Annotated in this window: 114 protein-coding genes, 3 pseudogenes and 2 riboswitches (2 of these 119 running past the window's edge); of the genes and pseudogenes, 56 read left to right on the top strand and 61 right to left on the bottom strand. The window is 68.3% G+C overall.

Going from position 1 to position 112,599, the window contains the following annotated elements:
* The 4 genes from D5S18_RS06050 to rph form a co-directional block, all read right to left on the bottom strand.
* Positions 1–615: the 5' portion of an L-serine ammonia-lyase gene (locus tag D5S18_RS06050; protein ID WP_120038807.1), read on the bottom strand. Its footprint begins 726 nt before the window's first position; only the first 615 of its 1,341 coding nucleotides appear in the window; it begins with the start codon at positions 613–615; its stop codon lies beyond the left edge, outside the window.
* Positions 612–989, bottom strand: a complete 378-nt coding sequence (gene gcvH, locus D5S18_RS06045) for a glycine cleavage system protein GcvH (protein WP_120038857.1) — start codon at positions 987–989, stop codon at positions 612–614. Before gcvH ends, D5S18_RS06050 begins: the two co-directional genes overlap by 4 nt.
* A 91-nt stretch (positions 990–1,080) precedes the next feature.
* The gene (gcvT, locus tag D5S18_RS06040) at positions 1,081–2,187 is read right to left on the bottom strand and encodes a glycine cleavage system aminomethyltransferase GcvT (RefSeq protein WP_120038806.1); all 1,107 of its coding nucleotides are present in this window, start codon (positions 2,185–2,187) and stop codon (positions 1,081–1,083) included.
* Between the two features lie 44 nt (positions 2,188–2,231).
* A riboswitch (glycine riboswitch) is annotated at positions 2,232–2,324 on the bottom strand.
* Positions 2,325–2,428, bottom strand: a riboswitch (glycine riboswitch). It lies immediately after the preceding riboswitch.
* 97 nt (positions 2,429–2,525) lie between these two features.
* On the bottom strand, positions 2,526–5,117 hold the full coding sequence (gene rph, locus D5S18_RS06035; protein WP_239003565.1) for a rifamycin-inactivating phosphotransferase: 2,592 nt from the start codon (positions 5,115–5,117) through the stop codon (positions 2,526–2,528).
* 546 nt (positions 5,118–5,663) lie between these two features.
* Between rph and D5S18_RS06030 the strand changes: the two genes are divergently transcribed.
* Positions 5,664–6,560 carry an SGNH/GDSL hydrolase family protein gene (locus D5S18_RS06030; RefSeq protein WP_158607808.1) on the top strand — a complete coding sequence of 299 codons (897 nt, stop codon included), beginning with the start codon at positions 5,664–5,666 and terminating at the stop codon, positions 6,558–6,560.
* Between the two features lie 23 nt (positions 6,561–6,583).
* Here D5S18_RS06030 and D5S18_RS06025 read toward each other — a convergent pair whose 3' ends face one another.
* Positions 6,584–7,291 (bottom strand): hypothetical protein, encoded by a 708-nt coding sequence (locus D5S18_RS06025; RefSeq protein ID WP_120038803.1) that lies wholly within the window; start codon positions 7,289–7,291, stop codon positions 6,584–6,586.
* Here D5S18_RS06025 and D5S18_RS34360 point away from each other — a divergent pair.
* Positions 7,274–7,501 carry a hypothetical protein gene (locus tag D5S18_RS34360; protein WP_147403860.1) on the top strand — a complete coding sequence of 76 codons (228 nt, stop codon included), beginning with the start codon at positions 7,274–7,276 and terminating at the stop codon, positions 7,499–7,501. The two genes, D5S18_RS06025 and D5S18_RS34360, sit on opposite strands and share 18 nt — an antisense overlap.
* Here D5S18_RS34360 and D5S18_RS06020 read toward each other — a convergent pair.
* Positions 7,473–8,072 (bottom strand): TetR/AcrR family transcriptional regulator, encoded by a 600-nt coding sequence (locus D5S18_RS06020; RefSeq protein ID WP_203236616.1) that lies wholly within the window; start codon positions 8,070–8,072, stop codon positions 7,473–7,475. The two genes, D5S18_RS34360 and D5S18_RS06020, sit on opposite strands and share 29 nt — an antisense overlap.
* 91 nt (positions 8,073–8,163) lie before the next feature.
* Between D5S18_RS06020 and D5S18_RS06015 the strand changes: the two genes are divergently transcribed.
* From D5S18_RS06015 to D5S18_RS06005, 3 genes are all read left to right on the top strand, one after another.
* Positions 8,164–9,285, top strand: a complete 1,122-nt coding sequence (locus tag D5S18_RS06015; RefSeq protein WP_162500969.1) for a Gfo/Idh/MocA family protein — start codon at positions 8,164–8,166, stop codon at positions 9,283–9,285.
* A gap of 181 nt (positions 9,286–9,466) precedes the next feature.
* Positions 9,467–9,883, top strand: coding sequence for a hypothetical protein (locus tag D5S18_RS06010; protein ID WP_120038801.1), 417 nt, complete (start codon positions 9,467–9,469; stop codon positions 9,881–9,883).
* Positions 9,880–10,086: a helix-turn-helix transcriptional regulator gene (locus D5S18_RS06005; RefSeq protein WP_120038800.1), complete on the top strand. Its 207-nt coding sequence runs from the start codon at positions 9,880–9,882 to the stop codon at positions 10,084–10,086. Before D5S18_RS06010 ends, D5S18_RS06005 begins: the two co-directional genes overlap by 4 nt.
* Positions 10,087–10,111: 25 nt before the next feature.
* On the opposite strand, the gene D5S18_RS06000 is transcribed toward D5S18_RS06005, so the two are convergent.
* The 3 genes from D5S18_RS06000 to D5S18_RS05985 form a co-directional block, all read right to left on the bottom strand.
* Positions 10,112–10,693: a nitroreductase family protein gene (locus D5S18_RS06000; protein ID WP_203236615.1), complete on the bottom strand. Its 582-nt coding sequence runs from the start codon at positions 10,691–10,693 to the stop codon at positions 10,112–10,114.
* A 212-nt stretch (positions 10,694–10,905) separates the two neighbouring features.
* Entirely contained in the window at positions 10,906–11,640 is a 735-nt protein-coding gene (locus D5S18_RS05990) for a hypothetical protein (RefSeq protein ID WP_120038798.1), read from the bottom strand.
* Positions 11,641–11,677: 37 nt separating this feature from the next.
* Complete coding sequence (locus D5S18_RS05985; protein ID WP_120038797.1) at positions 11,678–12,532, bottom strand: alpha/beta fold hydrolase; 855 nt, start codon at positions 12,530–12,532, stop codon at positions 11,678–11,680.
* Between the two features lie 59 nt (positions 12,533–12,591).
* Between D5S18_RS05985 and D5S18_RS05980 the strand changes: the two genes are divergently transcribed.
* Positions 12,592–14,442 carry a Na+/H+ antiporter gene (locus D5S18_RS05980; protein WP_120038855.1) on the top strand — a complete coding sequence of 617 codons (1,851 nt, stop codon included), beginning with the start codon at positions 12,592–12,594 and terminating at the stop codon, positions 14,440–14,442.
* Here the strand turns inward: D5S18_RS05980 and D5S18_RS05975 are convergent.
* A complete protein-coding gene (locus D5S18_RS05975) occupies positions 14,418–14,645 on the bottom strand; it encodes a TetR/AcrR family transcriptional regulator (RefSeq protein WP_239003564.1) in 228 nt (75 codons plus the stop codon). The genes D5S18_RS05980 and D5S18_RS05975 overlap by 25 nt on opposite strands.
* Before the next feature lie 139 nt (positions 14,646–14,784).
* Between D5S18_RS05975 and D5S18_RS05970 the strand changes: the two genes are divergently transcribed.
* The 4 genes from D5S18_RS05970 to D5S18_RS05955 all read left to right on the top strand — a co-directional run bounded on the left by D5S18_RS05970 (position 14,785) and on the right by D5S18_RS05955 (position 20,194).
* Positions 14,785–15,942 carry a lipase family protein gene (locus D5S18_RS05970; RefSeq protein ID WP_120038796.1) on the top strand — a complete coding sequence of 386 codons (1,158 nt, stop codon included), beginning with the start codon at positions 14,785–14,787 and terminating at the stop codon, positions 15,940–15,942.
* 320 nt (positions 15,943–16,262) lie between these two features.
* The gene (gene fadD11 / locus D5S18_RS05965; RefSeq protein WP_120038795.1) at positions 16,263–18,074 is read left to right on the top strand and encodes a fatty acid--CoA ligase FadD11; all 1,812 of its coding nucleotides are present in this window, start codon (positions 16,263–16,265) and stop codon (positions 18,072–18,074) included.
* Between the two features lie 72 nt (positions 18,075–18,146).
* A complete protein-coding gene (locus D5S18_RS05960; protein ID WP_120038794.1) occupies positions 18,147–19,091 on the top strand; it encodes an eCIS core domain-containing protein in 945 nt (314 codons plus the stop codon).
* On the top strand, positions 19,013–20,194 hold the full coding sequence (locus tag D5S18_RS05955; protein WP_120038793.1) for a hypothetical protein: 1,182 nt from the start codon (positions 19,013–19,015) through the stop codon (positions 20,192–20,194). Before D5S18_RS05960 ends, D5S18_RS05955 begins: the two co-directional genes overlap by 79 nt.
* Positions 20,195–20,512: 318 nt before the next feature.
* Here D5S18_RS05955 and D5S18_RS05950 read toward each other — a convergent pair whose 3' ends face one another.
* Complete coding sequence (locus D5S18_RS05950; RefSeq protein WP_120038792.1) at positions 20,513–20,923, bottom strand: hypothetical protein; 411 nt, start codon at positions 20,921–20,923, stop codon at positions 20,513–20,515.
* Positions 20,924–21,155: 232 nt separating this feature from the next.
* On the opposite strand from D5S18_RS05950, the gene D5S18_RS05945 reads away from it, so the two are divergent.
* The gene (locus D5S18_RS05945) at positions 21,156–21,734 is read left to right on the top strand and encodes a hypothetical protein (RefSeq protein ID WP_120038791.1); all 579 of its coding nucleotides are present in this window, start codon (positions 21,156–21,158) and stop codon (positions 21,732–21,734) included.
* 762 nt (positions 21,735–22,496) lie between these two features.
* Here the strand turns inward: D5S18_RS05945 and D5S18_RS05935 are convergent.
* Positions 22,497–22,775, bottom strand: a complete 279-nt coding sequence (locus D5S18_RS05935; protein WP_120038789.1) for a hypothetical protein — start codon at positions 22,773–22,775, stop codon at positions 22,497–22,499.
* A gap of 144 nt (positions 22,776–22,919) precedes the next feature.
* Between D5S18_RS05935 and D5S18_RS05930 the strand changes: the two genes are divergently transcribed.
* The 3 genes and pseudogenes from D5S18_RS05930 (at position 22,920) to D5S18_RS05920 (ending at position 26,072) form a co-directional block, all read left to right on the top strand.
* Positions 22,920–24,413, top strand: coding sequence for an FAD-dependent monooxygenase (locus tag D5S18_RS05930; RefSeq protein ID WP_147403859.1), 1,494 nt, complete (start codon positions 22,920–22,922; stop codon positions 24,411–24,413).
* A pseudogene (locus D5S18_RS36350) lies at positions 24,410–24,583 on the top strand (nucleotidyltransferase domain-containing protein); the annotation flags it as partial. The gene D5S18_RS05930 and the pseudogene D5S18_RS36350, both read left to right, overlap by 4 nt.
* 589 nt (positions 24,584–25,172) lie before the next feature.
* Positions 25,173–26,072, top strand: coding sequence for a radical SAM/SPASM domain-containing protein (locus D5S18_RS05920; protein ID WP_120038787.1), 900 nt, complete (start codon positions 25,173–25,175; stop codon positions 26,070–26,072).
* A gap of 14 nt (positions 26,073–26,086) precedes the next feature.
* Here D5S18_RS05920 and gltX read toward each other — a convergent pair whose 3' ends face one another.
* Positions 26,087–27,607, bottom strand: coding sequence for a glutamate--tRNA ligase (gltX, locus tag D5S18_RS05915; protein WP_120038786.1), 1,521 nt, complete (start codon positions 27,605–27,607; stop codon positions 26,087–26,089).
* Positions 27,608–27,764: 157 nt separating this feature from the next.
* On the opposite strand from gltX, the gene D5S18_RS05910 reads away from it, so the two are divergent.
* Together D5S18_RS05910 and D5S18_RS05905 are read left to right on the top strand one after the other, a co-directional pair.
* A complete protein-coding gene (locus D5S18_RS05910; protein WP_120038854.1) occupies positions 27,765–28,679 on the top strand; it encodes a helix-turn-helix transcriptional regulator in 915 nt (304 codons plus the stop codon).
* The gene (locus D5S18_RS05905; RefSeq protein ID WP_120038785.1) at positions 28,676–29,290 is read left to right on the top strand and encodes a short chain dehydrogenase; all 615 of its coding nucleotides are present in this window, start codon (positions 28,676–28,678) and stop codon (positions 29,288–29,290) included. Before D5S18_RS05910 ends, D5S18_RS05905 begins: the two co-directional genes overlap by 4 nt.
* Positions 29,291–29,457: 167 nt before the next feature.
* Here D5S18_RS05905 and D5S18_RS05900 read toward each other — a convergent pair whose 3' ends face one another.
* The 3 genes from D5S18_RS05900 to D5S18_RS05890 all read right to left on the bottom strand — a co-directional run bounded on the left by D5S18_RS05900 (position 29,458) and on the right by D5S18_RS05890 (position 30,836).
* Positions 29,458–29,976, bottom strand: a complete 519-nt coding sequence (locus tag D5S18_RS05900; protein ID WP_120038783.1) for an SRPBCC family protein — start codon at positions 29,974–29,976, stop codon at positions 29,458–29,460.
* A 78-nt stretch (positions 29,977–30,054) separates the two neighbouring features.
* Complete coding sequence (locus tag D5S18_RS05895) at positions 30,055–30,390, bottom strand: ArsR/SmtB family transcription factor (protein ID WP_120038781.1); 336 nt, start codon at positions 30,388–30,390, stop codon at positions 30,055–30,057.
* Positions 30,387–30,836: an SRPBCC domain-containing protein gene (locus D5S18_RS05890; RefSeq protein ID WP_120038779.1), complete on the bottom strand. Its 450-nt coding sequence runs from the start codon at positions 30,834–30,836 to the stop codon at positions 30,387–30,389. The genes D5S18_RS05895 and D5S18_RS05890 overlap by 4 nt, the downstream gene beginning before the upstream one ends.
* A gap of 143 nt (positions 30,837–30,979) precedes the next feature.
* On the opposite strand from D5S18_RS05890, the pseudogene D5S18_RS05885 reads away from it, so the two are divergent.
* A pseudogene (locus D5S18_RS05885) lies at positions 30,980–31,363 on the top strand (Tn3 family transposase); the annotation flags it as partial.
* A gap of 293 nt (positions 31,364–31,656) precedes the next feature.
* On the opposite strand, the gene D5S18_RS05880 reads toward D5S18_RS05885, so the two are convergent.
* Entirely contained in the window at positions 31,657–32,364 is a 708-nt protein-coding gene (locus D5S18_RS05880) for a lytic polysaccharide monooxygenase auxiliary activity family 9 protein (protein WP_239003562.1), read from the bottom strand.
* A gap of 127 nt (positions 32,365–32,491) precedes the next feature.
* Complete coding sequence (locus D5S18_RS05875) at positions 32,492–33,013, bottom strand: AAA family ATPase (protein WP_239003561.1); 522 nt, start codon at positions 33,011–33,013, stop codon at positions 32,492–32,494.
* Positions 33,014–33,348: 335 nt separating this feature from the next.
* On the opposite strand from D5S18_RS05875, the gene D5S18_RS05870 reads away from it, so the two are divergent.
* Both D5S18_RS05870 and D5S18_RS05865 read left to right on the top strand, forming a co-directional pair.
* Positions 33,349–34,173, top strand: a complete 825-nt coding sequence (locus D5S18_RS05870; RefSeq protein WP_120038778.1) for an SDR family oxidoreductase — start codon at positions 33,349–33,351, stop codon at positions 34,171–34,173.
* A complete protein-coding gene (locus tag D5S18_RS05865) occupies positions 34,170–35,057 on the top strand; it encodes an alpha/beta fold hydrolase (RefSeq protein WP_120038776.1) in 888 nt (295 codons plus the stop codon). The genes D5S18_RS05870 and D5S18_RS05865 overlap by 4 nt, the downstream gene beginning before the upstream one ends.
* Here the strand turns inward: D5S18_RS05865 and D5S18_RS05860 are convergent.
* Positions 35,027–35,209, bottom strand: a complete 183-nt coding sequence (locus D5S18_RS05860) for an alpha-hydroxy-acid oxidizing protein (protein WP_147403857.1) — start codon at positions 35,207–35,209, stop codon at positions 35,027–35,029. The two genes, D5S18_RS05865 and D5S18_RS05860, sit on opposite strands and share 31 nt — an antisense overlap.
* A 397-nt stretch (positions 35,210–35,606) precedes the next feature.
* On the opposite strand from D5S18_RS05860, the gene D5S18_RS35250 reads away from it, so the two are divergent.
* From D5S18_RS35250 to D5S18_RS36345, 3 genes are all read left to right on the top strand, one after another.
* Positions 35,607–36,989: a DUF4158 domain-containing protein gene (locus D5S18_RS35250; protein WP_203236612.1), complete on the top strand. Its 1,383-nt coding sequence runs from the start codon at positions 35,607–35,609 to the stop codon at positions 36,987–36,989.
* Positions 36,990–37,060: 71 nt separating this feature from the next.
* A complete protein-coding gene (locus tag D5S18_RS35245) occupies positions 37,061–37,870 on the top strand; it encodes a Tn3 family transposase (RefSeq protein WP_203236611.1) in 810 nt (269 codons plus the stop codon).
* The gene (locus D5S18_RS36345; RefSeq protein WP_369410368.1) at positions 37,789–38,037 is read left to right on the top strand and encodes a Tn3 family transposase; all 249 of its coding nucleotides are present in this window, start codon (positions 37,789–37,791) and stop codon (positions 38,035–38,037) included. Before D5S18_RS35245 ends, D5S18_RS36345 begins: the two co-directional genes overlap by 82 nt.
* Before the next feature lie 452 nt (positions 38,038–38,489).
* On the opposite strand, the gene D5S18_RS34760 is transcribed toward D5S18_RS36345, so the two are convergent.
* The 15 genes from D5S18_RS34760 to D5S18_RS05785 form a co-directional block, all read right to left on the bottom strand.
* Positions 38,490–38,651: a hypothetical protein gene (locus D5S18_RS34760; protein WP_158607807.1), complete on the bottom strand. Its 162-nt coding sequence runs from the start codon at positions 38,649–38,651 to the stop codon at positions 38,490–38,492.
* Positions 38,652–38,665: 14 nt separating this feature from the next.
* Positions 38,666–39,529, bottom strand: a complete 864-nt coding sequence (locus tag D5S18_RS05850; protein WP_120038772.1) for an anthrax toxin lethal factor-related metalloendopeptidase — start codon at positions 39,527–39,529, stop codon at positions 38,666–38,668.
* 5 nt (positions 39,530–39,534) lie between these two features.
* Positions 39,535–40,143, bottom strand: coding sequence for a recombinase family protein (locus D5S18_RS05845; protein WP_120038770.1), 609 nt, complete (start codon positions 40,141–40,143; stop codon positions 39,535–39,537).
* Between the two features lie 658 nt (positions 40,144–40,801).
* Positions 40,802–41,656 carry an SDR family oxidoreductase gene (locus D5S18_RS05840; RefSeq protein WP_120038851.1) on the bottom strand — a complete coding sequence of 285 codons (855 nt, stop codon included), beginning with the start codon at positions 41,654–41,656 and terminating at the stop codon, positions 40,802–40,804.
* A 28-nt stretch (positions 41,657–41,684) separates the two neighbouring features.
* The gene (locus tag D5S18_RS05835) at positions 41,685–42,479 is read right to left on the bottom strand and encodes a double zinc ribbon and FHA domain-containing protein (protein WP_120038768.1); all 795 of its coding nucleotides are present in this window, start codon (positions 42,477–42,479) and stop codon (positions 41,685–41,687) included.
* Positions 42,479–43,765 (bottom strand): vWA domain-containing protein, encoded by a 1,287-nt coding sequence (locus tag D5S18_RS05830; protein ID WP_120038766.1) that lies wholly within the window; start codon positions 43,763–43,765, stop codon positions 42,479–42,481. The genes D5S18_RS05835 and D5S18_RS05830 overlap by 1 nt, the downstream gene beginning before the upstream one ends.
* Entirely contained in the window at positions 43,762–44,979 is a 1,218-nt protein-coding gene (locus D5S18_RS35575) for a zinc-ribbon domain-containing protein (RefSeq protein WP_239003560.1), read from the bottom strand. Before D5S18_RS35575 ends, D5S18_RS05830 begins: the two co-directional genes overlap by 4 nt.
* A gap of 160 nt (positions 44,980–45,139) precedes the next feature.
* Positions 45,140–47,392, bottom strand: a complete 2,253-nt coding sequence (locus D5S18_RS05820; RefSeq protein WP_203236609.1) for a serine/threonine-protein kinase — start codon at positions 47,390–47,392, stop codon at positions 45,140–45,142.
* A gap of 281 nt (positions 47,393–47,673) precedes the next feature.
* Entirely contained in the window at positions 47,674–48,822 is a 1,149-nt protein-coding gene (locus D5S18_RS05815) for a hypothetical protein (RefSeq protein ID WP_120038762.1), read from the bottom strand.
* 6 nt (positions 48,823–48,828) lie between these two features.
* Entirely contained in the window at positions 48,829–49,794 is a 966-nt protein-coding gene (locus tag D5S18_RS05810) for a glutamate ABC transporter substrate-binding protein (RefSeq protein ID WP_120038760.1), read from the bottom strand.
* Positions 49,791–51,053, bottom strand: a complete 1,263-nt coding sequence (locus D5S18_RS05805) for a GlnX family signal transduction membrane protein (RefSeq protein WP_120038850.1) — start codon at positions 51,051–51,053, stop codon at positions 49,791–49,793. The genes D5S18_RS05810 and D5S18_RS05805 overlap by 4 nt, the downstream gene beginning before the upstream one ends.
* Before the next feature lie 184 nt (positions 51,054–51,237).
* A complete protein-coding gene (locus D5S18_RS05800) occupies positions 51,238–51,567 on the bottom strand; it encodes a hypothetical protein (RefSeq protein ID WP_120038759.1) in 330 nt (109 codons plus the stop codon).
* A 51-nt stretch (positions 51,568–51,618) separates the two neighbouring features.
* On the bottom strand, positions 51,619–52,479 hold the full coding sequence (locus D5S18_RS05795) for a helix-turn-helix domain-containing protein (RefSeq protein WP_120038757.1): 861 nt from the start codon (positions 52,477–52,479) through the stop codon (positions 51,619–51,621).
* Entirely contained in the window at positions 52,467–53,003 is a 537-nt protein-coding gene (locus tag D5S18_RS05790) for a DUF6879 family protein (RefSeq protein WP_120038755.1), read from the bottom strand. The genes D5S18_RS05795 and D5S18_RS05790 overlap by 13 nt, the downstream gene beginning before the upstream one ends.
* Entirely contained in the window at positions 52,981–53,307 is a 327-nt protein-coding gene (locus D5S18_RS05785; protein WP_120038753.1) for a hypothetical protein, read from the bottom strand. Before D5S18_RS05785 ends, D5S18_RS05790 begins: the two co-directional genes overlap by 23 nt.
* Positions 53,308–53,520: 213 nt before the next feature.
* Here D5S18_RS05785 and D5S18_RS05780 point away from each other — a divergent pair, with 213 nt between their 5' ends.
* Positions 53,521–53,784, top strand: a complete 264-nt coding sequence (locus D5S18_RS05780; protein WP_120038751.1) for a helix-turn-helix domain-containing protein — start codon at positions 53,521–53,523, stop codon at positions 53,782–53,784.
* Positions 53,785–53,836: 52 nt separating this feature from the next.
* On the opposite strand, the gene D5S18_RS05775 is transcribed toward D5S18_RS05780, so the two are convergent.
* Both D5S18_RS05775 and D5S18_RS05770 read right to left on the bottom strand, forming a co-directional pair.
* Positions 53,837–54,985 (bottom strand): mandelate racemase/muconate lactonizing enzyme family protein, encoded by a 1,149-nt coding sequence (locus D5S18_RS05775; RefSeq protein ID WP_120038749.1) that lies wholly within the window; start codon positions 54,983–54,985, stop codon positions 53,837–53,839.
* Positions 54,982–56,055 carry a LacI family DNA-binding transcriptional regulator gene (locus D5S18_RS05770; protein ID WP_120038747.1) on the bottom strand — a complete coding sequence of 358 codons (1,074 nt, stop codon included), beginning with the start codon at positions 56,053–56,055 and terminating at the stop codon, positions 54,982–54,984. Before D5S18_RS05770 ends, D5S18_RS05775 begins: the two co-directional genes overlap by 4 nt.
* Positions 56,056–56,209: 154 nt before the next feature.
* Between D5S18_RS05770 and D5S18_RS05765 the strand changes: the two genes are divergently transcribed.
* Genes D5S18_RS05765 through D5S18_RS05740 form a run of 6 tightly spaced genes read left to right on the top strand, consistent with a single transcriptional unit; the run spans position 56,210 to position 61,999 of the window.
* Positions 56,210–57,028 carry an ABC transporter permease gene (locus D5S18_RS05765; protein WP_120038745.1) on the top strand — a complete coding sequence of 273 codons (819 nt, stop codon included), beginning with the start codon at positions 56,210–56,212 and terminating at the stop codon, positions 57,026–57,028.
* Between the two features lie 22 nt (positions 57,029–57,050).
* Positions 57,051–58,055, top strand: a complete 1,005-nt coding sequence (locus tag D5S18_RS05760) for an ABC transporter substrate-binding protein (RefSeq protein ID WP_203236608.1) — start codon at positions 57,051–57,053, stop codon at positions 58,053–58,055.
* Complete coding sequence (locus tag D5S18_RS05755) at positions 58,052–58,840, top strand: ABC transporter ATP-binding protein (RefSeq protein ID WP_120038741.1); 789 nt, start codon at positions 58,052–58,054, stop codon at positions 58,838–58,840. The genes D5S18_RS05760 and D5S18_RS05755 overlap by 4 nt, the downstream gene beginning before the upstream one ends.
* Positions 58,840–59,991 carry a Gfo/Idh/MocA family protein gene (locus D5S18_RS05750; protein WP_203236607.1) on the top strand — a complete coding sequence of 384 codons (1,152 nt, stop codon included), beginning with the start codon at positions 58,840–58,842 and terminating at the stop codon, positions 59,989–59,991. Before D5S18_RS05755 ends, D5S18_RS05750 begins: the two co-directional genes overlap by 1 nt.
* Positions 59,988–61,136, top strand: a complete 1,149-nt coding sequence (locus D5S18_RS05745) for a dihydrodipicolinate synthase family protein (protein WP_203236606.1) — start codon at positions 59,988–59,990, stop codon at positions 61,134–61,136. Before D5S18_RS05750 ends, D5S18_RS05745 begins: the two co-directional genes overlap by 4 nt.
* Complete coding sequence (locus D5S18_RS05740; RefSeq protein WP_120038739.1) at positions 61,133–61,999, top strand: sugar phosphate isomerase/epimerase family protein; 867 nt, start codon at positions 61,133–61,135, stop codon at positions 61,997–61,999. Before D5S18_RS05745 ends, D5S18_RS05740 begins: the two co-directional genes overlap by 4 nt.
* On the opposite strand, the gene D5S18_RS05735 is transcribed toward D5S18_RS05740, so the two are convergent.
* The 3 genes from D5S18_RS05735 to D5S18_RS05725 all read right to left on the bottom strand — a co-directional run bounded on the left by D5S18_RS05735 (position 61,891) and on the right by D5S18_RS05725 (position 64,806).
* Positions 61,891–63,000, bottom strand: a complete 1,110-nt coding sequence (locus D5S18_RS05735) for an AraC family transcriptional regulator (protein ID WP_120038737.1) — start codon at positions 62,998–63,000, stop codon at positions 61,891–61,893. The two genes, D5S18_RS05740 and D5S18_RS05735, sit on opposite strands and share 109 nt — an antisense overlap.
* A gap of 229 nt (positions 63,001–63,229) precedes the next feature.
* Positions 63,230–63,619 (bottom strand): nuclear transport factor 2 family protein, encoded by a 390-nt coding sequence (locus D5S18_RS05730; protein ID WP_158607806.1) that lies wholly within the window; start codon positions 63,617–63,619, stop codon positions 63,230–63,232.
* A 38-nt stretch (positions 63,620–63,657) separates the two neighbouring features.
* A complete protein-coding gene (locus D5S18_RS05725) occupies positions 63,658–64,806 on the bottom strand; it encodes an MFS transporter (protein WP_158607805.1) in 1,149 nt (382 codons plus the stop codon).
* A 193-nt stretch (positions 64,807–64,999) separates the two neighbouring features.
* On the opposite strand from D5S18_RS05725, the gene D5S18_RS05720 reads away from it, so the two are divergent.
* Positions 65,000–65,485 carry a MarR family winged helix-turn-helix transcriptional regulator gene (locus tag D5S18_RS05720; protein ID WP_120038731.1) on the top strand — a complete coding sequence of 162 codons (486 nt, stop codon included), beginning with the start codon at positions 65,000–65,002 and terminating at the stop codon, positions 65,483–65,485.
* Positions 65,486–65,505: 20 nt separating this feature from the next.
* Complete coding sequence (locus tag D5S18_RS05715; RefSeq protein WP_203236605.1) at positions 65,506–66,756, top strand: FAD-dependent oxidoreductase; 1,251 nt, start codon at positions 65,506–65,508, stop codon at positions 66,754–66,756.
* Between the two features lie 400 nt (positions 66,757–67,156).
* Here D5S18_RS05715 and D5S18_RS34755 read toward each other — a convergent pair whose 3' ends face one another.
* Positions 67,157–67,306 carry a hypothetical protein gene (locus tag D5S18_RS34755; protein ID WP_158607804.1) on the bottom strand — a complete coding sequence of 50 codons (150 nt, stop codon included), beginning with the start codon at positions 67,304–67,306 and terminating at the stop codon, positions 67,157–67,159.
* 338 nt (positions 67,307–67,644) lie between these two features.
* On the opposite strand from D5S18_RS34755, the gene D5S18_RS05710 reads away from it, so the two are divergent.
* On the top strand, positions 67,645–68,211 hold the full coding sequence (locus tag D5S18_RS05710; protein ID WP_120038729.1) for a TetR/AcrR family transcriptional regulator: 567 nt from the start codon (positions 67,645–67,647) through the stop codon (positions 68,209–68,211).
* A 151-nt stretch (positions 68,212–68,362) separates the two neighbouring features.
* Entirely contained in the window at positions 68,363–69,226 is an 864-nt protein-coding gene (locus D5S18_RS05705) for a glycosyltransferase family 2 protein (protein WP_120038727.1), read from the top strand.
* A gap of 53 nt (positions 69,227–69,279) precedes the next feature.
* Here D5S18_RS05705 and D5S18_RS05700 read toward each other — a convergent pair whose 3' ends face one another.
* Positions 69,280–69,633, bottom strand: a complete 354-nt coding sequence (locus tag D5S18_RS05700) for a MerR family transcriptional regulator (RefSeq protein ID WP_120038846.1) — start codon at positions 69,631–69,633, stop codon at positions 69,280–69,282.
* A 96-nt stretch (positions 69,634–69,729) separates the two neighbouring features.
* Here D5S18_RS05700 and D5S18_RS05695 point away from each other — a divergent pair, with 96 nt between their 5' ends.
* Positions 69,730–70,518, top strand: coding sequence for an amidohydrolase family protein (locus tag D5S18_RS05695; RefSeq protein ID WP_120038725.1), 789 nt, complete (start codon positions 69,730–69,732; stop codon positions 70,516–70,518).
* 67 nt (positions 70,519–70,585) lie between these two features.
* On the opposite strand, the gene D5S18_RS35235 is transcribed toward D5S18_RS05695, so the two are convergent.
* The gene (locus D5S18_RS35235) at positions 70,586–70,777 is read right to left on the bottom strand and encodes a hypothetical protein (RefSeq protein WP_203236604.1); all 192 of its coding nucleotides are present in this window, start codon (positions 70,775–70,777) and stop codon (positions 70,586–70,588) included.
* A 51-nt stretch (positions 70,778–70,828) separates the two neighbouring features.
* Entirely contained in the window at positions 70,829–71,470 is a 642-nt protein-coding gene (locus tag D5S18_RS05685; protein ID WP_120038723.1) for a pentapeptide repeat-containing protein, read from the bottom strand.
* 214 nt (positions 71,471–71,684) lie between these two features.
* Here D5S18_RS05685 and D5S18_RS05680 point away from each other — a divergent pair, with 214 nt between their 5' ends.
* Positions 71,685–73,292: a peptide ABC transporter substrate-binding protein gene (locus D5S18_RS05680; RefSeq protein ID WP_439651084.1), complete on the top strand. Its 1,608-nt coding sequence runs from the start codon at positions 71,685–71,687 to the stop codon at positions 73,290–73,292.
* 28 nt (positions 73,293–73,320) lie between these two features.
* On the opposite strand, the gene D5S18_RS05675 is transcribed toward D5S18_RS05680, so the two are convergent.
* On the bottom strand, positions 73,321–73,896 hold the full coding sequence (locus D5S18_RS05675; RefSeq protein ID WP_239003559.1) for a TetR/AcrR family transcriptional regulator: 576 nt from the start codon (positions 73,894–73,896) through the stop codon (positions 73,321–73,323).
* Between the two features lie 188 nt (positions 73,897–74,084).
* Here D5S18_RS05675 and helR point away from each other — a divergent pair, with 188 nt between their 5' ends.
* A complete protein-coding gene (gene helR, locus D5S18_RS05670; RefSeq protein ID WP_120038843.1) occupies positions 74,085–76,241 on the top strand; it encodes an RNA polymerase recycling motor ATPase HelR in 2,157 nt (718 codons plus the stop codon).
* Between the two features lie 92 nt (positions 76,242–76,333).
* Entirely contained in the window at positions 76,334–76,594 is a 261-nt protein-coding gene (locus D5S18_RS05665) for a hypothetical protein (protein WP_120038721.1), read from the top strand.
* Between the two features lie 4 nt (positions 76,595–76,598).
* Here D5S18_RS05665 and D5S18_RS05660 read toward each other — a convergent pair whose 3' ends face one another.
* Together D5S18_RS05660 and D5S18_RS05655 are read right to left on the bottom strand one after the other, a co-directional pair.
* Positions 76,599–77,042, bottom strand: coding sequence for a TIGR03618 family F420-dependent PPOX class oxidoreductase (locus D5S18_RS05660; protein WP_120038719.1), 444 nt, complete (start codon positions 77,040–77,042; stop codon positions 76,599–76,601).
* Positions 77,043–77,090: 48 nt separating this feature from the next.
* Positions 77,091–77,534 (bottom strand): SRPBCC family protein, encoded by a 444-nt coding sequence (locus D5S18_RS05655; RefSeq protein ID WP_120038717.1) that lies wholly within the window; start codon positions 77,532–77,534, stop codon positions 77,091–77,093.
* A gap of 280 nt (positions 77,535–77,814) precedes the next feature.
* On the opposite strand from D5S18_RS05655, the gene D5S18_RS05650 reads away from it, so the two are divergent.
* A complete protein-coding gene (locus D5S18_RS05650; RefSeq protein ID WP_120038715.1) occupies positions 77,815–78,714 on the top strand; it encodes an NADP-dependent oxidoreductase in 900 nt (299 codons plus the stop codon).
* Between the two features lie 99 nt (positions 78,715–78,813).
* Here the strand turns inward: D5S18_RS05650 and D5S18_RS05645 are convergent, their stop codons facing one another.
* Positions 78,814–80,025: an RNA polymerase sigma factor gene (locus D5S18_RS05645; protein WP_120038713.1), complete on the bottom strand. Its 1,212-nt coding sequence runs from the start codon at positions 80,023–80,025 to the stop codon at positions 78,814–78,816.
* A 5-nt stretch (positions 80,026–80,030) separates the two neighbouring features.
* Positions 80,031–80,435 (bottom strand): YciI family protein, encoded by a 405-nt coding sequence (locus tag D5S18_RS05640; RefSeq protein ID WP_120038711.1) that lies wholly within the window; start codon positions 80,433–80,435, stop codon positions 80,031–80,033.
* 109 nt (positions 80,436–80,544) lie between these two features.
* Between D5S18_RS05640 and D5S18_RS05635 the strand changes: the two genes are divergently transcribed.
* The 11 genes and pseudogenes from D5S18_RS05635 to D5S18_RS34355 all read left to right on the top strand — a co-directional run bounded on the left by D5S18_RS05635 (position 80,545) and on the right by D5S18_RS34355 (position 91,668).
* On the top strand, positions 80,545–81,711 hold the full coding sequence (locus D5S18_RS05635; protein ID WP_120038842.1) for a serine hydrolase domain-containing protein: 1,167 nt from the start codon (positions 80,545–80,547) through the stop codon (positions 81,709–81,711).
* A 182-nt stretch (positions 81,712–81,893) separates the two neighbouring features.
* On the top strand, positions 81,894–82,688 hold the full coding sequence (locus D5S18_RS05630) for an ABC transporter permease (RefSeq protein WP_120038709.1): 795 nt from the start codon (positions 81,894–81,896) through the stop codon (positions 82,686–82,688).
* Positions 82,661–83,503, top strand: coding sequence for an ABC transporter ATP-binding protein (locus D5S18_RS05625; RefSeq protein WP_120038707.1), 843 nt, complete (start codon positions 82,661–82,663; stop codon positions 83,501–83,503). Before D5S18_RS05630 ends, D5S18_RS05625 begins: the two co-directional genes overlap by 28 nt.
* Before the next feature lie 43 nt (positions 83,504–83,546).
* The gene (locus D5S18_RS05620) at positions 83,547–84,551 is read left to right on the top strand and encodes an ABC transporter substrate-binding protein (RefSeq protein ID WP_120038706.1); all 1,005 of its coding nucleotides are present in this window, start codon (positions 83,547–83,549) and stop codon (positions 84,549–84,551) included.
* A 96-nt stretch (positions 84,552–84,647) separates the two neighbouring features.
* A complete protein-coding gene (locus tag D5S18_RS05615) occupies positions 84,648–86,027 on the top strand; it encodes an APC family permease (protein ID WP_120038841.1) in 1,380 nt (459 codons plus the stop codon).
* Between the two features lie 76 nt (positions 86,028–86,103).
* Positions 86,104–87,132, top strand: a complete 1,029-nt coding sequence (locus D5S18_RS05610) for a crotonase/enoyl-CoA hydratase family protein (protein ID WP_120038704.1) — start codon at positions 86,104–86,106, stop codon at positions 87,130–87,132.
* A 192-nt stretch (positions 87,133–87,324) separates the two neighbouring features.
* On the top strand, positions 87,325–88,806 hold the full coding sequence (locus D5S18_RS05605) for a purine-cytosine permease family protein (protein WP_120038702.1): 1,482 nt from the start codon (positions 87,325–87,327) through the stop codon (positions 88,804–88,806).
* Complete coding sequence (locus D5S18_RS05600) at positions 88,803–89,726, top strand: acetamidase/formamidase family protein (protein ID WP_120038700.1); 924 nt, start codon at positions 88,803–88,805, stop codon at positions 89,724–89,726. The genes D5S18_RS05605 and D5S18_RS05600 overlap by 4 nt, the downstream gene beginning before the upstream one ends.
* Before the next feature lie 61 nt (positions 89,727–89,787).
* A pseudogene (locus D5S18_RS36560) lies at positions 89,788–90,123 on the top strand (IS982 family transposase); the annotation flags it as partial.
* A gap of 151 nt (positions 90,124–90,274) precedes the next feature.
* Positions 90,275–91,243 carry a hypothetical protein gene (locus tag D5S18_RS05590; RefSeq protein ID WP_120038698.1) on the top strand — a complete coding sequence of 323 codons (969 nt, stop codon included), beginning with the start codon at positions 90,275–90,277 and terminating at the stop codon, positions 91,241–91,243.
* A gap of 116 nt (positions 91,244–91,359) precedes the next feature.
* Entirely contained in the window at positions 91,360–91,668 is a 309-nt protein-coding gene (locus D5S18_RS34355; protein ID WP_147403855.1) for a WCX domain-containing protein, read from the top strand.
* A gap of 136 nt (positions 91,669–91,804) precedes the next feature.
* Here the strand turns inward: D5S18_RS34355 and D5S18_RS35570 are convergent, their stop codons facing one another.
* Both D5S18_RS35570 and D5S18_RS05575 read right to left on the bottom strand, forming a co-directional pair.
* On the bottom strand, positions 91,805–92,221 hold the full coding sequence (locus D5S18_RS35570; protein ID WP_239003558.1) for a tyrosine-type recombinase/integrase: 417 nt from the start codon (positions 92,219–92,221) through the stop codon (positions 91,805–91,807).
* Between the two features lie 224 nt (positions 92,222–92,445).
* A complete protein-coding gene (locus D5S18_RS05575) occupies positions 92,446–93,666 on the bottom strand; it encodes an alpha/beta hydrolase (RefSeq protein ID WP_120038694.1) in 1,221 nt (406 codons plus the stop codon).
* Positions 93,667–93,722: 56 nt separating this feature from the next.
* Between D5S18_RS05575 and D5S18_RS05570 the strand changes: the two genes are divergently transcribed.
* Positions 93,723–94,253, top strand: coding sequence for a helix-turn-helix domain-containing protein (locus D5S18_RS05570; RefSeq protein WP_120038692.1), 531 nt, complete (start codon positions 93,723–93,725; stop codon positions 94,251–94,253).
* On the opposite strand, the gene D5S18_RS05565 is transcribed toward D5S18_RS05570, so the two are convergent.
* Positions 94,250–95,539 carry a carotenoid oxygenase family protein gene (locus tag D5S18_RS05565; RefSeq protein WP_120038690.1) on the bottom strand — a complete coding sequence of 430 codons (1,290 nt, stop codon included), beginning with the start codon at positions 95,537–95,539 and terminating at the stop codon, positions 94,250–94,252. The genes D5S18_RS05570 and D5S18_RS05565 overlap by 4 nt on opposite strands.
* Positions 95,540–95,619: 80 nt before the next feature.
* Here D5S18_RS05565 and D5S18_RS05560 point away from each other — a divergent pair, with 80 nt between their 5' ends.
* Entirely contained in the window at positions 95,620–96,150 is a 531-nt protein-coding gene (locus D5S18_RS05560) for a PadR family transcriptional regulator (protein ID WP_120038688.1), read from the top strand.
* Between the two features lie 152 nt (positions 96,151–96,302).
* Here the strand turns inward: D5S18_RS05560 and D5S18_RS05555 are convergent, their stop codons facing one another.
* Positions 96,303–97,859 (bottom strand): MFS transporter, encoded by a 1,557-nt coding sequence (locus D5S18_RS05555; RefSeq protein ID WP_203236603.1) that lies wholly within the window; start codon positions 97,857–97,859, stop codon positions 96,303–96,305.
* 90 nt (positions 97,860–97,949) lie between these two features.
* Here D5S18_RS05555 and D5S18_RS05550 point away from each other — a divergent pair, with 90 nt between their 5' ends.
* The gene (locus tag D5S18_RS05550; RefSeq protein ID WP_120038839.1) at positions 97,950–98,369 is read left to right on the top strand and encodes a MarR family winged helix-turn-helix transcriptional regulator; all 420 of its coding nucleotides are present in this window, start codon (positions 97,950–97,952) and stop codon (positions 98,367–98,369) included.
* A 93-nt stretch (positions 98,370–98,462) separates the two neighbouring features.
* Here D5S18_RS05550 and D5S18_RS05545 read toward each other — a convergent pair whose 3' ends face one another.
* Together D5S18_RS05545 and proS are read right to left on the bottom strand one after the other, a co-directional pair.
* The gene (locus tag D5S18_RS05545; protein ID WP_120038686.1) at positions 98,463–99,860 is read right to left on the bottom strand and encodes an SMI1/KNR4 family protein; all 1,398 of its coding nucleotides are present in this window, start codon (positions 99,858–99,860) and stop codon (positions 98,463–98,465) included.
* Between the two features lie 177 nt (positions 99,861–100,037).
* Complete coding sequence (proS, locus tag D5S18_RS05540; protein ID WP_120038684.1) at positions 100,038–101,477, bottom strand: proline--tRNA ligase; 1,440 nt, start codon at positions 101,475–101,477, stop codon at positions 100,038–100,040.
* A gap of 65 nt (positions 101,478–101,542) precedes the next feature.
* On the opposite strand from proS, the gene D5S18_RS05535 reads away from it, so the two are divergent.
* Positions 101,543–102,454 carry an alpha/beta fold hydrolase gene (locus tag D5S18_RS05535; RefSeq protein WP_120038682.1) on the top strand — a complete coding sequence of 304 codons (912 nt, stop codon included), beginning with the start codon at positions 101,543–101,545 and terminating at the stop codon, positions 102,452–102,454.
* Here D5S18_RS05535 and D5S18_RS05530 read toward each other — a convergent pair.
* Together D5S18_RS05530 and D5S18_RS34350 are read right to left on the bottom strand one after the other, a co-directional pair.
* Positions 102,449–103,768 (bottom strand): cytochrome P450, encoded by a 1,320-nt coding sequence (locus tag D5S18_RS05530; protein WP_158607803.1) that lies wholly within the window; start codon positions 103,766–103,768, stop codon positions 102,449–102,451. The genes D5S18_RS05535 and D5S18_RS05530 overlap by 6 nt on opposite strands.
* Positions 103,765–104,790, bottom strand: coding sequence for a terpene synthase family protein (locus tag D5S18_RS34350; protein ID WP_147403854.1), 1,026 nt, complete (start codon positions 104,788–104,790; stop codon positions 103,765–103,767). Before D5S18_RS34350 ends, D5S18_RS05530 begins: the two co-directional genes overlap by 4 nt.
* A 546-nt stretch (positions 104,791–105,336) precedes the next feature.
* Between D5S18_RS34350 and D5S18_RS05520 the strand changes: the two genes are divergently transcribed.
* The 3 genes from D5S18_RS05520 (at position 105,337) to D5S18_RS05510 (ending at position 108,217) form a co-directional block, all read left to right on the top strand.
* Positions 105,337–106,833 carry an MFS transporter gene (locus D5S18_RS05520; RefSeq protein WP_120038676.1) on the top strand — a complete coding sequence of 499 codons (1,497 nt, stop codon included), beginning with the start codon at positions 105,337–105,339 and terminating at the stop codon, positions 106,831–106,833.
* On the top strand, positions 106,739–107,386 hold the full coding sequence (locus D5S18_RS05515; protein ID WP_120038674.1) for a TetR/AcrR family transcriptional regulator: 648 nt from the start codon (positions 106,739–106,741) through the stop codon (positions 107,384–107,386). Before D5S18_RS05520 ends, D5S18_RS05515 begins: the two co-directional genes overlap by 95 nt.
* 243 nt (positions 107,387–107,629) lie before the next feature.
* Entirely contained in the window at positions 107,630–108,217 is a 588-nt protein-coding gene (locus tag D5S18_RS05510; protein WP_120038672.1) for a histidine phosphatase family protein, read from the top strand.
* 5 nt (positions 108,218–108,222) lie between these two features.
* Here D5S18_RS05510 and D5S18_RS05505 read toward each other — a convergent pair whose 3' ends face one another.
* The 5 genes from D5S18_RS05505 to D5S18_RS05485 all read right to left on the bottom strand — a co-directional run.
* Complete coding sequence (locus tag D5S18_RS05505) at positions 108,223–109,728, bottom strand: pyruvate, phosphate dikinase (protein ID WP_120038671.1); 1,506 nt, start codon at positions 109,726–109,728, stop codon at positions 108,223–108,225.
* Complete coding sequence (locus D5S18_RS05500; RefSeq protein ID WP_120038669.1) at positions 109,725–110,333, bottom strand: transcriptional regulator; 609 nt, start codon at positions 110,331–110,333, stop codon at positions 109,725–109,727. Before D5S18_RS05500 ends, D5S18_RS05505 begins: the two co-directional genes overlap by 4 nt.
* Entirely contained in the window at positions 110,330–111,418 is a 1,089-nt protein-coding gene (locus tag D5S18_RS05495; protein WP_120038667.1) for a TetR/AcrR family transcriptional regulator, read from the bottom strand. Before D5S18_RS05495 ends, D5S18_RS05500 begins: the two co-directional genes overlap by 4 nt.
* A gap of 152 nt (positions 111,419–111,570) precedes the next feature.
* The gene (locus D5S18_RS05490; protein ID WP_120038665.1) at positions 111,571–112,401 is read right to left on the bottom strand and encodes an aldo/keto reductase; all 831 of its coding nucleotides are present in this window, start codon (positions 112,399–112,401) and stop codon (positions 111,571–111,573) included.
* A 135-nt stretch (positions 112,402–112,536) separates the two neighbouring features.
* Positions 112,537–112,599, bottom strand: the 3' portion of a protein-coding gene (locus tag D5S18_RS05485; protein ID WP_120038663.1) for an MFS transporter. Its footprint extends 1,131 nt past the window's final position; the window shows 63 of its 1,194 coding nt (coding positions 1,132–1,194); its start codon lies off the right edge, out of view; it ends in the stop codon at positions 112,537–112,539.

Here is a 112,599-nt window from a genome sequence, read left to right as displayed (position 1 = left end):
GTGGAGCAGTCCGGCGTCGATGGCGGTGTCGGTGCGGTGGGCGCGCTCGTTGGCGCGCATGACGGCGCTGATGGGCAGGCCGGTGGCGCGGGTGTGTTCGAGGAGTTCGGCGGCGGTGCGGAAGGGGTGCGGGACCGCGACGTCGGGGGCGGCGGGTGGGGTGCCGTCGTGGACGAAGCCGCCGCCGATGGAGTAGTAGGTGTGCTGTTCGGTGGTGGCGCCGTCGGCGGCGATGGCGTGGCAGGTGAGGGCGTTTGGGTGGGTGGGCAGGGTGGTGTGCGGATGCCAGTGCAGGTCGGTGGCGGGGTCGAAGGGGATGTCGTGGCCGGTGGGCAGGCGCAGCCGGTGCTCGGTGACGATCCGCGCGAGATGGGTGGGGATGGTGTCCGGGTCGATGGTCTCGGGTTCGTGGCCCGCGAGGCCGAGCAGGACGGCGTCGTCGGTGCCGTGGCCGCGGCCGGTGGCGGCGAGGGAGCCGTAGAGGTCGACGCGCAGCCGGGCGGGTGGTTTCGTCAGTTGTCGGATGAAGCGGTGGGCGGCGCGCATCGGGCCGACGGTGTGCGAACTGGAGGGGCCGATGCCGATGCTGAAAAGGTCGAAAGCGCTGGTGGTCACTGGTGTTCCCCGATGTGGGCGGCGTAGGCGGCGGCGTCGAGGACCTCGGCCAGGTGTTCGACGCGGATGCGCAGCAGCCAGCCCGCGCCGTAGGGGTCGGTGTTGAGCAGTTCCGGGTTGGCGACCGCGTCCGGGTTGACGGCGGTGACGGCGCCGGTGGCCGGGGCGAACAGGTCGCTGACGGATTTGGTGGATTCGATTTCGCCGCACGGGGTTTCGGCGGTGACCCGGTCGCCGACGGTCGGGAGTTGGATGTGCACGATATCGCCGAGCGCCGCGGCGGCGTGGGCGGTGACGCCGATGGTGGCGGTGTCGCCGTCGAGGGCGAGCCATTCGTGGTCGACGGTGTACCGGAGGTGGGCGGGGATGGTCATGGGGTGGCCTTTCGGGTGTGCCGCGTAGGTCTCGGCGGTCATGCCGGGGACACCGCCGGTGTGGCGGTTGGGCGTTGGTGGCGTGGGGTTTTCAGGAACGTGTGTAGAAGGGCAGCGTGGTGACCGCGGCGGGGAGGCGCTGTCCGCGCAGGTCGATGTCGACCGGCGTGCCGGGCTCGGTGTGGTCGAGGTCGAGCAGGGCCATGGCGATGGGGTGGCCGAGGGTGGGTGAGAGTGCGCCGCTGGTGATCTCGCCGATGACGCGGTCGCCCGCGAGGACCCGGTAGCCGTGGCGCCCCGCGCGACGGCCGTCGGCGATGAGGCCGACGAGCAGCCGTTGCGGGCCGGTGTCGCGGCGGTGGGCGAGGGCGGTGCGGCCGACGAAGTCGCCGGGTTTGCGGTGGGCGACGACGCGGCCGAGTCCGGCCTCGTACGGGGTGAGTCCGACGTGGAGTTCGTTGCCGTAGAGCGGCATTCCCGCTTCCAGGCGCAGGGTGTCGCGGGCGGCGAGCCCGGCGGGCCGCAGTCCGTGCGGCGTTCCGGCCTCGGTGATGGTCTGCCACAGGTGGGTCGCGACCTCGGGTGGACAGTAGATCTCGAAGCCGTCCTCGCCGGTGTATCCGGTGCGGGCGAGCAGGATCGGGGTGTCGGCGAGGGTGGTTCGGGTGGCGGAGTAGTACTTCAGGCTCGTGGGGTCGGTGCCGGTGAGCGGGGCGAGAATGGCGGCGGCGCCGGGACCTTGGACGGCGAGCAGGGCGTGTTCGCGGGTGCGGTCGGTGACCTCGACGGCGAAGCCGTGGGCGCGGTCGCGCAACAGGATGTGCACGACGGTGGTGTTGGCGGCGTTGGCGACGACGAGGTAGCGGTCCGGGTCGGTGTGGTAGACGACGAGGTCGTCGAGGATGGCGCCGTTGTCGTGGCAGAGCATGGTGTAGCGGGCGCGGCCGACCGCGACGGCGGAGAGGTGTCCGGTGAGGGCGTGGTCGAGCATGCGTCCGGCCTCGGGGCCGGTGATCTCGATCTCCCCCATGTGGGACAGGTCGAAGAGTCCGGCGGCGGTGCGGACGGCGTGGTGTTCGGCCAGTTCGCTGTCGTAGCGCAGGGGCATGCGCCAACCCGCGTAGTCGGTCAGGGTGGCGCCGAGGCGGGTGTGCAGGTCGGTCAGGGGCGTGCTCGCGCGCGCGTCGCGGACGGTCATGGGAGATCCTCTGGTAGCCGGGCGTCTCGGCCCGGTTGGTCGGATACTCCCCCTCTGTCATGGGACCTGAGAGCTTCACCGCGAGAAGCGGTTTGCACCGTGGGTGAGGCGCGGGTGCGCCTGCTTTTCAGAGTGGCCTGGTCGATGCGGTACCTGTACCTGAGAGATTCCGGGGAGTTTGCTCCTTCGGCGTCCCGCGCAGGTGAACTTCCCTACGCGTGAACTCTCCCGCGACGACTCTTCGCGGCCTGCTATTCGGTTGTGTCGGCTTGGGCTGTTGCCGTCAGCATAGGCGACGGTGCGTGGGTCGTCATGGCGGATGGTCTTTTTCGAGCGTGCTACGGCAAGATCTCGACGTAGCCGTCGGTTCCGTTGACGCGGATGCGTTGTCCGTCGCGGATCAGTCGGGTGGCATCCGCGACTCCGACGACGGCCGGCAGGCCGTATTCCCTGGCGATGACCGCGCCGTGGGTCAGCAGGCCGCCGACTTCGGTGACGAGTCCACCGAGGGTGACGAATACGGGCGACCAACTGGGATCGGTGTAGGCGGTGACGAGGATGTCGCCGGGTGCGAGGTCGGCTTCGGTCAGGTCCCCGACGACGCGGGCGCGGCCTTCGACGGTGCCGGTGGAGACGGGCAGGCCGGCGAGGGCGTCGGCGGGGAGGTTCTCGCGGCGGTAGGAGCCGGAGAAGGTTTCGCCGTCGGAGGTGAGCACCCTTGGCGGGGTGAGGGTTTGGTAGGCGCGGAACGCTTCTTCGCGGGCGCGGATGAGTCGGTTGTCGACCTTTCCGGTGCGGGCGACGTCGTGGAATTCCTGGAGCCGGAGGTAGTGGATGTCTTCGCGGTCTCGCAGGACGCCCGCCTCGACTTGCCGGTCGGCCTCGGCGAGCAGGGCCTTCTTGTAGACGAAGTAGCGGCTGACGATGCCGTACTTGGGGAATTCGCGGTAGCCGACGAAGGTGCGCAGGCGGTCGATCATCGCCTTGGTCTGTTCGGCTTTCGCGGCGCCGTCCGGGAGGGAGCGGAGGCGTTGGAGCAGTTCGTCTTCCTTTTTCGCCGCTTCGTTGAGTCCCCGTTCGAAGCGGCGTCGGCTCTCACCGGGCGGGAAGTTGTCGATATTGGTGAGCAGGGCGGGCAGCAGGGCGGTGGGGTGTTCGCTCCAGCGCGGTCGGGTGATGTCGATCTCCCCGACGCAGCGCATCCCGTATTTGTCGAGGTAGCAGCGGATCGCGGCGGATGCTTCGCGACCGCCGGGGAGTTCGGGCAGTTCGTCGAGGAAGGTGTCGTTGTCGGCGCCGCGCAGGAATTCGACCACGTGCGGGTGCGGGCGGACGGCGTCGGCGACGTCGAGCAGGTCGAGTCCCATCTCCGAGGTGATGTTGTCGGGGGCGGACTGGCTGAGGATGTCGGCGGCGTTCGGTTCGCCCAGCCAGGTTCGCATCTGTTCGTTGAGCCACCAGGTCGCGTCCGTTCCCGCGAGGATCGCCTGATGGCTGCGCGGATCGGACATGAGTCGGCGCAGTTCCCGGAAGTCGGCCAGGATGAAGTCGAACAGTTCGGGTCCGTATTTTTCCCGGATGTCGCGGTCCAGGACGGCCAGGGAGGTGCGGGTGCGGGCGATCAGGTCCGCGACGATCGCGGGGTCGGTGTCGATGGGGTCCGCGTCGCGGCCGGGGAGCAGTTCGCCGGGTTCCCGCTCGGGCGGAGTCAGGTCGAAGTCGCCGCGTTCGAGGACGCTCAGCAGGGCGTCGCGCATCAGCGGATCGGTTTTTCCGGAGAATTCGAGGAACTGGGCGCGACCGGTCGCCGAGGCGAGGCGGTCGGTGGCGTCGACGAACAGTCGTCCGCCCGCCTCGGCCATCGGGCGAGGTGTGGTGAGCTGCCAGATGGACAGGCCCAGGGGTTTCATCGGGTCGGTCATCATCTGCTGGTGGCCGACGGAAAGATAGATGTGATTGTCGGCGTCGTCGGTGGGTGGGACGGGGAACAGGGCGGTGATGGGCCTGCTCTGCACGATCCGGAATTCGTCGCCGGTCAGGCACCATTCGATGTCCTGAGGCGCGCCGAAGTGCGCTTCGACGCGGCGTCCCAGATGCGCGAGCCGGATGGCTCGCTCGTCGGTCAGTGCGGGTTGTCGCCGCAGCTCGGGGGCGAGGGTGTGCTCTCGTGTTCCGCCTTCGGGGGCGGCGTGCAGGGCGAGATGTTTGGTGGCGATCGTCTTCTCGATCAGCGTGTCGTCGCGGACCTTGTAGACGTCGGTGTTCACCAGACCGGACACCATGGCCTCGCCGAGGCCGAAACCGGCGTCGATACTGGCGATCCCGCGGTTGCCGGAGAGGGGGTCGGCGGTGAACAGGATGCCCGACACCTCCGGGAACACCATCCGCTGCACCACCACGGCCATGTGGACCTTGCGGTGGTCGAACCCGTTGCGCACGCGGTAGGCGACGGCGCGTTCGGTGAACAGGGACGCCCAGCACAATCGGACATGTTCGAGGACGGCCTCGGGTCCGATGATGTTCAGGAAGGTGTCCTGCTGGCCCGCGAACGACGCGGTCGGCAGGTCTTCGGCAGTGGCGCTGGACCGTACGGCGTAGGCCGTGTTCGCATCCAGGCGGCCGGCGATCGCCACCGCCACCTCGTCGGGAATCGGGATCGCCTCGATGATTCGGCGAGCGTCGGCGGCGAGCGCTGCCAGGTTCTCGATATTCGGATGCGACAGTTGATCGAGCCGATCCTCCAGCGCGTCCGCGACCACACGACGGTAGGCGTCGGTGGTCACGCAGAAGCCGGCGGGCACGCGCGTGCCCTCGATCCGCGACAACTCCCCCAGGTTCGCGCCCTTCCCGCCGACCAGCGCGATCCGCCCACGATCGATCTGTTCGAAACCCAGCACGTAGGTCGTCGCGCCGCTGTCGGTATCAACCACTGCATCTCCCAAGTACGTCGGTTGTCGATCGCGGCCGTGCCCGACCCTATGCCGCGAAACCCGCAGGTCCCGGCTTCGCCCGGAGATTCTGCACCCCGACCCGGGTCTTGCCGCAAGGCCCCCTGTGCGATATATGTTGAAAGTGGAAGGGGGAAGCCACTGTTCGCCGGTGAGCACCGTGACGGTGGTTCGCATGGATTCCCCGGCGGGCGCGAGGTGGGTCCGCGGCGTCGTATCAGTCGGGTCCCGTCGTATGAGGCGGACCATATCCGGGGGCGCGCCTGATGCGGCCCGGCTCCCTGCGCCCGAGTCGGCGAATCGCGATGAACCGAGGGGCTGCGTGGTCGGCCCGCCGAATCCTGGAATCCGCAGCGGAATCGTCGATGCACGTATCGCCTGTCGAATGGGTTCGGGTTCGGCAGGCGAATGTTGGGCTCGGGCGTTTCGGTGCACCGCGTGCGGAATTGCGTGCGGTGAAAGGATTGCGGGCGTGGGGGTTTCGGGGTCGGGTTGCGCAGGTGGGTGGGGTGACGGTTGACTGTCGGCGTGTCAAGAGGCGGAACGGGTCGGGTGGTGTCGGGTCTGGTGGCGGGTGCGGTGGTGCTCGCGAGTGGGGGTGCGGGGCCTGCGGCGGCGGAGGCGTCGGGTGTGGGCGAGTATGTGGCGCTGGGTGATTCGTGGGCTGCCGACGCGACGCTGAGTCAGGTGAGTGCGCGGTTCGTGCCGGTGGGATGTGCGCAGAGCGCGGGCAACTATCCGAAGCAGGTCGCGGCGGCATTGGGGCCCGCGCGGTTCGTCGATGCCACCTGTGGTGGGGCGACGACCGCGAATTTGACCGAGCCGCAATCGCTTCCGGTGGGCGCGGACAATCCGCCGCAGTTCGATCGGCTCGGGCCGGGCACGGATCTGGTGACATTGGAGATCGGCGGCAACGATATCGGCTTGGCGTCCGCTGTCTCCGAATGCGTGACAGGCGATCCCGGCACGGCGGTGTGCCGGGACACATACGTGCGCGACGGTGTGGACGCGATGACGCAGCGGATCGCGGCCGCCGCGCCGAAGATCTCGGCCGCCATCGACGGTATCCGCGCGCGTGCGCCGCGCGCCCGGATCCTGCTGGTCGACTATCTGGCTGGTATCGGCACGACGGGCGGCTGTTTCCCGGTCATTCCGATCTCGGACGCGGACGCGAGCTGGTTGGGGAACAAACTCCTGGAACTGGACCGGATGCTCGCCGAGGTGGCGCGTGCCCAAAAGGTGGAATTCGTCGACACCTACGCCGGGAGCGGCGGGCACGACGCCTGCCAGGCCCCCGGCGTCCGCTGGGTCGAAGGTCTGATTCCCTTGTCTGTCAACCCGGTCGGCCCGGCGGTCCCGTTCCACCCCAATCAGCTCGGCGCCGACCATCAGGCCCGCACGGTTCTCGCCGCCCTCCGACGCTGATCTTCCGCGGGCCACCTGGTCCGTTATCCGACGGGTTGCGCCTTGGGTGATCGGATCAAATAGATCGCCCCGTGGTAGACGTCGTCGATCGCGATCTCGTTGTCGCTTCGCAGGTATCGGACGAATGCCGAATCGACCGGAATGTCGACAACACTTCGAGGATCGAAGGGGAACCGATAGTCTTCGTCGCGATCGGACCACTGGCTGAAACTGTCCACGGGCAGCAGATAGAGGCCGGGCGGTTCGTCTCGATGCAGATGTTCGCGCAGAAAGTCGATCCCGGTGCGCAGTGACCTCGGTGCGGGCAGCGCGTCGGTCACCTCCAATGGAAGAACCAGACCGGCGGCGACGCCCAGCCGATTCGTCCGGTCGACACCTCGACAGAGTGCCTCGAAGGCGCTCGCGCTGTTCCCGAGTAGTCGGGCGGGGTCCCGCATGCCCACGTCCTCGACCCCGAATTCATCGATGTGCCGGGAGATCGGGCGCCGCTCTGCTGCGACGGAAACCTCTGCGGCCCACCGACTGATCGCATCCAGATCGAGATCCACCAACACGCCACCGTCCCTACCGTTCACGGGCCGGATCATGTCACGGACCGCGGCGGCGACCAAACCGATTTCGATGCCGCCCCGAACGCCTGCCGAGTGTGCCGCGCTGTCGAAGAATGAACGCGGGAAGTCGAACAGTGGCGGATGGCCGGTAATCTGACGGCCGTGCGTTACGAATGCCACCGGACCAGGGTCGCCGGAAGCGTTCCCTGTCGGGTGATCGCGAAATTGCAGCCACTGACCTGGCGTGTGATCGTGGGTGAGGGCGTCGGGCATCTCGATTGGGGCGTCCATCAGGACTGGTCGGATGACGAACTGCCGTGGGAATTCCGCAGACCGAATGCGGTTTTCTTCGCCGTCGGCCCTACTGGGCCGGATCCGGGGCGGGTCTGAGTCCGTCGAGGACGATGCGCAGGGTGCGGGTCCACTGGTCGGGGGCGGCGGTGAGGCCGAGGGTGCTCGGTGGGGTGGGGACGGCGGCGAGGACGAAGGCGATGTCGTGCCAGGTGAGGTCGGCGCGCAGGACTCCGGCGTGCTGGGCGCGGGCGACCAGGCGGTGCAGGGCGTCGCGGATGTCGGCGACGGTGGCGTCGAGGTCGGGGGCCGGGGTGGTGAGGATGTCGTTGACGCCGCAGCTCTCGGCGCGCAATCCGACGTAGGCGGTGGCGAATTCGGTGAATCCGCGCCAGGGGTCCGGGTCGGTGTCGGCGCGTTCGGCGGCAGTGGTGATCTCGGTGAGGATCTCGTGGAGCACGGCGTGCAGGAGGGTGTCGAGGGAGGGGACGCGACGGTAGAAGGTGCCCTTTCCGACGCCGGCGCGGCGCGCGATCTCGCCCGCGGTGACGGTGACGCCGGTGTCGGCGAGGGCGGTGCGGGCGGCGGCGATGAGGCGTTCGAGGTTGCGGCGGGCATCGGCGCGGGGGGTGTCGGGGGTGTCGGACAGCAGTCGGTCGACGGCGCGCATGTCGATCACTCTAGCAAGTGGACCATCGGCGTCCGTTTAGCTAGGGTTGCGTAATCGGACTCCTTTGGTCCGTTTATCGATGGGAGTGGATGTGTCGAACAAGATCCGGGTGGGTGTCCTCGGCGCGAGTCCGGAACGGGGATGGGCCGCGCGGGCGCACATCCCCGCCCTGCGCACGCTGCCGGAGTTCGAACTCACCGCCGTCGGCACCAGCCGCCGCGACAGCGCCGAGCGGGCCGCGCGGGTGTTCGGGGCGGCGCATGCCTGCACCGACGCCCGCGAACTGGCCGAACATCCGGAGGTCGATCTGGTCGTGATCACGGTGAAGGTCCCCGCGCACACCGAACTGATCGCGGCCGCGCAGGCGGCGGGCAAACACGTCTACTGCGAATGGCCGCTCACCCGCACCACCGCCGAAGCCGCGGCCGCGGCGGCACTCGCGGCCGACTCCGACCGCCGCCACGTCGTCGGATTGCAGGCCCGCCTGTCCCCCGCCGTCCGGCGCGCCCGCGCCCTGCTGGCGGAAGGCTATGTGGGACAGGTCGTCTCGGCCACCGTGTACGCGGCGCGCGGCAAGGGCGCCGACGGTCGGATACCGCAGTGGGCCGCCTACACCCTCGACGCCGACAACGGCGCCGGCCTGCTCGAAGTCGCGGGCGGACACACCCTCGACGCCCTCGAATACCTCATCGGCGACCTGACCGCGCTCACCGCCGACCTCGCCGTGCGCCATCCCCGCCTCGTCGTCGCCGAATCCGGCGAACCCGTCGCGGCGACCAGCCCCGATCACCTGCTCCTGCACGGCGTCACCGCCGGCGGCGCGGTCGTCTCCGCCCACATCCACGACGGCAAACTCACCGACGGCCGCACCCGAATCGAGATCTCCGGCACCGAAGGCGATCTCGTCGTCGTCAGCGCACCCCCGTCCGGTCCGGGCGGCATCCAGATGAGCGACCTGCGCGTCCTCGGCTCCCGAGGCCCGGATTCCACCTGGCAGGATCTCACCGAATCCCCCACCGGCGCTTTGCCGGTCGAAGTCCGCAACGTCGCCGCCCTCTACGCCCGCCTGGCCACCGACCTGCGCACCGGCGAACGCACCGTCCCCGATTTCGCTGCCGCCCTGCACCTGCACCGGCTCCTCGACACCATCCGCCACTGCGCCGCCACCGGAACCCGCACCGAAACGCAGCCCCGGTGCCCCGAAGTGTCGTGAGAGCGGGAATCTATCGCGGGCGCCCGCCGGGGCCGCACCGTCGGCTGGTCGCTCGCGATCGCCCGCCTCGACCGCAGCGTCCGGGCTGTGCCTGATCGCCAAGTGCGGTGCCGCTGCGGTCGACCCACCGGTGAGGGAAAGTTTCCTTGACGCAGATCGGCGCGGTTTCGATACTGGAGTCATGACAAGCGAGCTTTACATAGGGAGTGCGGGCGATCGGGCACGCGCATGGTCCTATCAGCGGGATTTCTGGCCGGGCATGATCGGCTATCTGGTGGTGCTCGCCGCGGTGGGATTCTGGGGGAATCTGGACGGGCACAGCCCGTGGCGCTACCTGTGGGCGGTGCTCCCGGCGCTGCCCGCGCTGTGGATAGTGCGGGCGGTGTGGCGTCACATCGGCCGCATCGACGACTATCAGCGGTTGCTGCTGTTGCGCGGGCTGGCAGGCGGGTTCGCCGCCGCCATGATCACCGCGATGGTCGTCGGCCTGCTCGATATCGCCGGCCTGTTCGCGACGCTGCCCATCGGCGGGTGGATCATCTTCGGCGCCGGGATGACGGGTTGGGTGGTGGCCGGGCAGATCCGGTGGCGTCGATGAGGAACCAGTTGCGCGCTCTGCGTGAGCGCCACAGCTGGACTCAGGCGATGCTCGCCGATCGACTCGGCGTCTCCCGGCAAACCATCAACGCCCTGGAAACCGGTCGCTACGACCCGAGCCTGCCGCTGGCCTTCCGCATCGCCGCGATCTTCGACCGACCCATCGAAGCGATCTTCTTTCCCGACGCGGATTCGACCCGGTGACCGGGACGTGACGGCCGAGGCGCGCTCACACCGATGAGGCTCGCGCCCAGGTGATCCGCTCGATGTCGTGCCTGTCCCGGCTGGTGCCCGGCGAGGGCAGTTCGCCGGGCAGGTGGTCCGCGACCCCGAAGGCGGTCATCGAGGTGACCTCCCAGTGCGAGGGCACGGCGAATTCGGCGGCCACCGCCTCCCGGTCGAAGGCACGGAACTGGTGCGCGTCCAAACCGATCGCGAGTCCCTGCACCGTCATGTGGGCGACCGCCTGGCCGAGGTCGTAGTGGGCGAACTCGGAGTACTCCCAGTCCGGCATGTCCGCGACACGGACCTGCGCGAGGTTGATCACCAGCAGCGCGGCCGCGGGCGCCCACCGCGCGGAGCTGCGCGCCAGATGGGGAACGATTCGCGAGTGCACCTCGTCGCCTCGCAGTCCGACCACGAACATCCACGGCTGGGAATTCCCCGCCGACGGAGCTCTGCGGGCCGCGTCGAGCAAGGTGTCGACCTGACCGGAATCGACCACAACGGACGGGTCGAACCGGACGGGACTGAACCTCCGAGCCAGCGCGGGGTGGAGCTCGGCGCGGGAGGATGTCTGGCAAACGGTCACCGAAATACCTTCCGGCATCGGACGCCCCGTGCCAAGACCGAGGAGCGAAGTCACACGGCCCAGCCCGCGTCGGCGGCGTGGCGGTGCCACGCCTGCCAGGCCCTGGTCGCACCGAACTGGGCGTTGAACCGCAGCACCGCCCGCACGGCGCAGGAGCATCCGGGCCAGTACGTGGGTCTTCGACCGCCTCTGTGAGGGGGCGGGTCGGTCCGCTACCCGCGATCGTGGGCGTTCGCGCCCGCTCGAGCCACATCCGTCCAGACGCGAACCACACCGATCGGATCGAACCCGTGCCCGACGGCCGCCGCCAGATCATCGCCCTGCTCGTAGCCGACGACGGCGTGGCCCGGCCACCATCGAGCGATAGCGTTCAGACACCCCGACCAGGCGTCCTCCGCCGGGATGCCCGCATAGAACAGATTCGACACCCCGACGAGCGGCCCGGCGCGATGCACGACCGCCCCGGCGACGAATCGGCCGTGCTCCCGGCACCCCAGCAGCGAAACGGATTCCGCGGCAAGCAGTTCCGGCCGGAACACCCAACCGGGCAGCTCACCGCCGCTCCACGCGGCCACCCACCCGCTCAACTCCGCGTCGCCGATACGGACCCACGGCCGTACTGTCGCCGGCCGCGGTCGACTCGCGGGCCGATGGATCCAGTGCGCCTCGAACAGCACACCGAATCCGGCCTCGGACAGGTCGAGACAACCGAAACTGTCCTTGACCGACGCGCCGGGCGACTCGCGATCGATCCGCGCCAGAACCTCGGCGGCGGTCGCCTCCGGACGCAACGTCACCGCGTCGGGATACAGCGGCGGCGTCCGACGCGCACTCGACCACACGGCGGCCTCGAACTCCCCGACCGTCCCGTGCGTCCGGCACATCACCTCGCACCACTGCGCGTTCTCGCGCGCGGCGGCGCGAACCAATTCGTCCCGAGTGACCATGGACCCATGGTGGCCGATGCGCGCCGGACAAGGGATTTCAGGGATCGACCCTGGTGTCGTGGAAGTCGAGGAACGCCGCGAGGGTGCGTCCCGGCGCTTCCAGTTGGGGATAGTGCCCGACATCCGGGAACGCGACCAGATCCGGATCGGAGACGAGCAGGCGGTAGCGGTCGGCCATATCGCTGCCGGAGACCGGGTCGGCCAGACCGCAGACGAAACGCAGTGGGACGGCGGAGTTCTCCAACACGCCGACCCAGCGGGCGCGGTAGCGGCGGCGTTCGGCCAGGTAGCCGAGCAGCCGGTGGGTGTTGCGGTGGCCGTGGCGGGCGCACCACAGCAGCCAGTCGCGACGCAGTTCGGCGGGTTCGGGCGGATCGATGAACACCGAGGACAGGGCGCGGGTGAAGAGGGTTTCGGTGGTGAGGGCCGACAGGGCGGGGCCGAGCGGACCCGCCAGCAGACGCTGCTGGATCAGCGGATGGTGCGCTTCGGGGAACAGTCCGCCGTTGAGCAGGCACACCGAGGCGAGCCGCAGTGAATGGTCCCCGGCGGCGGCGCGGGCGCGGGCGCGGACCAGCAGCTCCTGGGCGACACTGTCGCCGTAGTCGTGGGCCAGCAGGTGCGCGCGGCGGATCCCCTTGGCGCGCAGCAGGTTCTCGTGCAGGTCGGCCTGATCGAGGATCGAGTACGGGTAGTGGCGGGGTTTGGCGGAGCGGCCGAAGCCGAGCATGTCGGGCGCCAGCACCCGGAAACGGGTCCGCAGCGCGGGCATGATCGCCCGCCAGTCCCGGCCGGAGGTGGGGAATCCGTGCAGGCACAGCAGGTCCGGACCCGCCGCGCCCTCCTCACGGACGTATACGCGGTGACCGCGATGCGGATACCAGGAGTCCATCGCTCCAGCATCGCCGATCGCGGCGCGAACCGGGCGGAATGTTCTGTCAGAATGCGACAGTGCATGTCGCGGTCGGGTTGGTGGTGCTGGTGGCGTCGGCGGCGGCGTTGGCGGGCGCGGCGCGCCGGTTCGGGATCTCCGAACCGCTGCTGCTGACCCTGGCCGGGGTGGCGGCGTCGTATCTGCCGTTCGTGCCGCAGGTGCATCCGGATCCGGAGATCATCATGCTGGGTCTGCTGCCGCCGCTGCTCTACACCGCCGCCATCCGCACCTCGCTGGTCGACTTCCGCGCGAACCTGCGCACCATCGCGCTGCTGTCGGTCGGGCTGGTGCTGTTCAGCGCGTTCGCGGTGGCGGCGGTGGTGTGGGCGATCCTGCCGGTGCCGTTCGCGACGGCGGTCGCGTTGGGCGCGATCGTGGCCCCCACCGACGCGGTCGCCGCCACCGGGATCGCGCGCCGCATCGGGATGCCGCGCCGGGTGGTGACCGTCCTCGAGGACGAGTCGATGGTCAACGACGCGACCGCCCTGGTCACGGTGCGGACCGCGCTGGCGGCGACGGCGGGCACGGTGTCGGTGTGGCAGGCGGGTGGGGATTTCCTGCTCGCGGCGGGCGGCGGTGCGGCGATCGGGATCGCGCTGGCCTACCTGCTCGCGGTGCTGCGGCGTCGGATCAGCGACCCGGTGCAGGACACCACGCTGTCGTTCCTCGCGCCGTTCCTGGCCTACCTGCCCGCGGAGGCGATCGGCGCGTCGGGGGTGATCGCGGTGGTGGTGTGCGGGATGATCCTGGGCCACAACGCGCCGGTCTGGCAGAGCGCGGCCTCCCGGATCTCCGAACGCACCAACTGGCGCACCGTGCAGTTCATTCTGGAGAGCGCGGTGTTCCTGATCATCGGCCTGCAGATGCGGGCCATTCTGGAACAGGCGTGGGGCTCCGACCTGGACCATCGCACCCTCGTGCTGGCGGTGCTCGCCGTGTGGGCGGTGGTGGTGCTGGCGCGACCGGCGTGGGTGTTCCCGTGGTCGCGGCTGCTGCGCCGCCCCGGCGAGACCGACAACGGGTACGCGGCCGCGACGATCGTGTCATGGGCGGGGATGCGCGGCGTGGTCACCCTGGCCGCGGTGCTGCTGCTGCCCGCCGACACCCCGCAACTACCGGTGTTGAAACTGTTGGCGCTGGTCGTGGTCGCGGGCACCCTGCTCGTGCAGGGCACCACCCTCGCGCCGCTGGTGCGGCGGCTGCGGCTGCGCGGACCCAGCCGCGCCGAGGACGCTCTGCAGAAGGCGAACCTGCTGCAGCAGGCCACCACCGCCGGGCTGGCCGCGCTGGATCGGCACCGCACTCCCGACACCCCGGACACCGTCGTGGATTCGCTGCGCGACCGACTCACCTGGCGCACCAACTCCGCCTGGGAGCGGCTGGGCCGCCCCGAGGCCGAGATCGCCACTCCCACCGCCGAATACCGGCGACTGCGCCTGCTCATGCTGCGCGCCGAACGCGAGACCGTGCTCGCCGTGCGCGACGCGGGCGGCGCGGACTACCAGATCCTGCAATACGTGCTGGCCCGCCTCGACCTCGAGGAATCGATGATCGACCGCTACGCCGAGACCGACGACGACCGCGACGAGACCCTCGCCGCGCCGATCACCGCCGAATGCGCCCACCTGCGGGCCGCGCCGCTGGTGGTCGACCCGGTGGGACCCGACGTCTGCCGCGAATGCCTCGACGCGGGACTGACCTGGGTGCATCTGCGAATGTGCCTGGGCTGCGGGCATATCGGCTGCTGCGATTCCTCGGTCGGCAACCATGCCACCCGCCACCACCTCTCCAGCGGGCATCCGGTCATGCGCAGCGTCGAACCGGGCGAGGCGTGGCGGTGGTGCTACCTCGACGAGCAACTCGGATGAGGGATGAGCACCTGCTGCCGCTCCCAATGTTCGAGCAGCGCCGTCACGAAGGTGGGCCACCCGCCGAAATGGTGGTAGAAGGAGCCGCTGGTCACTCCCAGACCCCGGCACAGCACCCCGATATTGAGCCCCTTGAAACCGCACTCGGCCAACACCTCGAGCGCCGCAGTGAAGTACTGCTCCTTGGTGAGGACCCGTGACATCCGCAAAAGGGTAACCGACACCCCGAGCCCTCGCCCGCCGGGGTCGAACCCCCACGCGCCGAACACATTCCGTCGCGTCCGCCGGTCGCGGCGGCGCAAATCCCGTGCCCGCGCGGCACGGTCGGTTACTGTCTGCGCCGTGAGCCTGCGCGCGTGGTCGGCCATCGGCGTCCTGGTGCTGCTCGTCGCGACCGCGGGAGGGTCGGCGGCGCAGCCGGGGCGGTTCGACGCGCTCTATCCGGATCCGACCGGGGACAGCTTCCTGGACATGGATTTCGGGGATCTGAGCGCGATCCCGCGCGGCGCCGTGCTGGGCGCGCGGTCGGTGCGGCTCGCGCCGCCCCTCGGGGTGAGCACCGACGCGTCGGCGTGGCAGGTGTGGTTCCGCAGCGACGCCGCCGACGACACCCCCATCGCGGCGTTGACCACCGTGCTCAAACCGCGCGACTGGAACGGTCGCGTGGTGGCCAACAATTACGCCATCGACGGGCTCGGCCGCCAATGCAACCCGTCCTATCAGTTGGTGGAGTCCGTCAGCCTCGAGGTTCCCGATATCACCCGGCAGTTGCTGTGGCGCGGGTACGCCGTCGTCATGACCGACTACCAGGGGCCTGCCATGGCCTACGCGCACGGCCCCACCCTGGGGCGGGAGGTCCTCGACGGGATCACGGCCGCGCTGGCCTTCCCGCCCGCCGGACTCGCGGGCAGCCCGACCGCGATGATCGGTTACAGCGGCGGCGCGATCGCCACCGTGTGGGCGGCGCAACTGCAACCCCGCTATGCCCCCGAACTCCGGATGGCGGGCGCGGTCGCGGGCGGCACCCCCGCCGATCTGAGCCTGCTGCGCGAGACGATGGACGGTCATCCGCCCGCCTCGATGCTGTACCTGATGGCGGCCCTCGGCTTGGCGCGGGCCAATCCCGACGCGTTCGACCTGCTCACCGACACCGGTCGCGCCGCGGGCGCTCTCGTGCGCGATTTCTGCGCCGACGCCGCCGCCCTCGGGGTCCTGCCGATCCCGCTGCGCGCCTTCACCACCACCGACCCGTACACCACCGCCGTCGCCGACCGCATCCTGCGCGAGACGAAGGCGGGCGGGCAGACTCCCACGATGCCGATCTACCTGTGGCACGGCACCTTCGACGAATGGGTGCCCGTCGAAGGCGCCCGCGCCCTGGCCCGCACCTGGACCGCGGCGGGCGCGTCGGTGCGTTTCGAGGAATTCCCCTGCGAGCACCTGCTGTGCGCGTTCCTGCCCAACGGCGTCGACCAGATCGACCGCTGGTTCGGACGCTGAGGTTTCGCGGCGGGCGAGTTCCCGCCCCGCGTCGCGAACAGATCCCGGCACCGGAAGTCAAATGAATTCCAGTGCGCCCCAACGTGATCCGGTACGATCGCCCGATGACCGGCGGGTGGGATCGGCACCGGAGGACCCCGCCCGCGTCATCGCGGGAACGGGTCGGCCTTCGGCGCGAAACATCGTCGGCCGCACCGCGTTTCGCCACCGGAGGCGCACAACGCCGACCGGTGGCGGCGCCGATCCCGCGAAACCGCAGCACCCAGCGCACCGACCCGCCTACCGTGGCGGCAAGGCAACAACGTAGCGAATGAGATCCGATGACCGAACCGAACACCCTCTGCGCCGCATTCCAGGCCACCGCCGCCATAGACCCCGCCGCCGTCGCCGTGCGCACCGTCGGCGACACCCACACCCTGACCTGGCGCGACTACGCCGACCAGGTCCGCGCCGTCGCCGCCGGACTCGCGGGCCTCGGCGTCGGCCGCGGCGACACCGTCGCGCTCATGATGGCCAACCGCGTCGAGTTCTATCCGATCGAGGTCGGCGCGCAGCACGTCGGCGCCACCTCCTTCTCGGTGTACAACACCCTGGCCCCCGACCAGCTCGCCCACGTGTTCGCCAACGCGGGCAACAAGGTGGTGTTCTGCGAGGAACAGTACGTCGAACGGATCCGGGGCTGCGGAGTGCCCGTCGACATCATCGTCCGCATCGACCGGACCGACACCGCTCTGCCCGGCACACTGACCATGGCCGAGTTGACGGCGTCGGCGCGACCGGACTTCGACTTCGAGGCCACATGGCGGGCGGTGCGCGCCGAGGACATCGCCACCCTCGTCTACACCTCCGGCACCACCGGCAACCCCAAGGGTGTGGAGGTCACCCACGCCAACCTGCTCGCCGAGGACCGGGCGTTCACCGCCGTCATGCCCGTGCGCTTCGGCGACCGCCAAACCTCCTACCTGCCCTCGGCGCACATGGCCGACCGGTTCACCGCCCTGTACCTGCACGAGATCCACGGCGTGCAACTCACCGTCGTCCCCGACCGCACCCGGCTGCCCGCCGCACTGGTCGACACCCGCCCCACCATCTGGGGCGCGGTCCCCCGAGTGTGGGAGAAGTTCAAGGCCGCCATCGAATTCTCCGTCGCGGGCGAACCCGATCCCGCCCGCAAGGCGGCGCTCGAGGAGGCGTTCGAGGTCGCCGGGCGGCGCGCGGAAGCGGCCCTGAACCGCACCCCGCCGGACCCGGACCTGGCCGCCGCGTGGGCCGAGGCCGACGCCCGCGTCCTGTCGGGGCTGCGCGCGAAGCTCGGACTCGATCAGTTGCGGTGGGCGCTGTCGGGCGCCGCGCCGATCCCGGCGCGGACCCTCGCCTTCTTCTACGGGCTCGGGATCCCCATCTCGGAGGTGTGGGGCATGTCGGAGCTGAGCTGCGTGGCCTCGGTCAGCCCGCCCGGGCAGATCCGGCTCGGCTCGGTCGGGCGCGTCCTGCCCGGCATGTCGACCCGCGTCGGCGCGGACGGCGAATTCCTCATCCGCGGCCCGCTGGTCATGCGCGGCTACCGCAAGGATCCGGAACGGACCGCCGAAGCGGTCGACGCCGAGGGGTGGTTGCACACCGGCGACATCCTCACCGAGGACGCCGAGGGCTACCTGCACGTGGTGGACCGCAAGAAGGAACTGCTCATCAGTTCGGCGGGCAAGAACATGTCGCCCGCCAACATCGAGAACGCCATGAAGGCCGCGACCCCGCTGATCGGCGAGATCGCCGCCATCGGCGACGCCCGCCCCTACAACACGGCCCTGATCGTCCTCGACGCCGACTCCGCCGCCCCCTACGCCGCCCAACACGGACTCACCGACACCGCGCCCGCCGCCTTGGCCGCCGAACCCGGCGTCGTCGCCGAGATCGCGCGCGGTATCGCCGCGGGCAACGCCGCCCTGTCCCGCGTCGAACAGATCAAACGCTTCACCGTGCTGCCCGCCTTCTGGGAACCCGGCGGCGACGAGATCACCCTCACCATGAAACTGCGCCGCAAACCGATCGCCGCCAAATACGCCGTCGAGATCGACCGCCTCTACGCCACCGACCCGGTCGACTCCGTCCACGAACCCGCCGCACACCCCTGAACGACAATTCCCCCTTGTTCGACCGGAAGCCCGCAGTACGCTCGATGAACCGGACTACGAGGGGGATTCGTCATGGCTGGTTTCCTCGGCGCGCGGCAGGCGCACCCGACGACAGCGCCCGCGATCGTGCACGAAGTGCTGCGATCGCGGGGCGAGCCCCTCGACGAGCGGACCCGCACCGAGATGGGCGCCCGGTTCGGCAGCGACTTCAGCCGGGTCCGGGTGCACAGCGACGGCCGCGCCGCCGAATCCGCCGCCGCCGTCGGAGCCCGCGCGTACACGGTGGGGCGGGATGTGGTGTTCGCCGCCGGACAGTACGCGCCGGGCACCACCGCCGGACAGGAGACGCTGACCCACGAATTGGCGCACGTGGTGCAACGCGGGACCGCGCCGGTGCGGGCGGGCGCGCGGATCGAGGTCGCGGGCGTCGACCACCCGCTGGAGACGGCGGCCCGCGCCCACCGTCCGACAGCGGCCGCGGGCGCGCATCCGGTGCTGCTGCGGCAGACGCCGCCCGGCGGTGGCGCCCCGCCCGCGCCGCCGCGTCGCATCATCTACCTGGACGCGGAGATCCTCGACGCCCAACTCGGGCGCAACAACACCGGCGTGGCCAACGCCCTGCAGGGTTTGCGCGCCGCGGGCGCGGAACTGCGCATCTCGCAGTGGACCTATCACGAACTGGTGAACAAGCCGACGAACCCGCAGACCGTCGCCGCGAACAAGGAACTGGTCAAAGATCTCGGCTTCCCGGTGGATCCGTCGTTCGTGCCGGTGGAAGAACGGGTCGACATCCTGGTGGCGAACCAGGTCGGTGGCACCACCGTGCTCTCGCCCAACGACGCACAACTGGTCGCCGCCGCGAAACGGGTCGGCGGCGAGGTCTTCAGCACCGACCGGGCCTTCCGCAACAACGCCAGGAGCGTGGAGAAGCAATTGGGGTGCGCGTCTCGCCCGAAGCCCTCGCCCTGTCCCCCGCGGCCAATATCCCCAAGGACTACAACGTCGCCAGGCGACTGATGGGCCTGGACCCCATCAGCATCTCCCCGACCGGCGTCGTCACGCGCGGACCCACCGGAGGCGGCGTGGGCGGCGGAGGTACGCCACCGCCACCGGCCGGAGCGCCGCCCGCCGCCCCGCCGCCCGCGGGCGGCGGTGTGAAGGCCACACCCTCGAGCACGGCATCGTCTGCCGGAGCGCCCGCAGGAGGCGCCGCGAAGTCCACCACCACCGCGCGCGTCGGAACACCCGACATGCGTCCGATCCAGGTCGGCGGCCCCGACCCGCGCGGCACCGCGCAGATCGCCGGACTGACCCTGGCGTTCATGGGCGTCAACTTCGCGTTGAACCTGATCAACGACTACATCCAAACCGGCCGGGTGCGACGGGAATTGGCGCGACTCGAACCGGTCCTCGCCGCCACCCGCGCCGCCCATCCCGACACCGGAACCCTGCTCGTGTTCTTCTACACCCAAGCCGAAGCCCCGAGCGAGAGCCTGATCCAACCCGGACCGGTCTTCAGCCACCTCGAGACCGCGACCGGACTCACCCGCAGCGAAGCCACCCTGCACTGGCAGAACCAGCCCGCCATCCGCCCCGGCGCCGGCCCCGGTGTGCGCCAACAGCACGAGGAAGTGTGGATCCCACCGGCGCAACAGGCCGGGCCTGCCGCATTGACGACACCTTTCCGCACCAAGGTCGCGCTGGCCACGTTCGCGGCGGGCCGCGAGACCCTGCAGGACGTCGAATGGGGCGGAGTGACCGGCTTCGACGACGAAGGCACAACCCGCGTCCCCGACGCCGCCGCGGCACGATTCATCGTTCTGCGCGTCCCCTCCCCGGTCATCTGGTACGACTCCGGCATCCAGCACCGCACCGACATCCCCGTGCAGGACCGCCCCGCCGCCGCGGGCGGCGCCATCCCCGTCGTCAACCTGGACCCGTCCATCCCCTTCTACGATGTCGCCGCGGCCTGCGTCTTCCCCGCCGACGACGCCACCGCCGCCCTGTTCGACGGCACCCGCCCCACCAAGGACAACCTCGGCCTGCTCCGCCACTTCCCCAACTTCACCGACGCCCGCTGGGTGCGGCCGGAGAACATCCGGATACTCCAGCGATTCTGACCCCCTTTTCGAGCAGGCGGTTTCGCGGTATTGCCGGCAGGGCCTGCGCACTCCAGTCGGCGGGCGCGCGCAATCCTGACAGCAGTACAGCCTCGTCAGGGTTTGTCGGCAGGGCGCAATCGGTGGCCGCGACCAACGCCAACAGCGGACCCGGGAAGAAATAGCAACGGCCACAATCATTTACGTGATGCTCCGGGGCCAACCCCGTGGCATCACTGGCGTTGGCGCCGGATCCCGTTCAGTTGCACCACTACTGCCTGCTCCTGCTCGACCATCGGGACATCGACCGGTTCGAGTCCCAGCCATGAGTGCCGGCTTTCAGTCGAGCGTCCACAACGTCAGCACGACGACGAGGCTGCCCAGCACCCCGGCGGCCACCTCCACCGTGAGATACCCGCGCGAGTACGCGCCCCGTGCCCACAGCGCCCACACCGGCGCGCACACCCGCAGCGCCGCGAACAACCCCGCCAACCCGACCGCGCCCAGCAGCCCACCGACCGGCAACAGCGGATGCAACCAGAGATAGCCGACGGTCATCACATACACCTCGACCTGACTCCCGAGCAGCCGCACCGCCAACCCGCGCCCACCAGAACCGACACCCGCACCACCGCCCCCGGTTGGTGGGCGCAGCCGCGCCACCGAAGGACGACCGTAGAGCAGGGCCATAGCGGCGATATGGGCCGTCCCGGCCAACAGCCCCCACCCGAGTATCTTCGCGACGAGCATGTTCTCCAAGGGTTCGGCACCACCGGGGCGCGAAGGTCCGTGCCCGCCAACACTATTCCCGCGTCGAGCATTTCCCGTGACTGGCGGCCCGCCGCTTCCCCACCGCTGCCGGGTCAATCGGTAAGGCTTCGCCATCGGTGTCGTGCCCGGTCTGGGAATACGTTCAGGCGGGAGGGTTACGCGAGAAGGGATACTCTGCTCGCCGAAACGGTCGAATCCCGAGGAGGACTGGATGGGTTCCGAGCCCACCGTCGGCGAAGTCGTAGACCTGATCGTCGAACTGGGTCTCATCGACGCGTCCACACCGGAGCGGACATTGGAACCGGACAAGCGTGATAAACCGTTGAGTTACAACGGTCACAGCGTCCAAGCGGCTGTGCTCAACCTGCTCAGTACCTTGGGGATCCGGTACACGTTCGACTACAAGACGTTTCGCGGGATCGACGAGGCCGACGACGACGAGCGGCTGCGGCGGTACGAGGCCGAGTTGCAGGAGATCGCCTCCTGTTCTCGTGGCTTGGTGAGCATCACCAACGTGCGACTGGTCGAGAACGACACGCGATGGGAGCTCCAATTCGACTGCAACGATGAGACCGAGTCGTGGTCGGTAGGCAAACCCTACGACGAGGACGAGGATATCGAAGCCGGTATCGCCTTCGCCACGTGCATCACGGGAATCCCCTGGGACTCCGTTGAGTGCTTCTGCGCCGTGGATCACCATGACGAGAACCTGAGCGGGCAAGCTGTCTTCGGCGACCCGGAGGCACTCAATCGGCTGGGCGCACATTTCGGACTCACCTTCATGCTGTAGCCGAACTTCCCGGTATGAACATCTCGCCAACAACGTTGCCGAGCGGGTGATGAACCGAGCATCGGCACTCGTGATTCCGGCCGACATGCCCAGAGCGAGCGTCGGCAGGCATTGGATCGACGTCTCGCGCGCTTACTTGCTGAATGGCGATCGGACGCGCATTCGATGCACTCGCGACCGCACGAACCATCGCGCCCGCACAGGCCCGCTACAACCCGATGGTGCGCGAAACCCTCCGCGCTCTGGCCCGCGCCGAAGCCCGCCGAACCGACACCGTAGCCGCGACGCCGGCCGTGTACAGGTGGCGTTCCTCGAGGGTCGAGTTCCTGACACCCTCGGCGGAGAAGGGGCTTTGCCGCCTGAGCGGTTCACACCGCCCTTGTGATGCCGCACCGAGTGGCGAACCCAGAGTTTCATGGTGAAGGTTGCCGAAGCGGCCGAGTACCGCGAAACCAACACCGAGAATCTCCTGGACAGGGAGAGAGTCGGACCATGCGCCCCGCTCCGGTCGTCGTATTCGGTGTCCTTGACGAATACGTACCGCACCCCTGACCGCGGCCCGGCTTCATCAACTCTCCGTCCAGGTCGTAGTCACTGGTCAACCGCGAAACATCCCGCGCGCGAATGGCTTTCGCGGGACGGCTGGTCTCCGATCCCAGCGCTTCCCGCAGCGCCGAACGGTCCGTGTTCGCACCGGACAGATCGTTTTCGCACAAAATCCGGGTCAACTCATCGAATCCGACGGCGTGCCGAGTTGACCGGCTACAACCGCTGGTTCAATCGTTCCGCAAGGTCGGTGTAGTCGTGTTCCGGGAAAAGTTTCGGGAACACTTCGAGCATCCGTCGCATGTTGTCGAGGGAGTGGTGGTGTTCGTGATCCGCGAGGGAAACGTCCGCGAACAGGTATTGCCATCCGAAGCATCCCTTGGTGCGCACTAACGCCTCCAGGTAGCCGCAGTAGTCCAGGTCCAGACGGACCGGGCCGTCCGACCTGTCGTGGAACCAGATCTCCAGCGGCGAAACGCCGCGCTGGATGCGCACCGCCGCGAGTCGCCCGGTGCCGGTGCACGGGGGCGCGTCGGGTCTCTGCCGCCCTGGATACACCGCTGTCACGGCCCAGCAGTGGGTATCCCGCTCATCCAGTTCCCAAATCCACTGCTAGTAAAGGGGATTCATATGAACACTGTGTTTGTCGATCCGGCCGCGCCCGTGACCGGATCGAACCTCCCCCGAATCCGGGAACGTTTCGGTGCGGATGTCGATGTGCTGGTGGTCGGTGCGGGGCCTGCGGGAATCATCGCCGCAGACAAACTGAGCGCGGGCGGTGGTGAGGTGCTGCTCGTCGATGCCGGGCGCGCGCACACGGTCCGGGTATGTCCTGTCGAGTTGATGCGCTCATGCCTTGGCTGCAAAGGAATTTGCAACGTGATCTCCGGGTTCGGCGGCTGTGTCCACTACGGCGACGGAGTCAAGCTGTCGCGGTTTCCCAGTGGCCGACGGCTGGCCGAACTGTTGGGGCCGGCGCGAGCGGCGAGGCTCGAGAACGAGGCACTGCGGACATGGCTCGGGACAGGGGTGCCGTCGTTTCGTGGCGTACGTGGGTGGTCGCCGTTCCCGGTGAAGGACTATCCGGTAGTGCCCCTGACCTCGGTAGAGGTGATGGCGATGCTCGACCGGATGCATGATCGGGTATCCGCCACCGCTGGATTGGAGCTGCGGTTGGGCACCGAAGTTCTGTCGCTGACCCCGGTGCCTCCTGCGGGGTGGGTCGCACGCCTTCGTGATCGACGCCAGGGCGAGTACCTGGTGCGGGCAGGGTCGGTGGTAGTCGCGGTCGGACGGCGGGGGCGGAGCTGGTGGCATCGCCAGATCCGTGTTCTGGGTGTGGATTTCGCGCCTCCGGTTCCGTCGGTTGGTGTGCGTTTCGAGATGGCGGCCGAGCTTCTGCGTGGGGGCGCGGCGGTGCATGAGGATTTCAAGACGACGCTGACCAGGAATGGGGTGAAGGTCAAGACGTTCTGCTTCTGTTCGGGTGCCGGTGGCGGGCGGATCAAGTTCACCGATTACGCCATGGAGGGGTACACGCTGCTGGACGGGCACGTGATCGCAGAACCCGCTACCGATGCCACCGCGAACTTCGCGTTGCTGGCGCAACTGCGCGACGACGACGGCCGCCCCTGGGACACCACACGTATCGAAACCGACCTGTTGACCCCGTACCGGCGGCTTCGTCCGGACCGGCCGGGAAAGCCCGTGCTGCAATGGCTTCCGGACTTCCGCGCGATCCGGTTGGGGTGCGCGAGCGTGGAGGAGTTCACCGCACGCTCGGGCGTCACCCCATCGGTGCGGGACTATCGGATGGCCAACCTGGCCGGCATCCTGCCGTCCACCGTGCGTACGGCACTTCTTTCGGCGTTCGATGACCTGATCGGGTTCTTCGCCGGTTCCGGCACCGCTCATGAGGAGCAGGTCGGGGTGATCGGGCTCGAACTGGAGAACACCTGGGACGAGTTGGTCGTGTCGCCGAGCCTCGAGACCTCCGTGTCGAGGTTGTATGCCGCGGGTGATTGCGCCGGCCTGGCCCAGGGCATTCTCCAGGCCGGTGTCGGTGGCCTCGCCGCTGCCGAGGGCATCCTCGGCCCCTCTGTTACCCCAATGACGGAAGGAATTGCCGGATGACCCCACCGCCGATCGCCGCCCGCACTGTGGAGATGGCCCGAGAAGTGTTCGGCGACAATCTGATTGCCGCCTATGTCGGCGGCTCCTATGCGCGTGGCGCACAGAAGCCAACGAGCGACGTCGATACCGTGGTGATCCTCGCCGAGTCACACCGTGAGTGCGAGGCGCTGTTCGCCGACCGGTTCCGGGAGTTGCATCGCGTGGCGGGATTGAAGTTCGACCACGTCGGCGAGGTATTCGACATGGCAACGCTCGACGCGCTGCTGACCTACACCGAAAGTTGTCTCGCGACTGTGCCCGCCATCCAACATTCGGCGTGTTATCAGGCCGACTGCCCGTTGTCGGTGTTCCGCAAGGGCGATGTGGTGTTCAAGATGCTCGAGGAACCCAAGATCTGCGTGCACGACCCCGATGGTGTGCTCGACGTACTCACCGAGCGCGCGGCGCGGTACTTCACCCAGTGGCCGATGCCACGAACACAGGACTACAAGGGCCGTTTGAAGCTGCCCGACGGTTCTCGACAAGCGACGATCGCGACCACCTGGACCGCGCAGGAGAATACGGGCGAGTGGATGCACACGCCGGTCGGGATCGGGTTGGAACGTTGGTTCGGTTCCGACTTGGCCTGGCGGGCAACGGTATTCGAGGGACGACCGCCCCTGACCGAACCGACGCCCGATCCCGGGGCGTGCCCGCTTCCCGATGCCGGTGGCGACCTGGCTGCGGTATTGAGCGCGCATCACCTACGGCCAGTACAAGGTGTATCTGCTCGGCGGGGAACCGACCACGCACCCACAGCTCGACGAAATCCTCGACGTGTGCAAACACCAGGGCTTCAAGGTGGTCGTGACCACCAACGGCCTCATTCCAGCCCGGACCTGGCCGACCCTGGACGAACGGATCGACTCGTTCTCCTTCAGCATGGACGGAGCCCACGCCGACACCCACGAAACGATGCGCGGCCCCAACACCTGGCAGCCACTGCTGGCCAGCATGAAGCGCGCCGTGGCCGCCGGATTCCAAACCCGCGCCATCTTCACCATCACCCGCGACAACGCCGCCGACGTGCCCGACGCGATCGACCTCGCCGAACAACTCGGCCTGGAAATGCTGTCGTTCCACTACTTCACCCCGACCGGCCTCGGCCGGGACCGGCCCGAACTCCAACTGGCGCCACCGGAATGGATGCGACTGTGCGAGCAGATCCGCCGGGCAGCAGCGGGCAAGCGGGCACGGATCTTCTACCCGCCCGCGTTCGTGAACGTGAGCCAACTGGCCGATCTACGGAAGGCCGGGTACGGCGGCTGCACCGCACGAAACCTGGAACGCCTCGCGATATTCCCCGACGGCCGGGTCTATATCTGCTCGGCGTTCTTCGACACCGACCTGCACTACGGCGCCGTCCGCGACGGGCAGATCGTGCCCCGAACCGCCGCCCCCGCCGGAGTCACCGAACTGACCCTCGTCAACCAGGTCAGCTCGAATTGCCTTGGCTGCCCACACGGTTCACTGTGCGGCGGCGGATGCGCCGCCTACGACCACCTCGACCGGACGCTGCGCAGCTCCGAATGCGACCGCAGGACGGCACCGGTGTGCCCGCTGTGGTCCATGCCGACCCACCCGCAGACCACCGAACACCGCCTGATCGACCTCCGGTAGCCCCCCGGAATACCTCACACAAGATTCGCGCGGGCCGCCTCGATCCGGGCCAGCGTCCGCTCCCTGCCCAACGCTTCCAACGACTCGAACAACGGAAGCCCCACGGTGCGACCGGTGACCGCGACCCGGACAGGGGCTTGGGCCTTTCCCAACTTCAACCCCACCTCGGCGGCGGCGGCCTCGATCGCCGCCCGGATCGCCTCGGCGTTCCAGTCGGCGCCGGTCAGCGTCTCGGCAGCGGCGGCGAGCATGTCACCCGCGCCGGGCTTCATCGCTTTCGACCAGGCGGTTTCGTCGGTGACCGGCTTGTCCAGGAACAGGAAATCGACGTAGGCGGTGATCACACCGAGCACCGCGATTCGTGATTGCGCCAGCGGCGCCACCGCCGCGAACACCTCCGGATCGAACGCGCCTTCGGTCCAGGGCGCGCGCGGAGCGCGCAACCACGGTTGGCACACGGCGATGAACCCTGAAATATCGAGAGCGCGAATGTATTCACCGTTGAATGCCTTCAACTTGACCACATCGAAGAACGCGCCGGCCTTGGTCACGTCCGCGATGTCGAACTGCGCCTCCAACTCGGCGTAAGGCCGGATCTCGGGGCCGCCGTCGCGCGGCCCCCACCCCAACAGCATCAGATAGTTCACCAGAGCATCGGGCAGGTAGCCCTCGGCGATGTAGTCCTCGAGGGCTACCTTGTCGCGGCGCTTGGACAGCTTCTGCCGCTTCTCGTTCACGATCACCGGCAGATGCGCCCACGCCGGCGGCGTCTGCCCCAACGCCTCCCACAACAGTTGCTGCTTGGGAGTGTTCGGCAGGTGTTCCTCGCCGCGGATGACCTCGGTGATCCGCTCGTCCACGTCGTCGACGACGTTGGCGAGCAGAAAAAGGGGCGTCCCGTCCCCGCGAGCGATAACGAAGTCCTCGATGGCGCGGTTCGGGAACGCGGTCTCGCCCCGAATACGGTCGGACACAACGGTTTCCCCGTCATCGGGGGTACGGAACCGCAACGCCCGGCCCTGCGCGTATTCCAGGCCGCGATCCCGGCACAAGCCGTCATAGCCCGCGTCCGGCTTGCCGGTGCGCTCGGTGACCTGTTCACGAGTGCAGTCGCAGTAGTAGGCGCGCTTTCCGGCGAACAGCCGGGAAGCGGCGGTCTTGTGTGCTTCGGCGTTGGCCGACTGGAAATAAGGCCCCTCGAACGCGGGATCAGCCTCGGAGATCCCGATCGTCGCCAGCGCAGTGATGATGCCCTGCACCCATTCCGGCTTGTTGCGAGCCTGATCGGTGTCTTCGATACGCAGCACGAACCGCCCACCGGAACGACGGGCCACCGCCCAATTGAATAGAGCGCTGCGTGCGCCGCCAACATGGAACATCCCGGTAGGAGACGGAGCGAAGCGAACTCTCGTAGTCACCCGACGAAAGGTACCCGCCCGGTCGGCGAAACCAGTGGTCAGGGTCACTGCCGCTGCGACCACGATCGGCTTCGCCGATTCCTCTGCCCGCACCGAATCCGATACAGCCCAATGCATTTCGGAAGCGAATCGGCCCAAAGGCGCCCGGCGAAATGAAAAAGGCCGGTCTCGACCCTATTTGTGGTACCGCCTACACCCGACGGTTGCCGGACAGCGGTGAAGGTATCCGTATTCGGGGCAGGCACAGGTCGCGGTGAGGCGCGAGGATGAAACGGTGAGCAGCAACGAACTCGGTGGATTCCTGCGCAGCAGGCGCGAACGCCTCACCCCGAAGGCGGCGGGGTTGCGGCCCGGCCTTGCCCATCGACGGGTGCCGGGGTTGCGGCGCGAGGAACTGGCGGAGTTGGCCGGCGTCAGCGTCGGCTATTACACCAGGCTCGAGCAAGGGGCGAGTTCCAGTGCCTCGGATGCGGTTATCGACGCGTTGGCGGTCGCGTTGCGTCTGGACCCCGAGGAACACGAACATCTGCGCGCGCTCGCCGCGCCGCGCTCGCCGACTCGTCCTCGGGCGCGGCGCAGCGTGCTGCGGCCCGAGGTGCGGCGACTCGTGGCCGCCATGTCGGGGACACCCGCGGTGGTGATCGACCATCGGGTCGATGTCCTGGGCTGGAATCGGCTCGGGCACGCGCTGTTGGCAGGGCACCTGCCCTTCGATGCCCCCGACGGGCGAGTACGCCCGAACCTGGCCCGGATGCTGTTCCTGGACCCGCATCACCGTGCCCTCTACCGCGACTGGCCCGCCAAGGCGACGGTCACCGTCTCGGCTCTGCGCCGGGCCGCCGCCCGCTACCCGTCCGACGCGGGCCTGACCCGACTGGTCGGCGAACTCGCCACCGACAGTGCCGAATTCGCCCGCCTCTGGGCGCGCCGCCCGGTCCGGACCTGCGCCCACGCGATCCGCGAACTCGACCACCCGCTGGTCGGCGCCCTGACCCTCGCCAACGAAACCCTCGTCCTGCCCGATGACGACCAGCAGTTGGGCCTGTTCCACGCCGAGCCCGACAGCCCCGCCGCCGACGCGCTCGCCCTTCTCGCGCACCAAGTTTCGGACCGCGACCGCCGCGTGGTCGGCGAGGTTCCCGATGAGCACTCAGCAGTCCCGACAAGTGAAACAGGAGTACACCCATGAGGATCGTCGTAGTCGGCGGTGCCGGCACCATCGGTCGCCGACTGGTCCCGGCACTGCGCGAACACGGGCACGAGGTGATCACCGCCGCCCGCAACTCCGGGGACGTGCGCGTCGACCTGACCTCCCACGACAGCATCGAAGCTTTCTATCGATATCTCGGAGCGGTGGACGGGGTCGTGGCGATCGCCGCGCACGGCGCGCTCGACGAGTTCACCGACCTGACCGCCGACGCGCTCGCGCGGAATATGCGGGCGAAGTTCTTCGGTCAGGCGGATCTCGTGTTGACCGGTCAGCACCATTGCGCCGACGGCGCCTCGTTCACCCTGACCTCCGGGATCTTCGCCGACCAGCCGTGGCGCGGGGTCACCGGCGGCGGCGTCATCAGCGGGGCGCTGCACAGTTTCGTGCTGTCGGCGGCGCTGGAACTGCCGCGCGGGATGCGGATCAACGCGGTGAGTCCCACGCTGATCGGGGATTCGGTCGACGAGTTCGAGTTTCCGGGCCTGCCCGTGGTGCCGATGGACGAACTGGTGCGGCACTATGTGCGCTGCGTGGAGGGCGGCGGGACCGGTGAGATCGTGCGCGCCTACGGGGCGGCGCGCGGTGAATAGATCCGCGCGGCCCAGTCGCCTGTGCTTCCCGCAAAGGCATACGGGAGGGTGGCGGCCCGGCGGCAACCTGCCTCCCGCGCCCCGAGTTCGAATTGCCAGTGTGTCGCTCGCCGCCGTCGTGGGACCGTCTCGTCGGCGATCGGCGGTAACTCAGGGTGGATCGACGGTCACAGCGCCCGCTCGGCCCGCACCGCGGTGGCGGCCCGCTGATGATCGGGGGCGTCGCCGTCGTCTTTCGGATTGGGTTGTCCCGCACCGGTATTGATCAGATTCCGCAGGCTGCCGGTAAGATAGCCGCCCCAGGCGTTCGAGCACACCTCATAGCATTCGTTCCGGGGGACCAAGCCGCTATGGGTGAAGTGTATCTCGGTACCCCGGTCGGTCCCGGAGATCTCGAACACGATGTCGGTGCCTGTCCATTCGGACCGGTCTTCGATGAAGTCGAAGTGGTTTTCCAGCACGCGCCAGGCTACCTTGCGGCCGGGCGCGAGTTCGGTGACGCGGATCCGACACCGATGCACGTCTTGGTAGTGGTAGTCGAACTCGCCACCTATCCGATCGGTGATTCCCTGGATCGTCTGCGACCACCACCCGCGAACGTCGATGATGGCCTCGAACGCCTCCTGCGGGGTGCGATCCACAGCGACGGTGATGGTGAAGTCGCGGTTGTCATCTGCTTGCTTCATGCCAGTGCTCTCATTGTCGGTCGATACTCGTATGGCTCGGGCTGAGGTCGCCGGAGATTTCTTCCAGCGACATGCCGGTCAATCGTGGTGCTGACGCTGGATCTGTTCTGCGATGCGCTTGATCCGGTTCAGGCGCGAATCCCAGGTCTTGCCAACGTCATTCAGCTGCCGGACCGCGCGCGACAGCTGCGCCTCATCGACTTCGTAGCGCCGCTCGCGGCCCATCGGCGTCGCGTGCACGAGGCCGGCGCGATCGAGGACGTCCAGATGCTTGGTGACCGCCTGGCGCGAAACCGGGAGGCGATGGCTCAGGCTGGTCGGCGTGCCGACACCCTCCGCGAGCAGCAGGTCGAGCAGGCGGCGCCTTATCGGGTCGCCGATCGCCGACCAGAGTTGGTCGTCGACGGCGATCATCGCGCCACCACCGAAGGGGCGTAACTCCGCAGTCTGGGCAGGAATATGTCCCAGCCGCGTTCATGGTCGTGGAAAGTCTCCTCCAGCGCCGCGGCTTCCCATCCCTTCTCCCGCCAGCCGGTCTCGGTCAGGCGCAGAATCGTGCCGTCACCTGAGGCCTCGAGCTCTAAGGCGACCAGCAGAGAATTGTCTGCCTCGGGCCGCTGACCATCGGGAGCGACCCAGCGGAACGCGAACTTGCGGGGCGGGTCCACCTCGACCACGGCGATCGGGGCAACCTTGGCGCGGTCGCCCCACACCAGCTCGCCGGCTCCACCCGGCACCGGTTCGAGCGATGCGTCATCGGGCCACCACATCTTGATGTGCTCGGGGCGACTCACCACGTCGAACACGATCTCCGGCGCCGCGTCGATGCGGATCTCGCGCTCCAGCTTTCCGAACTCCATTCCAGACCTCCCATAAGCAACGATCAGTTGCGTATCACTCTGCCAGGAAAGTCGGAAACGCGCAATATATGGTTGCGCATTGCCCATCCGGTGTTGCCGACGGGCAGGTTGCTGACGTGGACCGGGTTGACCTTGTCGTTGGCGTGGAACGGCGTGATCCGCCGGTGCCGGCGCAGTCGGGCACCGACGTGCTCGATGAGGTGGTGGCGCTGTTCGATCAGGCGATCCCGGCGAAGTTCGGTGCGGCCGAGTCGCGCAGGCCAAACCCCGACTGCCCCGCGATCACGGGCATGGCCGCACTGGATTCCTCCTGCAACTATCTGCGTCAGTTCACCCCTGCGGTGCGGTTCGCGGGCTGGACCGCGGCGAGCGAGCTGCTATCGCGGTGGACATGCTGCGCGAGTTGAACGCGACCGGGCGGCGCAAGGTGTTCGACGAGGCACCGACGAGGGTTCGTCTCGGCGAAGTGGCGCGGCCACCCCGACGAGGCCCGAAAGTCGGGCAGTGCCACCGCGAATCGGCACTACTGTTCGGTCCGCGCCGATGGCCTGCCACGGGTCCGCGCGGACTCGAGGCCCTCGACGGTGCCTTCGTTGATCAGGTCCACGGTCATCTCATCCATCGCGGCGACGACGTGGACCATGAGGTTGGTGTCACCTTCGGGCGGGGACCGTGCCGAGGCGATGCTCGCCGCCGACCGTGCCGCGCGGCGAGCCCGCCGAGCCGACCTGTCGCGAGTTGGTGTCCAACCTGCGGGTTTTCGTGGGCGTGTGCCCGTGGCATCGATGAATGCCGCAGCGACACACCGGTATTCATCGGTTCAGGAGCCGCTGCCGATATTGAGATCCACGCAGGAGTAGAAGGCGTTGTCGGTGTCGGCGATGTTCCAGATGCCGATCAGCTTCTGGTGCCCGCTGAAGCCGCTGAGGTCGACGGTGTGGGTGAGGGTCCCGTCCGGCGGCAGCTGGTTGTTGCCGTCGAACCGGGCCACCTTGGTGTTGCCGATCCAGTACTGGTAATCCAGGGTCCTGTGGCGTGCTGTGAACGTCCACGCGAACGACACCGCACCGTTGACGTCGTATACCTGCCACGGCTTGCTGTCGTCGTCGAGTTCGGACCAACGCGGGTCTCCGGCACTGCAATCGTGCCGACCCTTGGGTCCCTCCACGCTCTGCGGCTCCCACTTTATCGGGCCGCACGGCAGCTGGTCCGCGGCGCACTGCGCCTGCCTGCTCGCGGGTGAGGAGATGTAGCCGTGCGCGTTGGCCATGCCCGCGGGCAGGATCGCGACGAGGAACGGCGCGATGCCCACCGCGCCGAGGATGGACAGTGTTCTGTGGTTCACGAGAAACTCCTTGCCGAGAATGGGGCGGCAGGGGCCGGCATGCTGTCCCGAGAAGGTAGAAAGGTGATCCATACCAGTCTCCGGCGACCGCCGCACGACGGTCAAGGATTCACAGTGCGTGAAAAGTGCTATTTTCCAACACATCTCGGCTTCGGAATCCTGAAGCGCGGTCATCTCGTCCATCGCGGCGACGATGCGGAACAGGAACCGTCCGGCCGGGGTGGTGGTGTCGATGCTTTGTGCGAGCACGATGACGGTCGTTGCATCACCCGGGTATACCGACGCAGCGACATCGCGCCCGCGTTGTCGATCAGAGGGGGTGTGCTCGCTCGAGGATGGCGTCCACGGTTTGGTCGACGGTGAGATCCGAAGAGTCCAACCACAATCCGAGCCGCGGGGTTTGTGCGCGCAGGCCGGTGTCCAGATCCTCGACGGTGAACGGGCCGTAGGCCGATTTCGCGCGGCCCTCTTCGCGGGCCGCGACCACCTCCGGGCGCGGGGCCAGGACCACCACGTAGCGGGGGCGGGTGCGCAACTGCTCTACCAGCCAGGGCAGGTGCTCACCGAGGATCACGTCCTGCAGGACGGCGGTGAAACCCGCGGCGGCGTAGGCGTCGGCGGTGTGGGCGGCGAGGCGGTGGCGCAGGCGCAACTGGTCCAGCGCCTCCGGCGCCGGGTCGGGACTCATGTCGGCGCGTCCGCCGACGACGAAGCGGCGGAACACATCCCCGCGCACATGCGCCGAGCGGGGCAGCCGCTCGGCCAAAGCCTGTGCCACCGTGGACTTTCCGGCAGCCTGGATGCCGGTGATCACATAGACCGCTCCTGTCATGGCGACCATGATCGCATCCGCCCCGCCGCGCGGGCCAGGCATTTTCCGAGCGGGTCGCGGCCTCCGACGATCAGACCGATCGCGTGGGTTTCGGAATTCGAAAATACTCGGCCAACAAAGGTTGTGAATTTCCGTGCTCATACCGCGCGATATCAATTTCCGCCGAGAGAAGGACTTAGTAAATGTCAAGTTCCACAAGAGATTTCATTCAGCATATAGAGCGAGGGAACTCCGCTCTGTCAACCTTCTTCGGGAATTGATTTCTCGGCCGTCGCCAGTGTAGTTTCGGGTCCGCGATCGTTTCTCGCATTCCCATGATCCCGAGGGGTATTCCCATGACAATTGTCGTGACCGGTGCGACCGGCACGGTCGGTCGACTCGTCGTTCGACAGCTCGTCGACTCCGGCCGGAAGGTGCGCGCCGTGACACGCGGCGGTGCGCCGTTCCCGACACCGATCGAGGTGGTTCGCGCGGACCTGGATACGCCCGAATCCCTGACCTCGGCGTTCACCGGCGCGGAGGCGCTGTTGCTGCTGTGTCGGCCGGCGACCGCGCTCGATGTGGCCCGACTGGCCGAGCGCTGCGGGGTGCGTCGGATCGTCACCCTGTCGTCCATTCGAGCCGAGGGCGAGCGGGACGCGCCGTATCACCTGGCGGTCGAGCGAGCGGTGGAATCCGTCGACGTGGCATGGACCCATCTCAGGCCGGGAATGTTCGCGGCGAACCTGCTGGGCTGGGCCGAGGCGATCCGAGGGACGGGCGTGGTCCGCGAGCCGTATTCGGCTGCGGCGCAAACCCCGATCCACGAGGCGGATATCGCGGCGGTGGCCGTCGCCGCGCTGTCACACGACGGGCACGCGGGCCGGAAATATCCACTGAGCGGGCCACAGACACTCGACAAACCCGAGCAGTTGGCGGCGATCGGCGCCGGTATCGGACGCGCACTGCGCTTCGAGGAGATCTCCCCGGACGACTGGCGCGCGCGAGCCGACTCCCTACCCGGCTTCGTACAGGACCTCCTGCTCGAGATCTGGACCGGCAGCGCGGCCACCCCGGAACCGGTGTTGCCCACGGTCGCCGAGGTCACCGGCCGTCCCGCCCGCACCCTCGCCGAGTGGGCCGCCGACCACGCGGCGGATTTCGGCGGTGACCCCCGATGAGTTCCCGAATCGTGCGCCGAGCCGACCTGGACCTGTGGTCGGAGAGTCTCGGCGATCCGACCGATCCGGCCCTGCTGCTGCTCGCGGGAGACACCGCTTGCTCGCGGAGTTGGCCGGAACCGCTCGTCCAGCGTTTCGTCGCCGCCGGGCATCGGGTGATCCGCTTCGACCATCGAGACACCGGCCGATCGACCTGGCGGGAATTCTCCGAGCACCCATACACTTTCGACGATATGGCCGCCGACGCGGTGGCGGTGCTCGACGATTGGCAGGTCGAGCGGGCGCACGTCGTCGGCTTCGGAATGGGCGGCGGGATCGCGCAACTACTCGCACTGGATCACGGCGCGCGAGTGCGAACACTCATCCTGAGCAACTGTTTCGCGCTCGGCGTCGACTTCTTCGCCAACTGGGAGCGAGCGCTGACCGGGGAACCCACACCGGATGGACTCCCCACACCGGATCGGCGGCTCGTCGAACTGCTGACCGGACCGGCGTACTCCGAGGAAGGCATCCGGCGAATGTTGGCGGGGGACTTCTACGACGAAGCCGAACTCCGGGACGCGGCGTCGATCGCGCGGGCACACGCGGGACGACCGGACACCAGGCCCGCGCACCCGCATTCCGAAGTCCGCGTCGGCCTCGACGGTCGCGGTCCGCACCTGCCCGCCATCACCACCCCGACCCTGGTCATCCAGGGCGCCCGCGACCCGATCAACCCACCGCCCCACGGCCGCAGGCTCGCCGATCGCATCCCCGGCGCTCGCCTCGTCGAGATCGACGGAATGGGCCACTCCCTGCCCGCCGCCGTGCACCGCGACTTCGCCGCCGCGATCCTCGAGCACACCGGGGGCGATCACCCGCGCAGGCCGCCGAGTCGCACCTGATCCGATCCCACGTCCGCGATATCGGGCACCCCGAGCAACCGCAACATTCGTTCGGTCGCCACCCGCAGGATCTCCAGCGCCCGCTCGACTCCCCGCTGACCACCCGCCGGCCCCGCAGTGTATGAGAAACGTTCGACAACGTTGTTGGACAACATGTTTACCGCAACACGTTTATTCGACAGATCGTCGATTCGGCCGGAGCTTCGTGAACAGGGGTTCGACCAGACGGGCGGTCAGGGGTGTCTGCTGTCGGTAAGACGATCGTTTTCCGAACACTGGTTCTCGATGAGTCCGGTTCGACTTTCCGTGTATCTATTCGCCCCGGGGGCACGGTTGTGGATTCCACTGCGTGGCAGGCCGTCTCCGGGGCGGCCGGGCTGGGGTAGACCGGTCCCGCGAAGCAGGGCCACTCTGGTTGCCAAATGGAAACTTGTTGCATTCGGTGCGTTCGTGAGCGACGCACCGACACAGCCCAGGAATCCTGAAGCTGTCATGAGCCGCAAAGTAGGACGCGCGGGTTACTGTTGATCCGCCTTACGGTTTCGTTTCGTGCAGTTGGAGTGGTCGCCGGAGGATCTGATCGGGTCATGGACGCTGATCGGTAAGAACGACTGGCGGTTGGTGGGCAACAAGTCGGGGGCGACCAGGCTCGGGTTCGCTGTATTGCTGAAGTTCTTCGAGATCGAGGCGAGGTTCCCTCGTACGGCGGCGGAGGTGCCGGCTGCGGTGGTGAGTTACGTCGCCGAGCAGGTGAAGGTCGATCCGGCGCTGTTCGCCTCGTATCGGTGGTCGGGCCGGACGATCGACTATCACCGTGCCCAGGTTCGTGCTGCTTTCGGGTTCCGGGAATTCGCTGTCAGCGACGAGGACCAGCTGATCGGCTGGTTGGCTGAGGAGATGTGCCCAGTCGAGTTGCGTGAGGACCGGCTGCGCGAGGCTGTGCTGGTGCGGTGTCGGGCCGAGAAGTTGGAGCCGCCGACACCCGGCCGGATCGATCGCCTGGTGGGTTCGGCGCGATCGACGTTCGATCAGCGATTCTGCGCCCGCACGATGTCGCGTCTGAGTCTAGCGTCGGTCCAGGCTCTCAACGACCTGGTCGCCGAGACCGCTACTCCGTTGGCGAGTGGCCGGAATCTGTTGGCGGAGTTGAAGTCCGACCCCGGCAAGGTCAGCCTGGAGACGCTGCTGCGGGAGATCGAGAAGCTGACCGCGGTCCGTTCGCTGAAGCTGCCGGTGGAGCTGTTCGCCGATGCCAGCGAAAAACTTGTCGACGCCTGGCGGGCACGCGCGGCGCGGATGTTCCCGTCAGACCTGCGCGACGCCCCGGAGCCGGTGCGGCTGACGCTGCTGGCGGTGCTGTGCTGGATGCGGTCGGCGGAGATCACCGACGCCCTGGTGGATCTGCTGATCAGTCTGGTGTTGCGGATCAATACCCGGGCAGATCGGCGGGTGGAGCGCGAGCTGACCGAGGATCTGCGGCGGGTCCGGGGGAAGGAGGGAATCCTGTTCAAGCTGGCCGAGGCTGCCGTGGAGCACCCCGACGACATCGTGCGCAAGGCACTGTTCCCGGTGGTCGGGGAGAAGACGCTGCGGGAGCTGGTCAAAGAAGCCAAGGCCAATGAGCAGGTATTCCAGGAGCGGGTCCGCGCGGTGCTGCGCAGTTCGTACTCCAATCACTACCGGCGGATGCTGCCGCCGCTGCTGGCCGCGCTGGACTTGCGGTGCAACAACACCGCCTACCGGCCGGTGATGGTGGCGATGGAACTGTTGGCGCGCTATGCCACGATCGATGGCAAGGTCCGCTTCTACGACCAGCACGCCCTGGTGCCGTTGGACGGTGTGGTACCGAAAGCCTGGCGTGAAGCCGTGGTCGACGACCGCGACCGGGTCGAGCGCATCCCGTACGAGCTGTGTGCTGGTCGCGTTGCGTGACGCGCTGCGCCGGCGCGAAATCTACGTCGAGGGCGGCAACCGGTGGCGCAACCCCGAAGACGACCTGCCGGGTGATTTCGAGCAGGCCCGCGAGGTCCATCGAGGTCCATTACGCCGCGCTGCGTCAGCCGCTGGATGCGACCGAGTTCATCACCGATCTGCGCGCACGGATGACCGCCGGGCTGGAAGGGTTGGACAGGGGCCTGATCGAGGGGAGTACCGGCGGGGTGCGGATCACCAAGCGCCGTGGCGAGCCGTGGATCTCGGTGCCGAAGCTGGACAAACTCATCGAGCCGGAGAACCTGACCGCGATCAAGGACGAGGTAGCCCGCCGCTGGGGCACAATCGACCTGCTCGACGTGTTGAAGGAAGCCGACTTCCTGACCGACTTCTCCATGGAGTTCGTGTCGGTGGCCTCGCGTGAGTCGATGGACCGCGACACGCTGCGGCGGCGGTTGCTGCTGGTGCTGTTCGCGTTGGGCACCAACATGGGCATCAAGGCGATCGTGAATACCGGCGAGCACGAGGAGACCGAAGCCATGTTGCGGCATGTGCGGCGGCACTTCGTGACCCGCGACAACATGCGTCGGGCAATCGTCAAGCTGGTCAACGCGACGTTCGCCGACCGGGATTCGCAGTGGTGGGGTCGGGGGACGGCGTGCGCGAGTGATTCGAAGAAGTTCGGGTCGTGGGAGTCGAACTTCATGACCGAGTATCACCAGCGCTACGGCGGGGCCGGGGTGATGATCTACTGGCACGTCGAGCGCAACCGGGTCTGCATCTATTCGCAGCTGAAGTCGTGTTCATCGTCGGAGGTGGCGTCGATGATCGAGGGGTTGCTGCGGCATTGCACCTGCTGCAATCGTCGCTGGTCCACATAAACACCCTGCTGCTGCAACGGGTGCTGCAAGACCCGGAGTTCTGTAATCTCATGGGAGACAACGAGCGCCGCGCCCTGTCGGCGCTGTTCTGGTCCAACATCAACCCCTACGGGCGGTTCCTGCTGGACATGAACCGTCGCCTCGACCTAGCCAGGCGGGCCGCGTAGTAGCGGGTTTCAGCGTTGCGGGTAGTCTCAGTCGCGGCCGGTCTGCCTGCCGTGTACTGCTCGACACGGATCGGTTCGATCCCGGATCGCATCCTGGCGAGCGCCGGGCGGCAGTCGTAACCGATCCGGAGATTCGGCTACGTGTTCGGCTCTCTCGCTGCGGCGAGGGGCATCGAGCACTCGCGGGTTGGTGACCTCGAGATCTGCCCAGGCCAGGTGACGGTCAGTGTCGGTGGCCTGGACCCCTTGGTTCACCGTCTGGAACTCCCGAGGAGTTGGATGAGGACGAGCTGATCGGTCGTTGAACGCTGGTCGGTAACGAGCGATCGAACGGCCAGTGGCGTTTAGCGTGGCGTCGCGTCAGGGTATGCACGGAGGTGTGAGGGCCAGGTCCGTTGCGGTGCGTGCCTGAGATGTTCAAAACGGAACCGGGGCCTTGCTGGAAATCGAGATTAGGCATTGTTGTTTTCCGCTTGCTTGCGCAGCCAGGTGTCCCATGCCTCGTAGTCGGGATGGTCTGGACCGATCGTGACGAGAGCGTCACCGATTATTCCGTTGGTTTCGGCGCGCATCGGCACCGTCAGGGTTCCATCGGAGTTGCGTGTTGCGTTCATGTGAATCGTTCCTTTTAGAGCGGGTGTGGCTCGAGACGGTGTTGTAGGTTCGAGAAGTAGCTGTCGAGTAAGGCTCCCCGAGCCTGTTTATTTGTGCGTATGCCGAATTTATCGGCGAAGGAATTAGCTCGGTAATCGGGTGGCATGTGGCGGTTGAGTGCCCAGACGGCAAGACTCTCAGCGAAGGTTTCTTGCCGTCCGGCGTTACCCGGCTGAGCATAGTAAGGCTTCGTTATATCCATCTTGTCGTACAGTTGCCTGAACTCTACCGACTCGGACGCGTTGCCGATGGCGTCGTCGAAGGCATGACCAGTCTCATGCACGGCCAGGGAAACGTTACCGTGAGGTCCGACGCCGATGATCACTCGGTGCGTTGACGGATCGTGCAGTCCTGGTACGTCGTCCCAGGTACTTCCCGGGGGCCAGCCGCGTGGTGTTACTCCGCGAAGGTCGGTCAGGATGTCGGTGACGGTGCCGTCGATAATATCGATGCCGCCTTCGGGGTGACTGGCGAAGTATCCGAGGAGTTTGTTATGGAAGCTGTCCGGTAGAAGTTCCAAGTCACGTAGGTGCTGTTCTGCAGCGGGCCCAACCCCGCTGATTCTGAGCCGGTCGCCGTATATGGCGGACAGGCGTGTGCGAGTGCTGTTTCCGAAGCCGTGAACCGGATTGAAGCCTGAAACGGGCGCGGCTTTACTTGCGAGAACCTGCCCCGCACCCATCAGGTCGGCGTTTCCCGCCGTCCGCGCAGCCGTTTTTGCCCCCTCACCGATCTCACGCATGACCCCGGCATAGTGTTCGGCTGCCTTGCCCGCCCGAAGGAACGTCGGGACTATCCGCTCCCGAAGTAGATCGGCAATGGCCCTGCTGATCCGCACCGCTGCTATCCGTTCATGGCGGTGTCATCGCGGGCTGCGTGGGTGTTGTCGCGTTGGAGGGTGCGGTAGATGGTGGGCCGGGAGACGCCGAACAGTTCGCCGAGGTCGGCGATGGTGTACTCGCCGTTGGCGTGCATACGCCGTAGCTCGGTGCGCTGCTTGGCCGAGAGCTTGGGTTGACGGCCGCGGAGGCGGCCTTTGGCGCGCGCGACGGCCATGCCCTCGCGGGTGCGCATGCGCAGCAGGTCGACTTCGAACTCGGCGAAGGTGGCCAGGATGTTGAAGAACATCTTGCCCATCGGGTCGTGCGGGTCGTACACCTGCCCGCCGAGCGACAGCTTGATCCCGCGACCGGCCAGGTCGTCCCCGATCGCCCGCGCATCCGGCACCGAGCGGGCGAGCCGGTCGAGTTTGGGCACGACGAGAGTGTCACCGGCGCGGACCGCCGCGAGCGCCTGATCCAACCCGGGGCGCTGCCGCTTGGTGCCGGTCAGGCCGCGGTCGAGATAGATGCGTTCCTCGACGACACCGAGCTCACTCAACCGGTCGCGTTGGGCGGTGAGATCCTGGGCATCGGTGGAGCATCGGGCATAGCCGATCAACGTGCCGGACATGACCGGAAGCGTAACGGATAGCCTCCCTTCATCGAGAATCTATCCGTGCGGCCTATATGAGACAGCGTTCGCCCTTGTGGCGGCCTGCGGCTAACGTCCGGTGGAGTGTCCGTTGAGGGTTCCCCTAACGGACACCTCGCTCAGGTCCAATTACCAGCATCGGTGTCCCCCCGCCGCAGCCCCCTTTCCCCTGTATTCGGCTCCCACCCCCACATACGCCCGTGATCCGCGCACCGGATCTACTTTGCGGCTCATGACAGCTTCAGGATTCCTGGGCCGACAACCGCGGTAATGGCGCCACCCCACCACCGCGGACTACCTCGCCGCCTACAACCATGTCCGCGAACTGCTCGACCGCGCCGAGGAACAACTCCGCCGAAGCTGACAACACGCCGCCGGGAGAGTGAGATCAGTTCCGCACCAACGACTTCCGAACACTGACCGGTCGAGGGTTGCGGTAGACGGACTTGCGCGACACCGCGAAGGTCTCGGCGATCTGAGCGACGGCGGTAGCGACTCTTGCCCCGCGGCCGCGTTCGTCGTACATCTCGCGGGCAGACGCAGCGGGTTCTTCCACCTGCGTCCCGCTGCCACCCATGATCCCCCCCCGCTTGGGCGATCGGCGGCCCCGCGACGGGCGCACCGATCGCGGGGCGAATTACTTTTGGGCTGCGGGCTTTTCGATGTAGCGGGTCATGGCCCAGTTCAGTGCGTGCATCGCGGCGGTGTAGGCCGGGGGGATATAGCGTTGCGCCAGATGGCCGATGCGGATGTCCGGGGAGGTGTAGACCAGGTAGCGGTCGCGTTCCACGCCGCGCACGAGGGAGCGGGCCGCGGCGTCGGGGGTCACGGCGTGCTTCTGGAACAGTGCCATGCCGCGGCGCAGGGCCGCGGCCGAGCGGTCCATGCCCGCGATATCGACGCTGTCGACCATCGGTGTGGCCATCGCGCCGGGCACGACCAGGCTCACCCCGATCCGGTGGCGGCGCAGATCGAAGCGCAGCACCTCCGACACTCCTCGCAAACCGAACTTGCCCGCGCTGTAGGGCGCGTGCCACGGCAGGCCGAAAAGTCCTGCGGCCGAGGACACATTGACCAGGTGCCCGCCGCGACCGGCCTCGATCATCGGCGGCACGAACTCCTCGATCATGTGGATCGGACCCATCAGATCGATATCGATGGTGCGTCGCCACTGCTCGTGGGTGAGGCGATCCACCGTCCCCCAGGTGGCGATACCGGCCACATTGACCACCATGTCCACGCTGCCGACCTCGGCGTGGGTCTCGGCGGCCAACTCCACCACCGACGCGTGATCACCGACATCGGCCACCCGCGCCAACCGCACGGCGCCGCCCGCGTCCCGCACCAGCCGCGCGGTCTCGTGCAGACCCGCCTCGGCGATATCGGTGAGCACCACCGAGGCCCCCATGGCCGCCGCCGCCAGTGCGGTGCTGCGGCCCAATCCACTGGCCGCGCCGGTGATGACACAGCATTTGCCGCCGAACTTCGTCATGCCGACGACCATAGAGGAACAACGGTGTCTATAGAAGCGGGGCAGCCGAATCGCGCGAGACCACGATCGTGGTCCACCCGCCCAGGTGAATCCGGTCGCCGTCGCTCAGCGGCACCGCCGTCCGCGCCGGGATCAACTCCTCGCTGCCATTGAGGCTGGTCCCGTTGGTCGACCCCAGATCCGTCACCGTCAACCGCTCGCCAGTGACCAGCAGTGTCGCGTGCGCCCGCGACACCCCCGCGTCGGCGGGCGGGATCCCCAGATCGATCTCCGGCGTCAATCCTTGTGACACACTGCGTTTCCCGATCAGGGCCTGCCCCTCGCCCAGGGTTATCCGGCGCTGCGGGTAGAAGGTCGGGAACTCCACCCGATCGGCATCGGGACCCTTGCGGGCCAGGACGCGGTCGTAGAATTCGCGGTCGGCGAAGATCGTGGCCACCCAGTGCTGCACCGGACTCGGCTGTGCCACAACAGTTTCGGAAGGTTCGATCGGCTCCCGCGACGCGAGGGAACTCGGATCGACCCTCGACTGTGCCGCGGACGATTCCGCGCCGCCCTGCCCGGTTCCCGTCGGCGGCGAAAGCGACTCCCGCGCAACCGAGGACAGCTCGGCAAGCTCTCCTCGCGGCGTCGAGGATTCGGGCGCGGGCAGCGCCGAATCGAATCCGCACACCTCGCAGAATCGACCGGACGCGGGCGAACCGCACGCCGGACACGCGAGGATCGCCGCGGCCACCGTCGGCGCGGCCACCACCGCCAACGGCGCCCCGCACACATCGCAGTAGTCGGTCGCCAACGAATCGTGACCGTCGGGACAGATCATCACTCCCCCTTCCGCACCCGCGCCGTCTTGGTCGAACGGGCGTCCAACGCCATCTCGTCGGCGGCCTGCACCTTGGCGCGCAACCGCACCGTGCCGTGGCGCTCGTCGACCTCCACCACACCGCGCAACAGTTTCGCGGTGCCCTCGTTGCCGGATTCGGCGGCCAATTCCACCGCGCGCCGCAGTTTCGCGGTGGCGGTCTCCAGATCGCCGGACTTGCGGGCCGCCAACCCTTCCTGCACCGCCTGCGCCAACTCCGCCTGACCGGTGTAGTGGGCGACGCGGCGGCTGATCCGCGTCGACAGTTCGGTGTCGGTGGTCCACGTCGCCTTCACCAGGCCCTCGCCGAGCACCTGATCGCCCGCCGCGACCCGGACCCTGGCGGCGAGCTTCTCCCGCCCCGGCGCGCCCGGCTCCACCCGCACCTGCACGTGATAGTCGCGATCCTCCGCGCCCCACGCGCCCAGCGAGTACTCCCCGATCTGCGGACCCGCCTCGACCCGGCGGGCGGTCAGATCCTCGATGGTCGGGGCGACCTGTTTGACGAAACGCACCTCGGCACCCACCGGCGTCCACACCCGCAGCGTCAGATCCGGGATCGATTTCGCCATCGACCCCCGCGTCATCGCGGTGAAATCGGCCGCAAGCCGCGCCGGATCGGCCACGATATCGACGGTGCCGTGCAGGGCCGCGGCGATGGACCGCAACTCCTCCACCCGCCAATCGGTGCCGACACCCCGGCAGTCGCAGGTGAAATGTCCACGGCACAGTTCGATCTCCGCGGCCAGCGCCGCGGGTTCCTCGTGCTCGTTCTTGCCGTCGGTGAGCAGGATCGCGTGCACCATCGCGTCGGGATGTTTGAGCGCCAACTGCCGGGCCAGACCCAGCCAGGTGCCCATCGCCGTGCCACCGGTCGGGCGCAGCCTGTCGAGTTTGCGGCGCGCCGCCGACCGGGAATCGCGGTTCGCGGGCAGCGACGGCACATCGGTCGGGAAGACCAGCCGGGCCAGCGCCGTACCCTCCACGATCGCGAAATGCGTACCGTCGGGCAGCGCGTCCAGAGCCGCCAGCACCGCGTGCCGCGCGCCCTCGAACTTCCGGGACGACGCCATCGACCCCGAGGTGTCGATGATCAGGATCTCCAACCGCTGCTGCGGTGCATCGACCGCCTCGATGCCCGCTCCGGCCTCGACGGTGATCACCGCGTCCACGGTGCCCTGTCCCTCGGCCAGATACTCGTTCTGATCTATCGCGACCGAAAACCCTTGTTCGGCTCCGGAACTCATGACATACCTCCTGAAGGTGCGACACCGACGATCGCCACCGTGATGTTGTCGCCGCCGCCGCACGCCACCGCGAAATCGACCAGATCGCGCGCGGCCCGCATCGGCGCGGCCCCCGCGACCCGCGCCGCCAACTCCTCCGCCTCCGGCGCGTAGTTCCACAGGCCGTCGCTGCACACCAGCAGCACGCCCGCGCCGCGCACCCTGACCGTGCGAACACACCCCGCGGCCCATGGCCGCGGCCCCGCATCGGCCCCCAACCAGCGCAGCAGCATATGCGCGCGCGGATCGTTCATCGCGGCGCGTTCGTCCATCGCACCCGCCGTCACCAGCGCCTGCGCCCAGGAATCGTCCAGGGTCAGTCGCTGTGATGCGCCGTCGCGGGGAATGCGGTGGGCGGGACGGGAATCCACCACATCCGGTATATCGTCTTCCGAAACGGACCCTGAAGTCGGCTGTGGCACAGGAGGATTCGAGGCCGGAATACTACCGACTCCCGACTTCGCCCGACTCCACGGCGTAGGACGGGCGGCTCGGTCCGCGGGATCCGATGGGGTCGAGTCGACGAGTTCGGTGTCCGGCGGTGGGGCGGCGTGCCCGGTGGGGCCGCACAGCCAATAGGCCCGGCTGTCACCGACATTCGCGGTGGTGACCTCGGTGCCCGACGGGGTGGTGCGAACGATGGCCGAGACGTAGGTGCACGACGGAGCCTGACCCTGCGCCGCGACGACGCGAACGGCCTCGGCGGCCGCCGACAGACCGGCCATCGCCGCCTCCGGATCCGCCGCGCCCGAGACCAAGGCCAGGCGAGTGGCCTCGGCGCCCGCACGAGTCGCCGCACCCGACGCCGCCCGAGGATCCTCCGAGGTCGAGACACCGTCGGCGACAACGACGATCGTCACCCCGTCCATGACGATGGCCGCGACGGAATCCTCGTTGCGGGCGTGGACGAGACCGCGATCGGTGATCACCGCGACCGCGTCGACCGCCGCCGCATGTCGGTCCGGCGCGGACCACAACTCACCGCACGCGGTGCAATACCCATCGACGTCGTACTGCTCGCCGCCACAGCCCCGACACGGCCCGTCCGCGACGGAATCGGTGGGCGGCAAGGCGATTCGCTCACCCGCCAGATCGCGCCCGCACTCCTCGCAGAACCGGTCCGCCTGCTCGACCCGCGCTCCGCACCGGGTGCACCGCATCGCCGCGACCGTCATCGCTTCCCCCTCCCGAACGACACCATTCTCCTCCCCCACCCGACCAACACCACATTGTCTTCATCCACCCGACCCCACCCCGAGGCCCGAGAAACCTCCCCCGATGCCACACCGACAGGATCAATTGTGGCAGAGGATATCTCGGGGCCGGGGCGCGGATTCACAGCGTGGTCCTGGGCCGGATGCTGTTCGCCTGCTCCACCAGGGCGATCCGCGCCCACATATCGGGAGCCTCACGGGCGAGCGCGCGATAGCAGCGTTCCAGCCCGGTGCGGACGCCGGGATCGGTGAGCGGGGCGTCGAGCAGCGGGGCGGGATCGGTCGGGGCGTTGCCCGCACCCAGCCAGGTGAGCGCGGCGACGAGGACCTGCTTGCGGATATCGGCGGCCCGTCGCGCGGAATCGAGTGTCAGGGTGGTGACGCGTCCGCCCGCGTCGCGCAGCACCGACTCGGTGATATCGGCGGGTGGGCGATCGGTGAGCAGCGTCTCGACCGCCGCGAGCCTGGCCTCGGTGTAGCGGGCCGAACTCGGATCGACTTGATCGAGGATGGTGATCGCACCCTGGCGATCGCCCGACGCCAAACGCATGCGGGCCGATCCGAACGCGGCGGACAGGAAGCTGCGATCGGTCCGCCACACGGTGTCGTAGTAGCGCACGGACCGCGAATGAGCCTCGGACAGCGGGGCTTCGGTGCGGGTGTGCGCGATCAGCTCGCAGACGGCGGCGAGCGCGAGCTTGGGCGCCGCCTCACCGGGCAGCGCCGCGTAAACGGCCTCGAATTCCGTTGCCGCATCGGATAGCTCGCCGGACAGCAGATGCGCTTGCGCGCGGAACCAAGCGAGTCGCCAATCGCCGGGAAGCGTGTCGGAAAGGGCCGCGATGCGGGCGGCGGCGTCGGCCGGATCGCCGGATTCGAGGGCGGCCCGGATGAGGCGCAGCGGGATCTCGGTGGATTCGCCCGCACCGGTGACCACCGAGCGCAGGCCCGCCGCGAACGCGCGTTCCAACTCGACGGGGGTCGCGCCGGTGGTGGTGGCCAGCAGGGCGGCGGCGCTGTCGGTGGGGTCGACGAGCGGGATCGGCAGTGCCGCGACGATACCTGCCGGATCGGGGACGGCGGCGATACCGACGCCGAAGACGCCGCGCGCGGGGCCGAAGTAGGCCGACATACCGGGTCGCGGGACCGCGTCCTCGGCACTGAGCACCTCGCGCAGCACGCCGGTGAGCTGGTCGGCCATTTCGCCCATGGACGAGAAGCGGACCTCCGGGTCGGGGTCGACGGCGCGCAGCAGCAGCCGGTGCAGCGAATCGTGCCGGGCCAGCAGCGGTTCGGACTCCGGGCCGGGCAGATCCCCGAAATGCCCGGCCACCTGCGGGACCGCCAACATGAGCACCGCCAGTGTCCGGCCGACGGTGAACACCTCGGTCGCCACCGTGGGGCCGGTCTCGGCGATCTCGGGGGCCTGGTAGCCGAGGGTGCCGTAGATGGGGCTGTCCGGATCGTCCATCGAGATGACCGCGCCGAGGTCGATCAGTTTGAGCTGTTCGTCGGTCTGCATGACATTGTCGGGTTTGAAATCGCAGTAGGCCAGATTCAGGGAATGCAGATAGCCCAGCGCGGGCAGCATCTCCAGGATGTAGGCGATGGCCTGAGCGGGCGGCAAGTAGGTGCCGTCGGTGTCGCGGTGAGCGCGCAGGATCTGCTTGAGTGAGGTGCCGCCGATGTATTCCATGACGATGTAGCCGACGCGCACCCCATCGGCCCCCGCGTGCTCGACGAAATTGTGGATCTTGACGATGCTGGGATGCTCCACCTCGGCCAGGAATCGCTTCTCCGCCAACGCCGCCCGCATGGCATCCGCGTCACCGGTATTGAGCAGTCCCTTCAACACCACCCACCGGTCGCTGACATTGCGGTCCACCGCCAGGTAGATCCACCCGAGCCCGCCGTGCGCGAGCGCACCCGCCACCTCGTACTGGCCGCCGACCAACTCCCCGGCGACCAACTTCGGCGTGAACGAGAACCGAGCCCCGCAATGCGGACAGAACCCCTCCGAGCGCCCCGGCTTGCCGTCGCGTCCCCGCCCGACCGGCCGATCGCAACTCCCGCAGAACCGTTTCTCCTGCGCCACTTGCGGCTCGGCCAACACGGCGGCGGCCGGGTCGATGCGCGGCATCCTCGGGACCTCCACCATCCCGGCCCCCAACCACCCCCGCACGCTCGATCGCGACGAACTCCCCCGCCCCGTCCGCACCGACCGCCCGGTCCGGCTCGTGCCCGTCTGCGCCGTCCGCTCCGGTGCGGGCGCGGCCCCGCAGGTATCGCAATATCCGTCGAGAATCGTGCCATCGCAATCAGGTTCGGCGCAGCGTGGTCGCTCGTTCGGCGGGACCGCGGTCGACCCGGACACGGCCGCGCCGGGCGCGGTTCCGCAGGTGTCGCAGTACCGGTCGACGATGGTTCCCTCGCAACCGGGTTCGGCACATTGCCCCGGCCCGGTGCTCGCCGCCCGCGCGCCGGAGCCGCCCGACGCATTCGGCGCGGTACCGCACGTGGTGCAAAACCCATCGAGAACGCGTCCCCCGCAACCGGGTTCACCGCACGGCGTCTCGGGCGACGTGGCGGGCGCTGTCCCGCAGACCTCGCAGTATCCGTCGACGACGGTTCCGTCGCATCCCGGCTCCCGACAGTTCACGCCCGCCTCCCGGACTTCGCCCCGATGACCTGCTGATAGTCCGCGACCGCCCTGGTGACCGCCGCCAGGTCGCACGGGGTGCGCGCGAGCAGTCCCTGCGCGATGCGGTGCGAGGCGAGGACGTCGCGGTCCTCGCCGACGCCCAAGCGTGCCGCTTTGACCTGATACGCGCCCAGTCGGCCGCGCAGTTCGCGGCGGCGTTCCAGCAGGCCCCTGGCGAGTTCGCAATCGTGGTCGGCTTCGGCCAGCGCCGCGTCGATCCGGCGGCGCAGGGCGAGCAGGGCGGCCGCATCGGGGTGGGTGAGCGCCGCCAATTCGGTGCGCAGGCCGGGGGTTGGGTCGGGATGGGTGGGCAGGGGGCCGGTGCGGATGGTGTGCTCGGCCTCGATCCTGGCCTGGTGGGCGCGTTCGACGGCGGCGGCGAGTGCTGTCAATCGGGTGGCGGTGGCGGCGTGGGCGGCGGGCCAGTCGGCGCGGAGGGCTTCGAGTTCGGCGAGCAGGGCCGCTTCGCGGGACAGCCGGTCGGTGAGGGCGGCGACGCGGGTTTCGATATCGGTGAGCGAGAGCGGGTCGGTGGCCGATCGGGCGAGCAGGTCGGCGATCTCGGCGCTGAGGGCGGGCAGCGGATGGCCGAGCCGATCGAGTCGTTCCTGTAGCGGGGCGAGTCCGGTGCCCGCGCGGGTGTTGGCCGCGTCTACCTCGTCGAGGAATTCGGCGATCTCCGGGAAGTACGCGCGCATGCGGTCCAGGGTGTCGGCGAGGCCGACGAACAGGACGGTCTCGCTGGGGCCGTCGACGGTGCGGCGGGCCAGCGGGATCGGGGTGCGGGCGGCCTCGTGCGGGCGGCCGCGCAGCAGGCGGGTGAGTTCGGCGCGTTCGGGTTCGGTGAGGCGGTGTTTACCGCCTCGGGTGGCGGCGGCCTGGTCCAGGATGGCGCGCATGCGGCCGAAGTCCTCCCACATCAGGTCCAGTGCCGCGCGGATCGGTTCCCAGCGGGCGAGGGTGGCCCCGGTGGGGCCGAAGCGGCGCAGCAGGGTGAGGCCCGGATGCTTGTCGAGATCGAGCAGGGTGGCGGCGACGCGGTCGATTTCCTCGGTGCGGGTGGCCAATTCGCGGTCGATCTCGGTGAGGGTGAGTGGCGGCACGGCGGCTCACCCGGAGTATTTCGGTTGGGGCGGGGCGGGTGGTGGGCCGAGGGCGGACAGGTGCCTGCCGTAGATGGATTGCCAGGTGCCGTCGGCGCGGACCCGTTCGAGGACGCCGTTGACGAAGCGGACCAGGTCCTCGTTGCCTTTGGCGATGCCGACCGCGTACGCGCCGGTGCCCAGGGAGCGGCCGACGATCTCGAGGTTGTGGTCCTGGGCGACGAGTCCGGCGAGGATCGGCACATCGCCGAAGATCGCCTCGACCTGCCCCTGCTGGAGGGCGACGAGGCAGTCGGTCCAGCTGGTGGCTCCGATGACGACGGGGCGGCGCGGCAGCGCGAACATCGCCGCGACCGAACTGCTGCCGTTGAGGACGCACACCCGCTTGCCCGCGATGTCGGCGACGTCGTTGCCGATGCCGCTGCCCTTGGGGACCAGGAATTTCTCCTCGGCGTAGTAGTAGACGGTGGAGAAGTCGAGGTCGCGGCGGCGTTCGCAGGTGGCGGTGAAGGTGCGGACCACGACGTCGACCTGCTTGTTCTGCAGGGCCTGGGTGCGTTCCTGTGCGGTGACCGAACGCAGCTCGACGCGGTTCGGGTCTCCGGTGAGGTCGCGGGCGATCTCACCGGCCAGGTCGATATCGAAGCCCGCCAACTGCGCGGTGCTCGGATCGCGGAAGCCGAATAGGTAGGTGTTCTGATCGACGCCGACCCGCAGCTTGCGGCCCGCGATGGCGGCCAAGGCGGGCGGCAGCGCGCCCGCGCGCCGGCGTGGGCTCAGGCTCGCCTCGACATCGCAGTTGCCCTCGCCGGGTCCCTGTGGCGGGGTGCGGATCTCGGCGGCGTCGGGCGGCAGCGGCGCGACCGGCGCCAGCGATTCGATATTCGGCACCCGCGCCGCGGCGCAGGCTGCGGTGAGCAGCAGCGCGGCCGCGAGCAGCGCCACGTGGGACCAGGGCCGGTGACCGTTCACAGGAACTCCTCGAGCCGGGGCCAGATGCCGAGGGCGACCGCACCCGCCGCCAGCGCTAGCAGCGCGGGCACGCCCTCCGGGCTGAGCAGGAATGCGGTGCCCGCGGTGTCGACGCCGTCGCGCAGATCGCCTCTGGTGCGGTCGATCTCGGTGCGCAGCGCCTCGTCGAGCCGGGCGAAGCGGAACGCGGAGCCGTCGCGGGCCGGGCCGATGGCCTGCACGACCGCGCTGGGATAGTCGGCGCGCTGATACGCCTGGACCTGTTTGTCGTGGCTGCCGGACCACGCGGCCAGCTCCGGCCACGCGGCGGCCGTGCCGGACAGGGTGCCGGTGAGCCGGTCGCGCAGTTGGGTGCTGTGGGTGCGGTATTGGGTCTCGATGGCGGTGATATCGCCTCGGGTGATGAGTTCGAGGGTTTCCTCGGCGCGGGCCTGCTGGGCCAGAATCCGGGCGCGGGCGAGGGTTTCGAAGCGGGTGCGCGCGCCGTTGTCGACCGCGGCGGCGGCCGTGAGGCCCGCGGCGACGGTCCACAACGCCACCAGCAGTGTGGCCCCGGCCGCCGCCGCCACTCCGAGATTGACCAGGCGGTTGGTGCGCCGCAACAGGATCCACGACCCGCCGAGGCAGGCCAGCAGCGTGAGTGTCAACAGCGCCAGGGTGAGCGCGGGCGGCCCGGCCAGGGCGCGCTCCTGGTCGTGGACGGCGGCGAAGCGGTCGGTGGTGAGCCGCTCGGCATTGGGCAGCAACGACCCCTGCATGAGCGCGGACGCCTCGCGCAGATATGAGGAGCCGACCGGGAAACCCTGGCGATTGTTGGCGCGGGCCGCCTCGACCATGCCCGCGTAGGCGGGCAGGTCGGCGGCGACGCGGGCCACGACGCGGCGAGTCTGCTCGTCGCCCGCGCCGGAGGTGGCGGCGGCCAGTGCGGTGGCGGCGTCGGCCAGCGACTGCTGATAGCGGACGCGGACCTCGGCCGATTCGATACCGCCGGAGAGGAATGCGGTGGCGGCCGTGGCGTCGGCGGCCGAGAGCGCCACGTACAGGCGCTGTGCGGCGTCGGCCAGCGGCTCGGTGTGTTCCAGGAGGGTGGTGCGCTGGGCGAGCTTGCCGCTCAACTGCTGCGCGCCGACGAACGCGGTGAGCAGACACAGCGCGACGGTGACCACCAGGACTCCGCCGAGCGCGCCGGGCGCGGTGCCCGCGAACCGACGCGTCCATCGCGCGACGGCCCGCAGCGTGGTGGAGAGCCGAGATCCCACACCGCCCCCCCTTCCGAGCCCTGGCCGGTGTTCCCGATCGCGATAGTAGTGCAGCGATCCGACATTGTCGTCGGGTGCGCACATCCCGGTTCGGCCACGGTCCACCGCCGCGAAATCGGTATCGACGCAAGGGGTCTGGACATGGTATCGGCGCAGCGTGCCGCCGGGAACGGGCGCGTCGGGATCAGGCGCAGTCGTCGTCCGGTTCGGCCAATCGGGTGTAGGTGGTCTCCGGCGCGACCGTCACCACATCGCAGGCCCGGATGAGGGCGGCGGGGATCTCGCCCTCGAAATGGGCGGGGCCGGGGGCGATCACGGCCGCCGCGGCGACCTTGTGCACCGACCCCACGAGTCTGCCGATCGGGTCGTCGGTCTCGGGGCCGAAGGCGATGGTCTTGGCCAGATCGTAGCCGAGGCGCTTGGCCAGGCTGCGGATGAGCGTTTCGTCCCAGACCTGGGATATGCCGGAGACATCCCGGCGCAGGTAGCCAATTGCCGTGGGGCGCAGACTCATTGATTCAGGGTCGCACACCGGGGGTGGGTCGCGCGCGCCGGAAGGTCATTTTTACGTTCCACTGATCCGGCGTGTCCAGCGCGCCAGCGCGCCGCGCACGATCTCCTTGGCCTGTTCGCCGTAGCGGGCCTGCCGGTGCAGCCCGGCCCACGCCTGCTCGTAGTAGCGCAGTTCGGAGGGGCGGGTGACGGTGAGTTCGGCGCTGATGGTCTCCACCAGGGCCATGCGCTGATCGAACATGTCGAACGAGGTTGTGGTGTAGATGAATTCGGCGTCGAGCGGGACCACCCCGAAGATCAGGCGCGGATTGTCGAAGGCGACGTCGAGCAGGCGGCGCAGTTGGTCGGCCATGACGCGCGGATCCCCGACGACGGTGTGCAGCGCCGATTCGTGGACCAGGGTGGCGATGCGGTGGTTGCCGCGATGGAGCACCTGTTGGCGTTCCATGCGGGCCGCGACCGCGTCGGTGAGGTCGTCGTGGGTGCCCAGGAAGCGGATGCACTGGGTGAGTACGGCTCTGGCGTAGTCCTCGGTCTGCAGCAGGCCGGGCAGCAGCACCACCGTGTAGACGCGCAGCAGTCTGGTGCGGCCCTCGAGTTCCACGCCGCGGCGTTGGCGGCGCGCGTGCCCGGTGGCGGTGATGCGCTTCCATTCCGCCCACTGCGCCTCCACATTGCGCAGCGCCGCAATGAGATCCGGTAGCGCCAGTTCGGCGTCGCAGACCCGGCACCACACCGCGACATCGTCCTCGCTGGGGGATTGTTTGCCGTGTTCGATGCGGCTGGTCTTGGACCAGTGCCAGCCCGCCGCGGTGCTGAATTGTCTGCCGTCGAGGCGAGCGTCCTTGCGGAGCTCGCGCAGTCGGGCTCCGAGCACCTGTCTGGCCTGATCGGCCGCGCTTACTCCTGCCATCGAATTACGTAGTCTCCGTACGGAATTGATTTCGACCAGACGCGGTCGCGGATATCGGCGGCGGTCCCGACGAGGACCGGGTCCTCGGTGACCGCCGCGCCGATCCAGTAGCCTGCGCCGTCGAAGACACTGTAGGCCACCGTGGCGTCGTCGAGCATCCAGAAATCCTCGGCGACCGCGTCGCGCGGATCGGCTCGCGCGCGCGGCAGATAGCGGATCTGCTCGCCCGCGGCACGATTGTGTTCGGCCAGGGCGAGCAGATATCTGGTGTAGTCGGTATGCGGTTCGCTGACGATACGGACCCGCTGGACCGCGACGCGGCGGGCCACCGTCGCGCGGACCTGCGCGGCCCACGGCGCGAACCAGTCGCCGCCGGGATCGGTCCTCGGATCGGCCAGCCAGGCGCGCAGTGAATCGGCCTCGGCGGCGGCCAGGTATTGGTCCTCGGTCTCCAAATGGAATGCCCTGTGCTGTGCTTGGTCGATCATCTGGTCGAACGATTCACCGGCGAGGATGAGCCTCATCCGGTATCACTTCCCTTCCCACCGGTAGCTCGAGTACGGTCTCGTGGCTCGGAATGCTCATGGCCGCCAACGCCTCCGGATCGGTGACCGGTGTACCGGTGAGCAGGAAGGTGCCGTGCCCGGTGTCGGCCAGACCCGCCAGGCAGGTGCCCGGTTCGGCGTAGGCGATGAGTCGGTGCGGGATCTCGACGCGGTCGGCGCGACCGGTCTTCCAGCCCTGCACGGCGAAGGTGTCGCGGTCGGTGGCGTACAGCCGTGGCGATCCCTGACCGCCGGACGGCCCGCCGAGAAGTCGAATCTTCATGCCGAAAGCCCCCTCGTGTCGCGAACGAGTGCATTGGGTACTCCTCATCGTGGCCGTTTGCGGTCCTGACCGGCAAGGGTGAACGCACTTTCGCGCACTTCGATAGGTTCGCGGCGCGCCGGGTCGTACCGTCGGGGTCGTAGTGGCAGGGCAGAGTCGAAGAAGCTTGGCGAAAAATCGGCGCGGGGGTGTGCGAAGGGAAGTGCCGCAACGGTGAATCGCAAACGGATCCGAGTGGTGGCGTGCCTTACCCGGCTCGGCCCCAATCAACGGGCGGTGTTGCACTGCCTGGGGGACGGGGTCGCGCGCAGCGTGGCGGAGATCGCCGCGCGCACCGGCAAATCCGATACCCAGGTGCGGTCGTGCCTACCGTCGCTGTGGGCGCTGCGGTATGTGCGTCCGGTGCCCGCGACGGGATGGGCGATCGCGCCCGACGGGGTGCGCGCGGCCGCACTATTGCGAACGCACTGGCGCTGACGCCGGGCCTGCGAACGTGCGACGAATTCGCCCGGCGCCGTGTCGATTTCGGCTACCGGGCGAGCACATCCACCGCCAGCGCGCGCACCGCGTCCTCGTCCACCTCGACGCCCAGCCCCGGCCCGGTCGGGACCTCGGCGTAACCGTCCCGGATCCGCACCGTGGCACCGCCCACATAGGCCGATTCGAGGAACTGTCGCCCATTGAGGTCCACCGGTTCGGTGATCCCGTGCGCGGCGAACAGGTGCAGCGAGGCGGCGAGGCCGACATCGGAGTCGGTGAGTCCGGATCCGGCCAGCCGCACCCCGCAGTCCTCGGCGAGTTGGCACAGTCGCCGCGACAGGGTCAATCCCCCGCTGCGCTGCACCTTGGCGATGGCCACGTCGATCGCCTCCAGACGCACGAAACTCGCCAAATCGGTAGGGTGGCGCAAACTTTCGTCCAGGGCGACGGGTAGCGGACTGGCGGCGCGTAATCGCCGCAGTCCCGCGATGTCGTTGGCGGGCAACGGTTGTTCGAATACGGTGACCCCCAGATCGGCCAGTCGACGCGCCAGCCGCAGCGCGGCGTCGACGGAGTAGCCCTGATTGGCGTCGACCCACAGCGGCGCGTCGGGCGCGGCGGCGCGCACGGCGGCCACGACGGCGAGATCGGTTGCCTCGTCGTGCAATCCGACCTTCACCTTGTACGCGCCGTAGCCCGCCGCCGCGCCCTCGGCGACCGCGTCGGCGGCCTGCGCGGGCGTCTGTCCGGACACGATCCAGGCCAGTCGGATCCGCTCGACGCGCCGCTGCCCCCACAGCACGCCCACCGGCACGCCCGCCGCCCGACCCCGCAGATCGTGCAGCGCCACGTCCACGGCGGCCTTGGCCAGCGGCGCGCCGATCGAGAAGCCGCGGTTGATGGTTCGCTCGAATATCGCGTTCGCACCGTCGAGATCCCAGGTCGGCTGTCCGAGCAGCGCCGGGGCGAGATACCGGTCGATCGTCGTGTAGATCGATTCGGCGGTCTCGTAGGTCCAGGCCGGGATCGGTGTGGCCTCGCCCCAGCCGAACGCGCCCTCGGCGCTCACCTTCACCAGGATGCGGATGCTGGGTTTCCCGGCCACCGCCACCGCGCCACCCGAGACGCCGAAGTCGCGCAGGGTGGGCAGGGCGACGGCGAAGGTCTCGACGCGGTCGATGCGCGGGCCGTAACTCATGGTTGTTCGCCTTCTGTCCGGGGTCGGGGTCGGATGCCGTTCTCGAGCGGCGCGCTGCTGGCGCGCAGCACCACCTCGCCCCTGATCTGCTCCACCCTGGGCCTGCTGGCCCGTTCGGGCAGCAGCGCCAATTCCAGTGCCCGCTCGCCCAATTCGGCCAGCGGCAGCGCGACGGTGGTCAGCGCGGGCGTGAGATCGACGGCCAGCGGGATATCGTCGAATCCGGCGAGCGAGATGTCCTCGGGCACACGCAGACCGGCGCCGCGGAAGGCCGTGAGCGCTCCGGCCGCCATGACATCGGCCATGGCGAAGACGCACGTGACGGATCTGTGGCGGCGCAGCAGTTCCCGCGCGGCACGGTGCCCGCCGTCGCGGGTGAACTCACCCACCACGATCCGGTCCTCGGGCAGGTCGATCCCGGCCTGCGCCAACGCCTCCCGGAATCCGACGAGCCGGTCGACCACGGTGGTGAGGGCGGGCGGTCCGGCCAGGACGGCGAACTCGCGATGGCCCAGGGCGAGCAGGGCGCGCGCCAATTCGCCCGCGCCGCCGCGATTGTCGGGCAGGACCGAGTCGATGCGCAGACCCGGATGGCGGCTGACCGCGCCGATGCGACCGCCGGTGCCGCGATAGAGGTCGAGTTCGCGGCGCATGGCCTCCTGCCAGGCGCGGTCCTCGAAGCCGGAGCCGACGAGCAGCACCGCGCGCACCCGCTGACCGCGCAGCATGGAGGTGTAGGAGATCTCCTGGTCCGGGTCGCGGAAGGTGCTGCCGAGGATGACGTGCAGGTCGTGGCGGGTGGCGGCGCGCATGACGCCGCGGGTGATGCCCGCGAAGTAGGGGTCGGCGACGTCGTGGCCGATGACGCCGACGGCGGGACTCGACGCGCTGGCCAGTGCGCGGGCCAAGGCGTTGGGCGAGTAGGCGAGTCGCTCGGCGGCGGCGAGCACCCGCTCGCGCAGTTCGGCGCGCACCCTGGCGGTGCCGTTGAGCACGCGGGAGGCGGTGGCGGCCGAAACCCCGGCCGCGGCGGCGACGTCGGCGAGGGTGACCCCGGTGTGTTCAGCCATGGCGGACCTCTCGCTACCGCTTGACCCTGTGTGCCCTGCGAATTATGTTTCTCGCGAAAGCAATTTGTAAGCGCTTTCAGCCAGACCCCAAGGTAGCAGAGAACTCTCGGTACAGGATCGTGAGTGCGGGTGAGTACCGGGAAGGTTCGTTCGAATGAGCGTGCGCCGCAACCTATCGAGTCCAGACGCCTGGCTGTCCGCGCTGGCGCGGATCTGGCGGCCGGTCGCGCTGCTGGTGGGCATCCTCGCGCTGTGGGCGTTGATCAGCGCCGCGCACCTGGTCGAGGACTATCTGATCCCCTCCCCCGGCCGCACCCTGTCGGTCGCGGTGGACAAGGCGGCGTATCTGGCCCAGCACAGCTGGGTCACCACCTACGAGACCGTGATCGGCTTCGTGCTGGCCGCGGTGCTCGGCGTACTGGCCGCGGTGGTGATGGTCTACTCGCGCACCGTCGAGCAGACCCTGTACCCGGTGCTGCTGTTCGCCCAGGTCATCCCGAAGATCGCCATCGCGCCGCTGTTCGTGGTGTGGTTGGGTTTCGGGCCGGGACCCAAGGTCGTCATGGCGGTGCTCATCGCGTTCTTCCCGGTGGTGATCTCCACGGTCACCGGGTTGAAATCGGTGGATCCGCAGATGCTCGAACTGGCCGACACCATGGGCGGTGGCGCGTTGCGCACCTTCGTCAAGATTCGGTTTCCGGCGGCGCTGCCGCACCTGTTCTCCGGTTTGAAGGTGGCGGTCACCCTGGCGGTGACCGGTGCGGTGGTCGGCGAATTCGTCGGCTCCAACGAGGGTTTGGGCTATGTGATCCTGCAGGCCAATGGAAATTTCGATACCCCGCTGCTGTTCGCGGCGCTGCTGGTGATGTCGCTGATCGGCATCATCGCCTTCGTCGCGCTCGATATCGCCGAACGGCTCCTGCTGCCCTGGCATGCCAGTCGCCGCGGCGAGGCCGTCACCACCACCCTCTAGCGGAAGGCCCCATCCCATGAAGATGAAGCGAATCCCATGGGCCGCATTGTTTTCGGCGCTGCTGTTGACCGCCGCCACCGCGTGCGGCTCCAACAGCGCCACAGGTTCGAAGAACGAAGCGGTCACCCTGACCCTGAACTGGTACCCCTACGGGGAGCACGCCCCGATCTACTACGGGGTCAAGCAGGGCATCTTCGCCAAATACGGCATCGATCTGAAGGTGCAGGCCGGGCAGGGCTCGGGCAAGACGGTGCAGGCGGTCGGCGGCGGACAGAGCGAATTCGGCTGGGCCGACACCGCGGCGGTGCTGTCGGCGGCGGAGAAGGGCGTCCCGGTCAAGAGCGTCGGGGTGTTCCTGCAGACCACCCCGGCCTCGGTGCAGTCCTTTGCCGAGAAGCGGCTGAGCAAGCCCGCCGATCTGCGCGGCATCAAGATCGCGGCCACCGCCGGTGACGCGCTGTCGAAGACCTTCCCGGCGTTCCTGCGCAAGAACGGCATGAACAACGAGGACGTGAAACTGGAGAACACCGACGCGGCGGGCAAGATCGCCGCGCTGCTCTCGGGTCGGGTCGACGCGCTGATCGGTTTCGCCAACGATCAGGGACCGACCATCCAGGAGAAGTCCGGCAAACCCATGTCGTATCTGCGGTTCTCGGATTTCAAGCTGAACTTCTTCGGTGACGGTCTGATCACCGCCCGTCAACAGTTGGCGCGCAAACCGGATCTGGTGAAGCGGATGGTGGCCGCGATGAGCGAGTCGTGGAGCGCGGCCGAGCGCGATCCGCAGGGTGCGGTGGCGGCCATGGCGGGCGCGTCGGAGCAGTTGCCGCCTGCGGCGGTGCTGGTCGACCAGTTCAAGACCACCCTGACCCTGCTGCACACCGAGGCGTCGAAAACCCTGCTGCCGGGCGCGAATACGGCCGTGGACTGGCAGCAGACCATCGACACGTTCAAGCAGACCGAGATCATCGGCACCCAACTGGATCTGGGCACGGTCTGGGCCGAAGATGTGGCCCCGACCCGATGAGCGTCACCGCAGTGCCCACCCGCGCCGTCGAGATCGACGCCGTGGCGGTGCGATTCCGCAGCAAGAAGCAGGATGTCACCGCGATCGGCGAGGTGTCGCTGGGTATCGCGCCCGGTGAGTTCGTCTCCCTGGTCGGTCCGTCCGGATGCGGGAAATCGACGCTGCTGAAACTGGTCTCGGGTCTGCTGACCCCCTCGGCGGGCGCGGTGCGGCTGCTGGGGCAGCCGGTGCGCGGTCCGCGCCACGATATCGGGTTCGTCTTCCAGCGGGCCGCGCTGCTGGATTGGCGCAGTGTGCGCCGAAACATCCTGTTGCAGGCCGAGATGCGCGGCATGGAGCCCGCTCTGGCGCGCGAACGCGCCGACGAGCTCATCGCCATGACCGGCCTGACCGGATTCGAAGAGGCACTGCCGCACGAACTCTCGGGCGGTATGCAGCAGCGGGTGGCGCTGTGTCGGGCGCTGCTGCACCGGCCGCGCGTCCTGCTGATGGACGAGCCGTTCGGCGCGCTGGACGCGTTGACCCGCGAGCAGATGAATGTGGAATTGCATCGCATCTGGCGCGAGACCGGCACCACGGTGCTGCTGGTGACCCATTCCATCGCCGAGGCGGTGTATCTGGCGAATCGGGTCGTGGTGCTTTCGGCGCGGCCGAGCACGGTGGCCGAGGAGATCGCGGTGCGGCTGCCGAAGATCAGGAACTATTCGGCCACCATGGCCGATCCGGCATTCGCGGCGGCGACGACGCGGGTGCGCGAATTGTTGGGTGCGGGAAGGGATCTGTAGTGAGTGAGCGCAGGCTCGGTGTGGTGATGAACGGTGTCACCGGCCGGATGGGCTACAACCAGCATCTGGTGCGTTCGGTGCTGGCGATCAACGCCGAGGGCGGGGTGGCGCTGGCGGACGGATCGCGGGTGCTGCTGGACCCGATGCTCCTCGGTCGCGACGCCGAGAAGTTGCGCGCCCTGTCCGAGCGGCACGGCGTGCGGCGGTGGACCACCGATCTCGCCGAAGCCCTGGCCGATCCGGAGGATTCGATCTACTTCGACGCCCAGGTCACCACGGCCAGGGTGGACGCGGTGCGGGCGGCGATCGCGGCGGGCAAGCACATCTACGCCGAGAAGCCCATCGCCGAGGACGTGCCCGCCGCGCTGGAACTGGCGCGGCAGGCCGCCGCGGCGGGCGTCAAGAACGGTGTGGTGCAGGACAAGCTGTTCCTGCCGGGCCTGCTGAAGCTGCGGCGGCTGATCGAGGGCGGCTTCTTCGGCCGGATCCTGTCGGTGCGCGGCGAATTCGGCTACTGGGTGTTCGAGGGTGACTGGCAGGTCGCGCAGCGCCCGTCCTGGAACTACCGCGCCGAGGATGGCGGCGGTATGGCGCTGGATATGTTCCCGCACTGGAACTACCTGCTGGAGAACCTGTTCGGCCGAGTGGAGGCGGTGTACGCGCGGACCGCGACCCATATTCCCGAGCGGGTCGACGAACAGGGCCGCACCTATCGGGCCACCGCCGACGACGCCGCCTACGGCATCTTCGAGTTGGCGGGCGGTGTTCTCGCGCAGATCAATTCGTCCTGGGCGGTGCGGGTGCATCGCGACGAACTGGTGGAATTCCAGGTCGACGGCACCGAGGGCAGTGCCGTGGCCGGGCTGCGGGACTGCCGGATCCAGCATCGGGGCGCGACACCGAAACCGGTGTGGAATCCGGATCTGCCCAACGCGCACTCCTTCCGCGACGGCTGGCAGTCGGTGCCCGACAACGCGGTGTTCGACAACGGATTCAAGGTGCAGTGGGAGATGTTCGTGCGCCACGTCGTCGAGGACGCCCCGTTCCCGTACGACTTCCTCGCGGGCGCGCGTGGCGTCCAATTGGCCGCCGCCGGACTGGAATCCGCGCGCGAGGGTCGCCGCGTCGAGGTTGCGGAGCTGACGCTGTGATCGCGCTGCCCACCGCGGCAGGCACACTCGAGCCTTATACCCTCCGGCCCCCGGTGACGTGGGCGCGCCCCGAGGGGCCGCCCGCGGCGCGGATCGCGTTCGCCGCCGCCCATGTGGTGGCCCAACCGTCGGCCGCCAACGCCCCCGGCGCGCCCGCCGTTTTGGACTGGGATGCGACGCTGCGGTTCCGGCGGCACCTGTGGGCGCACGGTTTCCGGGTCGCCGACGCCATGGACACCGCCCAGCGCGGGATGGGCCTGAACTGGGCCGCCACCGAGGAGTTGATCGCGCGTTCCGGTGCGGCCGCCGCCGAACTCGGCGACCCGTTCACGCTGCTGGCCTGCGGGGCGGGCACCGACAACGCCCCCGACGCCGCGAGCCTCGACGCGATCGTGGACGCCTACCGCGCCCAGATCCACGAGATCCGTTCCGCCGGAGCGCAGGTCATCGTGATGGCCAGCCGCCGCCTGGCGGCCCTGGCCACCGGCCCCGGCGACTATCGAACCGTCTACGACCGGCTGCTCGCCGAGGCGGACCGGCCGGTCATCCTGCACTGGCTCGGTGAGATGTTCGATCCGGCGCTGGCGGGCTACTGGGGTTCCGGCGACCGCGACAAGGCCACCGGCCACTTCCTGGATCTGATCGAGGCGCACGCGGACAAGGTCGACGGGGTGAAGGTGTCGCTGCTCGACGCCGACCACGAGGTGCGGTTGCGCGCCACCCTGCCCGCGGGTGTGAAGCTCTACACCGGCGACGATTTCCACTACCCGGAGCTCATCGCCTCCGGATCGCACGCGCTGCTGGGCATCTTCGACGCCATCGCCCCCGCCGCCGCTGCCGCCCTCGCGGCCCTGGACGCGGGCGATCTCGACCGCTACCACGCGATCCTCGCCCCCACCGTGGTGTTGTCCCGCAAGATCTTCGAGGCCCCCACCTTCCACTACAAAACCGGTGTGGTGTTCCTGGCCTGGCTCGCCGGACATCAGGACGGGTTCGCCATGGTCGGCGGCGCGCAGTCGGCGCGGTCACTGCCGCATCTGGCCGAGGTGTTCCGGTTGGCCGATCGGGCCGGGCTGCTGCCGGACCCGGAACTGGCCGAGGCCAGGATGGCGCGGCTGCTCGCGGTGCACGGGGTCGGCGTATGACCGTCGATGTGCCCGGCGGGCGTCCCGCCGCCCTGCCCACGCCCGGTCCGGGTGATCCCCGGTTGGCGCGACTGTCGTTGAACCAGTGGACGACTCGGAAATGGAGCGTGGCCGACGCGGTCGCGGGCTGCGAGCGGGCCGGTATCGCCTCCATCGGGCTGTGGCGGGAGAAGGTCGCCCAGTACGGGCTCGAAGCGAGCGCGAGAACCGTGCGGGCAGCGGGACTTCGGGTGTCGTCGCTGTGTCGGGCGTTCGGATTCACCGCCCCCGACTTCGATCTCGACGACGCGCGTCGCGCCGTGGACGAGGCCGCGACCCTCGGCACCGATTGCCTGGTGGTCGTCGCGGGCGGAATCGGTTCGGGCAGCAGGGATCTCGCCGGCGCCAGGGCCAGGCTCGCCGACCGGATCGGCGAGCTGGAACCCCACGCGCGCGCGGCGGGCGTCCGATTGGCGCTGGAACCGCTGCACCCGATGTACTGCGCGGACCGGGCGGTGCTGTCCACCTTGAAACAGGCGCTGGATCTGGCCGAGCGGTGGCCCGTCGAATCGGTCGGCGTCGTCGTGGACACCTTCCATCTCTGGTGGGATCCCGAGGTTTTCGCGCAGATCGCCCGCGCGGGCGACCGCATCGCCGGCTATCAGGTGTGCGATTTCCTGGTGCCGCTGCCGCCGGACCCGCTGCTGGGGCGGGGCATGATGGGCGACGGTGTCATCGACTTCCGGCCCTTGACGGCGGCGGTCGAGGCGGCGGGCTATCGCGGCGACATCGAGGTGGAGATCTTCAACGCCGACGTCTGGGCCGCCGACGGCGACCAGGTGCTGGCCACGCTGATCCGCCGCTTCGTCACCGAGGTGCGGTGAGCGCGGAACTCCTGTGGCGGACAACCCTTCCAGCGGCGGAACGCGCGGATGAACGACGCGGCCTCCGCGTAGCCCAGGCGCGCGGCCAACTGCTCGGTGGTCAGGTCGGTGTGGGTGAGCAATTCCTCGGCCATCATCTGGCGCACCTCGTCGAGCAGGGCGCGGAAGGAGGTGCGCTCCTCGTTGAGCCGCCGCGAGAGGGTGCGCGGACTCATGAACAGGCCGCCCGCCACCGCCGACTGATCCGGCAGCCTGCCAGGATCGCGCACCAGCACGTCGCGCACCTCGGCGGCCACCCCGGCGCGGGGGGCGCGCTGGTCGAGCAGGTCGCGGCAGAGCTGTTCGCAACTGCCGCGCGCCCAGTCCCCCGCGCGGGGCAGCGACAGGTCCAGACCGCGACCGTCGATGACGATGAGATCGGCGGTCGCGTCGAAAATCGGTGTCACACCGAAGGTGTCGCGGTAGCGGATGATCTCGGCCGGGGCCTGGTCGCGCAGCAGGACCCGCCGGATGGGCAGCGCGGTCTCGAACAGGTCGACCACGATGGTCTGCAGGCCCGCCATGGCGCGCTCGGTGAGGAAGGTGCGCAGCCGGGCCGGTAGTTCGGCGCTCTCGACCACGAGGCGACCCTCCTGGGTGTCCTCCTCGAAGACGAGTCCGCCGAAGACGAACGCCAACTCCAGACAGCGCAGCGCCACCTCCACGACCTCGCGCACCGTCCGGCTGCCCACCAGCGCCAGACCCCACGGGCCGTAGAGCGAGATATGGTGGCGCGCACCGGCTTCCAGACCCAAGCCCGGTTCGTCGCCGCAGTGGGCCAACAGGTTGCGCACCACGCGCAACTCCTGGCGGGCCGTCACCTCCGCATCGGGGGCGAGCACCGCCTCCGGGGTGAGTGTCGTGCCGGCGAAACATCGGTCGGGGTCGAGCCCGCGTTCCTCGGCCAGTTGCATGAGCACGTGCACGCCTGCCGTGCCGCGCCGGAAATCCCAGTCGAACATCTTCGCATCCTCGGTGAGGCATTGGTTGGCGCAATGTATCAACGCGTTCCGGATACGGCAGCGGTTCGGGAAAGATCTGTGACACCGGCTAAAACGCGTTCCCCCAACCTGATCCGCGCCACAAGATGGAAAACCGCTGTCGCGCTGCGGATTCGAGAAATAGTTCGACGTGCGTGCGGGTCGAATCGGATCCCGCTGAGCGGGACCCGATTCGACCGCGGTCGCCTTGCTATCCGTTCAACTGTGCTTGGAAGATCGCACGATTGAAGTAGGCGCGGGCCTCCCGAATCAGTCCGGCGTCATCGAGTTCGTACACGTTGATCCCGGACCAGTTCACCGGGACACCCGAGAGCGAGACGGCCGCACCGGACCAGGCGACCGCGACCCGGTTGCCGACAGTGTGCGCCTCGCGCGGTGTGAGACCCAGGAAGGGGCTGAAATTCGGCAGCACCGAGGCGATGAACTCGCCGATGGCGGCGCGGCCGACGATCGGCGGCTCGCCGACCGGGTCGTGGAAGACGCCGTCGGCGGCGAACGAGCCGGCCCAGGCGTCGGCGTCGCCGGACTGGGACGCGGTGAAGAACCGGGTGACGGCGGCGGGCATGGCGGGCATGGTCATGTTCTCTCCAAAGGGTTGTTGTTGTGACGTGCGGGATTTCATGCGGACAGCGCACTTCGGTCGTAGCGCCGTGCGAACGGGAGGGCAGCCAGTCCGGCGAGCGCGAGGACGGCCTGCAGCAGGCAGACGCCGGTCCAGCCGAAGGCGGTGTAGCAGGCCGCGGCCAGGGCCGCGCAGATCGCGCCGCTGAGGAAGACCGCGACCATGTAGACGGTGTTGGCGCGGCTGCGCGCCTCGGGGAGGTAGGCGAAAATCCTTGCCTGATTGGCGATCTGACTCCACTGGACCGCGATATTCACCGCGACGACGGCGACGATCATGCAGATCAGCCAGGTGCGGCCGAGGGCGTAGGCGGCAGCGGAGAACAGGGTGAGCGACAGGGCGGCGGTGACGATCGGCAGCGGGCCGCGGCGGTCGATGAATCGGCCCGCCCACGGCGCGGCGAACGCGCCCGCGAGACCGAGCACCCCGAACAGACCTGCCGCCGCCGTGCCGAAGTGGTAGGGCGCGCCGGTCAGCGCCAGCACCAGGGAGGTCCACGTGGCGTTGTAGGCCCCGAAGAGTGCGGCGTGCAGCAGACACGATTGGCGCAGCGCGGGTTCGGTGCGCAGCAGGCGCGGCAGCGAGGCGAGCAGGCCACCGTAGCCGAGGGTGTTCTCGCGGACGGATTCGCGCGGGATCAACACCACCGCCAGCAGACCGGAGATCGCGGTGAGCACCGCGGCCAGCACATACACCGCGCGCCAACCGAGCGCCTGGCCCACCGCGCCGCCGATCACTCGCGAACCGATGATGCCGGTCATGAGCCCGATCTGGACGTTGGCCACCACCGCGGCCCGGCGCCGCGGCGGTGCGAGTTCGGCGGCCAGCGGCACCAGGACCTGCGGGATCACGGTGCAGCCGCCGATCAGCGCGGCGGCCGCCGCGAGCAGGGACAGTCCCGGTGCGAGCGCGGCCGCCAGCAGGGCCAGCACCGTGGCCGTGAGCATGGCCGTCAGCAGCGGGCGACGGCGGCGCACATCCCCCAGCGGCACCAGGAACAGGATTCCGGCGGCATAGCCGAACTGGGCGCAGGTCACCACCAGACCTGCCGACGAGGCCGGGATGCCGAGGCCGCTCGCGAACAGCGTCAACAGTGGCTGGGCCAGGTACACATTGGCCACGGTGACGCCGCTGCAGATCGCCATGACGGCAAAAAGTAATGGGCGCGTGGATCTTTCGGGTATTTGTTCGGTGAGCACCATACCGGTCTCCAATCGAGCGAACTAGTTGGTTCGAAATGGTAGGAGCGCTTGCCTCAACTGTCAAACGAACCAGTTCGTTAGGTAGTCGCTGCGGCAACTTCTTTGTTTCGGTGAAACAAAATGATATATTTGCTTCGTGGAAGCAAATAAGAAGCAGGTTTCGGAGCTGGCGGGCATGACCGCGCGCTTCGCGGAGGCGATGCGGCAAGGCGCCTCGCGGGCGTTCGATCCGGTGCGGGTCGGCGTGCTCACGCTGGCGGTACAGTCGGGGCCGTTGCGTGCCGGTGAGATCGCCGAGCGGCTGGACGCGTTGCCGTCGTCGGTCACCAGGCACGTTCGCGCACTGGTCGATTCGGGACTGGCGCGGACCGCACCCGATCCGGCCGACGGACGAGCGGTGCTGGTCGAGGCCACCGATGCGGGTCGGGCCGAGCTCGAGCAGTTCACCGACATCGGAGAAGAGATATTCGGCGCGGTGATCGCCGACTGGTCCGCCGAGGATGTCGTGGCCCTCACCCGGCTGCTCGACCGGTTGATCGAGTCCTGGGCCGCGGTCGGGACCCAGCACCAGCAGCGAGCCGGATCACGAAACCCGAATCAATTCGGCTGGAGCCGATTCTGACGATGATTGGCGGAAATATTGTGATCAACAACAGTTCTCGTCCCTCGATCGCTATCGCGGGCGCCGGCCTGGCAGGTCTGTGCCTGGCGCAGTCACTGCACAGGGCCGGAATCGATGTGCGGGTATACGAACGCGACTCCGGACCGTTCGCGCGCCGCCAGGGCTACCGCATCACCGTCGACAAAGACGGCCGAGCCGCGTTGCGGCGGTGTGTTCCGCCGAACCTGTACGAATTGATCTCGACGGTCGCGGGTGCGCCCGGCGGATACTTCCGGATCACCAACAAGGATCTACGAGACGCCGTGACCGTGCGCTTCGACGAGAACATTCCCGACCAAGCAGCAGTCCAGATGGATCGCCAGACGCTGCGCGCGATTCTGCTGCGGGGACTCGAGGACCGGGTGCATTTCGGCAAGGGGGCGGTCGGCGTCGAACAAGACAGCAGCGGTGCGGTGCTGCATCTGTCCGACGGTGGTTCGACCCGCGCCGACGTGGTCGTCGGTGCCGACGGCGTCGGCTCGGTGCTGCGCGCAACCACGCTGCCCGGTCACGATCCGGTCGACTCCGGCATGTACGCCCTCTACGGGCGCACCCCACTGCGAGTCCGCGGTCGGTCCATGGTGCCGCAGGCTCTGACCAGCAGCGGAGTGCTCGCCATCGGCGACCGGCCGGGGCGATGCATGTTCTTCACCTCCATGCGTTTCGGTGAGCAGCCCTCGGCGGCCTTCCGGCGACTGGCACCCGGCCACGACGCCCCCGTGGACGACGACTATGTGATGTGGGGACTGGTCTTCTCCGGGGCCGACGATCCATTTCCCGATCAGCAGCCCACGTCGTCGCAGCTGCACGAATTCGCCGTTGGCTTGGTTGGCGAATTCCATTCTGTCGCAAAGGAACTGATCGCCGAGTCGCAGCCCGAATACACCATGAAAGTCAAACTCACGGCTGCCCCCCGCCCGCGTGGCTGGCAGATGTCGCGGGTGACACTGGTGGGGGACGCGGTGCACGCGATGCCACCCCTGGGGGCTCACGGCGGCAATACCGCATTGCGCGATGCGGCCCTGCTGGCAGAAAAGCTGGAACATGCTGTCGCGCACGGTGCATCACTCGAACACGCACTGTCGGCCTATCAAGACGAAATGGTGCCGTACGCATTCCAATCGGTCGACGAAGCATCCAAACAGCTACGGCGGCTGACGGGCAGCAATCCGGTCCAACGATGGATCCTGCTGCGAGCACTGCCGCGGCTACACCGCGCCACCGTCTCCTGACGGCCGCGGACCCCGGACGATCCGCGCGGCATCGACCCGATCAACGGCGATCGAGATTCGCGGTCCGACCCTCGGCACCAGTTTCGGCAGTACGCCCTTCGGCGGCGCGTGAACACTGGCTCCGGGAACAGAGAGTTCAGGTTCAACCGGTGGTCGCAACCAACACCCGAGGTCACGGAGGGTGCAGGGAAGGCCATTGGAGTGGATGCAGGAGGTGACCGGCCGATGCCGGTCACCGTCGCGAGCATCATTCCCTCGCCGAAATGGGGCACGCAAAAACCTCGTCGTTGCCCCCGACAGCGCTTTTCAGCCGAAGGCATCCGCGCTGCCCAAGACCGGCGCATGGCCGGAGCGAAGGCGGAGGTCCACGGATTGTCCGCAGGCCGATCGGGGCTTCGTGTCACTCACCGATCTCGGGGCATTTCCAGCGGTCGTAGGTGCCATAGTCGGCGTCGGCAAGACCCTGGCACCGGGTCGAGGTGATTCGCGTCGAATCATCGAATCGCACGATCAGAACGTAGCCGTTCTCCGGCGACCATTTGGCAGGCACGAGGACGATGCGATCCGCGCGCACTTCCAGCGAACGGAACCACTCGTACCGATAGCGGAACCTCTGCGCCTCAGTGGTTGGCAGCTTTGTCTCCCAGATGAGATCGGCGGTATCGAGGACGACAACCGTCTCGCGGCGCCACAGCCCGGCTGCGGTGTCCGTCGCCGCTTGCTTGCCGTGTTCGGTCGCGAAGATATGGAACTACTGCCCTTACTGCAGAAATTCGATCGCACCAAATATCTCGCCACATTCTCCATCCGCTACTCGACCGAGTTGGTTGGTCAGCCGGCAGCGAGTGTGCCCCATCATCAAACGAACCAGTTCGTTACACTGGGGACGTGGCATACGACTCGACAGCGACCAAAGAACGCATCCTCACCGCGGCGGCGACCGAATTCGCCGCCCACGGCGTGGCCGGAGCCCGCGTCGACCGGATCGCCGCCAACGCCAACGCCAACAAGCGCGCCATCTACGACTACTTCGGCGACAAGCAGGCCCTTTTCGGCGCTGTCCTCGAACGTCTGCTCACCGACCTCGCCGCCGCCGTCCCGCCCGGCGAGGATCCGGACCTCGGCGCCTACGCGGGCACGTTGTTCGACTACCACCACGCACACCCCGAGGCATTGCGGTTGCTGCTGTGGGAGGCACTGGAAATGGGCGAGGACCCCGTGGTGGACGAGCAGGCGCGCACCCGCCACTACCTCGACAAGATCAACGCCGCCGACCGCGCCTCCTCCCCCGACGAAGACCCCCGCACCCTGCTCTTCTTCACCCTCGGCCTGGTCGGCTGGACCCTGGCGATGCCCCAGTTGCGCCGCATGATCCTCGGCCCCGACTACACCCCCGAACGCCTGCGCACCGCCGTCACCGCGGCCGTGCGCAATCTCGCCGCACCACCCGACTGACCGGGTCCCGTCCCGAGGGATCGCGAGCGGCCATCGCGGTGACGCGAATTCCGCGGCCTCGCCGCCCTGCACGGCCTGACCCTCGAATCGATTCGAGACCTGACCGACCAGCGCTGCCTGCTGGAGTTCCGTCGGTGGTAGGTTCGCCGCCATGCCCAGCCCGGATGACAAAACCATCGGATTGTCCCTGGTCACCTACCAGAGCGCGGAGGATCTCCCCGGCTTCTTGGAAACCCTCGAGGCGGCGGTGCGGCCCTACGCGGTGGAGGTGGTCGGTGTCGACAACGCGTCCACCGACCACAGTGCCGACATCGTCGCGGAGTTCGGCGGCCGGGTGATCCGCAATACCCGCAATGTAGGGCTATCGGCGGCGATCAACCAAGGGGCCGCCGCCTGCGGCGGGGACTGGATTCTCGTCGCGAACCCCGATACCCGGCTCGCGCCGGGCTCGATCGCGGCACTGGTGGATACCGCCGCCGCCGATTCGCGTATCGGCATGATCGGCCCGCGCATCGCGCGGTTGGACGGAACCCCCTATCCGAGCGGGCGGCGCTTCCCCTCGCTCGCGGTCGGGATCGCCCACGCCTTGCTGGGCGGGGTCCGACCGGGCAATCCCGCGACGCGCCGCTACTTCGGCGAACCGGTCGCCGAGGTCGGCGACGTGGACTGGATCTCGGGATGCTGCATGCTCTTTCGCCGCGAAGCCTTCGACGCCGTCGGAGGTTTCGACGACCGGTATTTCCTCTACTTCGAGGAAACCAAGATGGCACTCGACATGCATCGCGGCGGGTGGCGGGTCGTGCTGAATCCGAACGCGGAGATCCGGCACCGCGAGGGCGGCAGCATGCGGTCCGCGCCGCTGCGCAAGATCCGCACCCACCACCGCAGCGCGCTGCGCTTCTTCTGCGACTTCCACCGGGGCACACCATGGTTGGTGTTCGCGCCGCTGGTCGCGGCCGGTCTGCTCGTGCGCGGGGCGGTGGCGCTCGCGCGCAAGGCGCTGTCGGACCGTTGATCGAGCGCTGCGCGGCCCTGCCGAGCAGCTTCGACCCGGCTGTTCGGCAGGGCTCAGGAGGCGGCTTCCGCGGTGGCGATGGTCTGGAGCAGAACGTTCCTGGCCGCATCGATATCGGCCGATCGCTGCTCGAGGGTACGCAGCCTGCCTCGGAGAGCGTCCAGCACGCCGGGGCAGGGAAGTACCGCGGCCTCGGCATTGGTACAGGGCAGAACCTGGCGGATGGTGCGGGTCGGTAGGCCTGCCGCGAGCAGAGCCCGAATCCGCAGCACCGTCGCGGGAACGGTCTCGTCATAGGTTCGGTATCCGTTGGCTAGGCGCTCGGACCGGAGCAGTCCCGTCCGCTCGTAGTAGCGCAGCAGGCGTTGGCTCGTCCCGGTCCGTTCGGCCAGTTCTCCGATGAGCACCGACATTCCTCTCGCGCTTGACCTTCCAACAGTGTCAAGGAACAACAGTGGACCTGCCCTGCCGCATTCCCGCGGCACGTCTCCCTGGAGGAACCTTTGATCATCGATGCCCACAGCCACGTCCACGACCCGGTCGAAAGCCACCTCGCCGCCCTGGACGCCGCGGGAGTGGATCGGGCGGTGCTCTTCGGCACCAGAGCACATCCGGAACGAGCCGTCGATCTCGAATCGCTGCGTCGTGAGATGGGCGTCCTCGACAACGCCCTGGCAGGCGGTGTTACCGCCGTCGACAGCTATCGCACCGCCTGGGCGGAGTTGCATCGGACCCTCGCCGCGCACCCGGACCGGTTCGTCGGATTCGGATCCGTGCCCGTGGACCTGCCCGAGGACGACATCGCGACTCTGATAGACCGTGAAGTGGTGGGCCGCGGACTGCGCGGCATCGGGGAACTCACGCCGCCCGCGGGTGCGGCGGGCCGGATCGAGCCCGTGCTCGCCGCGGCCCACGACCACGGCGGGCTGCCCGTAGTGGTGCACGGATACGCTCCCACCACCGCGGCAGATCTGCGCGCTTTGTCTCGTCTCGCCACGCGATATCCGAAGGTTCCGCTGGTGATCAGCCAACTCGGCGGGACGAACTGGATGGCGGCGATCGAGCTGGTCCGCGACACACCGAGTATGTATTTGGAATTGTCCACGGCCAACATCATTTTCGCGGTGCGGCTCGCGATCCGAGAGATTCCCGAGCGGACGTTGTTCGGCTCGGATGCTCCCTACGGTGATCCGGTGCTCGCCCGCACCACCGTGGAACGCGTCACCCCACCCGGCGAGGTGCGTGAGCTGGTGCTCGGAGGAAACCTGAGCAGAATCCTGGGCGTCCTCTGAACCCACGACCTCCTGCGGGCGAGGGACAGCGGTGATCAGAACGGTGTGTGGCGGATCTGCTCGGTAATCAGACCGAAACAACCTCGGGCTCAGGTATTTTCACCGACTCACGCGGTACCGCCAAATAGGACGGACCGAACCCGGCCAGACTCAGCAGCGCGGCAATCCATCGGGTCCAGCGCAATCCACCGGAGGCGACGATCGCGCCGCCGATCACCGATCCCGCCGCCGCGCCAGGGTTGAACGCGCCCACGTTCACCGCGACCGCCAAGGTCGGTGCGGCACCGGCAACGCGCGTCCGCCTGAAGGGTCACTCGGCGACGACGAGCCCGATCTGCCGGGCGAAGGCCGCAGCGAGATCCATCAACTGCGCCGGGCTGACGGTGGCCCCGCGCAACGCCTCGAGACTGCCCGCGACACGCAACGTCCGCGTGCCACGCAGATCGACCTCGCTCAATGTCGCACCCGTGAAATCGATCTCGTCCAGACTGGACCCCGCGAATCCGACCTTGGTGAGCTTCGCCTGCCCGAAATCGGTATTCCGCAGCACACAATCGACGAACTCCACCTCGCGCAGGACGGCGGCCCGGAAATTCACCGACTCGAATTTGCAGCCCTCGAACCGCACTCGCCGCAGCCCCGCCCCGCCCGCGTCGACCCCGGCGAGGGCGCCGATCAGCATTTCCACATCCTGCCAACCGGTGTCGGACACATCGGTGCCCACCCACCGCACATCCCGCAACCACACATCGCTGAACCTGGCGTAGCGCAGACTCCCCCGCTCCAGCGCCACATCGGTGAACACCGACTCCGAGAAGCGGGCGTGCTCGGCCTGGATCGCGCCCAAATCCCCGGTGAAGTGGGTGTATTCGTACTCGCCCTCGTGTTCGGGTGCGGCATCCGACGCCGTCAGGTGACGCGCGTAGCGCAGGTCGGCGAGCTGATGGGGCATGGCGGACCTCTCGGGACGGCTGCGGGAACCCGATCCACCCTAGCCGACACGTCCGAAACGTCCGGTCGGGGGCAGTGGCGCGGGCGGTATCGATTCGCGCCCCGACGGCGCGCGAATTGGCTAGTGTCCGAGGCGATCCCCGCGCGGATCGTGGCGGCGCGGCCACCCCGTGCCCCGCGGTCCGCACCCTCAACTCTGTCGATCGGAGAACCCGTTGAGGCGCAAGACCCTCCCCGCGCTCGGTGCGGCGGCACTCATGACCGCGATGCTCGCGCTGACCGCGTGCGGCTCCGGTGGCACCGCCGAGTCCGATATCGTCACCGCGAACCTCGCCGAACCGCAGAATCCGCTGCTGCCCGCCAACCAGAACGACAACAACGGCAGCCGCATCGTCGACCGGCTGTTCGCGGGCCTGAAGTACTACGATGCCGACGGAGCCGCGCACAATGAGGTCGCCCAATCCATCGACAGCACCGACCGCGTGCACTACAGGATCGTGCTGAAGCCGGATTGGAAGTTCTCCGACGGCACGCCCGTCACCGCGCGCTCCTTCGTCGACGCCTGGAACTTCGCCGCCCTGGGCAGCAATGCCCAGATCCAGAGCTACGTCTTCAACGGCATCCTCGGCTACGACGAGGTCAGCGCGAAAAACCCGACCGCGCAAACCATGTCGGGCCTGCAGGTGGTCGACGACCGCACCTTCACCGTAGCCCTGAAGAGTCCGTCGATCGATTTCGAAGCCGAATTGGCCTACGCGCCTTTCTATCCGCTGCCCGCCGTCGCCTACAAGGATCTGAAGGCGTTCGGGGAGAACCCGATCGGCAACGGACCCTACAGGTTCGCGCGCACCGGGGCGTGGGAACACAACGTGAAGGTCGAACTCACTCCCAACCCGGACTACAAGGGAGCCCGCCCGGCCAAGAACAAGGGCCTGCGTCTGGTCATGTACCAGTCCTACGACACCGCGTACGCCGATTTGCAGGCCGGCAATCTCGACGTCTTGGACACCATTCCCGACAGCGCGCTGTCGACCTATCAGCAGGATCTCGGCGACCGCGCCATCCGCAAACCCACCGCTCAGAACCAGCATGTCGGCCTGCAACCCACCCTCGCGCATTTCGGCGGCGAGGAAGGCGTGCTGCGGCGCAAGGCCATTTCACTGTCGGTGAATCGGGATCAGATCTGCGACAAGATCTTCCACGGTAGTCGCGTTCCCTCCCGCGACTTCACCGCCAGCACCCTGCCCGGCTTCGACCCCAAGCTGCCCGGCTCGGACCTGTTGACCTACAACCCGGCCGAGGCCAAACGCCTGTGGGCGCAGGCCGACGCGATCTCGCCATGGTCGGGCACCTTCGCGATCGCCTACAACTCCGACGGCAATCACCAAGCCTGGTCCGAGGCCGTCGCCAACAGCGTCAAGAACACCCTCGGCATCGAGGCCGTCGGCTCCCCCTACCCGACCTTCAAGGATATTCGCTCGGCGATCAGCGCCCACAAGATCGACAAGGCGTTCCGCTACGGCTGGCAGGGCGACTACCCCACCATGCTCGAATTCCTCACCGCCAACTACTACAGCACCGCTGGCTACAACAACACCGACTACCACAATCCGGAATTCGACCGCCTGATCGACGCCGCCCTCGCCGCGCCCTCCGAGCCCGATTCCTACAAACTCGTCGCCCAGGCCCAGACGCTGCTGCTGCGCGATATGCCCAGCATTCCCCTGTTCGACTATGTCGCCAGCGCGGGCCGTTCCGTCAAGGTCAAGAAGGCGGCGCTGACCTGGAACGGGCAGTTCGACTTCGAGAATATCGAGAAGTAGTGCGAAACGCCCTGCCGTGCAGGGCGTTTCACTCCGGAATCGGCCAGTTCGACAGGGTCCGGTCCAGGGCGTCGAGGACGGCGCGCCAAGTGTCGGCGGCGGGACGGGAATGCGCGAATCCGCCCGCCGCCTCCAGCGTCGCGAAACCGTGGAACGTGCTGCGCAGCAACCGGGCCGCATCCAGGTGCGCCGGTTCGGGCAGGCCGTAGCCGCGCAACATGGCATCGACGAGGTCGACACTGCGGCGCAGCTCGGGGGCGTCCGCGAGATCGGCCGGATCCATCCGGATCTGCGTCGCGGCGTAGCGGCCGGGATGATCCAGCACATATCCGCGATACGCGTCGGCGAAGGCGAACAGCGCGTCCCGCCCGGCCCGTCCCGCGATGGCCTCGGCGATCCGATCGTTCAACTCGCCCCCGGCCAGCAATGCCACCCGCACCCGCAGATCCCGCAGATTGCGCACGTGCACATACAGACTCGGGTCCTTGACCCCGAACCGGCGCGCCACCGCCGACAGCGTCAACTGCTCGAACCCGATCTCGTCGGCGAGTTCGGCGGCGGCGGCGACCACCCGTTGCACACTCAGCCCCGCGCGCGGTGACACGCCGACCTCCTCCCTGCTCAGGAAAAACCTAAGCCTAGTAGGAGCCGGACTCGGGCAACAAAAAAAGAGGCAGCTCGCTGCCTCTTTCCACCTCCAACATATACCCGACCCCCTGGCTTGCGGCAAGACCGGGGTGATGGCGCAAAATCGCTGGTCGACGCCCACACATGATCGAACGGGAGGCGACCATGACCGACGACTACACCGACGAACTCCGCTCCGAGCAAACCTACGTCGAGGGCCTCTACACCCGCCTCGACGCCGAGCGAACCGCCGCCAAAACCCACTACCGCGCCGCACTGCGCGGCAATGGCGCCACGCTGCTGGACCGCGACGCCGAAGTCCGCACTCTCGGCAAGCGTGTCCAGCGCCTGGATATCGCCGACAACGGCCTGTGCTTCGGCCGCCTCGACTCCGAGACCGGCGAACACACCTACATCGGCCGCATCGGCCTGTTCGACGAAGCCAGCGAATTCGAACCGCTGCTGCTGGACTGGCGCGCCCCGGCCGCCCGCCCCTTCTACACCGCGACCGCCGCCACCCCGGAGCACATGCGCCGCCGCCGCCAATTCCATGTCGGAGACCGCAGCGTACTGGACTTCACCGACGAGGTGTTCGGCCGTCCCGGCGCGGGCGAACGCGGCGACGCGGCCCTGCTCGCGGCCCTCGACGCGCCGCGCGGGCCGGGTATGCGCGACATCGTCGCCACCATCCAGGCCGAACAGGACCGCATCATCCGACTCGACCATCAGGGCGTGGTGGTGATCGAAGGCGGTCCCGGCACCGGGAAGACGGTGGTCGCGCTGCATCGCGTCGCCTACCTGCTCTACACCCAGCGCGAACGCATGGAACGCCACGGCGTGCTGGTCGTCGGCCCGAATCCGGCCTTCCTGCACCACATCGGACGCGTACTACCCTCACTCGGCGAGACCAATGTGGTCTTCATGACCACCGGCGACCTGATGCCCGGCCTGCACGTCACCGCCGAGGACACACCCGAGGCCGCCCGATCGAAGGGTTCGCGCGAAATCCTCGACGTGCTGGCGGCCGCCATCGCCGACCGGCGGCGACTGCCCGCGGACCCGATCCCGATCGAACTGTCCGACACCACCGTTCGCCTCGACGCCGAGATCGTCGGCTGGGCCGCGGACGAGGCGCGCGCGAGCGGACTCCCGCACAACACCGCCCGCGCCACCTTCCTCGAAGTCCTGACCTGGGCGCTCACCGAGCGAGCCCTCTCCCGGATCGGCCGGGGCTGGCTGAGCAGGAACGACCGCGACGCGTGGGAGAACCTGCGCGCGGATCTGCGCGCCGAACTCGCCGACAACGCGCACTTCACCAAGGTCGTGCACGACCTGTGGCCGATCCTGACCCCCGAGACGCTGCTGTCCGAACTGCTCGGCTCCCGCGACCGGCTGCGCGCGGCGGGCGCGGATCCGGCGCTGTGGCGGGAGCGGGGCGACGCGTGGACGGTGTCGGATGTGCCGCTACTGGACGAGCTGGTCGACCTGCTCGGCCCCGACACCCCGCCCGACGACCGCGCCGAACGCGCACGCGACGCCGAAACCGAGTACGCCGCAGGAGTATTCGACGTCCTCGTCGCTCGGGAGGACATGATGGACGACGAGGACCACCTCTTCGCCACCGACCTGCTCTACGCCGAGGACCTGGCCGAACGCTTCCTCGAACGCGACACCCGCGCGGTCGCCGAACGCGCCGCCGCCGACCGCGACTGGACCTACCGCCACATCGTGGTGGACGAGGCGCAGGAACTGTCCGAAATGGATTGGCGGGTCCTGATGCGCCGCTGCCCAAGCCATTCCTTTACGGTGGTCGGCGACCTGGCCCAGCGCCGCTCCCCTGCCGGGGCAACCTCGTGGGCCACGATGCTCGAACCCTACGTACCGGGACGCTGGGCCTACCGATCCCTCACGGTCAACTACCGCACGCCCGCCGAGATCATGGCCGTCGCCGCCGCCGTACTGGCCGACTTCGCGCCGGAGGTCGGGCCGCCGGACTCGGTGCGCGCCTGCGGCGTCCGCCCCTGGTCCCGACAGGTCACCGCCGACGACATGCCAAGTGCCATCGAGCAATTCGTGCGCGAAGAAGCCGAACACGTGGGAACCAGCGTCGTGATCGGCCCGGAGGGTGTGCCGGGCGCGGTGCCACCCGCTCAGACCAAAGGTCTGGAATACGACGCCGTACTGGTGGTGGAACCGGAGCGGATCCTCGCCGAAGGACCCCGCGGCGCGGCCGAACTCTACGTCGCGCTGACCCGCGCCACTCAGCGACTGGGCGTCCTGCATCGAGAGCCGCTGCCGCGAGCGCTGGCCGGACTCGCGTAGCGCGTGTTGCTACCGAACAGAAGGACTTTCGTCTGGTAACCCTGAGTGTTCCGGTCGCCGCGGCGACCATCCGAAGCACTGAGAGGAGCGTTATGCGTGTCGCGATAGTGGCTCTGAGTGTGCTCGCCCTGACAGGATTCGGCTCCACCATGGCCCAAGCGGCCACCTGCTCGGCTCTCGTCGCCGAGACCAGGAACGATCTCAGCAACGCGGGGGCGCCGACCTCGCACACCCGATGGCAGGACGTCCGCGACGACGCCCAGCGCTTCGTCGACAGCCACCAGTGGAACGGGTCGGCGACCCGGAAATTGCAGTCCGATATCCAGAATCTCGACTCGACCTGCGCGGCTTAGGAATTCAACTGTTGCCGTAGACCCGCTGCGGGTGCACCATCACGACGGTGCGGCGCTCCTCGACCATCACCCGGTCGTATTCGTCCCAGTCGTCATGCGTGCCACCCGCGGCGGTGAACACCTCGCGCAGCAGCAGCCGCAGTCGCTCGGCATCGATACCGGGGGCCGGATCATCGGGACCCACGATCCACACCGGCCCCTCGACCGCCGCCCACTGCCACCCGGCCCGCACCACCACCGTCATCCGCGGCCTGGCCCGCAGATTCGCCAACTTGCGCGTGCCACCGACCAGCACCATCCCCACCGCCCCCTCCCCCGTCTCGGGATGCGGCAGCACCCCCGCGTTCACGACCGACGATTGAATCGTCTTGTCGGCCCGCAGCGTCGACACCACACACAGTCCCTTGTCACCGGCGATGAGCCGGGCGAAATCGGCCAGATCGGTCACGCTCGGGAGTCTAGCGCTCAACCATCACCGAATTCCGGATTCGCCCCGCTACACCCGGTCCAACACCGAACGCAGCCGAGGCAGGGTTCCTTTCCACCCGCGCTCCATGGCATTGCGCGCCATCTTCTGCCTGCGGTCGCTGATATCGAATCCGGTCTGCGTCAAGAGGAATCGGGTGCCGCGTCCCTGGGGGCGAACCTCCCAGTCGACCACCCAGCGCGCCGGGTACTTTGCGCGCAGGTCGACCCACCGCAGCGTCAACTGCTCGGCGGGGCGGGCCGTCAACACCTCGCAGGCGATCTCGGCGGACGGTTCGGTGGGCATCGCGAAGATGAAGTGGGTGCCCACCTCCGCGTCGAATCCGACGGACCGCATGAGCCATTGCTCCAGCAGATCGGGTTCGGTCAGCACCCGCCACACAGTGTCGGGCGGGTGTGGGAAGAAGTGACCGATCTCGACCGCCGCGGGGTTCAACTCCGAATCCGACATCATCGGCGCACCGCCTCAACAACGAATCCACCCATGGCCACCAGCATTCCATGATCGTTCGCTCCGACGTGGGAGTTGGCCGAAGACGTGGCTCACGCGGGTCGCCAGAAGGTGAGACCCGCGCGCGGATTCGCCGCCACCCACGGCGGAAGGTCTGTGCCCGAACGGATCCCGCCCTGGAGCACGGCCCATGAGAACCTTCCGCGAACCCTCATGGGAATAGCAGGCCGAGTAGCCCGGTTGGCGAGGAACGTTGATCATCGACCAGTGAAAGGCATGGCGTATGCGCGCGGTTCGGATTGACCGGTTCGGTGGGGTTGAAGTGCTGCGGGTCGAGGATGTTCCCGAGATCGGCGCGGGTCGGGGCGAGGTGCTGATCGCGACGGTCGCGACGAGTATCAACCCGGTCGACGACAAGACCCGCTCCGGGGCGATCGGCGAGTTCCCGCTGCCGATGACGCTGGGTTGGGACCTCGCGGGCGTCGTCGTCGACGCGGGTTCGGGTGAACTGCGGCCTGGCCAACGGGTTTTCGCCATGTCGCACCAGTTGGGCACGGGTCAGGGCACGTGGGCGGATCTGGTGGCGCTGCCCGCCGATTCGGTCGCTCCCGCGCCCACCTCGCTGACCGCGGCCGAAGCCGCGACCTTGCCGCTGATCGGGTTGACCGCGTTGCAGACGCTGAACTGGCTGGAGGTCGGGGCCGGACAGCGACTGCTCGTCGCCGGAGCCGCGGGCGCGGTCGGCGCGGTCGCCTTGCAGATCGCGCACGCGCGCGGGGTCCGCGTCGACGCCCTGGTCTCCAAGGACAGCCAACTCGACTTCGTTCGATCCGCAGGCGCGGAATTCGCCACCACCAACCCGGCCGACCTCCCCGCCCGCGCCTACGACGCGATCTTCGACACCTTCGGCGCGTTCGCCACCGAAGCCGTGGTCGACGGCGGCCGCTACGCTTCCATCGCCACCCAGGCAGGTCCCGTCCCGGACCTGTCCGCGCGCGATGTCGCCACCACCATCAACCAGGTCCGCGCGGACGGTGCGGGCCTGCGCGAACTCGCGGGCTATGTCGACGAAGGCCGCATCGCCGTCCGCATCGACTCCACCTTCGGCCTGCACCGGATCCGTGCGGCGCACGAACGATTCGCCGAGCGTGGCCGCGACGGCAAAGTCGTCGTGACCTTCTGACAGGCCGCTCACCGCACGGTGCGCCGCGATTCATCGCCGCGCGGGTCGTGGGTGATGCGGATGACTTCGTGTAGTCGCTTGTCCGGCTCCGAGCGGATTTCAGGTCAGTCGGGCGGCGCGCTCGCGCAGGTACCGCTGTTGCGGGAGGCTGGTGGCCTGTTCGGCGGCGGCGAGGTAGGCGGCGCGGGCGCCGTCCGCGTCGCCCGCTGTCTCGAGCAGATGCGCCCGTACGGCGTGGACGCGGTGGTCCATGGCCAGGCGTGGGTCGGCGGCGACCTCGGCCACCAGTGCCAGACCCTCCTCGGGTCCGCGCGACATCGCCACGGCCACTGCGTGATTCAGCGCGATAACCGGATTCTCCACCAGGTCGAGCAGGCGTTCGTAGAGCAGGGCGATCTGGGGCCAGTCGGTGTCGGCGTAGGTGGGAGCCTCGTCGTGGAGGGCGGCGATGGCGGCCTGGAGTTGGTACGGGCCGGGCACACCCTGCGGCAGGGTCGCGGTGAGGAGGGCGATGCCCTCGGCGATCAGGTCGGTGTCCCAGCGGCGCCGGTCCTGGTCGGCCATGGGGATCAGTGCGCCGCCGAGGCCGGTGCGGGCGGGGCGGCGGGCGTCGGTGAGCAGCATGAGGGCCAGCAGCCCGCCGACCTCGCCGTCAGCGGGCAGCAGTCGATGCAGCAGCCGGGTCAAACGGATCGCCTCACCGGACAGTTCGATCCGGTAGAGATCGGCGCCGGAGGTCGCGGCATACCCCTCGGTGAAGATCAGGTACAGCACGTGCAGGACGGCGGCGAGCCGGGCGGGGCGATCGGCGGGCGACGGCGGGGCGAAGATCGCGCCGCTGTCGCGAATCGCCTTCTTGGCGCGGGTGATTCGCTTGCCCATCGTCGTCTCGGAGACCAGGAAGGCGCGGGCGATCTCGGCGGTGCTCAGTCCGCCCGCGGCGCGCAGGGTCAACGCGACCCGCGCGTCGGGCGTCAGCGCCGGATGACAGCACAGCAACAGCAGCGACAGTGTGTCGTCGGAGGAGGTGGACGGCCGATCGACGGGCGGGTCCTCGCACCGCGCGGCGGACAGTTCGCGCCGCCGCCTGGCCTCCTCGGCGCGCAGCAGATCGGTGAGTCGCCGCGCGGCCACGGTGATCAGCCAGGCCCTCGGATCATCGGGCAGGCCCTGCTCGGGCCACTGGGTGGCGGCGGCGAGCAGGGCCTCCTGGACCGCGTCCTCGGCGGAGTCGAAATGTCCGTAGCGGCGGACCAGAGCGGCGAGGACCTGCGGCGCGTAACCGCGCAGCAGGTCGCTCACCTCGTCCATGCCGTTCAGCCGAACTCCGGCGCCTGCTCCATCACGGGCCGCACATCGCAGTAGGCCGAGGCGGTGACCTCGGGCGGTCCGGGACATGCGGCCAGGCCGCCCGCGATCTCGGTGGCGCGATCGAAGTCGGCGCATTCGACGACCCAGTAACCGGCCAGCACCTCCTGGGTTTCGGCATAGGGTCCGTCGGTGACGAACGGGGCGCCCGCACGGTTGCCGAGTCGACGGGTGCGGGCGGGCTCGGCCAGTCCCCGCGTCTCCACCAGCTCCCCCGATTCGGCGAGCCGATTGGTGAACTCCGCCATGAACGCGGTCATGGCGGCGAAATCCGCGGCGGTCCAGGTGCTCTCCTTGCCCGCCATACCGTCGTAGTCCCGTTGCGAGCCGTAGCTCAGAATCATGTATTTCATCACAACTCCTCTGGTTCGGGCGGCTCGGAAGGCCGCTCATCAGGGACGTCGGAGCCGACTACCATTCTCGGACATTCGCGTCCGCTCGGTCGGTGACATGCTGGCGATCATGACAATCGATGGACACGTCGCCGCCGGATTCGAAGCGGTGCGCGAGGCATTCGCCGCCAACTTCGCCGAGCAGGGGGATGTCGGCGCGGCCGTCGCGGTCTATCGCGACGGCCGACCGGTGGTGGATCTGTGGGGCGGGCTCGCTGACCCGCGGACCGGTCGCCCGTGGCAGCGCGACACCCTGCAACTGGTGTACTCGGTGACCAAGGGCGTCCTCGCCACGCTCGCGCACCTGCTGGCCCAGCGCGGCGAACTGGATCTGGATGCGCCTGTCGCCCGGTACTGGCCGGAATTCGCCGCCGCGGGCAAAGGTGAGATCCCGGTCCGCTGGCTGCTCACCCACCAGGCCGGGCTGGCCGCGATCGATACGCCCGTACCTCTCGCCGACGCGCTGACCTGGCAGCCGATGGTCGACGCGCTCGCCGCCCAGACGCCGAATTGGACGCCGGGCACCGCGCACGGCTACCACGGCCGCACCTTCGGCTGGCTCGTCGGTGAGGTGCTGCGCCGCGTCACCGGACGCACGGTCGGCGAACTGCTCGCCCTCGAGATCGCGGAGCCGCTGGCCGCCGATTTCCACATCGGGCTGCCCGAGAGCGAGCGCTCGCGGGTGAGTCGATTGGTGTTCGGACCGGAGGTCGATTTCACGGCCATCCCGGACGCGCAGATCCCGGACGGATTGCGGGATCTGGTTGCCGCGCTGCGGGATCCGAATTCCCTGAGCAATCGTGCCTTCGCGGTCACCGACCCGGACAAGGTCGACTTCAACGATCCGGCCGTGCAGGCCGCCGAGATCCCCTCCTCGAACGGGATCGGCACCGCGCGCGGACTGGCCAGGATCTATGCCGCACTGATCGGCGAGGTCGACGGCGTGCGGCTGTTCACCCCGGAAACCCGCACCGCCGCGACGGCCGAACAGGTCTCGGGCACCGATCTCGTGATACAGCTGCCCGGACGGGTGGCCACCGGGTACATGCTGCCCACCGAGACCATCCCCTTCGGCGGCCCCTCGGCCTTCGGGCACCCCGGCCGCGGCGGATCGCTGGCGTTCGCCGATCCGGAAACCGGGATCGCCTTCGCCTACGTCACCAACTACATCCTGGAGGGTGCGCCGGATCTGCGGGCGCGCAATCTGTGCACCGCCGTCTGGGATTCGCTGGGATAAGACAGCTATGTCCCACTGAGCGCGTGTCGTGTCGGTGCGGCGCGCGGGTGCGCGGCTGTGTCATCATCGGCCGTCGAGCGGATTAAAACCTGGCTGGTTTCAACGGGTGACCTGCGGCGGGCGGGCAGGGAGTATCGAGATCCGCGGTCGCCCTCGACCGTGTCGAGAGCCTGAGGTGGTGCATGTCGTCGATTGCGGTGCGGCCGGCGCGAATTCGCCGGGACGGCCGGTGGCTGCGGGTGGTGAGCCCGGTGGCGCTGGTGCTCGTCTGGCAGATCGCCTCCGCCAGTGGCGCACTGGCGCCGGAGCTGTTGGCCGCACCGGCGACCGTGCTGCGGACGGCATGGGATCTGTTGGCGGCGGGCACATTACAGCACGCGATCGGCGTCTCGCTGGGGCGCGCGGCGGTGGGTTTCGTCCTCGGGGCGGCCGCCGGAATCGGGCTGGCCGTGGTGGCCGGGCTGAGCCGGATCGGGGAATACCTGGTGGATCCGCCGGTCCAGATGTTGCGCACGGTCCCCTTCTACGGGCTCATCCCGCTGCTCATCCTCTGGTTCGGCATCGGTGAGCCGCCCAAGATCGTGCTGGTCGCCTTCGGTGTGGCGATTCCGCTGTACCTCAACACTTTCGCCGGAATCCGCGGCGTCGATCCCAAACTCGCCGAGTTGGCCCGCGTCCAACAGTTGGGTCGCTTCGCCCTGATCGGGCATCTGGTCCTGCCCGGCGCGCTGCCGCAGACACTGGTCGGACTGCGCCAATCGCTCGGCGTGGCATGGCTGGCGCTCATCGTCGCCGAACAGGTCAATGCCGACGCCGGGATCGGCTACCTCATCAACGACGCCCGCGAATTCCTGCGCACCGACATCATCGTCGTCGGACTGCTCGTCTACGGACTGCTGGGCCTGCTCACCGACGCACTCGTCCGGTTGATCGAAAGGAGGGCGCTGCGATGGCGACGCGAATTTCCGACCCGCTAGTCGACGGCACGGTGGACGGTGGATCGCCGGTCGATGCTGCTGCGGTCGAGATCTCCCCCGAGTACGCCGCTAGCGGCACGATCGGTAACGGCACGTCAACCGGCGGTGCGGTTGTCGCCGGAGAATACGTCGCCCTGGTCCGCGGCCTGGTGCGGGAGTTCGACGGACGACGGGTGCTCGATGGTCTCGACCTCGATATCGCGCCCGGCGAATTCGTAGCGCTGCTCGGCCGCAGCGGATCGGGCAAGTCGACATTGCTGCGCGCGTTGGCCGGGCTCGACCATGCTGCCACCGGCACGGTGACCACGCGCGGCACGACAGCGGTCGCCTTCCAGGAACCCCGGCTGGTGCCGTGGAAGCGCGTGGCAGCCAATGTGCGACTCGGTCTCGACCATCCGGAACCGAAGGCCGCCGCCCTGGCGGCGCTGGCGGAAGTGGGATTGGCGGATCGGGCCGACGCCTGGCCGTCGACGCTGTCGGGCGGTGAGGCGCAGCGGGTCAGCCTCGCGCGGGCGCTGGTGCGTGCACCGGATCTGCTGCTGCTCGACGAACCCTTCGGCGCACTGGACGCACTGACACGAATCACCATTCACCGCTTGGTGATTCGACTGTGGCAGCGCCGCGGCCCCGGCGTGCTGCTGGTGACCCACGATGTGGACGAGGCGCTGCGCCTGGCCGATCGGGTCCTGGTGCTCGGCGCAGGCCGCATCGCGCACGAGACGCGCGTCGAACTCCCCCGGCCGCGCCGCACCGATCTGCTGCATCCCCTGCGGACCCGACTGCTGGCCGAACTGGGCGTCACCGAAGACGAATGACCCACCTCGACGCCGTATCCACTTCCAGGACAAGGGATTGCGCATGATCCGAAAGTTCGCGCTCGCCACCGCCTTCGCGCTGCTGGCGGCGTTGGGCGCCGCGTGCGGTTCGAACACCGGACCCGATCCGGCGGTGCGCGCCGACGGCACCGTCGATCTGGCGCAGGTCACCCTGCGCGTCGGCGATCAGAAGGGGGCGGGATTGCAGGCCCTGCTCGCCTCCTCGGGTGAGCTGGCGCAGACGCCCTACAAGCTGAGCTGGTCCCAATTCGCTTTCGGCCCACCGATTCTGGAGGCGATCAACGCCGGCGCGGTCGATGTGGGCGGCGTGGGCAACGCGCCGCCCGTCTTCGCCGCCGCCGCGAGATCGGCGATCCGGATCGTGGGCGCGTATCGGTTGAGTCTGGCGGGCCAGGCGATCGTCGTCCCGCGCGATTCGCCGCTGCGCGCGCCGGAACAGTTGCGCGGCAAGCGAATCGCCGTCGCCAAGGGGAGTTCGGCCCATCAGCACCTGTTGGCCGTGCTCACCCGGTCGGGTCTGAAGTGGAGCGATATCGAGGCGCACTACCTCCAGCCCGCCGACGCGCTGGCCGCCCTGAGCACCGGCCGCGTGGACGCCTGGGCCATCTGGGATCCCTACACCGCGCAGGCCGAACAGCGTGCCGACGCCCGAATCCTGGTGGACGGCAAGGGATATGTGCACGGCGACAGCTTCTACGTGGCGGGCGCGAAAACCCTGACGAACAAGGCGAGCGCCGCGGCCCTGCGCGATTTCCTCGCCCGCGTCCAGCGCGCACACGCCTGGGCCAACGACCATCCGGAGCAGTGGGCGCGCACCTACGCGGACCTGACCGGCCTCCCCTACGAGGTCACCCTGGCCGCCGCCCGTCGCGACCCGGTACGCGACCACTCCCTCGACCCGGACACCGTCGCCGCCGAACAGGAGGTCGCCGACAGTTTCACCGCGGCGGGCCTCATACCGGGTCGGGTGGATATGACCGCTGTCACCGACACCCGGTTCAACGACATCTTCCCCGGTCTGTCCTGATCGCGACACCCCAGTTGGCGGCCCCGCGCGGGGAACAGCCAGAATGGACGACCGGTCCGATCGATCGGACCGACGATCCATTTGGTGAGGATGTCGATGACCAGCGCACCAACCCGGCAATGGCGCCGCCGCGTCCCCGACGAGCCGTCGGGCGGCGGCACGCTCAAACGCAGCCTGGGCCGCCTCGACCTGACGGCCATGGGCGTGGGGACCATAGTCGGCGCGGGCATCTTCGTCATCACCGGCGTGGCCGCCGCCGAGAAGGCAGGCCCCTCGATCGTGCTGTCGTTCATGCTGGCCGGGACGGTGTGCGTGCTGGTGGCCCTGTGCTACAGCGAGCTGGCGGCGATGGTGCCGGTCTCCGGCAGCGCCTACACCTACACCTACGCCACCCTCGGGGAGGCCCCCGCCTTCCTGGTCGGTTGGAATCTGCTGCTGGAATTCGTGATCGCCGGATCGGCGGTGGCCATCGGCTGGTCCGGGACCACGGTCTCGGCATTGAAATCCCTGTTCGGCATCGAAGTGCCGCATGCCATCACCGCGGGCCCCGGCGAGGGCGGTGTGGTCAACCTGCCCGCCGTGCTGATCATCGGCGTCATCGTCGCGGTGCTCGTCGGTGAGGTCGGACTCACCGCGCGCATCGCCAAGGTGCTGGTCGGGGTGACCATCGGCGTGCTGATCCTCGTGGTCGCTATCGGTGCCCCACACATCGATGCGCACAACTGGGTTCCCTTCGCGCCCTTCGGCTTCGGCGGCATCATGGGCGGGGCCGCCATCGCCTTCTTCGCCTTCCTCGGCTTCGACGTGGTCGCCGCCTCCGCCGAGGAGGCCCGCGAACCGCGCCGCGATGTCCCCTTCGCGATCATCGGCACGGTCCTCATCGCGACGCTGCTCTACGCGCTCGTCGCCGGCGTGCTCACCGGTATGGCGCCATTCGCCGCGCTCGACAACGGCGCACCCATCGCCACCGCGTTCAGCGCACTGCATATCGGGTGGATCGGCACCGTCATCGTCATCGCCTCGGTCATCGCCCTGACCAAGGGACTGCTGCTCATCGTGTACGCGGCGGTGCGCCTCGGTTTCGCCATGGCGCGCGACCGGATGCTGCCCGAGCGGCTGGCCGCCACCGGCAAACGGTCCACCCCCGCCCACCTGACGCTGCTGCTCGGCGCGATCTGCGCGACCATCGCCGGTCTGCTGCCGATCCACATCGTGGTCGAATTGGTCAATATCGGCGCGCTGTCCGCCTTCGCCGTCGTCTGTGTCGGCGTCCTGGTCCTGCGCCGCCTCGAACCCGACCGGGAACGCCCCTTCCGCACCCCGCTGGTCCCGGTCGTCCCGCTGCTCGCACTCGCGGGCTGCGTCGGCCTCGCCACCACCCTCGACGCCCTGACCTGGGTCCGCTTCGCGGTCTGGGTCGCCATCGGCCTCGTCGTCTACTACGGCTACAGCCGCAAGCGGTCCACACTGGCCTGAGGTCGTGGCAGGTAGTGTCGAATGGCACGTGCTGCAATGTCGCCCACGGCCGGTGGGTAGCTGGGATCGGCAGCCAATGCAGGAGGCGTTCCACGTGAATCAGGCCGACCACGAACATCATTCGGGCCGGCGGCCCGCCGCGTGGTACGAGGGGGCGCCGGGTCCGGACTCGCCTTTCGCGGATCGACCCGACCCGCGCGAGGAGCGCGACTACCGCACCCTCACCTACGAACGCGACGGCCGGATCGCGCGCATCACCTTCGATCGCGCCGAGAAGGGCAACACCATCACCCCGGACACGCCGATCGACCTGGCACACGCCGTCGAGCGCGCCGATCTGGATCCTCGGGTGCACGTCATCCTGGTCTCGGGGCGCGGCAAGGGTTTCTGCGGCGGCTACGACCTGGACATGTTCGCCGAACACGGGATGAGCCCGGCCGACGGCGCGGTAGACCGCGCCGGGACCGCCCTGGATCCCTCGGTGCAGGCCGCCAACCACAACCCTTGGGGCACCTGGGATCCCATGCTCGACTACGCCATGATGAGTCGATTCAACCGCGGGTTCGCCAGTCTGCTGCACGCCGACAAGCCCACCGTCGCCAAACTGCACGGCTTCGCGGTCGCGGGCGGCACCGATATCGCCCTGCACGCCGACCAGATCATCTGCGCCGACGACACCAAGATCGGTTACCCGCCCACCAGGGTGTGGGGTATCCCGGCCGCCGGCCTGTGGGCGCACCGCCTGGGCGACCAACGCGCAAAGCGCCTGCTGTTCACCGGCGACTGCCTCACCGGAAAGCAGGCCGCCGAATGGGGATTGGCGGTCGAATCCTGTCCCGCCGACGAACTCGACGCCCGCACCGAGGATTTGGTGGGGCGCATCGCCCGCATGCCGATCAACCAGTTGATGATGGCCAAGCTGGCCCTCAATTCCGCACTGCTGCAACAGGGTGTGGCCAACTCCGCCATGATCGGCACCGTGTTCGACGGCATCTCCCGCCACACCCGCGAGGGCTACGCCTTCCAGTTGCGCGCGGCCACCGTCGGTTTCCGGCAGGCGGTGCGCGAACGCGACGAACCCTTCGGCGACCACAAGCGCGGCTAGGGCCTCACCTACGAATCCGGGCCGCGCGCCCTGATCGACGGATTGTTTTCGGCCCGCGAACAGTTCGCTATCGGAGTTCCCAATCCTGGCTTCAAATGACCTATTTAATGCGCCGTTATATAGCGGTACGTTGTCCGCGTGTTCACAGCGGAATCGAAACCCAGCGCAGCGTCATCTGTCGGGGAGTCGGCCGTGGCCGCTCCCCCGCCCCCCGAGACGGATCCGGACCGACAATCGGACTGGGCCGTGGAGCGGAAAGGACTCGAATGGGTCGCCGACCACGAGCGCCGCGGCGCCCCACGCGTGCTGTTCTGGCCGTGGGCGGCCCCCAACATCAATGTCATCATCGTGACCTTCGGCATGTACGTCGCCGCGCTCGGGATGGGCTGGCTCTCGGCGGCGATCGCGGCGGCGGTCGGCGTGGTGCTGTCATTCCTGCTGGTCGGACTGGCGGCCCTGGCAGGCCAGCAGGGCGGCGCGCCGACCATGGTGGCGGGCCGCGCGGCCTTCGGCTTCCACGGCAACAAGGTCGCCTCGGTGCTGAGCTACCTGGCGCTGGTCGGTTGGGAGACCGTCGGCGCGGTCCTGGCCACCCTGGCCGCCAAAACCGTTGCGCTGCGCTTGAATCCGAGCGCCAGCCCGACCCCGGTCATGATCGCCGCCTTCGCCACCGTCATCGTGGTATCGACGGTGGTCGGCATCTACGGCCTGCACGTGATCCTGCGGGTGCAGAAATGGCTCACCATCACCTTCGGTCTGCTGACCATCGTCTACCTGGTGTTGACCGCCCCGCGCGTCTCCTTCCACTCGACCGGGCATTTCGGCTGGGGCGCATTCGCGGGCGGGGTGGCCTTCGCCGCGACCGCCTTCGGCCTGGGCTGGGTCAACTGCGCCGCCGACTACTCGCGCTATCTGCCCAGGTCGGCCAGTAGGCGTGCGGTCGTCGGATGGACGACCTTCGGCGGCAGCGCGGCGCCGGTGGTGCTCATGGGCTTCGGGATCGTGCTCGCGGCCGGTGATCCGGCGCAGGCGAAGGCGGCCAACACCGATCCGGTCGGCGCGCTCGCCGCGCACCTGCCGACGTGGTTCCTGGTGCCCTACCTCGTCTTCGCGGTGCTGTCGTTCATCGCGGCCTCGCTCATGGACCTCTATTCCTCGGGTCTGGTGCTGCTCACCATGGGTGTGCGACTGCCAAGGCATCGCGCGGTCCTCATCGACGCGGCCCTGGTCACCGTCGGCGGCGGCTACGTCGTCTTCGCCGCACCGGACTTCTTCGCACCGTTCCAGGCGTTCCTCACCGTCATCGGTGTGCCGATGGCCGCGTGGACCGGGATCTTCCTGACCGACCTGTGGCAGCGGCGACGGCACGGCTACGACCGTGCCGCTCTCTACCGTCCCGATGGCGCGTACGGGCGGGTCAATCGGGCCGGGCTGGGTGCGCTGATCGCGGCCTCGGCGGTCGGACTCGGACTGGTCACCTCCGCCGACCCGCATATCGGGCGACTGCTGGGTTACCTGTTCACCCGCGCCGCCCGCGAGGGCAGCCTCGGCACCAGCAATCTCGGCGTCTTCGTCGCGCTGGGGCTGGCCGCGCTCATCTACGCGCTCACCCATCGGGTCGTGCAATCGCCACGGGCCGAACAGGATTCCGTCGCGGCGGGTGATCGGGGATGACCGCGCACGCACTCGAACCCGACACGGACTCCCTGCACGGTCTGTTCTCCCCCGACCTGCCGCCCGCACTCACCGTCGACCCCGGCGATTCGGTCCGGCTGCGCACCCTCGACGCCTGGTGGTCGAGCGGACCGTACACCGGCGGACCGGTGGGCGAACGTCCGAAGGTGCCCCAGCACCGCGCCGAATACGGTCACGCCCTCACCGGCCCGATCGCCGTGCGCGGCGCGCGGCCCGGCATGGTGCTCGGCATCCGCATCGACCAACTCGTACCCGACTCCTGGGGCACCACCGCCGCACCGGGTCGAGAACTCAACGCCCGCTACGGCATCGCCGAAACCGACGCCGTCCACGCCTGGCACCTGGACGCCACGGCCATGACCGCCCGCAACCAGCACGGACACACCGTGCGCCTGCGCCCTTTCCTCGGTGTCATGGGTATGCCGCCCGCCGCACCGGGCACCCACCTCACCTTCCCGCCGCGCCCGCACGGCGGCAATCTCGACTGCAAGGAACTCGTCGCGGGCAGCACCCTGTATCTGCCCATTCCCGTGGCGGACGCGCTGCTGTCGGTCGGCGACGGGCACGCCGCCCAGGGCGACGGCGAGATCTGCGGCACCGCGATCGAATGCCCGATGAAGCGGGTCGACCTCACCATCGACCTGCTCGACGACTGGCCGCTGACCGCTCCGGTGGCCAGCACTCCGGCGGGCTGGATCACCATGGGTTTGGGAAATGACTTGGACGAGGCCACCTTTCGTGCCCTCGACGCCATGTTCGCGCTGCTCGGCCGTCTGCACGGCCTCCCGCGCGCCGATGCGGTGCTGCTCGCGAGCGTCACCGTGGACGTGCGGGTCACCCAGATCGTCAATGGTGTGGTGGGTGCGCACGCGGTGCTGCCGTGGGGCGCCATCCGCTAGACGAGTAAGTCCGAAGTCCCGGTGATGCCTGGACATAGGCGGAGGGCGCCGAAGACAGTGTGTGACGACTGACTTGAACGCCCTCCTGACCGCACTGTACGTGAAGATCGATGACGAACTGCCGGGTTCGCGGTGGACCGGCAGGCCGCCGGTGCTGACCGACTCGGAACTGGTGTGTCCGGCGGTGGCCCAAGCGTTGCTGGGGTTCATCTCCGAGGCACACTGGTTGTGGTACGCCCGCACACATCTGTCCGGGATGTTCCCGTATCTGCCGCAGCAGTCCGGCTACAACAAGCGATTGCGCAACGCGCTGGGCCTGGTCAAGCGGATCATCCGAATGTTGGCCCGCGACAGTGATTTCTGGCTCGATGACTGTTGGATCGTCGATTCCACCCCCCCGACCGGATGTGCAGGGATGGCCGGTGCAAAGTGGTCACGTGCCTGCGGCTCTTGGGCGCGGAGGGACGTCCGGCCAGATATTCCCAACCGTGGGATTCGACATACTCCGAACTACAGTTCGAACGCCCCGAATCCGAAGAGGATTGTCGATGACCCGCACCACGCCACCCCGAGCCGTCGATGTCGCAGCCGCGTGTCCCGCACTCGCGCCGCTGGCTCGTCCCGCGACCCGGCTACACCCGCGAAGCGGCACACCGTCGGTATACGACAGTTCGATCGGCGGCCCTTTGCTGTGGCCGACCGACGAACCGTGGCCACACTGTCACGGGCCTCACGACTGGAACTTCTTGACCGACGCGTGGAATCCCCACGGGCTCAACCCGTTACAGTCGTTGGCGGATGCCAAGCTGACGCGACACAATCCCGTACCGTGGCGGCGGACGGCCGATGTACCGAATGCCATGTTGCCGGTGGCGCAACTGTATACGCGTGACGTCCCCGGGTTACGTCCGCCACCGGGCAAGGATCTGCTGCAGATACTCTGGTGCCCGTTGGACAACGCCGACGCCATGCCCGAGACCGCGCTGGTGTGGCGCACCGCCGCCGACGTCACCGACATCCTGAATACCCCGCCGATGCCGGCAACGGTGGATTACGGCTACAGCTACATACCCTTGCCGTGCACGGTGGAGTCGGAACGCATCATCGAATACCCGAGCGATTTCGAAAAACTCGGCAGCGAGCCGCTGGAGCAAATGCGACAGTGGGCGAGTCGGCAGCAAACCGGGATCGATCCGGATGACATCAAGAGCTGGTTCAAAGACAACATATGCGTTGCACCCGGGTGGAAGGTCGGCGGCCATATCCAGTGGGGCACCACGGACCCCTTTCCACAGCCATGCCCCACCTGTGGTACCGAGACCGAACCGCTGCTCACCGTCGCCTCGTGCGAATGGGACGGCGGAACCCACAGCTGGATACCCTACGAAGATCAGGCCCTCGCAGATGATTACAGCACGACCATCGGCCCCGACGTCACAATTGCTCGCGGTTACAAGATGATCCTTCGCGTCTGTCCAACGTCACCCGATCACCCCCACGTCCAACTGATGCAGTAGGCCCGTATCAATGGCCAACCAGTCAGCCAGCGATGGCCACTGACACATCGCTCGCCGTGACATCGACTTCCGCGAGAAGACCCTGTGGCGGATGCTCTACGAAACCTTCGGTCGGTGTGCGTAGGCCGACTGCGACGGCCAGCGCCTCTTCTTCGTCGAGCAGCAGGGCGGCAGGGTCCTATCGCGCCACCGTCATCCTGCGCCGCCCGGCCGCCGAACTGGCCGACCGCGTATGGATGGGAATGGGCGTGCTGGAGTCGGTCGACGATGCTAGTTGCCTGCTCCATGTCGGCGCCGACTCCCCGCGGTCGCTGTCCTGGATGATCACGTCCATCGACACCGACTTCACCGTCACCGGACCCCCGGAGCTGGTCGAGCAGATCGAAATCCTCGCGCGCCGCTGCGCCGCCGCGATCCGGGCCTGAGGGACGGCCGTCTGGACCCAAGGCGGCACCGGCCTGGGCACCTTTCGCGCCGTATTCCCGGGCAGATACTGTTGACCCAGCGGCGGAAACAACCAGGTCACTGGAGGATGGCACGCCCCCTCCCATTGCCTCGGATTCAGCGAACACGGCCGGAACCACGCCGACCAGCTCGCCACTGCCGTCCTGTAGACCTTCCCGGTTGTCGGCGGCTACGGGCGGCCGGGTCAGTCTCAGCGCGCCATCGGGCCAACGCTTCGGCCGACGGCCGCGCGTACTTGCCCAGACCGCGCACCGAGATGTGCCCTGACATCTTCATCAGCATCGGGGTCGACGCGCCGTCCTCGGCGGCGTGGGTCAACGCCGAATGCCGCAGCTGGTGCAGGGTGAACGGACCGCCCGCCATCTTGGTGGTGTGCTCGTCGAACAGTTCGGCCGCGCGGCGATACGACAACCTCGCCCGCTGCGTGGTCGGGTCGACGTCGACCAGCGCCACGGACGGCTTGGCCTTGCGGCCGGTCAGGAACAGCCGGCCGGTGCGGCGCCCGGCAAACATCCGGGGCAGCAGCCGCGGTCCCGGTCTGCCACACGACCACGTCGCGGGCACCGCCCTTGCGGGTCACCACCGCGCGACGGTTCGCGGTGTCCAGGTCCGGCACGTCCAGCATCAGCGCCTCCTCGGCGCGATCGGCGGGCACCGTCAACAGTTCAGCAATTCCCCCACAGCCGGATTCCCAGCGGTGTGTCACCTCAACCCGGCCAACGTTCGTGGTCAACGCACTAGCGCCGGGCGAGCCGAGCACGGATTCCGGCGAGGAGTCCGCGCTCGGGCAACCCGAGCCAGGTGGCGATATCGTCGACCACCGCGGCGTCGACATGTTGCGGCGCAAGATAATCCGAGGGCACAGACGGGCCGGAACCGGCGAAGAAAAGGTGATCGCAGGCATCGTGGACCCGGATGGTGACATCCGCCCCGACGAGCTCGGCGCGCCACAGCGGCAGGTCTTCGGCGACAGTCACCTGATAGTCGCGGCCGCCCTGCAACAACAGGATCGGGCGATTCAGCGTCGCAGCGGTGGCGACCTGGTCGTAGTCGCGCAGATCCAACCAGTACGAACCGGGCCAGTCGAACAGCAGATCCGTTGTCTCGGCGGACAATTCCGGATCTTCGAGCCGCGCGGCCCGCTCGGCGATGGAGTCGACCATATCCACGACTCCGCGCGCGGCCAGATACCGGGCGGTGCGCACGGCGGAGCGGCCGAGCGGGACGGTATCCGCGGCCATGATGATCACCCCGGCCACGTCGGGTTCGGCGGCGGCGACCCGCGGTGCGGCCTTGCCGCCGCCGCTGTGCCCGAGGACGTAGACCCGATCCACGCCCGATTCCTCTTGCAGCGCATGGATTCCCGCGATCGTATCCGGTAGGTACTCCTCGACCATCGTGGCGCAGGCGCGGGCGGTCTTGTCGAAGCGCAATACCGCCGCGCCGCGCGTGGCCAGGCCCTGGGCGAGATCCTTGAAGGGCTTGTTCGGGCCGGTCGTCATATCCCGGTCCATGGGTCCCGAGGAGAGCAGCACCACGCCGGGTCGCGGACCGCTGCGGCGCGGCAGGGTCACCGTAGCGGGTAGGTGGTCGAGATCGCGTTCGACGAAGGCGCGCGGGTCGACGTATCGGGGTGGGGTCCACAGCGAGGTCGCAGGTGGTGCGAGACGAAAACCGTTGAGCTGCCCGGCATGATCCACCGACACCACGATCGTCAACGCACCCCGCTCGCAGCTGACCGGGACGCTGACCCGCGTCAGATCGCCCATCGGTTCGACGATCGCGGGGCGCACCTCGCGCACCTCGCCGATCTTGGCCACCTCCCCCGACCACGCCACCGCCAGCGTCTCGGCCGAGACCGCAGCCCGCAGCTCGGGTGTGAAAAGTGCCTCGATATCGGTGAATTGCCGGGTCCTGGCCAGTTCCGCCACCCGCGTCCCGATCGCATTCGGAGTCATCACCACTACCTTTCTCGTTCTTTGAGAAAGGTAGCAAAATGTGAGAACGTTGGGTAGTGGAACCCTTCGAACTGCTCGCCCACCCGGTGCGACTGCGCATCGTGCACGCGCTGCGCGGCGGACACACCCGCACCACGGCCGAACTCGGCCGCCGACTGTCCGACGTCTCCAAAGCCATGCTCTATCGACACATCGAACTGCTCGCCGAAGCGGGCGTCCTCGAGGTCGCCGAGGAACGTCGCGTGCGCGGCGCGGTCGAACGCCACTACCGCCTGCGCCAGGACCGCGCGATCCTCCCCACCGAAGCCGTTCCCCCCACCGAGCACCGGCAGGTCTTCGCCACCGCCCTGGCCATCCTCGCCGCGGAATTCGACGGCTATCTGTCGACCGAGAACGCCGACCCGGCAACGGATCTCGTAGGATTGCGCCAACACGCCCTCTGGCTCGACCGCGCCGAACTGGAATCATTGTTCGCCGACCTGCGTACGGTCCTGCTCCCCCGCCTTGCCAACCCGCGCACACCTGAACGCACCCAATACCTGCTGAGCCCGATCATCTTTCCGATCGAAGCGGCCGAATCGGACTAGCACTCGTCGGGGATCCACGAACCGTGGAATCCCGCCGGAACCCCTCGGGGCAGGTCGACGGCGGCGACCGGCGGCGCGGCCGGATTCGAGGCATCGAGCACCAGGAGTTGGGAGGCGCTGCCGTCGTGGCGGGTGGTGATGGCCAGCAGCCAGCCGTCGTCCTCCAAGCGGGGTCCGGGGATGGCGGGCACGAAAACCGCTTCGCCGATATAGGTTTTCGGCGGCAGGCGGTGCACCGCGCTGCCGCCGGTGAGGTCGTATTTGATGATGGCGGAGTCGTCGGTGGTATAGAGATACCGTGCGGGGCGGCCGATTCGGGTGTCGTCGAGAGTGGGGAATTCGACGGCTCGATCGTCCAGCGACACTTCGGTGGCCCCGGCCGGATCGAGGATCCAGCGATGCAGTCGACCGACGCCCTCGGCATCCGGTGTGCCCGAGGTGGTTCGCCACAGGGCGGCGAATTCGGCGGGGCCGTAGCGCACGGCGTCGAGGATGACGCGCCCGGCCGCATCCTCGTGGGCATTGCCGATGTGGAAGACGAAGCACGGGTCGATGTCCACCCACCGGACCGGAGCGTAGGGCAGATCGTGGCGCATCAGGCCGAGGCGGGCGCCGTAGTCGTCATCCCATTGGTAGGGCATGGTTTTGCCGACGAGGTGCGGTCGAAAGACGACAGGTAGATCGAGCCACACGACGTGGCGTTCGGTGATGGCGAAGTCGTGCATCATGGTCGCACCCGGACCCGCGATCTCGCGGCTGTACACCAGCTTTCCCGTCGCGTCGAGGCGGTGGTAGGTCAAATGTGGCGGCTGCGGGGCATAGCCGAAGAAGTGCAGGTCGCCGGTGCCCGGATCCCGTTTGGGGTGCGCGGTCATGGCCGTGGTGAGGCGGCCGTCGAAATCCTCGGGGCCGATGGTGTCCAGGTCGGGGGTGATCCCGTGCGGCAGACCGGTTTCCACCAGCGCCATCAATCGCCCGGCGTGTTCGATGATGTGCGTATTCGCCGAGACGGCCGCCAAGTCGCGGTTGCCGCCGGGCCGCCGGGACGGATGCCCGACGAACATGCCGGTGCGCACCCAGCGATTGCGGTACCACTCGGCCCGGCCGTTTCGGAGTCGGATGCCGTGCAGCATGCCGTGTCCGATGAATACGTGCGCGGATTTCTCCCCCGGCCGCGGATTCGGGCCGTTGCGGACGTAGCGTCCATTCAATTCCGTTGGCAGCGTGCCGGTTACGGGCAGATCGAAGGCGGTGATCTCATCCGGGACCGGAGTGAGGTAGGACATCGCGACTCCTGTGTTCGGAAGGCTCCCGAACCATTACATATCCAATTGGATATGTCAATGAGGATAGGTACCATGGCCGCATGGCACTGCGCTTCGCCCTGCTCGGGCTGCTCTGCGAGCGTCCCGCGACCGGATACGACCTGGCCAAAGCCTTCGAGGGCGAACTCGGCGCATACGCCTGGCATGCCGGCTACAACCGCATCTACCCGGAACTGGCCCGTATGGTCGAGGACGGCCTGATCGAACAGGCCGACGAGGGCGCGCGCGGCAGCCGCACCTACGCGGTCACCACAAGTGGGCGTAGTGCGTTGCGCGAGTGGCTGATGCGACCCGCCAAGAGTCGCACCGTCCGCAACGAACCCGCGCTGCGCCTGTTCCTGCTCTCGGCACTCGATCCCGACGACGCCCGAAAGGTCCTGCGGGACATCATCGCCACCAACGAGCAGCGCATCGCCGAACTCGATCCGGCCCTGTCGGAGCAGACACCGATCTCCCCCGACGGTCGCCTCCTATTCGGTTGGCTCGCCGCAGGTTACGGCCTGCGCCAATATCGCGCATCCCTGGACTGGGCGCACTGGGCGCTCGCCGAACTCGATAAAACCGCGGAGTAGTTGTCGTGGGGCGTGACGTTGGTGACGCCAGTGCGGGAAGACGCACCGATCCGCCATCCGCCCTATGCGACGGCGTCCAGAGCCGGTGCGACGACCGCGAAGGCATCCCGACGACGCCCGAAAAGCCCTGCGGGACCAGTCGGGGATCGGGGTCAGGATTCGACGGCCAGCGCTCGGTCGTCGTCGTCCACGGGCGCCGGTGTCTCGCTGTCGCGCAACGCGATCCACAGCACCACCGCCGCGGCGAGCGCGCCGAGCATCGTCCATACCGCCGAGACGTGCATCGCGTGGATGAACGCCCGGTTCGCCGCCGCCGTCAGACCGGGGAGATCGAGGGTCGCGGCGAGATGACGAGCCTGCTCGGCGGAGACCCGCGCCGCGTCCCGCACCGTCGCGGGCACCTCGCGCAATGAATCCTCGATGGCGGCGCGGTAGGCGATCGACATGATGGTGCCGCCCGCCGCGATACCCAGGACGCTGCCGGTTTGGCGCACCGTGTTGGTGACCGCCGAGCCCGCGCCCGCTCGATCCAGCGGGAGCGTGTTCATCAAGGCTCCGGTCACCGGTCCGAGCACCATGCCGATCGAAAGACCCTGTACCGCACCGGTGATCTCGATCCAGATAAGCGGCGTATCGAGACCGAACAGTATGCTCGCGCCCATCGTCAGCGCGGTGACGACGACGGCCGGGACGGTGATGTTCCGCAGCGGCCAACGCCGCGCCAGTCGCACGCCCAGCGGTCCGCCGACCATGGTGCCGACGGCGGCGGGCGCGAGAGTCAGCGCCGCTGCCAGGGGCGAGAAGCCGCGGCTGCCTTGAAGATAGAACGCACTGTAGAAGCCCGCCGAGGTCATGGCGAACAGCATCAGACCCAAAGCCGCCGTCCCACCGCCGAACATGCGTCGCGCGAGCAGTCGCGGATCGAAACTCGGTTGGGCCATGCGCATTTCGACGCGAACGAAGGCGATAAGGGCGGCGGTGCCCGCGACGATCGGCAGCCAGATATCGGTGCGGGTCCAACTGACGACCTGTCCGGCGCGAATCAGCCCGTAGGCCAGGGCCGCGAGACCGCCGATCGAGAGCAGCAGCCCGACCGGATCGAGTCCGCGCGGGGTGGGGTTGCGGAATTCCGGAACGAACGCGGCTATGCCGACCAGCGCGAGCGCCGTGATCGGGATGTTGACGAGAAACACCGAGCCCCACCAGAATCGGGCCAACAGCAGCCCGGCCAGCACCGGCCCGGCCGCGATGCCCACACCCGCGGCGGTCGAGTTGAGGGCGATGGCCAAGGCGCGTTCTGGTCCGGTGAATATCCACATGACGATGGCCATGGTGGCGGGCATGATGAAGGCGCTGCCCACGCCCATGGCGGCACGGGCGGCGATCAGTTGCGTCGGATCGGGGGCGTAGGCGGCCCAGGCCGAGGCGGCGGCGAAGATCACCATGCCCGCGGCGAGGGTGCGGCGGTGACCGAAACGGTCGCCGAGCGCGCCTGCGGTGAACATGAGCGTGGCGAAGACGAGGGTGTACGCGCCACTGGCCCACTGCAATTCGGCCGGACTGGCGCCGAGCCCGCGGGTCGGGTCGGCCAGTGTCTCCACGACGGTGCCGAGAACGGTGTTGTCGAGCCACATCAGCAGCGAGGACATCAGCAGAACCGTGAGGGCCGCTTTTCGCCGCGTGGTCGACATGGTGTGGGGCGGGGTCATGGGACGCTCCGATATGATTGACAAGAACTTGACGGCTGACAGTGTGCAGAATCGTCAAGTACCTGTCAATTGGAAGAGGTCCACGTGGAGATGTCGGACTATGGGGCGCTGACCTTCATGGTGCGCAGAGTCTGGTTGACCATGCGCGCGGCGATCGGCGAGGAGCTCAAGGCATTCGGGCTCACCACCTCCCAATACGCCACGCTCGTCATGGCCGCCGCCCGCCCCGGCATCTCCGCCGCCGATATCGCCCGCGACGTCGGCAGCACCCGCCAAGCCGCTAATGAGATGCTCGGCCTACTCGAACGCGAGGGCCTGCTCGAACGCCGCCCCAACCCCACCGACCGCCGCACCCACCGCATTCACCTCACCGAATCGGGCGGCGAACGCCTCGCGGCGGCCCGGCTCGCGGTCGAACGCCGCGAAGCCGAAATCGAGACCGCGTTCCCACCCGAACAGCGCCGCGCCGTGCGCGACTGGCTCGACCGCATCTGCGAGGCCTGCCTCTGATCCCTACCGCCGGGTGCCGATGCGCGGCCGGCTGCCGGCAATCGGTCTGAGGAGCCGGCAGTGCGACTCGTGTCCGACCGATCCACCACATGATCAACTATCAGACAGTCCTGAGTGGCCGATCTGCCCCGTGACGGTGGTGTGGGCGATCAGCGGGCGGTCCCAGAGAGCGAGAAGGTTGTTGGCCACGTCCACGACCGTCAGCGGGTGCTCGTCACCCCGCACCTCAACGGAGGCGGCGGACAGTCCCTGTGGGACCGCCCCGGCGTCGAGGAGGACACGCCACTCGTCCGGCCCGAGCGCAAGGTATTCAAGCCCGGTCAAACCGGTGATCTCCAGCGGGTCGGCGAGCGTGCCGGGGTGCGCGGTAAGGGTGCGCACCCGCGGCAGCCCGGCGATGGGGGCAAGGCTGAGGGGCGTGCCGCTCCGACGGAAGATCTCCACGACCTCCAGATCGGGATGTACTGCTGAAGCGACGTCGTCCAGGTCGTGCCCGTCGCCGACCCGAGCAGTGACCGGCAATCGCTGCATTTGGCAGCCGGCGCGGTCGCTGCGTTCGAAGAGGTTCAGGACCAGCTCCGTCAGGGATTCGCCGTACAGTTCGGCGCCGATGCTCTGTTCGTGATCGATGAGAATGACCTGGCCGAGGTGGCCGCGCGGTCCGGGCGTCAGGTCGATGGCAAAAGTGTCACCGCCATTGCTGCCGAATGCGATCCAACCGGGCGAGCCGACCAGGCCCTGGACGGCGGCGTCGGACGGGGTGCGGACCGCCTCGGTCGCCGCGTACCGCCACGGGTATGGTCGCGTGGAGGCGTCGGCTACGAACAGCCCGTCCAGGGAGGAGAGTTCGCAGCCGACTGCGGTCTCGGCGGCCTGCAACTCCGCGAAGTCGGCCTCCCAGTCCCCCGATCCGTCCGGTCCGGCCGGACCCACCCTGGTCGCGCGGTAGAGCGCTTTGAGCTCCTCGGTCAGTGTGACGCCGAGCCGTTCCTCGGTGGCGGCGATCTCCTCCTCGGTCGCACCGACTGCGTCGGGGAGCCTCCCGCGGAGCGTTCGTTCCAGCAGGGCCGGGTCCGAGGACGGCGCCACCACTGCCCATGGCACCGGTTCGGGCAGGCGGCGCCAAGGTTCGGCGACGACGCCGTCGACCAGGACGAGCGTGCCGGGGCTCGGGCTCTGAAAGCCCGACATGGAATCTACGGCGGGGCTGGTGCCGAACACGTGCAGTACCGTTTGCCCCGACGGCGAGATATCCGCTCCAAAAAGCACCTCGCGGATGCCTGCCTCCGCGAGCGCGCGCTGCACTGGCGCCGCGGCCCGAGTAACGGCCTGCCGGTCATAGGGCAGCCGATGCCCCAGGGGCAGACTCCACCCCGTCGAACGAATACTTCCCGTCACGTGGCCGGTATCGGCGACGAGCCGGTCGGCGTGCTCGGCCCTGAGGAGCACAAGTAGTTGCTCCCAGGTGGCGAAATCGTGGATTGCGGGCACAGGCGTCCTCCAGGCGGTGCGGGGTGTGGGTGACCGTCCGAAGGACCGTACCGGCCGTGACCGACAGCCGCCCCGAACTACGAGAGACGAACGCCGCCGTCGGTTTTCGACGACTACTACCGGAACCCCCCATACGAGAAACTAGTGAAACGGGGGTGAGTCCCACCCCCGAATCGCTCAGTACGCGCGGCTGAAGATCACCCTCTTGCCATAGGCCGACGGTGCGTCGCAACGCACGCAATTCCCCTGTTCCGCCGCCCCGTCCAACGGAATGCAGCGCGGAGTGGCCGCCGTGACGGCCTTGATGTCGTCCTCGCACGCGGGCGCACCGCAATGCAGGGCGAGCGCCCATCCGGTCGACACCGCATCGGTGAATTCCGTCCAATTATCGACGGAAACCGTATGGGCGTCGCGGAATTCGGTGGCCCGATCCAGCAGGAACTGTTGGAATTCGTCCAGGATTCCCGGCATCGCCTCCGGCAGCGTATCGAGCGGAACCGGCTGCTTGCCCTCGTCGCCGAGGCGTTTGACCATGACCGCCGTCCCGGCCGCCAGATCGCGCGGGCCGAGCTCCAAACGGATCGGCACGCCGCGCATTTCCCACTCGTTGTATTTGAATCCCGGCGTGAGCTGTTCACGCGCGTCGACATGCACCCGGACGCCGGCCGCGCGCAACCGCCCGGCCAATTCGTCGGCGGCCGCGACCACCCCGGTATCCGTGCCGCGCGTGATCGGCACGATCACCACCTGATGCGGCGCGACCTTCGGCGGCAGCACCAACCCCTTGTCGTCGCCGTGCGTCATGACGATGCCACCGACCATGCGCGTCGACATACCCCAGGAAGTGGTGTGGCACAGTTCTTCCCGACCGGAATCGCCGGTGTAGCGGATATCGAAGGCCCGCGCGAAATTCGTGCCGAGATAGTGCGAGGTCCCCGATTGCAGGGCGCGCCCGTCGCGCATCATCGCCTCGACGGTGAAGGTGGCGACCGCGCCCGCGAACCGCTCGCCCGGCGTCTTCTCGCCCGCGACCACCGGCATGGCGGCCACCTCGCGGGCCACCCGCTCGTAGATATCGAGTCCGAGCATCGTCTCGCGGCGCGCGTCGGCCTCGTCGATGTGCGCGGTATGCGCCTCCTGCCACAGGAATTCGGTGCTGCGCAGGAACAGGCGCGGCCGCAATTCCCAGCGCACCACATTCGCCCACTGATTGAGCAGCAGCGGCAGATCGCGATGCGAGCCGATCCATTTGGCCATCATCTCCCCGATAATGGTCTCCGAGGTGGGGCGTACGACCAGCCGTTCTTCGAGATCCTTGCCGCCCGCGTGGGTCACGACGGCCAATTCCGGGGAGAATCCCTCGACGTGTTCGGCCTCGCGGCTGAGATAGCTCTCGGGGATGAGCAGCGGGAAATAGGCGTTCTCGTGGCCGGTCTCCTTGATGCGGCGGTCGAGGTCGGATTGGATCAACTCCCAGAGGCGGTAACCATACGGTCGAATGATCATGGTGCCCTTGGCCGGTCCGCGATCGACGAGGGCCGCCTTCACGACCAGCTCGTTGTACCAGGCAGAGAAATCCGCGCTCTGGGCGGTGACACCGCGTTCGTCCTTGACCATGCGCAGAGCGTACTTACCGCCATCGCGGCCCGTGGAATCGAGGGCAACGGACGTAGAGTGTGAACATGAGCGAACTGCCCGAATTCGCGCCGATCGCACCGCAGCCCAAGGGAATCGGTTGTTTCGCCGATGCGGCGGGTCGGGCGCGGTTCGCCGCCGCCTATCGCGCGGGCATGACACGATTGCCGCCGGTCGATGCGACTCGCGTGGTCGAAACCTCCTTCGGTAGCGTCACCGCCTACCGATTCGGGCCGCCCGCGGCCGAACCGATCCTGCTGCTGTCGGGACGGCGGGCATCAACACCCATGTGGGCGGCCAATATCGCGAGCCTGCGGCGGATCGGCACCGTCTGGTCGATGGACAGCATCGGCGAACCGGGCGCGAGCGCCCAAACCAGGGCCATCACCGACCCGCGCGATCAGGCGACCTGGCTGGACGAGGCGATCGGACAACTGGACTGCGAGCGGGCGCACCTGCTCGCAGTCAGCATCGGCGGCTGGCTCGCCACCCAATGCCTGCTCCATCGACCCGACCGGATCGCCTCGGCGACCCTGCTTGATCCCGCCATGACCTTCGCCCCGATCTCCTGGAAGATGATCGTCGTATCACTGGGCAGTGTGCTTCCCGGTATGCCGCAAGCTCTTCGCCATCGACTGCTCGGCTGGCTGTCCGGCGGTGTCCCCGTGGATGATTCGATTCCGGAGGCGCGACTGATCGCCTCCGGAATGCGCGATTTCCGCCAACATCTCCCTTTCCCGCGCCCACCCGCGCCCGATCGACTCGCCGCGATCACCACACCCCTGCTGGTGATCCTGGCGGGCGCGAGCATCGTCCACGATCCCGCTCGCGCGGCCGAACGCGCTCGCCTCGTTCCCGACGCTCAGGTCGAGGTCTGGCCCGGCCGCTCGCATGCCATCAATGGTGAAGCGCCGGAAGAGATCACGGCCCGTGTCGGCGAATTCCTCAGCGGGCTATAGGGTTGCGCTCCGCAGGGCTGTCCGCATTCGGAGGTCTCCGGGATGGACCGTCGTCGAAATATGCTCGCGGACAGTCTGTCCCGGTATTCGGTGCAGTCGCCACCGCCGCGCGAGCACAGCCACTGTCACTATCATTTCGGTCATCGCGAAATGGTCGCCGAGGCATTTGCGGATGCCGAGGTTGAACGGAATGAACGTGCCGGTGGGGCGCCGTCGCGGCAACCAGCGGTCCGGGTCGAAACGCAGCGGGTCATCGAACAGATTCGGGTCGCGATGCATTGTCGTTGGGCTGTAGATGATTTCGGCACCCGCCGGTATCACCCAGCCGTCCAGTCGGACCGTTTCGAGCGCGCGTCTGCTCAGAAACCATGTCGGCGTGTGCAATCGCAGGGTCTCCTCGACTACGCGACGACAGTAGTCGAGTCGATAGACGGTATCCGCGTCGATGCGCCGATGTTGATCCAGTTCCGCGTGCAGGCGCGCCTCGATCTCGGGGTGGCCCGCGAGTTCGTAGAACAGCCAGGAGAGCGTGACCGACGCGGTCTCGGTGCCTGCCGCGAACAAGGTGGTGACCTCGTCCAGCAACTGTGTATCCGTCATCGCGGCGCCGGTTTCGGTGTCCCGCGCCGCCACCAGCAGTGCGAGCAATCCGTCCGGTTCGATATCCCCGGCCCGCGCGGCCGCGATGAGTTCGGCGGTCGCATTCCGGAGTCTGCCGATCGCGTGCCGGTAGTTCAGATTGCCCGGCGTCGGCAGGAATTCCCAGAATCGGTAGGGAACCAATGTTCTGATGATGACTCCGCGCAGCACGATCGCCAGGGAGCGCTGCAACTCCTCGACGATCGGTCGGCTCGACATCTCCGGGAACATGGTCGTGGCGATCACGTTCGAACTCAATCGGTGCAGGTCGTCGGTCAGCGTGATGGTCGCACCGTCGCGCCAACCGGCCGAGAGCGATTCCGCGAGGCGATTCATGGGTTCGATGTAGTTCGAGATATGTCTTCGATTGAATGCGGGCTGCATCAGTCGGCGCTGTCGCGCGTGGAAGGGGCCTTCGGAGTTGACCAGACCATTGCCGAGCAGTGGGCGCACCCGCTGAAACAGCAGGCCCTTACCGTATTTCGCCGCATCTTCGACCAATGCCTTGTGAATCACAGTCGGCGAGTTGAGCAGGTAGAACTGTTTGGGACCCAGTTGGAGCCGCACGATATCGCCTTCCGAACGGGCCGATTGCAGGAAGCCCAGCGGATCTCTGCCGAATGCGAGGGCATGTCCGGCTAGGGGCGCCTTCTTGCCCGCGAAAGGTGGGATCAAGCCTCCGTCAGTTGATTCGTGTACCGCTTGGTCCGGCGCGACCATTCCTCGAAACCTCCCATCCATAGACGCTGCGCGTCCACATACCGGTTGATTCGGTGCTGTTCCTGTGCTGGAAGGTGGTATCTCTCGGCGAGATTCGGTATGTCAGCCGCAAGCGCCACAAATTTCGCGACTTTTTTCGCGATGAACCCCAGCGCGGCATCGATTGCCTCGTCCCGATCGCAGCCATTCTGCTGTTGCAGCACCAGGACGAGGTTGTTGACCTCGCCTGCGTTCTCCTCTTTCGGCAGCGTGACCACATCGTTGGTCAGTGCCGGGATCAGGGCGGCCAAGCGGCGCAACTGTTTCAGTTGCGGTATGTGAAATACGTTGGGAATCAGGTGAAATCCGCCGAGTCGTTCACACAGGTCGAGGTAGTTCTCCAGGCAGACTGTGCCTCGACGCAGGGACAGGAAATGGTCGAGCGGCGGAATGCGGCCAAGCTTGCGGTCGGTCGCTTCGTGCACGTTGGCGCACAGGCAGAACTCCCAGTTGTGTGCCGTGCGGCGGCGCCAGGACGCGGGCATGCCGGAGTTGCACCGTGACCGGATATCGGCGAAGGCATGCACCAGTGGAGGGGCTGAACTTTCGACCGGATGATCCGGCGCGGCGAGAACTTGGATCAATGCCTCGATTACCGCATCGACTGTCCGCGACTTCGGATCGGAGTCGAACCAGTCGTCGAATATCAGGGTCCAGCCGACCACGTCGCAGCCGAGTTTCAGGTCCGCGCCGCGCGCATAGGGCCAGACCAGTGCCGCCAACTGCGGTAGGTCGGTGTCACGGTACCGCGCCGAGGCGCACTCGTCGGTGGTGGAGAGCATCCGGTGGCGGACCATCCACTCTTCGTGGGATTGCCTGACATTCGCCAGATCGGGGCTGATATCCACTGGGAAAGGGAGACGGATACCGGCTGGTGAATCGACGTACGTTCGAATACCGATGTCCGGCGCAAGCTCTGGACGGTCGCCACACGCCACAGGGCCTCCTATGCGACATGGTCGTGCCGGCTATGCCTGTGTGCTGGTCCGGACCGTGGCGCCTTCCTATCAGCCGGTTCTTACGCGGAGGTTCTGCGTGTTCCCCACTCTGGGAACAGGTGCCGACTTGGCGCAAAACGGGGGTCGAGGAACAGTTCCCGAGATCCGGCGTCAGCGATATTGATGCGAGTGAACGGGGTTGGCCGCTGGACAATTGCCGCCCCTCGGTCCCCCGTTGTTTTCGGCATCGCGGACCGGATTGTCGATCGGTCCCGAGAGGCTGCCCGCGATGTTGTCGAAAACGGGAGAAATGTATGTCGGACAAGACTTTACGGGTGATCGTGCTCACGAAGGGGTGTACCGGCCCGGACGCCGCCGCGTTCACCACGCATCCGTCGGTCGCGCCAACCGGCCGGTGCCGCTGACCATTCTTGCGAAGGTGAATGGCGTTCACCTATGGTGGTGAACGCCATTCACCTTCGAGGGAGTTTCGCTGTGCCCACTGATTCGCATCCGTCGACGTCTCCGACCGTCGACCATGGCGTCATGGCCGTTCTGGCGGCAGGCGGCATCGTCACCACGCTGGCGCAGACCGCGGTTGTACCGCTGCTGCCACAACTGCCCCGTCTCACCGGAGCGGGACCGGTCGATATCGGGTGGGTGGTCACGCTCACGCTGCTGACCGGCGCGGTCGCCACCCCGCTGCTCGGGCGTGCCGGGGACATGTACGGCAAGCGGCGGATGCTGCTGTTCGCACTCGGGGCGCTCGCCGCCGGGTCACTGGTGTGCGCTTTCGCCTGCAATCTCCCGTGGCTGTTGGCGGGGCGGGCGCTGCAGGGTGTGGGCGCGGCAGTGGTGCCGCTGTCGATCAGTTTCCTGCGGGGTGTGCTGCCGCCGCAGCGGACGGGTTCCTCAGTGGCGCTGATGAGTTCGACAGTGGGCGTCGGCGCGGCGCTCGGCCTGCCGCTGGCCGCGGTGCTGGTGCAGTACGCGGACTGGCACGCGATGTTCTGGGCCATGACCATGCTCTCGACGGGAGTGCTCGCCCTCGCGTGGCGGCTGCTGCGGGAGGAGCCGGTCCGGTCGTCGGGGCGTTTCGACCTGCTCGGAGCATGCGGGCTGAGTGCGGGGCTGGTGTTTGTGCTGCTGGCGTTGTCCAAGGCGGGTGAGTGGGGTTGGGGCAGTTGGCGGATTCTGGGTCTGTCAGGCGCGGCGCTGCTGATCCTGACATGCTGGACCGTCCAGCAGCGCCGTGCGGCACGGCCGCTGGTGGACGTGCGCCTCGCGACGCGTCCGGCGGTTGCGCTGCCGCACCTGGCCGCGTTGTTGGCCGGGTTCGCCTTCTACGCCAACTCCCTCGTCACCGCGCAACTGGTCCAGGCGCCCCTGGTCACCGGGTATGGCCTGGCGCTCTCGGTGATGGCAGCGGGTGTCTGTCTGTTGCCCAGCGGTGTGATCATGGTGCTGTGTGCTCCCCTGTCCGCCCGCCTGTCCGCCGCCCGCGAACCCAAGCTCACCCTCACCTTGGGCACGCTGGTCATCGCGGCAGGCTATGGTTTGCGCTTCGCCGACAGTCGGCAATTGTGGGCGGTCATCGTGGGCGCGGCCGTGGTCTCGGTCGGCACGGCGCTCGCCTACTCCGCCCTGCCCATGCTGATCATGCGGGCGGTGCCGCTGGAGCAGACAGCCGCGGCGAACGGCCTCAACGTCCTCATGCGCACCATCGGGCAGGCCCTGTGCAGCGCGGTGATCGCCACGGTGCTGGTCCAGCACACCCGCCTGTTCGCCGACCCGGCGGGCGTGGCCGTGGCGGCGCCGACCCTGGACGGGTACCGCGTGGCCTTCGCCGTGGCAGGCGCGGTTGCGCTGCTGGCCTGCGCCGCCGCCTGCCTCATCCCGCGCCAACCGCGACTCGTGCCCTCCTCCGACCTCCAGGAGACTGAACAAGATGCCCGAACCGAGTTCCGCCTCCCCGCGCAGCGCCCGCTCGCGAACGACGTCCAAGAATCCGCCGAAGCCCGACCGGCAGGCACGACCGCGTGACGCCGACGCCCGCCGCGCGGACATCCTCGCCGCAGCCCGACGCGCCTTCGCACGCCATGCCTACGCCGACACCACCATCGCCGCCATCGCCGGCGACGCAGGCGTGAGCCCAGCGCTCGTGATGAAGTACTACGGCACCAAGGAACACCTGTTCACCCAGGTCTTCACCTTCGACTCCGACGCCACTGCCCTCTTCGACGCCCCCCTGGACTGCCTCGCCAGGCACATGGTCCTGCACCTACTCGCCACCCAACGCGGACAGACCCGCGATCCGATCCTGCGCATCGCATTCTCCCGCCACCACTTGGAGCTCGGCGGGCAAGCGCGAGCCAACTTCCGCACGCAAGTCATCGACGCCCTCGCCGCCCGCCTCCCCGGCGCCGGCGCCGCACTGCGAGCGGAGATGGCTGTCGGCGTGCTGCTCGGCCTCGCCGCCCTCTACGCGACCGTCCAAGCCGACCAGCTCACCCAACTCGCTCCAGACGAAGTCGCCGACCTGTATGTCCCACTCCTGCAACCCCTGCTCTGCGGCGAGGCCCCGGCGGACCGCTGACCACCGCGGGGGCCTCCGCAGCGGCAACGGCAGCTCCGACGACCACGCCATTGTCGTCGCTGCGGGCATATCGGCAGATATCACAAGTGCGGCAACAGCTTTCGGACCAGATCGCCAGCGCGCAGTGGCCGGCGCGCCTTCTGCGACCGATCTTCGGTCGGCCCTTCATCTCACCAAACCAGATGTTGTGAACACTCGGATTTTGTGAGTATTCTAAATTGGTAGGCTAGGGAAGGTCTGGCAATGGCGACTCGGCATTTGTATCTGGTGCGGCACGGCGCAGCGGATCCGTTCGGCGAGTTGACCGAGATCGGGCAGCGGCAGTCGGCACTGCTCGGCGAGCGTCTGGCCGCCCTGCCCGTCGATGCCGTGTGGCATTCGCCCCTTCCCCGCGCGGCACGGTCCGCTCAGGTGGTAGGTGAGCACCTGCCGGGCGTCGCCGTGCGGGAAGCGGCCGAACTGGTTGACCACGTGCCGCACGTACCGGACGACATACCTCCCGCGTGGGCGGGATTCTTCGACGGATACGACAATGCGGAAGCCGCTTCGGGCGCACGCCTCGCGCAGGCGCTGATCGACAGGTTCGCGCGCCCCGCCGAAACCGAGACCCACGAGGTCCTGGTCACCCATGCCTACCCGGTGGCGTGGCTGGTGCGGCATGCCCTCGACGCGCCACCGGCGCGGTGGCTCGGGCTGAACTGTGCAAACACGGCGCTGACAGCGATCGAGTATCGCGACGGTGTCGCGCCGACAGTGTTGATGTACAACGATATGGGCCATCTCCCGCCCGCGCTGCGGTGGACCGGATTCGGGTCCGGTGCGCGGCCGTGAGCGCGCTATTGGTGACGAAGCGCGGCATGGGCGGCGCTGAGGCGTTCGGTTTCCTCGCGTTCGGAGGTGTCGCCCGACACGTCGTCGGCCCATTCGAGTAGTCGGCGCAGGTGGGTGTCCGCTGTGGTCGTGATGATGCCGGGCCTGCCGAGGGCGACCTCGCCGCTGGTCCCGTCGATGGTGATGGGGGTGCCTTCGCCGATGGTGCGTCCGCCTGCGCTCGCCGAGGTGTCGGCGACGGTGAGGTCGGTGATCCCCACGACAGCGGGTTTCCCCATCGCTCGTGCGACGACCGCAGCGTGGCCGGCAGGCCCGCCACGGGCGGTGACGATCCCGGCGGCGGCGGCCATGCCGCGCATGTCGTGCGGGGAGGTCTCCGGACGTACCAGGATGACCGGCCCGTCCATGGCCATGCGCACTGCCCTGTCGGCCGTGGTCACCACCCGGCCGACCGCGACACCGGGACAGGCGCCCAGCCCTCGGGCCAGGATGTCGGCCTTCCCGGTCGGCGCTATTCGGGGTGTGCGGACGTGCCGCAGATGCTGTGGTGAGATCCTGAGCAGCGCTTCGTGACGTTCGATGACGCGGTCGTCGGCGAGGTCGGTGGCGACGCGGACCGCGGCGGCTCCGACGAACCGGCCCGGCCGGACCTGCAGTATCCACAGCTCGCCCGCCTGGAAGGTGAACTCGACATAGCATGCGTCGCGGTAGTGTCCTTCGACCCGGTTCAGGGCATCGAGCAGGCCGGCCCACACCGGAGGCTCCCGGTCGGCCAGTTCGCGCAGGGGCCGGGTCAGTGATCTGCCGGAGACGACATCTTCGCCAAGGTGGCCGCACAGGACTTCGCCGAACGGGACGTTCGCGCCGGTGTTGGGGTCACGGCTGAATGCGACTCCGGTGCCGCTGTGGTCGTCGCGGTTTCCGAACACCATCGTCTGGACGATCACGGCCGTGCCGAGGTGATGCGGGATGTCATGCAGTTCGCGGTAGGTTCGTGCGCGCGGTGTGTCCCATGACGAGAACACGGTCTGCACCGCCAGTTCCAGCTGCCGGTTCGCGTCGTCCGGGATCGGCTGATCACCCGTGATCGCGGCGGCGAAGCCGGCCAGGAACCGCTGCCGCGAGCTCTGCGCGAACCGCGAGTCGCCCGTCTCGGCCGCCAGCGCGGCGGTTGCTTCGGTCGTAAGCCCCAGGTTGAGGATCGTGTCCATCATGCCGGGCATCGACAAGCTCGCCCCGGAGCGAACCGACACCACCAACGGCGCCCGTGATCCCCCGAAATGGCGTCCGGTGGCGGCTTCCAGGTCTGTCACGGCTGTCGCGAGTTCGTCGTCGAGTCCGTCGGGAAAATGCCCGGCGCGCAGGAATGCGCGACATGCCTCGGTGGTGACGACGAACCCGGCGGGCACCGGCAACCCGAGCCGGTGCAGGACCGCGAGGCCGTGTGCCTTGCCGCCCACCCTCTCCGCCGGCTCCTCGGCCCGAGCGGTCAGCGGTCGAATCCATCTCATCGGGGGATCCCGAGTGTGGCGAGCAGATCCTCGTGAAGCTGAGCCCACACGGTGTGGTAGGACGCGGTGTTGTCGGCCAGGTACTCCAACGCGCCGGAGGTGGTGCGGTCGAGGGCTGCGGTGAGGCGGATTCGGTAGCGGTCGAACCGAGGCAGGGTCGCGGACAGTTCGGCGCAGACGACGGTGGCGCGCCGGTGAAACTCGGTGAACAGGTCGAGGACGCGGGCGTCATAGGACGGGTCGCCGTGGTCGTTGGCGGTCATGACACCATCGACGGACCGGAGCTGCGATGCCGTGCAGAGGTCGAGCAGTTCCGGGTTGAGCACGAGGAAGCTGTCGTATGCCGCGGCGACGGCGGCGCGGGAACCGGCCGACTCCAACTCGTCGGTGATCCGCTCGGCATCCACTACCCGGCCGGTATCCGTCAGTGCCCATACGTCGAAATCGGCGATGTGGGTGACGAGACCGGCAGCCACGAGATCGATCAGCTCGAACTCGACGCGGGACTCCCCGAGACCCGTGGCCGCGGCCACGCGGGCCAAGCCGGCGGTGCCGACGCAGCGCAGGGCGTGGAGTACCAGCAGGTCCGTGCCCGAGTCGCTCATGTCGTGGCCTTCCGTGACGCGTTCGATACCGCGTAGGCGGCGCCGCGCCCCTGAGCGTTGGCGACGATCATGTTGCCCTGGACGCGGACCGCGGCCTCGGTCTCGTCGTCGGGATTCGTCAGGCCGATCGCCGCCGCCGCCAGTGCGTCGTCGTCGAGGACCAGTCGAACGTGCCGCCAGACCTCGGGCACGAATACCCGTCGCAGGCAGCCGACGAGGTCGGTGACCCTGAGCCGGACGAGGCGGCCGGTCTCGGCGCGATCGTTCGTGACGACGACTATCGTCACGTGCTCGCCGGGCCGCGCGGAACGGACAGCTTCCTCGGCGGCGGCGAGACGACCTGCCCCCAGCACCGCGATCAGACCGTCGGTGGCGAAGTCGACCTGATTCCCGCTGATCTGGTCCGCGAGTCCGGTCGGCGTATTCCAGGTGTCCGTGCACGGCCGCGCCGGGGCGATGTAGGGCAGGTGCGGCGGTGCCCAGGTGTCGGCGAGATCGATTCCGGCCAGATGCTGACACGCGCGTGCCACGTCGAATGGGTCACCTGATCCCGGCGCGGTCTCGGCCCGATGGCCCGAACCGTCCAGCAGCGTCAGTACAAGCTCGGCCAGCCGTACCCGCCGCACCGGAGCCTGTTCGCACGACTCCAACGCGGTGGCGAGCAGCAACGCCTCCAGCCGGACAACCTGTGCCAGCACCCCGCGCCCGTGCGCGTCGTCGACGACGCCGTCCAGCGAGCGCAGTTGCAGACGCCCTCCCGAAGTCGTGTCGTCCACCAGGGGTAGACGCTCCAGCCAGATCCTGGCGAACATGCCCAATGCGTCGGCCGGCGACGTCGGAGGCGTCGAAGGCGTCGAAGGTTCACCCGCAGGGGTGTTCTCGACCGTGTCGATCAGCACCGCCAGATACAGGGCACGTTTGCTCGGGAAGTTCGAGTACACCGCCCCGCGGGTCAGTTCGGCCCGTTCGGCGATCCGGTCGACCTTCGCCAGGGTGTAGCCGTGCTCGGTGAACTCCTCCCGCGCCGCCGTCAGCACCGACGCGCGCGTGCGTTCCTGCTGCTGCGCCCGAGTCAGCCGGACCATCCTCGCTCCTTTTCTGGACTCACAACATTAGAATACACACAGAATCCAGATGATATGAACATTGGAGATTTGGCGGGTGGCGATAGCCGGATGCTTCGGCGCCCTGCCGGGAAGGGACGGCCCGCAGCGCGCTTGCGCGAGTGCCCGGTGGGTCAGTTGAACTGGTCCGGGTGCGGGCCGGTGCGCAGGCCGCGGTCGGTGGCGGCGATGGCGGCCATGTCCTGGTCGGTCAGCTGGAAGTCGAAGACGTCCAGGTTCTGGCGGATGCGCGCCGGGGTCACGGACTTCGGGATGACGATGTTGCCGAGCTGTAGGTGCCAGCGCAGGACCACCTGGGCGGGGAACTTGCCGGTACGGGCGGCAATCGAGGTGATCGCCGGGTCATCCAGGACGGCGCCCTTGGCGAGCGGACTCCACGCCTCGGTGGCGATGCCGCGCTCTGCGTGGAAGGCGCGCAGCTCGGCCTGCTGGAGGCCGGGGTGTAGCTCGACCTGGTTGACGGCGGGCACCAGCGAGCTGTTGTCCAGCAGGCGCTGGAGGTGGGCGGGCTGGAAGTTGGAAACGCCTGCGGCCCTGATCCGGCCCTCGTCCGCGAGGCGCTCGATGGCGCGCCAGGAGTCCGGGTAGAGGTCGCGGGCCGGGGTGGGCCAGTGGATCAGGTAGAGGTCGAGGTACTCGAGGCCGAGCTTGGCGAGGCCGGTGTCGAAGGCGCGCAACGCGGCGTCGTAGCCCTGGTCGGCGTTCCACAGCTTGGTCGTGATGAACAGCTCCTCGCGCGGCAGGCCGGAGGCGGCCAGGGCGCGGCCGACGCCGGCCTCGTTGCCATAGATGGCGGCGGTGTCGATGCTGCGGTAGCCGGCCTCCAGGGCTGCGGTGACGGCGGCGGTGGTCTCGTCGTCGGGGACCTGGAAGACGCCGAAGCCGAGCTGGGGGATCTCGACGCCGTTGTTCAACTTCACGGTGGGGATGCCGGGGTTGTTCATGATGCTCGCTTTCAGAGGGCGGTCGGTGCGGGTGTAGCGGACGATCTGCCTTGCGGGACCCCGGCGTGGCCGCGGAACGCGCCGCGGTGGTCAGCAGGTAATGGCGGCGCTTGTCCCGGAAGGAACGGGGAGCGGTCAGTGATGGATGGGGACGGGAGCGGCGGTGGGGGTGCTCTCCCACGCGGGGGTGCGGCGCTC

The organism is Nocardia panacis, from assembly GCF_003598715.1.
Lineage (GTDB): Bacteria > Actinomycetota > Actinomycetes > Mycobacteriales > Mycobacteriaceae > Nocardia > Nocardia panacis.
The sequence above is the reverse complement of the archived record's forward strand: the minus strand, read 5'-3'. Positions and strand labels throughout refer to the sequence as shown.

Excerpts from the sequence above, each read along its gene's own strand:
- D5S18_RS05770 (WP_120038747.1), bottom strand. The coding sequence starts at position 56,055 with ATGGCTGAACACACCGGGGTCACCCTCGCCGACGTCGCCGCCGCGGCC.
- D5S18_RS05725 (WP_158607805.1), bottom strand. The coding sequence starts at position 64,806 with ATGGCGATCTGCAGCGGCGTCACCGTGGCCAATGTGTACCTGGCCCAG.
- D5S18_RS05490 (WP_120038665.1), bottom strand. The coding sequence starts at position 112,401 with ATGAACAACCCCGGCATCCCCACCGTGAAGTTGAACAACGGCGTCGAG.
- D5S18_RS05640 (WP_120038711.1), bottom strand. The coding sequence starts at position 80,435 with ATGAAATACATGATTCTGAGCTACGGCTCGCAACGGGACTACGACGGT.
- D5S18_RS05795 (WP_120038757.1), bottom strand. The coding sequence starts at position 52,479 with ATGGCAGGAGTAAGCGCGGCCGATCAGGCCAGACAGGTGCTCGGAGCC.
- D5S18_RS05630 (WP_120038709.1), top strand. The coding sequence starts at position 81,894 with ATGTCGTCGATTGCGGTGCGGCCGGCGCGAATTCGCCGGGACGGCCGG.
- D5S18_RS05560 (WP_120038688.1), top strand. The coding sequence starts at position 95,620 with ATGGCACTGCGCTTCGCCCTGCTCGGGCTGCTCTGCGAGCGTCCCGCG.
- D5S18_RS35570 (WP_239003558.1), bottom strand. The coding sequence starts at position 92,221 with ATGTTTGCCGGGCGCCGCACCGGCCGGCTGTTCCTGACCGGCCGCAAG.
- D5S18_RS05730 (WP_158607806.1), bottom strand. The coding sequence starts at position 63,619 with ATGACCATGCCCGCCATGCCCGCCGCCGTCACCCGGTTCTTCACCGCG.
- D5S18_RS05535 (WP_120038682.1), top strand. The coding sequence starts at position 101,543 with ATGAGCGAACTGCCCGAATTCGCGCCGATCGCACCGCAGCCCAAGGGA.
- D5S18_RS05495 (WP_120038667.1), bottom strand. The coding sequence starts at position 111,418 with ATGGTCCGGCTGACTCGGGCGCAGCAGCAGGAACGCACGCGCGCGTCG.
- D5S18_RS05870 (WP_120038778.1), top strand. The coding sequence starts at position 33,349 with ATGACAATTGTCGTGACCGGTGCGACCGGCACGGTCGGTCGACTCGTC.
- D5S18_RS05975 (WP_239003564.1), bottom strand. The coding sequence starts at position 14,645 with ATGTCACGGGTCCTCACCAAGGAGCAGTACTTCACTGCGGCGCTCGAG.
- D5S18_RS05790 (WP_120038755.1), bottom strand. The coding sequence starts at position 53,003 with ATGAGGCTCATCCTCGCCGGTGAATCGTTCGACCAGATGATCGACCAA.
- D5S18_RS05830 (WP_120038766.1), bottom strand. The coding sequence starts at position 43,765 with ATGAGTTCCGGAGCCGAACAAGGGTTTTCGGTCGCGATAGATCAGAAC.
- D5S18_RS05735 (WP_120038737.1), bottom strand. The coding sequence starts at position 63,000 with ATGTTCGACTGGGATTTCCGGCGCGGCACGGCAGGCGTGCACGTGCTC.
- gcvH (WP_120038857.1), bottom strand. The coding sequence starts at position 989 with ATGACCATCCCCGCCCACCTCCGGTACACCGTCGACCACGAATGGCTC.
- D5S18_RS05520 (WP_120038676.1), top strand. The coding sequence starts at position 105,337 with ATGGCCGTTCTGGCGGCAGGCGGCATCGTCACCACGCTGGCGCAGACC.
- D5S18_RS05875 (WP_239003561.1), bottom strand. The coding sequence starts at position 33,013 with ATGACAGGAGCGGTCTATGTGATCACCGGCATCCAGGCTGCCGGAAAG.
- D5S18_RS05880 (WP_239003562.1), bottom strand. The coding sequence starts at position 32,364 with ATGGACGAGATGACCGCGCTTCAGGATTCCGAAGCCGAGATGTGTTGG.
- D5S18_RS05775 (WP_120038749.1), bottom strand. The coding sequence starts at position 54,985 with ATGAGTTACGGCCCGCGCATCGACCGCGTCGAGACCTTCGCCGTCGCC.
- D5S18_RS05505 (WP_120038671.1), bottom strand. The coding sequence starts at position 109,728 with ATGAGATGGATTCGACCGCTGACCGCTCGGGCCGAGGAGCCGGCGGAG.
- D5S18_RS05990 (WP_120038798.1), bottom strand. The coding sequence starts at position 11,640 with ATGGTCACTCGGGACGAATTGGTTCGCGCCGCCGCGCGCGAGAACGCG.
- D5S18_RS05555 (WP_203236603.1), bottom strand. The coding sequence starts at position 97,859 with ATGACCCCGCCCCACACCATGTCGACCACGCGGCGAAAAGCGGCCCTC.
- D5S18_RS05845 (WP_120038770.1), bottom strand. The coding sequence starts at position 40,143 with ATGTCCGGCACGTTGATCGGCTATGCCCGATGCTCCACCGATGCCCAG.
- D5S18_RS05755 (WP_120038741.1), top strand. The coding sequence starts at position 58,052 with ATGAGCGTCACCGCAGTGCCCACCCGCGCCGTCGAGATCGACGCCGTG.
- D5S18_RS05865 (WP_120038776.1), top strand. The coding sequence starts at position 34,170 with ATGAGTTCCCGAATCGTGCGCCGAGCCGACCTGGACCTGTGGTCGGAG.
- D5S18_RS05510 (WP_120038672.1), top strand. The coding sequence starts at position 107,630 with ATGGCGACTCGGCATTTGTATCTGGTGCGGCACGGCGCAGCGGATCCG.
- D5S18_RS06005 (WP_120038800.1), top strand. The coding sequence starts at position 9,880 with ATGAGGAACCAGTTGCGCGCTCTGCGTGAGCGCCACAGCTGGACTCAG.
- D5S18_RS05635 (WP_120038842.1), top strand. The coding sequence starts at position 80,545 with ATGACAATCGATGGACACGTCGCCGCCGGATTCGAAGCGGTGCGCGAG.
- D5S18_RS05945 (WP_120038791.1), top strand. The coding sequence starts at position 21,156 with ATGGGTTCCGAGCCCACCGTCGGCGAAGTCGTAGACCTGATCGTCGAA.
- proS (WP_120038684.1), bottom strand. The coding sequence starts at position 101,477 with ATGGTCAAGGACGAACGCGGTGTCACCGCCCAGAGCGCGGATTTCTCT.
- fadD11 (WP_120038795.1), top strand. The coding sequence starts at position 16,263 with ATGACCGAACCGAACACCCTCTGCGCCGCATTCCAGGCCACCGCCGCC.
- D5S18_RS05650 (WP_120038715.1), top strand. The coding sequence starts at position 77,815 with ATGCGCGCGGTTCGGATTGACCGGTTCGGTGGGGTTGAAGTGCTGCGG.
- D5S18_RS05900 (WP_120038783.1), bottom strand. The coding sequence starts at position 29,976 with ATGAAGCAAGCAGATGACAACCGCGACTTCACCATCACCGTCGCTGTG.
- D5S18_RS05950 (WP_120038792.1), bottom strand. The coding sequence starts at position 20,923 with ATGCTCGTCGCGAAGATACTCGGGTGGGGGCTGTTGGCCGGGACGGCC.
- D5S18_RS05800 (WP_120038759.1), bottom strand. The coding sequence starts at position 51,567 with ATGAGTCTGCGCCCCACGGCAATTGGCTACCTGCGCCGGGATGTCTCC.
- D5S18_RS05905 (WP_120038785.1), top strand. The coding sequence starts at position 28,676 with ATGAGGATCGTCGTAGTCGGCGGTGCCGGCACCATCGGTCGCCGACTG.
- D5S18_RS05895 (WP_120038781.1), bottom strand. The coding sequence starts at position 30,390 with ATGATCGCCGTCGACGACCAACTCTGGTCGGCGATCGGCGACCCGATA.
- D5S18_RS05740 (WP_120038739.1), top strand. The coding sequence starts at position 61,133 with ATGACCGTCGATGTGCCCGGCGGGCGTCCCGCCGCCCTGCCCACGCCC.
- D5S18_RS06020 (WP_203236616.1), bottom strand. The coding sequence starts at position 8,072 with ATGCGCGCCGTCGACCGACTGCTGTCCGACACCCCCGACACCCCCCGC.
- D5S18_RS05610 (WP_120038704.1), top strand. The coding sequence starts at position 86,104 with ATGCAGGAGGCGTTCCACGTGAATCAGGCCGACCACGAACATCATTCG.
- D5S18_RS05665 (WP_120038721.1), top strand. The coding sequence starts at position 76,334 with ATGCGTGTCGCGATAGTGGCTCTGAGTGTGCTCGCCCTGACAGGATTC.
- D5S18_RS34760 (WP_158607807.1), bottom strand. The coding sequence starts at position 38,651 with ATGAACGCAACACGCAACTCCGATGGAACCCTGACGGTGCCGATGCGC.
- D5S18_RS05655 (WP_120038717.1), bottom strand. The coding sequence starts at position 77,534 with ATGATGTCGGATTCGGAGTTGAACCCCGCGGCGGTCGAGATCGGTCAC.
- D5S18_RS05565 (WP_120038690.1), bottom strand. The coding sequence starts at position 95,539 with ATGTCCTACCTCACTCCGGTCCCGGATGAGATCACCGCCTTCGATCTG.
- D5S18_RS05890 (WP_120038779.1), bottom strand. The coding sequence starts at position 30,836 with ATGGAGTTCGGAAAGCTGGAGCGCGAGATCCGCATCGACGCGGCGCCG.
- D5S18_RS05760 (WP_203236608.1), top strand. The coding sequence starts at position 57,051 with ATGAAGCGAATCCCATGGGCCGCATTGTTTTCGGCGCTGCTGTTGACC.
- D5S18_RS05615 (WP_120038841.1), top strand. The coding sequence starts at position 84,648 with ATGACCAGCGCACCAACCCGGCAATGGCGCCGCCGCGTCCCCGACGAG.
- D5S18_RS05985 (WP_120038797.1), bottom strand. The coding sequence starts at position 12,532 with ATGGACTCCTGGTATCCGCATCGCGGTCACCGCGTATACGTCCGTGAG.
- D5S18_RS05515 (WP_120038674.1), top strand. The coding sequence starts at position 106,739 with ATGCCCGAACCGAGTTCCGCCTCCCCGCGCAGCGCCCGCTCGCGAACG.
- D5S18_RS05840 (WP_120038851.1), bottom strand. The coding sequence starts at position 41,656 with ATGACGAAGTTCGGCGGCAAATGCTGTGTCATCACCGGCGCGGCCAGT.
- gcvT (WP_120038806.1), bottom strand. The coding sequence starts at position 2,187 with ATGACCGTCCGCGACGCGCGCGCGAGCACGCCCCTGACCGACCTGCAC.
- D5S18_RS05625 (WP_120038707.1), top strand. The coding sequence starts at position 82,661 with ATGGCGACGCGAATTTCCGACCCGCTAGTCGACGGCACGGTGGACGGT.
- D5S18_RS05785 (WP_120038753.1), bottom strand. The coding sequence starts at position 53,307 with ATGAAGATTCGACTTCTCGGCGGGCCGTCCGGCGGTCAGGGATCGCCA.
- D5S18_RS06010 (WP_120038801.1), top strand. The coding sequence starts at position 9,467 with ATGACAAGCGAGCTTTACATAGGGAGTGCGGGCGATCGGGCACGCGCA.
- D5S18_RS05620 (WP_120038706.1), top strand. The coding sequence starts at position 83,547 with ATGATCCGAAAGTTCGCGCTCGCCACCGCCTTCGCGCTGCTGGCGGCG.
- D5S18_RS35575 (WP_239003560.1), bottom strand. The coding sequence starts at position 44,979 with ATGACGGTCGCGGCGATGCGGTGCACCCGGTGCGGAGCGCGGGTCGAG.
- D5S18_RS05835 (WP_120038768.1), bottom strand. The coding sequence starts at position 42,479 with ATGATCTGTCCCGACGGTCACGATTCGTTGGCGACCGACTACTGCGAT.
- D5S18_RS05600 (WP_120038700.1), top strand. The coding sequence starts at position 88,803 with ATGACCGCGCACGCACTCGAACCCGACACGGACTCCCTGCACGGTCTG.
- D5S18_RS05705 (WP_120038727.1), top strand. The coding sequence starts at position 68,363 with ATGCCCAGCCCGGATGACAAAACCATCGGATTGTCCCTGGTCACCTAC.
- D5S18_RS05645 (WP_120038713.1), bottom strand. The coding sequence starts at position 80,025 with ATGGACGAGGTGAGCGACCTGCTGCGCGGTTACGCGCCGCAGGTCCTC.
- D5S18_RS05550 (WP_120038839.1), top strand. The coding sequence starts at position 97,950 with ATGTCGGACTATGGGGCGCTGACCTTCATGGTGCGCAGAGTCTGGTTG.
- D5S18_RS05960 (WP_120038794.1), top strand. The coding sequence starts at position 18,147 with ATGGCTGGTTTCCTCGGCGCGCGGCAGGCGCACCCGACGACAGCGCCC.
- D5S18_RS05575 (WP_120038694.1), bottom strand. The coding sequence starts at position 93,666 with ATGACTCCGAATGCGATCGGGACGCGGGTGGCGGAACTGGCCAGGACC.
- D5S18_RS05500 (WP_120038669.1), bottom strand. The coding sequence starts at position 110,333 with ATGAGCGACTCGGGCACGGACCTGCTGGTACTCCACGCCCTGCGCTGC.
- helR (WP_120038843.1), top strand. The coding sequence starts at position 74,085 with ATGACCGACGACTACACCGACGAACTCCGCTCCGAGCAAACCTACGTC.
- D5S18_RS05685 (WP_120038723.1), bottom strand. The coding sequence starts at position 71,470 with ATGCCCCATCAGCTCGCCGACCTGCGCTACGCGCGTCACCTGACGGCG.
- D5S18_RS05590 (WP_120038698.1), top strand. The coding sequence starts at position 90,275 with ATGACCCGCACCACGCCACCCCGAGCCGTCGATGTCGCAGCCGCGTGT.
- gltX (WP_120038786.1), bottom strand. The coding sequence starts at position 27,607 with ATGCATTGGGCTGTATCGGATTCGGTGCGGGCAGAGGAATCGGCGAAG.
- D5S18_RS05765 (WP_120038745.1), top strand. The coding sequence starts at position 56,210 with ATGAGCGTGCGCCGCAACCTATCGAGTCCAGACGCCTGGCTGTCCGCG.